The organism is Roseovarius bejariae (genome assembly GCF_009669325.1).
GTDB classification, from domain to species: domain Bacteria; phylum Pseudomonadota; class Alphaproteobacteria; order Rhodobacterales; family Rhodobacteraceae; genus Roseovarius; species Roseovarius bejariae.
The window spans coordinates 1,785,521-1,900,492 of record NZ_SZWE01000001.1; the positions used below are offsets into that span (position 1 = coordinate 1,785,521).

Genomic DNA, 114,972 nt, shown 5'->3' on the forward strand with positions numbered 1-114,972 from the left:
CCCGCCGCCGTGGACAGGGCCGCGGCCAGACCACCAGCCGCCACCAAGCCGATCACCCAACCCGGCAGGTTGGCGATCTCGGGGTTGGCCAGAACAAGGATGTCGCGGTTGAAATTGGTCAGCTCGTTGCCTTCCCAACCGGCTTCGGCGGCCTTGGCCTGCATCTCGGCATTACCATCATTGTAATACTGAATACGGCCATCGCCGTTCTTGTCTTCCCAACCCAGAAGGCCGGTCGTCTGCCACGTCGCCATCCAGTCATACGCCGGATCGCTTTCGATCTGTTCGACCGAAACGGCCTGACCGCTTGTGCCTTCCGGCCACATCAGCTCGGTGATGTTGAGACGCGCCATGGCACCCACAGCCGGGGCCGTGAGGTAAAGCAAGGCGATAAAGACAAGCGCCCAACCGGCCGACCAACGGGCATCCGCCACTTTCGGCACGGTGAAAAAGCGCATGATCACGTGCGGCAGACCGGCGGTCCCGATCATCAGCGACAGGGTGAACAGCACCATGTTCAGCGTATCGGCGTGGTGCGCCGTGTACTCGTTAAAGCCCAGCTCGGTCACGATCTGGTCCAGCTTGGCCAGAAGCGGCTCACCCGATGCGGCATGATCACCGAACAGGCCAAGGGCCGGAATCGGGTTGCCGGTCAGTTGCAGCGAGATGAAGATCGCAGGGATGGTGTAGGCAAGGATAAGCACGACATATTGCGCCACCTGCGTATAGGTCACGCCCTTCATGCCGCCGAAAACGGCATAGGCGAAGACCACACAGGCCCCGATCAACAGGCCGGTCGTGTTGTCGACCTCAAGGAAGCGGCCAAAGGCCACGCCCACGCCGGTCATCTGGCCGATCACATAGGTCGTCGAGGCGACGATCAAACAGATCACGGCCACAAGGCGCGCCGTGGGGCTGTAGAAGCGATCACCGATGAACTCCGACACGGTGAACTTGCCGAACTTCCGCAGGTACGGGGCCAGCAACAGCGCCAGAAGCACATAACCACCAGTCCAGCCCATCAGGAAGGACGAGTTGTCATAGCCGGTAAAGGCGATCAGGCCCGCCATCGAGATGAACGAGGCCGCCGACATCCAGTCAGCCGCAGTTGCCATACCGTTGGTGACAGGGTGAACACCACGCCCGGCGGCATAGAATTCACTGGTCGATCCGGCACGCGCCCAGATGGCGATACCGATATAAAGCGCGAAAGACGCGCCAACGAAAAGCAGGTTAAGTGTAAACTGATCCATCTATCAGGCCCTCACTCTTCGCCAACGCCATGTTCGGCGTCCAGCTTGTTCATGCGCCAAGCGTAGAAGAAGATCAGGCCAAGAAAGACCAGAATCGACCCCTGCTGCGCGAACCAGAAGCCCAGATCGGTGCCGCCTACGGCGATCCCCGACAAGGCCGGGCGCAGCAGAATACCGAACCCGAACGACACCAGGGCCCAGATTACCAGGCTCCCGATAATAAGACGCAGATTGGCTTTCCAATATGCGTTGTTAGAAGACTCTTCGGACACTTCTTGCCCTCCCGTTCCAGTTTCCTCTTAACCGTTTGCGCAGGCGCGCAATCGGATCTCCCTTACGCGACCACCTGTTCGACGATCGCGGTCAGCTCTTTTGCGATGGCGTCGATATCGCCCATCGCATCGACACGCTTCAGCGCACCCTTGTTGTCGTAGTAAGCAATCAACGGCGCAGTCTGTGCGTGATACGCCTTGAGCCGCTGCGAGACGGTTTCGGCGTTGTCATCGGCACGGCGCGTCATGTCGGTACCACCGCATTTGTCGCATTTGCCCTCGGTCCGGGGCTGCTTGAATTCGTCGTGGTATCCTTCGCCGCAATTGGCACAGGTAAATCGCCCGGCAACGCGGGTGACCATGGCGTCGTCGTCCACCTCAAGGCTGATCGCGGCACTGATCTTGCTGCCGCTTTCCGCCATCAACCCGTCAAGGGCCTCGGCCTGCGCCGTGGTGCGCGGGAAGCCATCAAGGATCACACCACGCGCGCAATCATCCTCGGCCAGCCGGTCACGAAGAATGGCAATGACGATATCGTCGCTCACCAGATTACCGGCCTCCATAACGGCCTTGGCCTGTTTACCGGCCTCGGTCCCTGCTGCCACGGCAGCACGTAGCAGATCGCCGGTGCTCAACTGCACAAGGCCGAAACGCTCTTGCAGCATCCGGGCCTGCGTACCCTTGCCCGCGCCCGGCGGCCCCAAAAGAATAAGATTGGCCGCCGATTGCGACGCTTGCGGTCCGTCCATCACTAATGTCCTCCTCTATCCTTGGTGGAGTCGCCCCCGCCAAGGCCCTGATGCTGTGACCCGGAATGCCGCCCGCTCCTCCCGACGCGGCATCGCAGAAATATTGTTGCGATTTCGGACACCCAAGTTACGTATTCGTTCGCATACAATAATTGAAAATAGTAAATTTTGGAATATGTACCTGATACTGCGTATTTTTTTGGAAATTTTATTTACTTACTAAAGCTCAATTTTTGTAAATTGATTAACAAGAACAATGTTTTCCCTTGGATTTCAACGCTCTGCTCGGTTTCGAGAAAGACACGGTATGGCCTTTCAACTCTGCATTGCAGCATCACATCTAAGGCATCACGACGATTTAGGCCTTAAAATCAACAGCCACCTGCCAAGTCATCGAATCATGCCAATGCATAATTCGCATTTGAAGCTTATCCTCCGGATTTGATGTTTGGCGTTTTCCACGGCCCGCGCTAATGTCGTTCTCAGCAGGCCAGGATGGCCGGAACCTAATCCAGTGACACGTGTGGTGTGTAGGGAGCACGTGGGGTAACGGAGGGTACCGGCATCCGCCGCTGCCCTCCGTTTTTTACGAGACCTTTACGCAGGCAATCCTGCCAGTTCGCGCACAATACGCCACTCCGCATCGCTCACTGGCTGAACGGACAGGCGTGAGTTCTTGACAAGCACCATATCGGCCAGCCGCTCATCCTGCTTGATCATGTCCAGCGTCACAGGTGTTTTGACACTCTCAATTGCCTTGATGTCCACGCATTCCCAACGCGGATCGTCGGTTGTGCTGTCGGGGTGGGCCTCGGCGATCACTTCGACAATCCCGACAACCGCCTTTTCCTTTTGGCTGTGGTAGAAAAAGCCGCGGTCGCCCACGGCCATCTCGCGCATGAAATTGCGGGCCTGATAATTGCGCACACCATCCCATTCCTCGCCGGTGTCGCCCTTGGCCTTCTGGTCGTCCCAGCTCCATGTCGAGGGTTCGGATTTGAACAGCCAATACCGCATTGTTCAGATCACCTTTTTCCACGGGATCAATTCGACTGAATCGAACAACCCCGCCTTGGCATAAGGGTCATTATCGGCCCATCCCTGCGCGGCCGCCATATCCTCGACCTCAAGAATGACCAGAGAGCCGATCATCTCGCCTGCATCATCCAAAAGCGGCCCGGCCTGCGCGACCACGCCGGTTTCTTTGATATATGCAAGATGCGCCTCACGGTTGGCTTTCCGAATGTTCAGCGCGCCGGGCTTGTCGCGGGCGATCAGGGCAATCAGCATTCATTCTTCCTTCAATGGTCGTGACAAAAGCATATCCATCGCCTGATCCACCTGCAATTCCCCAGATATCAACCCGGTGATCGCGGTCGTGATCGGCATTTCAAGGCCAAGGGCCTGCGCCTTTTCGTGCACCGCACGGGCCGTTGCCGCGCCCTCTACGGTAACCGACGGATCAAAGGCTTCGTTTCGGCCCAAACTCAGCCCGAAACGGTAGTTTCTGGATTGCTCCGAAGTACAGGTCAGAACCAGATCACCGAATCCCGACAGGCCTGCCAGGGTCTCGGGCTCGGCGCCCAAGGCCACGGCCATGCGTGTCATCTCGGCAAAGCCACGGGTCATCAGGGCGGCGCGGGCACTGTCCCCCAAGGCCGCGCCCATGACGACACCCGCCCCGATGGCCATGACATTCTTCAAAGCCCCGCCAAGCTCGGCCCCGATGGTATCGCTGGTGCGATAAATCCGCAGGTTGGGCGTTGTCAGGGCCTGCTGAAGGGCTTCCCCAGCCCGAACATCCGCACAGGCGAGGGTCAGCGCCGTCGGAAGGCCCTTGGCGATATCCGCCGCAAACGATGGCCCGGTCAGGATCGCGGGTGTCGCGGCGTGGCAAATCTCCTGAACGATCTGAACGGGGCCTTTGCCGGTACTCAGTTCCATACCCTTGCAACAGGCCACAAGACGGGCTTGCGAAAGCACGCCCCGATGCCCTTCAAGCACGCCGCGCAGGCGCTGCATGGGAACCGCCAGAAGGACCGTATCCTCACTTGAAAACGTCTCTAACCCGGCACAAAACGTGATATTTGTTGGCAGTGGAACCCCCGGCAAACGCCGTTCGTTCTGCCCTGTGCGTTGCATTGCCTCGACATGGCGCGCGTCATGCGCCCACAGGCGAACCGGCCCATTCCGGGACAGGGATACCGCCAAGGCCGTACCAAAAGCGCCCGCGCCCATCACCGTGATCATGCCTTGGCCCCCTTCTTGCCACCGCCCAACATCCCCGGGCGGCTTTGATCCAACGGCCACCGGGGACGCGCCGCAAGGTCCATCCCGTCACGCCGACCCAAAGCGAACAGTTCCGCACCGGCATAGGCAATCATCGCCGCGTTATCGGTGCAAAGTTTCAGGGGCGGCGCCAGGAATCTTGCCTCGAACTGCGCTGCAACAGTCTCTAATTCCGCCCGAATTGCCCCATTGGCGGCAACACCGCCAGCCACGGCAATCACTGGCTCTGCCGGGTTTTCCTGACAATAAAGCGCCATGGCGCGGCGTGTCTTTTCGGCCAGAACATCCACCACGGCCGCCTGAAACCCGGCGCAAAGATCGGCCCGATCCCGACGCGTCAATCCGCCTTTCTCGGCCACCAAAGCATCCCGTGCACGCAGAACCGCGGTTTTCAACCCGGAGAAGGACATATCGCAACCGGGCCGGTCCAGCAGAGGCCGCGGCAGCCTGAACCGCCCCGCATCACCATTCGCCGCCTCACGCTCGACCGCCGGGCCACCGGGCTGCACTAGGCCCAGAAGACGGGCGACCTTGTCAAATGCCTCACCCGGCGCATCATCGATCGTGCCACCGAGCCGGGTAAAATCCTCGGGGCCGCGTACAATCAGGAACTGGCAATGCCCCCCCGACACCAGAAGCATCAGGTAAGGATAAGCCACCCCATCCGTCAGGCGCGGCGTCAGGGCGTGCCCGGCCAAATGGTTCACCCCGATCAAGGGCAGGCCAGTGCCCGCCGCGATCCCCTTGGCGCACATCACGCCGGACAGGACCCCGCCGATCAGGCCAGGCCCCGATGTCACGGCCACGGCATCGAGATCGCCAAATCCAACACCAGCCTCCGTCATAGCCGCAGCTACCGAAGTATCCAGCTTCTCGGCATGGGCCCTTGCCGCGATCTCGGGCACGACACCGCCAAAATCCTCGTGCAGGGCGGTCTGCCCGTGCACTATGGACGACAAAACCTCGGGCCCATCTGGTCCAACCCGCACGATGGCCGCCGCCGTATCGTCACAGCTACTTTCCAAGCCAAGAATCGTCAGGGTCTTGTTCATCGCGCGGCCCGTTGCATGAATGCTGATAGGCAGGTAACACCAAGGTGTGAAACAGACAACTGTGGACACCCGATGACGGCAAGCATCCTGATCACCCGGCCGGACCCGGCGGGCACCACATTTGCCGGCATGCTTCGTACAAAACTCGGCGAAAACTGTACGATTTGTACATCTCCACTGATGCAGATCGAGGTCTGCGCCAATTTGCCCGACCTTGTCGGCACAGGCACCCTCATCTTCACTTCGCGTCACGGGGTCGAGGCCTTCGCGCAACTCACCGACCGGCGTGATATTCCCGCCTATGCCGTGGGCGAGGCAACAGGACAGGCCGCGCGCGACATCGGGTTGACGGTAACCGTTGGCGAAGGGGATGCAGAGCGTCTGATAAAACAGATCGTCGCCGACAAACCAAATCTCCCATGCCTTCATCTGCGAGGTGAGCACGTGGCCGCCCCATTAGCAGAAACCCTGACTTCCGCAGGGTTAGAGACACATGAAGCCGTGATCTACCTGCAAAGGCCATGCCCGCTCTCCGACGAGGCCCAACGACTTTTGCAAAAGCCGGATCCCGTCATCCTACCGCTGTTTTCCCCCCGCAGTGCACGCCTTGCCTTTGCGCAGGAAAAGCACTCCAATTGGCAGGCCCCCCTGCATATCGTGGCCATGAGCCAAGCCGTCGCTGATCAAGTCCCGGCAGGGCGCGCAAGCAGCATCAGCATTGCGGCAACACTCGATGCGATGGCCATGGTGCAAGCCACTGAACGGGCATGGATCAAAGCCAACCGACTTGAGGGCTGCTAACCTGCGCATTAAGGTTCAAGAGTGCATCGCGCGCGCAAGATTCGAAAGGGTGTATTGTAGTGGCTGGAAAAAACAAATCGTCAAACGATAGTACGGTGGACGAAACAACCGCGGATGACTCTGAAAACGTGCAGGCAGACGACACGCCGGCCACCGATATCGACGCCACGGAATCAGATGATACGCTTACTGCGGAGGATGACACTGCAAGCGAGCTTTCCGTAACTGGTGAGCAACCAGCAGACGCAGACGCAGACGCAGACGCAGACGCAGACGCAGACGCAGACGCAGACGCAGACGCAGACGCAGACGCAGACGCAGACGCAGACGCAGACGACGTAACGGCGACAGATGAGCCGTCAAGCGCGGATGATATTTCCGAGGCAGACGCCCCCAAGTCTTCTGTGCCCGAACCTCAACCCACCCCTCCACAGCAAGAAAGCGCCGCACGCAAGGGCGGTTTTTTCCCGATGTTGCTGGGTGGTATCGCCGCAGGGGCCATCGGAATTGGCGCCGCTCAATACCTGCCGGACGGTTTCCTGCCCTTTGGCACGACCTCGGAAGATCCAAAAACAGACGAGATTCAGGCCGCCCTCGACACACAGGCGACACAGATTGCCGAACTGAATGAAAAACTCTCTGCCGCTGCTCAAAGCCCGGACCTAAGCGGGATTGAAACAGCACAAGATTCAATTGCATCGTCCGTCTCCGAAATCTCGGCGCAGGTCAGCAAGATCGAGACCCGGCTTTCAGAGCTGGATACACGCCTGACGGATGTTGAACAGCGCCCGATCACCGAAGGGGCCTCGGATGCCGCCGTTGCCGCATACGAACGTGAGCTTCGCGCGCTACAAGATGCCATGGCCGCGCAACGTTCCGAGATCGAAGACATGACGGCCGAGGCGCGAAAACTGGAAGAAGATGCCGCAGCCACGGCACAGGAAACCATGCGCCGTGCCGCCCTGACCCGTATTCAAACCGCGCTCGAATCCGGCACCGGATTCGCCCCGGCCCTAGCCGATTTGGAAGCCACAGGTGCGCAGGTTCCCGAGGCGCTTAAAGCTGTTGCTGAGGATGGCGTACCCTCACTGACCGCACTTCAGGAAAGCTTCCCCGACGCGGCCCGCAAGGCATTGGCTACGTCGCGTTCCGTGGTGACGGGTGAGGGCAAAACTAGTGGATTTTCCGATTTCCTGTTTGCGCAACTGGGCGCGCGGTCGCTTGAGCCGAAAGAGGGCAACAGCCCCGATGCCATCCTGAGCCGGGCCGAAGCCGCGTTGCGGGATGGGCGTTTGACCGATGCTCTGGCCGAAATCGAGGGCCTTCCCGAACAGGGCCGCGCCGAATTATCCGACTGGTCCGGCGAGGTTGCCCGCCGGTTGGATGCCATCTCCGCCGCGCAAGCGCTTGGCGAGAACCTGAACTGAACCTGAAAGGGCGTTTTTATGCTTTGGTCGATTATTAAAATAGTTGTTTTCGGCGCCCTGGTTGCCGCCGCGGCTTATGGCGCGTGGTTTCTTCTGGAACTGGACGGCGGTGTGCAAATCGTCATGGCCGGGTATGAGTTCAACCTGACGCCAATGATGACGGTGATCGCGCTTGTGCTTCTGGTTCTGGCGATCTGGATCATCCTGAAACTGGCGGGCCTGTTGATCGCGGTGCTGAAGTTCATCAACGGCGATGAAACGGCCCTTTCGCGGTACTTCGATCGGAACCGTCAGGAAAAGGGCTATCGCGCACTTTCCGAAGGCCTGCTTGCCTTGGCCTCGGGCGAAGGCGATGTCGCCATGGCCAAGGGCAACAAGGCCGAGAAGTACCTGAAGAAGCCGGCCCTGACCAACCTGATCACGGCACAGGCCGCCGAAATGTCGGGCGACCGCAAGAAGGCGGAATCTGTTTATAAGCGCTTGTTGAAAAACGAGAATACCCGTTTCGTGGGTGTCCGTGGCCTGATGAAACAGAAACTCTCGGACGGCGATACCGAGACCGCTTTGAAACTGGCGGAAACCGCCTTTGCCCTCAAGCCCAAGCATGGCGAAGTGCAGGATGCGCTGTTGCAATTGCAGGCCAAGACCGAGGATTGGAAAGGCGCACGTGAGACCCTGAATGCCAAGCTGAAATATGGCACCCTGCCGCGTGATGTGCATAAACGGCGCGATGCCGTTCTGGCCTTGTCGGAAGCACGCGAGGTTCTGGAGGAAGGCCAAAGCATCGAGGCGCGAGAGGCGGCCATTGAGGCCAATCGCCTGTCGCCCGATCTGGTGCCTGCGGCGGTTTTGGCGGCGCGTGGTTATATCGACCAAGGCTCGAAACGCTATGCAACACGGGTGATCAAGAAGGCGTGGGATGTTCAGCCGCACCCCGATCTGGCCGCCGCTTTCGCCGAGATCGAACCCGACGAGACGCCGGACAAACGCCTGAAACGCTTCAATAAATTGCTACGCGTTCATCCCGAAAACCGCGAGACCAAGCTGCTTGAAGCCGAGCTGCATATCGCCGCCGAAGACTTCCCGGCGGCGCGGCGGGCTTTGGGTGATCTGGCCGAGGGGGACCCGGATGCGCGGGCGCTGACGATCATGGCCGCGGTGGAGCGGGGCGAAGGCGCCTCGGACGCGGTGGTCAAGGGTTGGCTGGCGCGGGCGCTGTCGGCACCGCGCGGTCCGCAATGGGTGTGTGACAATTGCCATCATATACACGCCGAGTGGGTGCCGATCTGCGAGAATTGCGAGTCTTTCGACACGCTATCGTGGACAGCGCCACCGGCCCAATCGGTAAGTACGGCCACGGGTGTTGAGATGCTGCCGCTGATCGTTGGCGCGATCGAGGACAAGTCATTGGAAGACAACGAGGAATCCGAAGACGACCACAGCGATGTCGTGGATGCCGAGATCGTTGAAGATGAGGGCGAAACACCCGAGGAACCAACCGAAAAATAACGCTTCCACAGGGGCGCACGCGGTGCTATAGCCGCGTCCCGAGTGCCGGTGTAGCTCAGCTGGTAGAGCACGTCATTCGTAATGATGGGGTCGTAGGTTCGAGTCCTATCACCGGCACCAGATCTTCCCGAAATCCTGCGGCGGCAGCCAAAATGTGGCGAATCGGGCTCAAGCTCTTCGTTAACAAGGGAAATTCCAGTCTGCATCGCGTCTGTTATGCGTCGGTATCACGTCGGTATTTTTCGCCGCACCCCGGCGGGTTAACAGGGCGCGCGGTGGGTTTTGTACGAAACGTACGCGAGTTTCGTACGTTTTGGGAGACGGTTGAAAGTTTCACCCGTTGGCTAACCCGAAAGTACAATTCTCAGATCTCGACCCAGCGTCAAACTAGACACAGCACCCGAAAACCACTTCTATGCCGGGCGAAGGAGACGACCGTGACCGACCCAAGCAAGGCTGAAATTATAGACCTCGTGAGCAAACGCGCCAAAAATCGGATAAAGGGCAGCGTTCGGCTAGAGATGCCGGGTACGGCGACGCTCTTTGTGGACGAAACCGGAGCAATAGAAAGCGATCTGGCCGCTGACATAACTCTGACGGCGGACGCTCGTGTATTCTACGACATCGCAATGGGGATCAGGAATCCCGCAAAGGCGTTTATGATGCGCCAACTAAAGGTCGATGGAAATCCGATGAAGGCGCTCAAAATCGGTGAAATCCTGAGTGCGGCAGATTAGGCTTTTGTGACCCGGTACACCGTTTTCAGCGAAAATCTGTTGCTTTCCTGAGGCTGAATAGGCTGTTGTCGAGAAACGCGCCTAGCCGCCCTTCAGGCCACAAAATTCGATGTCCACTTCGTCCTGCACTCCAGCCGTCGAGGTGACCTGTGCCAAATGTCCGATCATCTCAAAGATCACCCCATTCACCTTTCGACTCCGGCCATCTCAAGGTAAAACCCACATTAGAGATGGATTATCCGATTTCGGTGTACTATGGTATGCCGAAACTTCAGAAAGCGTGGAATCATGGCTGAAAACACTCCTGACATTATCTATACCAAGGTCGACGAAGCCCCCGAACTGGCCTCGGCCTCTCTTCTTCCGATCATCGAAAGCTTTGCCAAGGCGGCGGGCGTCAGCGTTGGGACCAAGGATATTTCCCTTGCCGGGCGCATCATCGCCACCTTCCCCGAGGTTCTGACCGAAGAACAGCGCCAGTCGGATGACCTGGCGGAGCTGGGCAAGCTGGTGAAAACGCCCGAGGCGAACGTGATCAAGCTGCCCAATATCTCGGCCTCGGTGCCGCAGTTGGTGGAAGCGATCGAGGAATTGCAATCTCAGGGCTATGCCCTGCCCGATTATCCTTATGAGCCGGCAAATGACGAAGAAAAGGCCATTCAGGCCAAGTACGACACGATCAAAGGCTCGGCGGTGAACCCGGTTTTGCGCGAAGGCAACTCGGACCGTCGCGCGGCGGCAGCGGTGAAAAAATATGCCCAGAACAACCCGCACCGCATGGGAGACTGGAGCGCCGACAGCAAGACGCGCGTGGCGGCGATGTCGGGCGGTGATTTCTTCTCGAACGAAGAAGCGGCGACGCTGGACAAGGACGCGACCGCCAAGATCGTGCTGGACGGTGCGAGCGGTGAAACCGTGTTGAAAGAGGGGGTTTCCTATCCTGCGGGCACGGTCGTTGACGCGACCTATATGAGCGCCAAGGCGCTGGATGCTTTCCTTGCCGAGGAAATCGAAAAGACCAAGCAAGAGGGTGTCTTGTTCTCGCTGCACATGAAGGCCACGATGATGAAGGTCAGCGACCCGATCATTTTCGGCCATGCGGTCAAGGAATTCCTCAAACCCGTGTTCGAAAAATACGGGGACGAGATGAAAGCCGCCGGTGTGAACCCCAACTCGGGCCTTGGCGCGCTGTTGGATCGCGTGGCGGACAAGCCCGAGATCAAGGCAGAGATCGACAAGGTCATGGCAGACCGTCCGCCGATGTACATGGTGGACAGCGGCAAGGGCATCACCAACCTGCACGTGCCGTCGGATGTGATCATCGACGCCTCGATGCCGGCGCTGATCAAGGCGGGCGGCAAGGGCTGGGGCCCGGACGATGCACAGCACGACACCAACTGCGTGATCCCCGATAATTCCTATGCGCCGGTCTATGACGAGGCGATCGCCTTCTTCAAAGAGAACGGCAAGATGGATCCGGCGACCGCGGGCACGGTGCAGAACATCGGCCTGATGGCGCAGAAGGCCGAGGAGTACGGCAGCCACCCCACCACCTTTGAAATCCCCGAAGACGGGGTTGTGAAGATGGTTCTGGACGATGGCACCGTGTTGCACGAGCACAAGGTCGAAGCGGGTGACATCTGGCGTTCGGCCAGCGCCCGCAAGGCGCCGATAGAAGACTGGGTGAACCTGGCGATCGAACGTCAGAAAGCGACCGGGTATCGCGCGATTTTCTGGCTGGACGAGGCGCGCGCGCATGACGCCGAACTGATCAAATACGTCAAACCCATCCTTGAGGCGAAGGGCGTGGCCGACAAGTTCGAGATCATGGCCCCGCGTGAGGCGACCCGCGCCAGCCTTGAAACCATCACCAAGGGCGAAAACACCATCGCCATCACCGGCAACGTCCTGCGCGATTACCTGACGGACCTCTTCCCGATCCTTGAACTGGCCACCTCGGCCAAGATGCTGTCGATCGTGAAGCTGATGAACGGCGGCGGCTTGTTCGAGACCGGCGCCGGCGGGTCGGCCCCCAAACACGTTGACCAGTTGATGGAAGAAAACCATCTGCGCTGGGACAGCCTTGGGGAATTCTGCGCGCTGGGCGAGAGCTTCAAGTTCCTGGCCGATCAGAAGGACAACGCCAAGGCGCGGATTCTGGGCGATGCCGTCGAGGCCGCGACGCAGGGCGTGCTGGACAATGGCCGCAGCCCCTCGCGCAAGGTGGGGGAGCCGGACAACCGCGACAGCCACTACTGGTTCGCCCGCTACTGGGCCGAAGCACTGGCCGCGCAAGGGAACGATGCCGATCTGGCCGCCCATTTCGCGCCGATTGCCAAGGCGCTGGCCGAAAAAGAAAGCGAGATCGTTTCCGAGCTGGCCGCGGCACAGGGCAAGCCCGCCGATCTGGGCGGCTATTACCACGGTGACCCGGCCAAGGTGTCTTCGGTGATGCGGCCTTCGGCGACCCTGAACAGCATCATCGGCTAAGGTGTTTCGGGCCGGACACCCCCGGCCCAGCCACAAAAAAACGCCCGGGGCTTTTGGCCTCGGGCGTTTTCTTTTGGTTGTTGGTCCGGCTTAGCCGTAGACCGACTCTTTGCCGAAGTGCTTGGTCAGCATGTAATAGACCACGGCGCGGTACTTGTTGCGCTCGGACCGGCCATAGGTTTCGATCACCTGGTTGATGGCATCCATCAGTTGCGGACCGTCGGCAAGGCCCAGCTTCTTGATAAGGAAGTTGTTCTTGACGGTCTCAAGCTCTTCGGGCTGACCGGCGGCGACGGTGCTTGCATCCGCGTTGTAGATCGCCGGGCCACAACCGATGGTGACCTTGGTCAGCAGGTCCATATCCGGCTGCATCCCGCATTTGTTGCGCAGATCGTCAGCGTATTGTGCGATAAGGTCGTCGCGTTTGCCCATAATTTTTCTCCCACCTGAAACCGGCCATCCACCGGTGCATGATTAAAATCCAAGCCACGAAAACGGCTCTGAAAGGTACGATAACGGCAGATTCAGAACGCACAAAGGGAAAACTTGGGTGGTTCTCCCCATGGATAGGGCACAAAAAAGGGCGGCCGCACCGCGACCGCCCCAATTTTTCTTTCCCAACGCTCAGTAGCGGTAGTGTTCGGGCTTGTAGGGGCCTTCGGGTTTGACGCCGATATAGGCCGCTTGCTCAGGGTCCAATGGGGTCAGTTTCACACCGATCCGGTCAAGGTGCAAACGGGCCACCTTTTCATCCAGATGCTTGGGCAGGATGTAGACCTCGTTCTTGTATTTCTCGCTGCGCTGCCACAGCTCGATCTGCGCCAGAACCTGGTTGGTGAAACTGGCCGACATCACGAAGGACGGGTGGCCGGTGGCGTTGCCAAGGTTCAGCAGGCGGCCTTCGGACAGAAGGATGATCCGGTTGCCCGAGGGCAGCTCGATCATGTCCACCTGTTCCTTGATGTTGGTCCACTTGTGGTTCTTCAGGCTGGCCACCTGGATTTCGTTGTCGAAGTGGCCGATGTTGCCGACGATGGCCATGTCCTTCATCTCGCGCATATGCTCGATGCGGATCACGTCCTTGTTGCCGGTGGTGGTGATGAAAATATCCGCCGATGCGACCACGTCTTCCAGCAGGACAACCTCGAACCCGTCCATCGCCGCCTGAAGGGCGCAGATCGGGTCAACCTCGGTCACTTTCACACGGGCACCGGCACCGCGCAGCGATGCGGCGCTGCCCTTGCCCACGTCGCCATAGCCCATGACAACGGCAACCTTGCCGGCCATCATGGTGTCGGTGGCGCGGCGGATGCCATCAACAAGGCTTTCTTTACAGCCATACTTGTTGTCGAACTTCGACTTGGTGACGCTGTCGTTCACGTTGATCGCCGGGAAGGGCAAAAGGCCGTCGCGCACCAGTTGATACAGGCGATTGACGCCGGTGGTGGTTTCCTCGGACACGCCCTTGATCTGGTCGCGCACCTTGGTGAACCAACCGGGGCTTTCCGTCATGCGCTTCTGGATCTGTGCCTTGATCACTTCCTCTTCCTCCGACGACGGGACGGGGATGATATCCTCGCCCGCCTCGGCGCGTGCGCCCAGCAGGATATACAGCGTGGCGTCGCCGCCATCGTCGAGGATCATGTTCGGGCCATCCTCGAACAGGAAGGATTTATCAAGGTAATCCCAATGCTCTTCCAGCGTCTGGCCCTTGATCGCGAAAACCGGCGTGCCGCCCGCGGCAATCGCGGCAGCCGCATGGTCTTGGGTCGAGAAAATGTTGCACGAGGCCCAGCGCACATCGGCACCCAGTGCCACCAGCGTTTCGATCAGAACGGCGGTCTGGATCGTCATATGAAGTGAGCCGACGATGCGCGCGCCTTTCAAGGGCTGTTCGGCACCGTATTCCTCACGCAGGGCCATCAGGCCCGGCATTTCGGTTTCGGCGATATCCAATTCCTTGCGTCCATAATCCGCGAGGCTGATGTCTTTGACGATATAGTCCTTTGCCATCCGGGTGGCTCCTTGCAATCTGTATACTTGCCGTGCAGATAGCACCGGTCAGTATCTTCGGCAACGCCAGAGCCACACCGCCGACACAGCGCGACAAAGAGGTCACGATGAAACAACCCCGTGCATGGCAAAAAATGCTGTCCGGCAGGCGGCTTGACCTGCTGGACCCAACCCCGGTGGACATCGAGATCGAGGATATCGCCCATGGTCTGAGCTTCGTTGCGCGCTGGAACGGGCAGACCCTGGGGGACTATGCCTATTCGGTGGCCGAACATTCCCTGTTGGTGGAGCGGCTGTTTACCCGGCTCAATCCCAAGGCCCCAGCCGAGTGGAAACTGGCCGCGTTGCTGCACGATGCGCCGGAATACGTGATCGGTGACATGATCAGCCCGGTGAAATCCGCCGTCGGCCCGGATTATGACGAGCTGGACAAGCGCCTGACGGCGGCGATTCACATCCGCTTCGGCCTGCCCGCCACCATCCCGGTGCAGGTGAAAAAACAGATCAAGAAGGCCGACAGGATCAGCGCATGGATGGAAGCCACGCAGATCGCCGGGTTTACAACGCAAGAGGCCGACAAGTTCTTTGGCCGTCCCGTGGCTGACGTGATCGAGGGGTTGCACATCGTCTTGCGCCCGCCGCTTGAGACGCGCCATGACTACGTTGCACGGCACAATGCCCTGTTGGAAGAAATCGGGTGATCCATATCCGTCAGGCCGGGGTGATGGATGCCCGCCAGATGGCCGAGTTGCTGAATACCATCATCCGCAAGGGCGGTAGCACAGCACTCACCGAGGAGATCACAGGCGACACGATCGTAGAATGGTTTGAGCAAGCCCCTCCCAAGTCGCTGTGGCATGTAGCCGAGGATGAGGCGGGTGCGCTGCTTGGCTTTCAATATGCCAAGCCAAAACCCTAACTGCCACCCGAGGCCTGCGACATCGCAACTTTCGTGAAGCTCGGCACGACGGGCCTTGGCATCGGCTCAAGGCTGTTCGAAACCACTAGGGCGGCGGCCCGCGCGCTGGGCTACCAGTGGATCAATGCCACGATCCGCGCCCATAATACCGGCGGGCTGGCCTACTACCAAAGCCGGGGGTTCGAGGAGTACGCCCGCCACCCCGAACAGCGGCTTGACGATGGACAGCTTGTGGGCAAGGTATCAAAACGCTTCGATCTCTAAAGCGCACCGAACTTCATCTTTCCCAAAATACTCCCGCCGGAGGCGTCCGACCGTCGCCACAACGCGAAGCCGTCTTACCGTGGGCTGCGCTTTGCCAAGATGCGTTGCAGGGTCCGGCGGTGCATGTTCAACCGGCGGGCGGTTTCGCTGACGTTGCGGTCACAAAGCTCGTAAACCCGCTGGATATGTTCCCAACGCACGCGGTCGGCGCTCATCGGGTTTTCCGGGGGCGGAGGCAGTTCATCGGCCCCGGCCAAAAGGGCGTTGGTGATATCCGTGGCATCGGCGGGTTTCGACAGGTAATCGGTGGCCCCGATCTTGACGGCAGCCACGGCGGTGGCAATCGCGCCATACCCCGTGAGGACCACGATCCGGCTGTCGGGGCGTTTTTCGCGGATTACCTCGACCACATCGAGGCCATTGCCATCCTCAAGCCGCAGGTCGCACACCGCGAAGGCAGGCGGGCGGGCCGTGGCGATGGCGGTTCCAGCGGCAACAGACCCGGCGGTTTCCACCTCGAAGCCACGCTTTTCCATGGCCTTGGCCAGACGCCGCAGGAAGGGTTCGTCATCATCGACCAGAAGAAGCGACCGATCTTCACCAAGGTCCTGCGTATTTTCGGACATTCAGTCGCTCCTCCATTCCTGCACGCGCAGCTTTAGAGTAGTTCTAGCCTGCCATTGTGAGTGCGTCAAACGAACGCGGCTGTCACATGGCCTCAAGGAAACATTCAACACGATCAGCCATTTGTTCGGGGCTGAGCGTACGATTGAAGAACTCCACGAACCCGTGTTCGGGCAGGGTGAGGTAGGTCATCGTGGTATGATCCACGAGATAATAATCCTCGGCGCCCTCGGCGGGGGCCTGTTTTTCATAGAATGTCCGATAGGCACGGCTGGCGGCCTTCACCTGTTCCTCCGACCCCGTCAGGCCCAGCATCCGGGGGTGCAGGTTATCGGTAAACTCGGCCAGAACCTCGGGGGTGTCGCGCGCCGGGTCGATCGAGATGAAAACCGGCTTCACGATCTGGTCGCGCTCTTCGAGAATCTCGATGGCCTGCGCATTGCGATAGTTGTCGAGGGGGCAGACATCGGGGCAGAAGGTGTAGCCAAAGTAAATCAACGACGGTTTGTCAATGACGTCCTTGTCGGTGACGGTTTCCCCGGTTTCACTGACAAGGGTGAAGGGGCCGCCGATCTGCGATGTGCCACCGGCAACCTTGCCTTTGCGGCATTGGGCAAACTGATCGTCCGGCGCGCTGCCGATGGTCAGGTAGTAAACCCCGCCCAGCAGGGCCAGAATGGCCACAACGGCGGCAATCGCGATGTTACGAGTCATGAAAATTCCCCTGTGAAGCTAGGCAAGATGCCCGTCCTGTGGCACATCTAACACCGGGTGCCAAAGTTGCAACGGGACGGAAACGCGCAGATGTCCGACTCTTCCATGGATATGTTCAAATCGCCCAGTCAGGGCAACTGGATCAGGCTTCGCACGCTGATCCTGTTGCGGTGGTGGGCGATTATCGGGCAGATCACGGCGCTGGTCGTGGCGCAGCGGCTTTACAACCTGAACCTTGAAATCGGGCTGTGTTACATGGCCGTCGGGGTTGCGGTGATTTCCAACCTCGTGGCCTCGTTCATCTACCCCGAAAACAAGCGCCTGTCCGAGACCGAGACCCTGCTTGTCGTGTTGTTCGACATGCTGCAACTGGGCTTGATGCTGTATCTCACAGGGGGCCTGAACAACCCGTTCTCGATCCTGATCGTGGGGCCGGTGATCGTCTCGGCCTCGGCTTTGTCCTCACGCTCGACGATGTTCCTGGGCATGATGGCGATCCTGATCGTCTCGCTTTTGACGCAGCTATACCTGCCGCTGCGCACCGAGCAGGGGTTCATCCTGCAAATCCCGCAGATTTTCGTATTCGGCAACTGGGCGGCGATCGTCATCGCGGTGATCTTCCTCGGGGTCTATTCGCGGTGGATCGTGTCGGAAATGCATTCGATGTCCGACGCGTTACAGGCAACGCAAATGGCGCTGGCACGGGAACAGAAGCTGACCGATCTGGGCGGTGTGGTGGCGGCGGCGGCGCATGAGCTGGGCACGCCCCTGGCCACCATCAAGCTGACCAGTTCGGAACTGGCCGAGGATCTGGCCGATAACGCGGACCTGCGCGAGGACGCCTTGTTGATCCGGGAACAGGCGGACCGCTGCCGCGACATCCTGCGCTCCATGGGGCGGGCGGGCAAAAGCGACCAGATGCTACGCCGCGCCCCCCTGACCGCCGTTGTCGAAGAGGCTGCTGAGCCACATGTTGAGCGCGGCAAGGTCATTCTGTTCGAACACGGCACCGAAAGCGACGGGGAGCCGCCCACAGTGCTGCGCCGTCCCGATGTGATCCACGGGCTGCGCAACCTTGTACAGAATGCCGTGGATTTCGCCCGCGAGACCGTCTGGGTCGAAAGCCGCTGGACCGAGGACCGGATCGTCGTGCGCATCATGGACGATGGGCGGGGATACCCGCCGCATGTTTTGGGCCGTATCGGTGACCCCTTCGTGCGTCGCCGTAGCAACACCACCGATACCCGACGGCCGGAATACGAAGGGATGGGCCTTGGCCTGTTCATCGCCAAAACGCTTCTGGAACGGTCTGGCGCGGACCTCAGCTTTGCCAATGGCTCGGACAGTTTCAAACGGCAATCTGACCTGGCCGAACGCACCGGCGCCTTTGTCGAGGTCAGTTGGCCACGCGCCGTAATGGAGGCCGAACCGCGCAGCGACCGCGCGCCGATGGGTGAAAACCTCCAGATCCGCGACTGAAATCTCGGTCGGGTTAACCCCCGATTAACCAATTTTGCACCATTCTGGCCCCGAAGTTCGCCAAGGGGGCCCGATGGACGCCATCACACCGATCCAAATCCTGATCCTGATGGGGGCGGCGATCACCTCGGCGCTTCTCGTGCTGTGGCTTGCGGGGGTCGTGATTTCGCGTCCGGCCCGCAGCGCAACACAGGACTCGACCCATGAAGGAGACGCCTTCTTCCTCTATCGCAACGACCAGCTTGTCGATCTGGACGTCGGATCACCCCCCACCGGCGACGGCACTTTGGACCGGTTGAGCCGTTGGGACGGGCTGCGCACAAGGCTTCAGGCCGTGTTTCCCGCGCTCCCCGAAACCCTCTCCGATCTGCGAAACGGCAGCGAGACCCGGTTTAGCGTCCAGAACGAGGCACACGGTATGCACCTGATTTGTCATCGTGATGGGGCCGACAGCCGCCTGCGCCTTCAGACAGCCCAAAGGCTCACCGCATGGGACAGCCTTGTCAACATCACCGAAGGTCAGGCTCAGACCGAACAGGTCGAAGCGCTACGCGATGCCCCCTGTGCCATCTGCATGACCGACACCGAGGGGCGAAACACCTGGCACAATACAGCGTGGACGGCCCTCCCCGAGAGCGTCGCGCAACAGGCGCTCACCGAAGCCACCGACAATGAGGCCACCGACGGTCAGGTCACCCGGATCAAGGACCCGGACGCAGGGCGTTGTTTCGAAATGTTGACAGCCCGGCAGGGGGCTGGATCTGCGCTGTACGTGACCGAGGTGACCGGCCTTGTCCGGGCCGAAAACGCCCAGCGCAAATTCGTTCAGACCCTGACCAAGACCTTTGCCAACCTGACCACCGGGCTTGCCGTCTTTGACCGAAATAAGGAACTCGCCCTGTTCAATCCCGCGCTTCTTGACCTGACGGCCCTGCCTGCCGCCTTCCTGACGGCCCGCCCCCATGTCATGAGTTTTTTCGACGGGCTGCGCGACCGGCAGGTGATGCCCGAGCCGCGCAGTTACCCGAAATGGCGAAAACACATCCTGGACATGATCGAAAGCGCCAGTGACGGGTTGTATCAGGAAAACTGGGCCCTGCCCTCGGGCCTGACCTATCGGATCACCGGCCGCCCGCACCCCGACGGCGCGGTGGCCTTCCTGATCGAGGACATCACCGACGAGATATCGATCAAGCGACGCTTTCGCGCGCAACTCGACCTGCGGCAACTGGTCATGGACGAACTGGACGAGGCGATCACCGTCTTCGATTCCCGCAACCTGTTGATGTTCTGCAATCAACGCTGCGCGGATTTTCTGGGGATCGACCCCGATAGCAGTTTTGCTGATTTCAGCGTGGCCGACATCATCAAGGCCTATAAAGACACCCCTTTGGGCGATGCCGATTGGACGGCGGTCGAGGAGAAACTCATCACGGAGCAATCGGCATTGAATGAGAAATGGACACTGCAAGGCCGTGCCGGGCACTGTCTTGAATGCCGGGTGCAGTCGCTTTCCGGCGGCTCCAAGATGCTGTTGGTCAAGCGCCTTGCCGCCTCCTCCAAAAGCCAACCAACGCCCGCGCACGCCTGACCCCTTGCAGGCGGGGACCGCGCGTGTACTGTCGCGGCATGTCTTGCCACAGCGCCCAAATCAGCACCCGAAGCCCCGAGGAAACCTGCGCCCTTGCGCAGGCGCTTGGCCCGCGTCTGGCCCCTGGCGATTGCCTGCTGCTTGAGGGTGAGGTTGGCGCGGGCAAAACCCATTTTGCACGCTGCCTGATACAGGCACTTCAAGAGGTGCCCGAGGATGTCCCCTCGCCCACCTATACGCTGGTGCAAACCTACCCGGGCCGCCACGGCGAGATATGGCATTCTGACCTCTATCGCCTGACGGACATCACCGAGATCGAGGAATTGGGCCTGCTTGAAGCCTTTGAAACCGCGATTTGCCTTGTGGAATGGCCCGACCGCCTAGGGGATCTGGCGCCACCTGATGCCCTGACGCTACGCCTTGACGCACCGACAGGCGATGACACCCGCACACTCACCTTCGAATGGTCCGGCGGGACATGGGCGGACCGTATAAAGGACATTTGCAATGCCTGATCGCGATAGCCTGATCCGCGATTTCATCGACCAGACCGATTGGCAGGGTGCATCGCTGGCCCCACTGGCGGGCGATGCTTCGAACCGGCGCTACCTGCGCTTGGACCACCCCGAGCACGGCAGCGCCGTCTTGATGGATGCCCCCCGCGAAAAGGGCGAGGATACCGCACCGTTCATCCAGATTGCCGAATACCTCACCGCGCAGGGCCTGAGCGCGCCCCGCATTCTGGCCCGCGACACGGCGCAGGGGTTTTTGCTGCTGGAGGATCTGGGCGATGACCTGTTTGCGCGGGTCATTCCCCGCGACCCGACATGCGAAAACAGGCTCTATTCCGCCGCAACTGACCTTTTGGTGCATCTGCACAGGGCCCCGCCCCCCACCGGATTGGCAGCTTATGACCCCCCGCTGATGGCCGACCTCGCGGCGCTGGCTTTCGACTGGTACGCCAAGGGTGCAACAGGCGAAGTGCCCAGCGCCCGGTCAGAGTTCGCCGCCGCCATGCAGGCCACGCTTGAAGGGTTGACCGCGGCACACGAGGTTCTGATCCAGCGCGACTATCACGCCGAAAACCTGCTATGGCTGCCGGATCGGGCCGGGGTGGCGCGTGTCGGCCTTCTGGATTTCCAGGACGCCATGCGTGGCCACCGGGCCTATGATCTGGTCTCGCTCCTGCAAGATGCCCGGCGCGATGTGCCCCCCGCGGTCGAAGAGGCGATGATCGCGCGCTACGTCGAGAAAACCGGGCTGGACCTCGTGCCGTTCCGCGCCGACTACAACCGGCTGGGCGCACAGCGAAACCTGCGGATCGTCGGCGTCTTCGCCCGGCTTTGCATCCGCGACGGCAAAGCGCATTATGTTGACCTGATCCCGCGCGTTTGGGGCCACCTGATGCGCAATCTCGAGGACCCGTCGCTTGCCGATGTGGCGGGCCTCGTAAAGGGCGACCTGCCCGCCCCCGACCCCGCCATTCTTCAAAGGCTGAAAGACCAATGCGCGACACACCCAACGCCCTGATGCTATTCGCCGCCGGGTTCGGCACCCGTATGGGCGCTCTCACAGCCGAGCGGCCCAAACCCATGGTCGAGGTGGCGGGCAAGCCGCTCATCGATCACGCGTTAGAGCAGGTACGGGCGCATGGCGTGCCAACCGTGGTCGCCAACCTGCATTACAAACCCCAACCCCTGATCGACCACCTGCACGGCAGCGACGTTCGGTTTTCTCATGAAACCCCTGACATCCTGGACACCGGCGGGGGCCTGCGCGCCGCGCTGCCGCTACTGGGCAACGGGCCGGTTTTTACCATGAACACCGACGCGGTTTGGCAAGGGCCGAACCCGCTTGATGAACTGGCCACGGCATGGAACCCGGCCCGAATGGATGCCCTCCTTCTTTGCCTGCCGCGGGAAAACGCGGTGGGCCACAAGGGCGCGGGCGATTTCGTGATCGACGCGGAGGGCCGCGCCACGCGCGGGCCGGGGCATGTCTATTCCGGCCTGCAAATCCTGAAAACCGATCTTTTGCAGGACATCGAGGAGGATATTTTCTCACTCAACCTCCTCTGGAACCGGATGCTTGAGGCGGGCCGCCTCTATGCCGCGCCCTACCCGGGCAAATGGTGCGACGTGGGCCACCCCGAGGGTATCGCGCTGGCCGAAGAGATGCTTGGATACCCCCATGTTTGACCCAACCGATGCCCCCCGCGTTTTCGGCGTGCCGCTTGGCGTGGATTTCCCCAAAGCGCTGGTCGATGGGCTTTTGGCGCTGCATGAACGCCACCCGCCCGAGGCGCTGGCGCGGGTCCACCTGATCGTCAACACCCGCCGCATGGCGCGGCGAATCCGCGAAATGTTCGATCAGGGTCCGGCGCTCCTGTTGCCGCGCATCTCGCTGGTCACCGATCTGGGCGAGGATTGGGCCATGGCCGACCTGCCCGATGCGGTGCCACCCCTTCAGCGGCGACTGGAGCTTTTGACAACCGTTGAGCGCCTGCTGGATCAGTCCCCCGATCTGGCCCCACGCGCCGCGCTTTACGACCTGTCCGACAGCCTTGCCGCCCTGATGGACGAAATGCATGGCGAAGGCGTGCCGCCCGAGGTGATCGAGGATTTGGACATCACCGATCAGTCCGGCCATTGGGAGCGGATCAAGGCGTTTTTGGGCATTGTCAGACCCTATTTCGACACGGGCCAGGCCGAACCCGACGTGGAAACCCGACAGCGGATGGTGATCGAACGATTGATCGCCCAATGGGCCGAAACGCCCCCCGATCATCCTGTGATCATCGCGGGTTCCACCGGCTCACGCGGGGCGACGCAGATGTTGATGCAGGCGGTGGCGCGGCTTCCGCAGGGGGCCATCGTTTTCCCCGGCTTTGACGCGGATATGCCCGAGGAGGTCTGGGAAACGCTGGAAACCCCGCTGACGTCCGAGGATCACCCGCAATACCGCTTTGCCCAGTTCATGGCGCAGTTGGGCGGCCACCCGCGCGACGTGGCCCCATGGCCCTGGGCCTCCAGACCCGTCAGCCCGGAGCGCAACAAGGTGATCTCGCTTGCCCTGCGCCCCGCGCCAGTGACCGATCAATGGCTGCGCGACGGGCCAAACCTGCCCGATCTGACCAAGGCCATGGCCAATGTCACGCTGCTTGAGGCCGACTCCACCCGGCAGGAGGCGCTGACCATCGCCATGCGCCTGCGCAAGGCCGCCGAAGATCAGACGGCGGCGGCCCTGATCACCCCTGACCGGACGCTGACCCGGCAGGTCACGGCACTTCTGGACCGCTGGGGCATCATCCCCGACGATTCCGCCGGGATGCCGCTGCAACTTTCGGTGCCGGGCCGCTTCCTGCGCCATGTGGCCGACTTGATGCGCAACCGCCTGACGGCGGACTCGCTTCTGACCCTTCTCAAACATCCGCTGACCCACACCGGCGTTGATCGCGGCCCGCACCTGCGCCTGACGCGGGAGTTGGAGTTGCACCTGCGCCGCTACGGCCCCCCTTTCCCTGATGCCGAAAGCCTCAGCACTTGGGCCGCCGCCCGGAAAGAGCCGGAAGCCGCCGGTTGGGTGGCTTGGATTCGAGACTGTTTTTGCGACAAAGAACTGTCATCCTCCAAACCCCTGACCCAACTCGTGACCGATCATATCGCGCTGGCCGAACGCATCGCGCAAGGCCCGGATGGGGACGGCGCGGGCACGCTTTGGGATAAGGAGGCCGGGCGCGAAGCCCTCAAGGCCGTCACCGAATTGCGGGACAATGCCAAACATGGCGGCGCGCTCAATGCCCCGGATTACGCCAACCTTTTCACTGCCGTCCTGAACCGGGGCGAGGTGCGCAACCCCGACACGCCGCACCCGTATATCCGCATCTGGGGCACGTTGGAGGCCCGTGTTCAGGGGGCCGACCTGCTGATCCTTGCCGGACTGAACGAAGGAAGCTGGCCCGAAGCGCCCAAGCCCGACCCGTGGCTCAATCGTAAACTGCGTAACGAGGCGGGGCTTTTGCTGCCGGAACGGCGCATCGGCCTTTCGGCGCATGATTTTCAACAGGCCGCCTCTGCGCCCGAGGTCTGGATGACGCGCGCCATCCGCTCGGACGATGCCGAAACCGTGGTCTCCCGCTGGCTCAACCGCCTGCAAAACCTTCTTGATGGCCTCCCTGATCGCGGCGGCAAGGAGGCCCTCGCCGCCATGCGTGCCCGTGGGCAGCATTGGCTATCGCTGGCCGAACAACTCGAAGACCCGGGGCAGGTCACACCGGCCACGCGCCCCGCGCCAATCCCCCCGGCCACGGCGCGGCCCCGGAAGCTTTCGGTGACCGAGATCAAGACCCTGATCCGCGACCCTTACGCCATCTATGCCAAGCATGTGCTGGGTCTGCGCCCGCTCGATCCGCTGATGAAAGCACCCGACGCCCTGTTGCGCGGCACGGTCCTGCACAAGGTTCTGGAAGAGTTCATCAGGGATACTTTGAATGATCCCGGCCTGCTGACCCGCGATCACCTGATTGCACAAAGTGAGACTATTCTTGCCCAAAACGTCCCATGGCCCGAGGTGCGCGCCATGTGGCTGGCGCGGATGGAGCGGGTGGCGGATTGGATACTGGACACGGAATCCACCCGCCGTGCCCGTGCCAATCCCACCCTGTTCGAGGAAAAAGGAAGTGCCGAGTTGCCCTCGCTTGGTTTTACCCTCACCGGCACAGCAGACCGCATCGACATGGACGAGACCGGTCAGCTTTATATCTACGATTACAAGACCGGCGCCGCCCCTACGAAAGATCAGCAAACCCATTTCGACAAACAGCTTCTGCTTGAGGCCGCGATGGCCGAACAATCGGGCTTTGGCCAACTGGCGCCCAATCCCGTCGCCGGGGCCTATTACCTTAGCCTCAACACCACCCCGAAGGAGGTTGAGGCCCCCCTGGCCGAAGAGCCGGTCGAGAAAGTCTGGCAGGAGTTCGAAGCCCTGATTGCCGCCTATCTGGACGAAACCAAAAGCTTTCCGTCACGCCGCGCGATGTTCACCAAGGACATGGCCGGCAATTACGATCAATTGGCGCGCTTCGGGGAATGGGACATCACCGATGACCCGGATGAGGAGCCGGTGACATGATCCAACGCGACGACGCCAGCCAACGACAGGTGGACGCCGCCCGCCCCGACCGCTCGACCTGGCTGTCGGCCAATGCCGGCTCGGGCAAGACACGGGTGCTGACCGACCGGGTGGCGCGGCTTTTGCTCGATGATGTCGATCCGCAGCATATCCTGTGCCTGACCTACACCAAGGCCGCCGCCAGCGAGATGCAGAACCGCCTGTTCAACCGCTTGGGCGGCTGGGCGATGCTGCCGGATGATGCCTTGCGGGCGGAACTGGAAAAGCTTGGGGTCGAGCGGGACCTTGGCCCCGAAACCCTGCGCAAGGCGCGGCGGTTGTTCGCCTGCGCCATCGAAACCCCCGGCGGGTTGAAGATCCAGACGATCCACTCCTTCTGCTCCTCGCTCCTGCGCCGCTTTCCCTTGGAGGCGGGCGTCACACCGCAGTTCACCGAGATGGACGATCGCACCGCCAGCCTGCTGCGCGCCGAGATCGTCGAGGAGATTGCCGAGGGGCCGGAGGCCGGGGTGCTTTATGCCCTCGCGCGGCACTATACCGGCGATGATCTGGATAAGCTGACCGCGGAAATCGTGCGGCACGGAACCGCCCTGCAAGCCCCTGTCAGCGATGCCAAGTTGGCGCAGGTGTTCGCCGTGCCCGCCGATCTGAGCGAAACTTCCCTGCTGTCCGACGTGTTCCTCGGCAGCGAACAGGCGCTACTGGATCAATTGATCCCCGCGCTTGAAGCCAGTAGTTCTAACGACCAGAAAGCGGCCAAAAGTCTGCGCGAGATAACACAGTTCGACCTGTCGGCTCTGGCCGAACTTGAAGGACTATTCCTGTTCAAGTCAGGGGCAAAAGCCTTTACGGCCAAGATAGGCTCTTTCCCAACCAAACCGTGCCGCGAAAACCTTACCCCGATCATGCCGCAGATCGAAGATTGGATGGCCCGCGTCGAATCTGCCCGTGACCGGCGCTTGGCCCTCGGTGCGATGCGCAAAACCCGCGCCCTGCACGATTTCGCCGCCATCTTTTTGAAAGCCTACGAAAAGGCCAAACTTCGCCGCGGCCTTCTGGATTTCGACGATCTGATCCTGCGCACCCGTGACCTGCTCACCAATCCCGATGTCGCGGCCTGGGTGCTGTATCGGCTCGACGGCGGAATCGACCATATCCTTGTCGACGAGGCGCAGGATACCAGCCCCGTGCAATGGCAGGTGATCGAGCGGCTGGCACAGGAATTCACCAGCGGCGAAGGCGCGCGCGCCGATGTCCCCCGGACGATTTTCGTGGTGGGTGACAAGAAACAATCGATCTATTCCTTTCAAGGGGCCGACCCGCGCGAATTCGACCGGATGAAAGACGAGTTCGCCAATCGCCTGAAATCCACCAACACCCCGCTCAGCGTGCTGGGAATGGAGTATTCCTTCCGCTCGTCCAATGCGGTCCTGTCCCTGGTCGATCAAACCTTTGCCAATGCCGAACAAAGCGGTTTTGCGCCGGATCAGGGTCACAAATCCTTCAAATCCGACATGCCGGGCCGGGTCGATCTCTGGCCGGTGATCGAAAAACCTGACAAGGAAGACCAGCCCGAGTGGTACCTGCCCGTCGATACCAAGGCACCCAATGATCCGGCGATCCTTCTGGCGCGCAAAATCGCCCGCACGATCCGCCAGATGATCGACGACAACACCCCGATCCCCGATGGCAAGGGCGGCATGGCCCCCGCCCAACCGGGCGATTTTTTGATCCTCGTGCAACGCCGCAGCGCGCTGTTTCACGAGATCATCCGCGAGTGCAAGGATCAAAACCTGCCCATCGCCGGGGCCGACCGCCTCAAGGTGGGGGCGGAAATGGCAGTGCGTGACCTTGGCGCGCTGCTGTCTTATCTTTCCACGCCCGAAGACAGCCTTGCACTGGCCACCGCCCTGCGCTCCCCGCTGTTCGGCTGGAGCGAGGCGCAGCTATACAACCTCGCCCATGGCCGCGCGCAAAAATACCTCTCCGCCGAACTGCGCGACCGGGCGGCGGAGTTCCCCGAAACCACCGCCATTCTCGATGACCTGCGCAAACAGGCCGATTACCTTCGGCCATATGACCTTCTGCAACGCATCCTCACCCGCCACGATGGCCGCCGCAAACTGCTTGCCCGGCTGGGGGTTGAGGCCGAGGATGGCATCGACGCCCTGCTGTCACAGGCCATGGCCTATGAACAACGCGCGGTCGATAGCCTCACGGGCTTCCTTGTCTGGCTGGAAACCGATGATCTTGAGATCAAGCGCCAGATGGACAGCGCCGGCAACCGTATCCGGGTGATGACCGTCCATGGCGCCAAGGGGCTGGAGGCCCCCATCGTCATCCTGCCCGACACCGGCCAGCGCAAGAATGACATCAAGGACCAGATCCTTGACCATAAGGGCACCGCGCTTTGGAAAACCGGCGCCGATGACGCGCCCCAAGTGATCCGCGAGGTGGTCGAGCGGGCAAAGGCCGCCCAGATCGCCGAACGCGACCGCCTGCTTTACGTCGCCATAACGCGGGCCGAGAAATGGCTGATCGTGGCCGCAGCGGGCGATTTGGGCAAGACTGGAGACACATGGCACGACAAGGTGCGCACCGCGCTTGAGGCCACGGGTGCCGCGCCGCACCCAACCGAGGGCGATGGCGCGCTGCGCTTGGAACACGGCGATTGGGCGATGAGACCCACGCACGAGGCGGCCGGTAAAACCCCGGATGGCCCCCCCGCCCTGCCCGGGTATTTCAACAAACCCGCCCCCGGCGGGGCCGCGGCTTTGGACACCCTCAAGCCCTCCGAACTGGGCGGGGCCAAGGCCCTTCCCGGTGAAGGCCTGGAAGAAGAGGCCGCCAAGCGCCGCGGGCGGCAAATCCACCTCCTGCTGGAAATCTTGCCCACGGTCGCACCAGATAGCTGGCCCGACACCGCCGCCCGCATCCTTGCCAATGGCCCCGACGCTGCCGAGGGCGCGGAATTGGACGCACTATTGAGCGAGGCGCAGGGCGTTTTGACAAAGCCAGATCTGGCGCATCTCTTCGCTCCCGACGTGCTGGCCGAGGTGCCAATCAGCGCCAATATCGAGGCTCTGCAAAACCGCCGCATTCACGGCATCATCGACGCGCTTATCGTCACGCCCGACCGGGTGCTCGCGGTGGATTTCAAGACCAACACCGTCGTTCCCGACAGCCCTGAAACCTGCCCGGACGGCCTTTTGCGGCAAATGGGGGCCTATGCCCACGCGCTTGCCGCGATCTACCCGGGCCGCGACATCCAGACGGCCCTTCTTTGGACCCGCAACGCAGCCCTCATGCCCCTGCCGCACGATCTTGTGACCAAAGCACTCAGGGATACGACCATCGCTTGACGCTTCCCGCAGGTCTACATAGGTTGCCAATCAAACGCACACCCCTGTCAGGAGAAAGCCAATGGCCACCGTTGCCGTAACCGACGATACCTTCGACGCCGAAGTCCGTAATTCCGATATCCCCGTTGTGGTGGATTTCTGGGCCGAATGGTGCGGCCCCTGTAAACAGATCGGCCCGGCCCTGGAAGAAATTGCCGCCGAAATGAACGGCAAGGTCAAGGTTGCCAAGATCGATGTCGACAGCAACCCCAACGCCGCCGTGCAAATGGGCATCCGTGGTATTCCCGCGCTGTTCATCTTCAAGAACGGCGAAGTGGTGTCCAACAAGACCGGCGCCGCTCCCAAGGCCGCGCTGCAAAGCTGGATCGAAGAAAGCATCTAAGCGATCCGCGCATAGGTTTCGAAAGGGCTGCCTGCGGGCGGCCCTTTTCTTTTGCCGCTGGGCCTAAACGGTTTGACAAGGGACGCGCCCGACCCTGGGTGGGCGCTCACTACGGCTAATTCAATTGAAAACCCCCGCCTTACGCAAAACCATGGTTCGACACGCAACGGTACCCATGCGCCCTCCCGGGGGGAGGGTCGGGCGCGGCCCGGGGCAAGCCCGGGCGGGACGGAGAAGGAGTGTTGCTCAATTAAACAGCCCCTTCCCTTTTCCCCCTCACCACGCGACAAATGGCACATGACCCTCACCAATTCCGATATCATCGACCTGATCGCCCTGCGCCACGATCTGCACCGCCACCCCGAGGTGTCGGGGAACGAGGCGCAAACCGCCCAGCGCATCGTGCAGGAATTCGCGCCGCTGTCGCCCGATACCCTGATCACCGATCTGGGCGGGCATGGTGTGGCGGCGGTGTTCGACGGGTCCAAGGACGGCCCCACCGTGCTTTTCCGCTGCGAACTCGATGCCTTGCCGATCTACGAGACAGGAACGCCCGCCCATCGCTCCCTGATCGACGGGGTCGGGCACCTTTGCGGCCATGACGGGCACATGGCAATCCTCATGGGGCTTGCCCGGCTCTTGTCGCGGCAACGCCCCGCGCGGGGGCGCGTTGTTCTCCTCTTCCAACCGGCCGAGGAAACCGGCGCCGGGGCCAAGGCGGTTCTGGAAGACGCCAAATTCGACCCTGTTCAACCGGATTTTGCCTTTGCGCTGCATAACACCCCCGGTCTGCCACTCGGGCATGTGGCGCTGACCTCCGGGCCGGTCACCTGTGCCTCGCGTGGTCTTGAGGTACAGTTCACGGGCCGCTCCGCTCATGCCTCGCAACCCGAAACAGGGATTTCCCCCATGGCGGCGCTGGCTCAGGTCATGCCAGAGATGACCGCCCTCAGCCACGGCACTACGCAAGACCCCGATTTCGCACTGGTCACCGTGACACATGCGCAAATGGGCGAACCCGCCTTCGGCATCGCCCCGGGTGATGCACGGCTTTTCGTGACCCTGCGCACGCTTACCGATGATCGCATGGCCGATCTGTGTGAACAGGGTCTAACCTTGCTGAAAACCGCTTGTGAGCCGCACGGCCTTGGCTTCACTCACGCCTTCCACGACGTCTTCCTGCACAGCGAGAACGACGCAGAGGCCACGGCCATCGCCACCGCCGCACTCGATGCGCTCAACATCCCGCATGACGCCACCGGCCTGCCCTGGCGCCCGTCCGAGGATTTCGGGCGCTTCGGCCATAACGCCCGCGCCGCCATGCTGTTTCTGGGTGCGGGCCACGGCCACGCGGCCCTGCATAACCCCGATTACGATTTTCCCGATGATCTGATCCCCACCGGAACAGGCATCTTTCACCGCATCGCGCGTGACCTTCTGGGGTGAACCCTTGCACCACGCGCCACAGCCTTCCATATAGGCACGAACCAAAGCGGAGGCGGACAATGAGCAACGAATTCCCCGGCTGGCACGGCACCACCATCATCGGTGTGAAAAAAGGCGGCGAGGTGGTCATCGCGGGCGACGGTCAAGTCAGCCTCGGCCAAACCGTGATCAAGGGCACCGCCCGCAAGGTCCGCCGCATCTCGCCGGGCGGCTATGACGTGGTCGCAGGCTTCGCAGGCTCCACCGCCGATGCCTTCACCCTGCTGGAGCGGCTTGAGGCGAAACTCGAATCCACCCCCGGCCAGTTGCAACGCGCCTCTGTCGAACTCGCCAAGGACTGGCGCACCGACAAATACCTGCAAAAGCTCGAGGCGATGCTGATCGTTACCGACGGTGATCAGATCTACGTCATCACCGGCGCGGGCGACGTGCTGGAACCCGAACACAACTGCACCGCCATCGGCTCGGGCGGCAACTACGCCCTCGCCGCCGCCCGCGGCATGATGGACAGCGACCGCACCGCCGAACAGATCGCCCGCGACGCCATGGCCATCGCCGCCGATATCTGCGTCTACACCAACGGCAACCTGACCGTAGAAAGCATTTCCAAATGACCGACCTGACCCCCCGCGAAATCGTCAGCGAACTCGACCGTTTCATCATCGGCCAGAAGGACGCCAAGCGCGCCACCGCCGTCGCCCTGCGCAACCGCTGGCGCCGCAAGCAACTCTCCGATGACCTGCGCGAGGAAGTCTACCCGAAGAACATCCTGATGATCGGCCCCACCGGCGTCGGCAAAACCGAAATCTCCCGCCGTCTGGCGAAACTCGCCCGCGCCCCCTTCATCAAGGTCGAGGCCACCAAGTTCACCGAGGTCGGCTATGTCGGCCGCGACGTCGAACAGATCATCCGCGATCTGGTGGATACCGCCATCGCCCAAACCCGCGACTACATGCGCGAGGATGTCAAAGCCTCCGCCCACCAGAACGCCGAGGACCGGGTGATCGAGGCCATCGCCGGCGAAGACGCCCGCGACACCACGCGCGAAATGTTCCGCAAGAAGCTCCGCGACGGGCTGCTTGATGACACGGTGATCGAACTCGACGTCGCCGACAATTCCAACCCCATGGGCATGATGGACATCCCCGGCCAACCCGGCTCCCAGATGGGGATGATGAACTTGGGCGATCTCTTCGGCAAGGCCTTCGGCGGGCGCACCACCCGCAAGAAACTCACCGTCGCCGAAAGTTATGAACTGTTGATCAGCGAAGAGGCCGACAAGCTGCTTGATGATGAAACCGTCAACAAGGCCGCGCTGGACTCGGTCGAACAGAACGGCATCGTCTTCCTGGACGAGATCGACAAGGTCTGCGCCAAATCCGAGGCCCGCGGCGGCGATGTCTCCCGCGAGGGGGTGCAGCGCGACCTGCTGCCGCTGATCGAAGGCACCACCGTGTCAACCAAGCACGGCCCGGTGAAAACCGATCATATCCTGTTCATCGCCTCGGGTGCCTTCCACATCGCCAAACCCTCCGACCTTCTGCCCGAACTGCAAGGCCGCCTGCCCATCCGGGTCGAGTTGCGCGCCCTGACCGAAGAAGATTTCGTGCGCATCCTGACCGAAACCGACAACGCCCTCACCCGCCAATACACCGCGCTCATGGGGACCGAGGAGGTGACGGTTGACTTCACCCAAGACGGCATCGCGGCGCTCGCCCGCATCGCGGCGGAGGTCAACCAGACCGTTGAAAACATCGGCGCCCGGCGGCTCTATACCGTCATGGAACGGGTGTTCGAGGAACTAAGCTTCACCGCCCCCGACCGCGCCGGCGAAGGCGTGACGGTGGACGCGGGCTTTGTCGAGGAGAACCTGGGCGAGCTTATGAAATCGGCGGATTTGTCGAGGTATGTTCTTTAGTCATAAACAGGCCTTTGCGGACATCCGTGCTGATCGCCGCGCCTAACAAGTCTCCGATCTAGATGCCACAGTGGGCAGTAACCTGTTCACGATTTCTTAGGGAAACTTGCTAAATATACCGCACAGTGCCATATAATTAATCGACCAGAGGCTCAAGGAAACCAACCATGTCGTATGATCCGCGCAAAGCTGCGCAGACCATTGCATATTTTTCCATGAAAAATGGAGGGCAACCGCTTCACGTCGTGAAAGCGGTTAAGTTGGTGTATCTTGCGGACCGCGAAAGCACCGCTCGGTCAGGTTTTCCGATTCAAGATGAGTCTCGAGTTTCGATGAAGCACGGTCCTGTGAATTCGTCTACATATTCTTTCATTAATGGAGAATATGATCCGACGACTTGCGGATGGTCCGAATTTCTAAGTGATCGCTCAAAGCATCGCGTTGGGCTTTCTCGGTCGGATTTGACTGAAGACGATTTGGACGAATTGAGCGAAGCTGAGATTCAGGTTCTTGATTCAGTTTGGGAAAAGTTCGGTCCAATGGACACTTGGGCTTTGCGCGACTGGACTCATGATTCAGATAACATTCCCGAATGGGAAGACCCAGGCAATTCATCGTTTGAGATTCCCTTAGAGCGCATGATGCATTCGCTTGCCATTGAGGAAGCAAACGCACAGGCCGACACTGTGAAAAGTTTAGGCTACGCGAAACATCTTGTTAAGAGTCTCTAAGTTTGGATGCCAATTTACCGTGCGGGAACGCTTCTCATACCCTCTGGTCCTTCGCATGATCCCGACAGGAAGCATCTCCACGTAGTCTGTAACGATACAGACGATGACGGGAACAATTTGATCGTCCCGGTTGCTTCTTGGACCAATAGTCTCTGCGACGACACTTGTATTCTTTTGCCGCATGAACATGATTTTGTGCGGCACAAATCTTGGGTTGTTTATCGGAACTGCACAATTGTCGCAGCCAAGAGTTTGGAACGCGGGATTATAGAAAAGCAAATTGCCCCACACGCAGACATGAACGCAGCTGCGTTCTTACGTGTCCGCAACGGTGTTTGCCGCTCAATACATACCCCAAAGAAAATCAAACGATATTTTGCATGTGCTTAGTGTGTTACACCTTTCTAATCAATCGGACCTAAAAACGGTGGGCGCCTTCGTTGGCCCCACTTTGCCCACAAAATCGCTTTACTGGCGTTCCATGTCTGTCCCGATAAGCTAACGCATGGCGTAAGAAAAGGTCGATGTATCCAGTGCCTCATTCCTGCGGCCAGAGAGTACTTCCTATATTCGCATGAGGCGGCCTCGGCTGAATTTCGTGACCTGTCGTTCCTCACATATCTGGTCGAAACAATCCTCAGACAGGTCTTCGGAAAAGAATGGTGTCGCCGAGTGCAGGGCGATGGTCCAAGGTCAGTTTCAGCCCGGCAGCACCCAACATTGCCAGCCGGACCAGTCACGCTGTTACATTTTTCGAATAAGCAACTCTCTGAGCATAGCCCCCGTTGGAGCAAGTCGCTGCGAAGCTCCGCTCCCAGTCCAAATCCCTCCACGTCCGCGCAACCCCCGTACACACCCCCCAAACCCCACCGACGGGATACCGACAAAATACCGACGTGATACCGACAGGGGTTTTTCGGCTTTTCGGGGCGAGGTCGGCCCCGACCTATCCGCCCCCTTCAAATCTCCGAGTTTCGTACGAAACTCGCGTACAAAACGTACGACTCGTACGTTTTGCACCCCTGCGGGCCGGGCGTTGTTGTGGGCGCGGTTTGGCTGCTGATTTTCGCTAAATTCTAGCCAAAGGACACCGGGTTGCCATAAAGCCTCCCCGCCCATTTCCGCCTTTGTTTGCAAGCCTTTAGGCAGGTGGAACTTTGTGGGTGTCTGGTCATGGCGGGACAAATCAATCATGTGGCAACGGTTTTTGATCGCGGGTTGGAAACCCCCTCGCCCGTGGTCACCTTCACCCACACCAACAGTGGCCCGACCCCGAAAATCACTTTGATTAATTGGGGTTACGGGGAATCGCAGGTGTTCGATCTCACCCCCACGGGGCCACAGGCGGGCGCGATGCGGGTGCTGGGCAGCGGCGATTTGCTGACCCTTGATCTGGGTAGCTATGGTACTGGAAGCATTGAAGAAATCCAGCTCGGGCAGGTGTTTGAAGACTGGCAACTGGGCCATCACAGCGCCACGCTGACCTATCTCGGAAACACCGCCCACCAAGGCGATGCTACCTCTCTCATGGCCCTGGAAACCTCCAGTGGCACCCCCCTCCTCTTCGCCGCTCCGGCCTCGGGAAGTGGCATCACGGGCTTTCGCCTGAACGGGGAAAATCTGTTATCTGACAGTGTCTTAACCCCCGATCAGGATGGGCGCTACCTCGATCGGATCGCCGACATGGCCGCCATCAACATCGGCGGGCAGGCCTATCTCTACGCCGGATCGTCCAGTGAACACGGCATCAGCGCCTGGCGCGTCAACGACGACGCCTCCCTGACCGAAATCACCCAACTCGGCCGCAACCAAAGCCTTCCCGTACAGGCCATAACCGCCCTGGACATGGTGCATGTGGGCAGCCAGCCCTTCCTCATCGCAGCCGCCGCTGGCACCTCCAGCCTGAGCGTCATGCGCATCGCCGAGGATGGCACATTGGAGGTCACCGACCACGCGATCGATACGCGGCATACAAGGTTTCGCGACGCGGCGACACTATCCGTCGTCGACCATGAAGGGCAGGCCTTTGTTGTGGTCAGCGGACGCGACGACGGACTGAGCCTGTTCACCCTGACCCAAGCGGGACGGTTGGTGCATCTTGATAGCCTTGCCGATAGCCAGATAAGCGCATTGGGCAATGTTAGTGCCTTAAAAATGCTGATCCGCGATGGCGACCTTGAGATTCTGACAACGGGCAGTGCCGATGCCGGGCTGAGCCAGTTCCGCTACGATCTCGGAGAGTTGGGCGAGGTGCGTAGCACGGCCTCGGGTAATTTGAGCGGCACCATCGGCAATGACCTTTTGTCCCTGAATGGCGGCTCAGGCCGGGTCGGCGCGGGAGGCGGCGACGACCTGATCAGTGATGGGGATGGGGTCGATACGCTGACGGGCGGGCAAGGTCAGGATACCTTTGTGATGCGGGCCGACAGGGCCCGCGACGTGATCACCGATTTCACCGCTGGCGAGGATCTGCTTGATCTGTCGGCTTGGCCCTTACTCCGTTCAGCGGATCAGATCGAAGTGACCCAAACCGCAACCGGCGCGCTGCTGCGCTATGGGCAGGAAGCGTTGGAATTGCAGAGCGGAAATGAAAGCCCGCTTGAAGCCGAACAGGTTGCGTCGTGGCTGCGGTTTGGTGCGGATCACTTCAGCGTAATTTTGGCCCCCTTGCAGGAGCCAGAGCCAAGGCCCGACCCCGAGCCGACACCGGAACCGGAGCCCAATCCCGATCCGCCACCTGAACCCGAGCCGCAACCAGAACCGCAGCCAGAACCGGGCCGTATCCTTTCAGGTAGTGACGGGCCAGACAGCATGGTCGGGGGGACCGGTAACGATTTCATAAGAGCTGACGCGGGGGAGGATACGATCGAAGGCGGTGCCGGGAACGACTCGCTTGTGGCAGGTTCGGGTTCAGACCTCGTGCGCGGAGGGCCGGGCGATGACAACATCCCGGGCAAAGCGGGGAACGACACGATTTATGGTGATGATGGTAATGATCAACTGGGAGGAAGCGATGGTTTCGATCTGATCTTCGGCGGCGAAGGCCATGATCTTGCGGGCGGCGGTGATCAGAATGATACGATGGACGCAGGCCCCGGTGACGATTGGTTTTCCGGCGGCTGGGGCAATGACATCGTGCGTGGCAATACCGGCGATGACAAGCTGGCCGGGAGTTACGATGATGATTGGGTCTACGGCGGTGACGGGAATGACTCTCTCGGTGGCGGAGAGGGCCGGGATGAGTTGTATGGCGACACCGGGAATGACGTTCTTGGGGCCGGGGAAGATAATGACAGTTTGTGGGGCGGCCTGGGCAGCGACTCTTTGGGCGGAGCTGATGGCGACGACGTGTTATACGGTGAAGAGGGAAACGATACATTGAACGGTGCGCATGGTAACGACACCCTCACAGGGGGGCTCGGTGCGGATGTGTTCTTTTTCAACAATTTCTTCTCAAGCGGCACAGATATGATTACCGACTTCGACCCAGGGGAAGATTACCTGCGGCTGGTCGGGCTGCCTTTGGGGAACGATCCGATTGGCAAGCTTGAGCCGACCGAAGGACCCCACGAGGGAAGAAGCGGTCTGTGGCTGGATTTCGGGAACAACCTGATCTTCGTGGAAGGGCTTTCCGCAGGCGATCTTGATGAAAGCCACTTTCTGTTTTGATCATGCACCAATGCCCTGCGACATCCGCCAATCCTTATAGGTTGGCGATCTCGCGATTGTAACGGCGCAACAGCAGGAGGCCGGCGGCAAAGGTGACAAGGGCAACAGCATAAACGTAAAGGGGCGAAATATAGTCGCCGACATAGGTGTTGAAGATTCCGCGGCGTACTTCGCCTACAACATGAACCAGCGGGTTCCACATCAGCCAACCTTGGTAAGGTTCGGGCACGGAATCGACCAGGAACAGTACCCCGGAAATAATGAAGAGCGGCCGGGTTACCACGGCCCAAGTCCTTTCCCACACCGGGAAAAGCGACAGCAAATAGCAGTTCAGGGTTCCAATCCCCAAAGCCAGAACAAAGGCCATGAAGAACCCATGCGCCAAGGCCACCGGATCAAACAGAATATCAACACCCGAGAACCAGATGATCGCCCCGAATACGATGCCGGCCACCATGATTTGTGTGATGCTGTTGATCAACAAACGTGCGGTCAACGCATCCAGAAAGGTGACACCGGGATAGAACATCAGTGCTTTGGAGAACCGGAGCGATACCGAGACTTTCTGACTGATATCATTATAGGCCATGAACGGAAGAAAGCCGCTGGCATAGAAAAGTGGAAAGTTGGTACCAAGCGGCGGGCTGCGCAACATCAACGAAAAGATCATCGTTAACAAAAGAATACCTGCCGCTGGCTCTAGAATGGCCCAGACATAGCCCAATGCCGAGCGGCCATAGGTCGTTGACATCTCGCGCAACATCAACGCCGAAATCGTCCTTAGGGTCGCCTGACGCCTAGGGGGTTGTGCTGGCGGCAATGGAGCACTGATATCCGATGGCATGTCTGGTGTCTGGCCGAAAGTTTGACTAATATTGGCGCTGAGTAGCCGATTTCCACGTATTAAACAACGAGTTCCCTTTTGGAAAAGCAACAGCCGAAATCGTCAGACCCTGAACCCAAGGGGTCGGACGGGCCCGCCTTCGCGCCACCAGCCAGACTTGCACGGACCAAGACACGCCATGTCATTCTGCTACTCAGCTTCATACTCTGGGTGCTGGTACCCACCAGCGGGGTTGCGGTATATCTTTATACTGTCGCCAAGGATCAATATGCCAGCCATGTCGGGTTTTCCGTCCGTCGGGAAGAAGTCGGATCGGCAATGGAGCTATTGGGGGGGATCTCGGCGCTATCGGGGTCGTCTTCGACGGATACGGACATTCTGTATGAATTTATCCGTAGTCGGCAAATGGTGCGTCTGGTGGATGATCGTTTGGATCTTCAAAGCATCTACACCGTGAATGGCGATCCCTATTTCAGCCTTGGCACGGATGCCAGGATCGAGGCCCTTGTCGAATACTGGCAACGGGTGGTCAGCGTCTATTATGACAATTCCAGCGGGCTGATCGAAGTTCGTGCCCTAGCCTTCGATCCAAAGGATGCCCACGCGATCACACAGGTCGTTTTCGACGAAAGCAGCCGCATGATCAATGAATTGTCGGCCATCGCGAGGGAAGATACCACGCGATATGCCCGCAAGGAACTTGATCAGGCCATTGACCGGCTGAAGACAACCCGTAGCAAACTGACCAAGTTCCAGAACCGGACGCGCATTGTTGATCCTACGGCGGACCTCCAGGGTCAGATGGGCCTGCTGAATTCATTGCAGCAACAACTGGCCACCGGGAAAATCGAGCTTGAACAGCTCTTGGGCAGCACGACGGTGACCGACCCGCGGGTCAAGGCCCTGCGCAAGAAGATCGCCGCGATCGAAAAGCTGATTGATCAGGAACGATCCTCGTTCAGTAGCTCCGAGACCGGATCGGATGCATTTTCACAGCTTTTTGCCCAGTTTCAGGAATTGCAGGTCAACCTTGAGTTCGCCGAGAAAAGCTATCTCTCCGCGCAAGCCGCTTATGACGTGGCTCAGGCCGAAGCGGTACGCAAGTCCCGGTATCTGGCAACCTATATAAAGCCGACGCTGGCCGAAACGGCGGAGTATCCGCGCCGTCTCGAGTTCGTGCTGTTGACCTTGGGGGCGTTGGTTCTGTCTTGGTCGATCTTGGTGATGATCTATTACTCACTGCGGGACCGGCGATGATCGAGCTGCGTAATGTCTGCAAGACATTTGTGTTGAACGGGCGCTCCAAGACTGTTGCCGACCGGATCAGCGTAACCTTCCCGCATCATACAGCCGTTGGCGTGCTCGGCCGGAACGGCGCCGGAAAGACGACCATGCTCAAGATGCTGGCCGGTTCAATGGAACCGGACTCAGGTGAGGTGAAGGTGCATGGATCCATCTCTTGGCCGGTGGGATTTGCCGGCTCGTTTCACCCGGATCTGACCGGGTTGCAAAATACCCGGTTCATCGCCCGTGTTTACGGGGTGGATACGGATGAACTTGCCGATTTTGTTGCTGATTTCTCGGAGCTCAGGGAACATTTCTATTTGCCGGTTCGAAGCTATTCTTCTGGCATGAAATCGCGTTTGGCTTTCGGCGTCTCCATGGGAATCAAGTTTGATACCTACCTTGTGGATGAAGTGACAGCGGTCGGTGACGCCTCGTTCAAACAAAAAAGCGAAGCGTTATTTCGGGCACGGATGAACGAAAGCTCCGCGGTGATGGTGACACATGCCTTGGGCCAGGTAGAGCGGCTTTGTGATCATGTCGCGGTGCTGGAGGGCGGGCAGTTGCATTACTTCACAGATGTCATGGAAGGCATCGCTTTTCATCAAGAAAACATGCACCGCGCCCCTCCGGAAACCGGGGTTCGATAGTCCTGTTCGATAAGGTTATAATGGCCGGGATACATCCAGCCGGTTATCGAAGCCGAATAATTCATGAAGCTTCTTGTTTCGATCAAGGAACAAAGCCTCGATCCAGCGGTCTCGTTCCTGGGTGCGTCCCGCATCAGGCTCATCAACCTTGTGAAACGCCGACCGGAACATCTCTTTTAATTCCGGAGCCGGGATTTCATGATTGGCCAAGGCTGCTGCAAGAGCTTCGCAATCACTCACTCTCAGTGATCGGTTCGTTTGGGTCGCCGGGACTGTCCAGTTCATGTCAGAGGGCAGGTCAAGCTGCGACTCGATCACCGGACGAATGTCGCGATGACTGGCCAAAACCAAGGAGTTTTCAGTCAAATCACTCCAAGCCTTGAGCCAACCGGCAACCGGCATATCCTGTGATCGCTTGACGGCAAATTCTTCGAAATTGCGTCCGTCATAGGCACGGCGGGCAGCGCTGAATTGGTGGAACCGCTGCTTCATGAACTGGGAATAATCGCCATAGATGAACTGGCTGAACGGGCGCAGGAAAACCACGGCCTTCAACTTGATACCCTGTGAGCGTGACAGTTGCGCCAGTGACTTCCCGCGGGGCGGTTGCGAAAAAAGGTCTTCATGGCTCAGGACGACCGTGTACGCATCATTGGCAAACATGGCATTGAGCCCTGCTTCGTTCAGCTTGGCAATTTCGGCGGCGTTTCCGGGGTGCCCGCCCTCATTATGGGGATACTCGATACCTTGGACCCTGAGTTTATCTCGGTTGTTCAGCATAACGCGCTGCAAATAGGTGGAGCCACACTTGGGGGAACCGATATGAAGAAGGATTTGTCGTGTCATGACATTTTCTTTCCATAGGACGCGACACCGGGTGTTGCACCAAGTTGCTCATGAAGACGGTCAAGCATCTTGTCCAACGGGTCACCTAACAGGGTCAGGTCGATCCGGCGGTCGGCATCGCATACGGGCGGCATATTCCAAGCCCGCAACAATGCCTCGGCCAAGGCCGGGCCAGTGGGGGCGCTTGACAAGATGGCGGGGCTGAGTGTGGCCAGATCCTTGCCACCAAAACGGTTGGTAACAACGCGCACCCCCGAAGCCGCCATTTCAATAGGCGGATGGCTGGGGTGTGGAGAATACATCAAGGTCAATCCCAAGTCGGTCCCAAGGAGGTAAGGCGGATAATCATCCCACGCCAGTTTGCCCATGCTTTCCAGAACGACACCACCGGGTAGCTTCACCGGATCATGCCGCAGGCCGATAGAGACCGGGGCAATGTCATCCGGCCCCAAGCCGCAGTCTTGGATAAACAGGCCCAGTGCTTCGATGGCGGTGGCAAACATATTCCGCGGCACTTCGGGCCGACCATACAATGCCAGCCGACGCGCCCCACTTTCAGAAGGTACGGGATTGCGTGGCGCATCCGCATATCGGGCAATGTCGATCGAGGGGTGGAATGCCAGCGCACCCGCCGTGGCAAACCCGAACCCCTGCGTCGCGAAATGATCGCGCAGAAGCGTTGTATTGAAAATCGGTTCGAATCCCAATTCATACGAGGCCATGGCATCGGCAAACTCTGGCCCCCAAGGGTAAAAATTGGGTTCGAAATCCTGTATCAGATACCAAAACCGTGTCTCGTTCAGGTCGTACTCATCAATCAAATGGCGGGCGATGTGGGCACTCCACCACGCGGTTGCCAGAATGCGGTCATCGGGATTGAGGGTAAGGCCACGACCCAGCACACCGCATTGCAATTCGATGCGGTTGGCGGCACCGCTTTCGATGGCCTCGGGTGCCAATCGCCGAGTCACGAACAGCCGTGATGCGGCGGGGTTCACCAATGGCATATCCGTGGCAATGAAGCGTACCCGGCGGCCCCGTGCGGCAAGGCCCAGACCAATATCCAGTGCCGTCGCAATACCAGCGAAGATTTCCGTCGGGTTCAGGGTCGGCACAAGGATGATGATCGCGGCATCGGTTTCAGGCGTCACGACCGGTTCCCAAGAGGGCATTTTCCGCGTGTCGATCAGGCTTTTGTAATCTTGCGGTTGCTTCGTTCCGCCGCCAATCGCACCCGTGATATCGGATTTTTTCGGCGGCACCCCCGGAGACAAGCCGTAAAGCCGGTTATCGAAGTCATCGAGGGCTTTGGGCAGCCGCGAATAAAAGGTATCGCGCAGGGTCCAGACCAGACGTCCGGCATTGACCAAGGCAAAGCCAGCAGCGATCCGGGAAAGCCGGGCATGACCTGTAAACAGCAGCCGCGCCGCGTCCAGTAGATGGGGCCCCGCCCCAAGACGGTGTCGCAGGTAGGGGCGCAATGATCCTGTTCGGGCGCTATCGACAGGTATCCCGCCATTCGCCATGGTCTCTGCCATACGGTTGTGGACAGATATTCCCAGATAGCGCGCCAGCGCATAAGGCCCTGCCTCGCGGCGCATCCATGACAGGCGTTCTTCACGACTACGCCGACGCAACCACCGACGCGCGGAGCGGTCGACGGCACCGATGGCATTCTTTTCGTGTTGACGGTAATCGACCAAGGCTTCCTGTATCAGATGCACACCCGGTCCGGGAAGCGCTTCGGCAATCAGGCCCAACCAAAGATCATGGTAGAAGTGGACACCGTTTTGCTGCGGGAAGGGCAATGCCGTTCGCAATAACCCCACCTGCATCAGTGTCGTCATCCCGGTGATGTTGTTCCGATAGAGCAGCCCACGCAGCCCCGGCGCGCGGTGTCTTCGCTCGTATCTGAACATCGAAGGATGAAGCTCGGTGCCGGAGTCATCTATGAGTCGGGCATCGGAATGCACCAGCAACGCACCGGTTCGCCGAATTTCGGCACATCCACGCGAAAGGCGCTGTGGATGCCACAGATCGTCTTGATCACTCATGGCGATCAACGGTTCTGGGCCGTCCGCTGCCTGTTTCTCACTTATTGTGAGAGCCTCTGTCAGCCCGGCCTCAAAGGCTCGTACCGCGTCAAGCTGACCGCCCGGGTTCAGGACATGCACATCAACACCGGCACCGGCGGCAGTATCGCGCAACAGGGTTTCAGAGGTCCCGTCTGCGATCACGGCAATCAGCGTAAGCGGACCGATGTCGGTTTGCTCGGCTATGGATTTGATCTGTGTCGCCAGGTGCGCAGGGTCAGGCCGGAAAACCGCCATCACCACCAGGATTGGCTGTGCATCCCGTGTCACGATGGGCCGGTCCGGCGAATGTGACTCAGAGGTCATCTTTTGCGGAATATCCGGAACGTCCGATACTTTCATAGGCAGCGAATCCAGCCTGCTTGGCATCGGCGACTGTGTAGACATTACGAAGATCCGCCATCCGCGGAACACTCATGATTTCGGCGATACGGCCCAGATCCAACGCACGGAATTCATTCCACTCGGTCAGGATGACCAGAAGATCGGCACCGCCTGCTGCATCATAGGCATCGTCACACCATGTGACCCCGGGCAAAAGCTTCTCACCTTCATGACGGCCTTGCGGGTCCGCAACCTGAACCCGCGCACCGCCACCCACGAGGGCAGGTACAATGGTAAGCGACGGCGCATCGCGCATGTCGTCGGTATTCGGTTTGAAGGTCACACCCAGCACGGCCACGGTTTTGCCATTGAAGCTTCCGTCGCAAAGATCGAGAAGTTTATCGATCATTCGACGTTTGACCTTGTCGTTCACCTCGATCACGGTCTCGGTAATGAGCATCGGAACACTGTGATCCTGACCAATGCGAGCAAGTGCATTCGTGTCCTTTGGAAAGCACGAGCCGCCATAACCGGGGCCAGCGTGCAGGAACTTGTTGCCAATACGCCCATCAAGACCCATGCCTTGTGCCACTTTTTTGACATCGGCGCCGGTGCGCTCACAAAGTGCCGCAATCTCGTTGATAAAGGTGATCTTGGTCGCCAGAAACGCGTTGGCAGCATACTTGATCATCTCGGCGCTTTCCAGATCGGTCGAGATGATGGGAAAGTCGCGCAGGTAGAGCGGGCGATAGATCTCGGCCATGACATCGGCAGCACGATCGGTCTCGACCCCCACAACGACGCGATCGGGCTTCATGAAATCGTCGATCGCGGCACCTTCGCGCAAGAACTCGGGGTTCGAGGCTACGTCGAAATCCAAATCAGGATTGGCATTTTGCACGACCTCCTTGACCTGACGGTTGGTCCCGACGGGCACGGTGGATTTGGTGACAATCACCATATAATCCTTTGCCGCACGGGCGATTTCCTCGGCGGCCGCCATGACGTAACTCAGATCAGCATGACCGTCACCGCGCCGCGTCGGTGTACCCACGGCAATGAACACCGCATCGACGCCATCGATGGCCTGTGCCAGATCATTGGTAAAGCTCAGGTGCCCGATGTCGACGTTCTTGGCCATGAGCCGATCCAGACCCGGCTCGAATATCGGAACCTCACCGCGTTCAAGCATCGCGATCTTGTCCAGGTCTTTGTCGACGCAAGTCACATCATGACCGAAATCCGAGAAGCACACCCCGGATACAAGACCCACATAACCGGTTCCAATCATTGCGATTTTCATACGAGATGCACCTTTGCAAACAAATTAACTTACCTACCCTGAAAACATGGGTTTTATCTGCTTGATCGTCTGATAATTGGTTTCAACGGAGTTATCAATGACCCGCGAACCGCCATAAGACAACCCCGGTTACACTCGCTAAGGTTGCTAGCCCCGTGCCCGGGAATCATCTATGCAGAGAGTTTGTAGAAGCGTCGGGACCGATTCCCACTGACAGGTACGGTAAAATGGACGATGTCATGACAAGGCAAGAAAAAGATGTGACCATCTTGCTTGGCGTCCGTAATGGTGAAACCCACCTGACCGAACAATTGAACAGCATCGCCCGCCAAACCAACGCCGATTGGACGTTGATCGTAAGTGACGATCAATCTTCGGATGGCAGCCAGAACATTCTGCAACGGTTTGCTACGGATCACCCTGTCACCGTCCTGAATGGGCCGGGTGAAGGTTTTGTTCGGAACTTCATGCACTTGATCAAAGCACTGCCGGGTGATCCTTCCTATGTGGCGTTCTGCGATCAGGATGATGTTTGGTTGCCAGATAAGTTGGCATCGGGGATGGATGCGCTGCGGCAAATTCCTTCTGGTGTACCAGCGCTATACTGTAGCCGGCGCATAGTCTGGAATCCGAAAATCGATAGTCGCCGATTGTCACTGGCCTATGATCGGCCGCCATCCTTTGCCAATGCCTGCATTGAAAACATCGCACCGGCCAATACAATCCTTCTCAATAGGACCGCAGCACAATTGGCACGCGAAACCGCTGAAAGTGGGGAAAAGGTTTTTGCCCACGACTGGTGGCTATATCTTTTGATTACAGGGGTCGGCGGGAAAGTCGTATATGATCCCGAACCCCATGTGCTTTATCGTCAACACACAGGCAACCAGATCGGGGCCGGAGAACAGATCGGTCGCCGCCTGAAAAACAAATTGGCGGTCTTACGCGGAAGCTATGCCGAGCGGATGAACCGCAACATTGCTGCACTCGAAGACATTGCTGACCATTTGACGCCAGAAAACAGACAGTGTCTGGCTCTGCTTTCCGAGGCGCGAAAGGCACCACTTATGCGCAGGTTGACGCTGTTGCGCCAAGCGGGAGTGTACCGTCAGGGTCGTGCGTCGATGCTGTCATTCTGGGGGGCGGCCTGTCTTGGCAAAATCTGATCGGCTTCACATCCTGTTATTGGGCGGCGATGGTGGCTACTCTGGCGTTCCGACTTATCTTGCACAACTCAGTAAGGCGCTGGGCGAACAGGCTGACCTGAGCGTAGTCGCAGACTTAAATCGCGGCGGGTATGATTTTTGTGCCGATACCGGCATAAACCTGCACGAAGTCCCGGGAATGAAAACCGGGCTATCGCCTCTACGTATGAGAAGGGCACTGCGAAAACTTAACAGAGTGATCGACGATACGGCCCCCGATCTGATCTGGGCACATGCCCGCATGAGCCTGATCCTCTTGCGGTGTCTGGCGGTTCTTCGGCGGGTGTCCGGGCGGCCAATGCCATCTTTCGCAGTCACGTATCATGGATTGCCTTTTGGTCCCGGGCACCGGCTGACAGCGTCTGTCGTGTCGCTCATACTCGAGCGTTTTTGGCTACGCATGGCACCGCCGCATCACCTCCACTTCCTATCGGACGCCGCCAAGGCTGAGTTTGCCTCTCGCGTTCCAAGGCAGAGTCTTGGCCGCCACGCATGTCACGTACTCACCAATTGCTCTGATCTTGGCCCAATCAAACCAGCGGCCCGCCCAGCGCATCCGACCCTGCTCATGTCAGGACGCAGTAGCTATCAGAAAAACCATATGGCGGCAGTCGAGCTTTTGGCCGCTTTGCCATCGAACTATCGGCTCATTCTTTGCGGTGAAGGCACCGAGACGCTGGCGCCACTGTTCGAACAGCACCAGCAGGGTTTGTCGAAAAGGGTACAATTCGTCGGGCCCGTTGCGGATGTTCGCCCACTTCTTGCCGAGGCGGATCTGTTCCTGCTGCCATCGCGTTACGAAGGTATGCCACTTGCGGCATTGGAGGCCTTCGAAGCCGGGTTACCGGTCGTTCTGAGCGATACACCCGGCATGTCCGAGATACTGGCCACGCACCCGTTGGCCCATCCGATGGATATTCGAAACCCCGCCGGGTCAGCCGGGGCCGTCGCTCAACTGGTGGACCACTTCCGCGCCAACCCCAATATTCGCCGGGACATTCATGCCGCATGGGAAAAAGCCTTTTCCAAGGCCCACTGGCGGGATGGAGCAGAAATTCTTCTGACCAAGTTTTCAACGCCCCCGGATGAACACGAATGAAGCCCTGCTGACGGTGGCAATGTCGGTTGGATAGGGCAGGACTGTCGCAACAAGGTGTCCTGCCCAGAGACAAATGAAACGCTTGCGGCGCATTGGATTGCTGTTCACAAAGACCGAAAAATCAATGTGTCGAATATGGTTGATGGTATCCGTCGACCACAGGACGTATTACATTTCAACGATCTGCTGCCGCAGACGTGCCATAGGGAGATGTCCATGAAGACAATTATCATCATTCCGGCCCGTTATGCCTCAACCCGATACCCCGGCAAACCGTTGGCTGAACTGACGTTACCCGATGGCACGCGCAAAAGCCTGATCCAAATGAGCTGGGAGGCCGCAACACAAGTTAGCGGCGTTGACGCGATCTACGTCGCCACAGATGACACACGCATTGCAGAGGCCGCAAAGGCGTTTGGGGCAGATGTTATCATGACGAGTGAAGCCTGTGAAAACGGGACCGCTCGCTGTGCCGATGCCTTGGATAAAGCGGGCATCAAGGCCGATCTGATCGTGAATTTACAAGGGGACGCGCCACTTACGCCGGAATGGTTCATCGAGGATTTGATCGCGGCGATGGCCCGTGACCCGGACGCGCAAGTGGCGACGCCGGTCTTGCAGTGCGATCCCCAGACCTATGGGATGTTCGTGGAAGACCGCAAAGCCGGGCGCGTTGGCGGCACCACCGCTGTTTTCGACCGCAACCAGCACGCCCTGTATTTTTCCAAGGAAGTGTTACCCTATATCGACCCTAGAAAGGTCCCCGAGAAGGATATTCCTGTATATCACCACGTGGGCGTCTACGCCTATCGACCTGCGGCATTGGCTGCATATACATCATGGCCGGAAGGGTCATTGGAAACCCGCGAGGGACTGGAGCAACTACGGTTTCTGGAGAATGCAACGACAGTTCGCTGTGTCATTGTCGATGGCCGTGGCCGTGTCTTTTGGGAGCTGAACAATCCAGAAGATGTGAAACGAATTGAATCCGTATTGAAAGAACGATCATGACCGACCAAAAAGTCATTCACGTGGGCGACATCGCTATCGGTGGCCAAGAACCGATTTCCTTTATCACCGGTCCTTGCCAACTTGAGGGGCTGGACCATGCCCGGATGATGGCCGAGAAGATTTCCGAGGCCTGTGCCCCAACCGGAACCCGGTTCATCTTCAAGGCCAGCTACGACAAGGCCAACCGGTCTTCGATCACGACGCAACGCGGATTGGGCATGGACGAGGGCCTGACGATCCTGAGCAAGATTCGGGACGAATTCGGCTGTCCCATTCTGACCGATGTTCACGATGCCGGACAGTGCGCGCCCGCAGGCGAGGTTGTGGACGTGATCCAGATCCCGGCGTTTCTGTGCCGCCAAACCGATCTGTTGCTGGCGGCTGGCAAGACTGGCTGTGCCATCAACATCAAGAAGGGCCAGTTCCTGGCGCCTTGGGATATGGGCAATGTCGCCGAAAAGGTCGCGAGCACGGGAAACGAGCGGATCATGTTGTGTGATCGCGGAACGTCCTTTGGGTACAACACTCTGGTCACTGATTTCCGCGGTCTGCCAACGATGGCGGCGACGGGATACCCGGTCGTGTTTGACGCGACACACTCCGTACAGCAGCCGGGTGGCCAGGGGGTCACATCCGGCGGACAACGCGAATTCGCGCCGATCCTGGCGCGCGCGGCCTGTGCGGTCGGTGTATCCGCGCTGTTTATCGAAACACACGAAGACCCGGACAATGCACCATCTGATGGACCAAACATGATTCCGGTCAATCAAATGGGGAACTTGATTGCCAGATTGCGCGCGTTCGATGCCTTGAACAAAGGCCTTTGATAACTCGGATAGCCATATCGAGTGGCGCGGACGGATGCGCAGATTTTCATGCAAAGGTACCGGTTATCACGTTTGATCACAAAGCGGCCGGCCGAGTTTTCCAACTTCTGACTGCAAGGCATGCGCGCGGGTAAGGGTGTCTTGTGTAAAATCCGACAAATCATGATCGGCGCTGCGCCCGATGGTTGACGGCTCGACCAATCCCTCGGGCAAGGGGCGATCCGCAGGCAAACCCAGAAACTTCTGTATACGAATCCAGTGTTGCGCAGGGCGAGCGCAGAAATCCTCATACTCCACGACCATAAAGCGCCCTGCCATATGGCTCATGCCATAGGAAATGGCCGCCGTGTTGGCAGCGATCCAATAGCGTAACTGCCTCACAGGTAGTGGTACGTCCGGATCTTCAGGGACTTGGTACAAATGGGCCCAATGGCGCACTTGCCAGGTGTTCTTGCTGAACGCCATATCAAGCCCGTTGCGGACAATATGGATATAGCGAAGCCCCGGGATCTGCTGATCGAGATGCGGCAAGAACACATGTGTGTTCGGTTCCTTCCAACCCCAAAGGAGGGTATCACCATTTTCAGGCACAGAACTGGCAACAAGATTATCGGCATGAACCGACCTTGCGCCGCACTGCCAATCCCCGATCGGAATCAAATCACGTCGCAATCCCTCCAACAGATCCTGCTCGGCTTGCGTCAAGCTGTCAGCAAGACCAACGGTCATCGCACGATGAAAAAGGTCGATCGATCTGGCAATGTCAGCCGGATCAGGCGCTTGCGCGACATCGGGACGGCCCCAAGCGGCACGCTTGAAAAGCACCGTGAACCAAAGATTGTCGAGCGCAGCATTGAGGCAATCGCCAATATGAACCCCTGCCGCCCGCAAAAGCGCCGCAAAAACCCGCGTACCACTTCCACCAAGCCCACCAATGGCGATGGGGGATGGGGCAAATGGGGTGAATTCGACTGAAGGAGTAGTCTTTGAGTTAGCGCTAGACCCTCTCATAAGTCAATTGTGAGATAGATATTCATATGCCTAAAACTGAGTTATAATGGTTAACACATCATTAAAATGAGAAGTTTGAACGTCTTCAACCAATACGGCTAAATCAGTACGCAGCCACTTTAGCTGCGCTCTTTTGGGGGAATTTCACGCTAATAGGTGTTCGCACTATGGCTCATGGATTTGTCGCCAGTCTGCGAGGTGCCCCATAACGTATATGCGGCGGATCAAGTTGCGGAGATCAGTGGATAGTCTGAACCCGATTCAGTTTGTGTGTGCTACCCGGCAAAACACAGGTGAGCTCTCTGATAATGCCTGCAACTTCTTACCCACAGCAGCAATATCAGACGATTTACTTAAAACAGTCTCTTACACCTAAAAGTAGTTTACATTATGGAAATTCTACAATTGCATGCACGTGCTGTGGTGTCTAGAAAGCGGCGTCCCCTTCTCGAATAAGAAGCACAGTAGTATATGGTTTTTACAGAACGTATCTCCTTTATTCACCGCAGGTTTGGTGCGTCTTTCAATGTAAACATCGACCATATGATGCATCGGTTTGTCTCTGGATGGATCGTTTGCCGTGGCACAGGGCAAAGCGTGGCTTACGAGCTTAGGGTCAATGGTGAAATCGTCGCTCGAAAACAGCGCGCCGATCTGTTTCGCGTAGATCTTGCCCAACATTTTACCGAACATGAAAAGCATGGCTACCATGTCGAGCTGGATGCGAAAATCACCACCCCAACAGCCGTTGTTGAATTTCTGATGCCACGAAGTGGCAAAGTGATTGCCAGGTTCGGAAAGCAGATCCACACTCAAGGATTGATGTTGCGGTCGCCTTTAAAAGGAAAGTGGCCCAGACGAGCACTTGGGCGGCACAAAAACGTGACAGGTTCAGGGATGTTTCCGAATGAATCAAATACCGGCCTACAGCGTTCTCTACTCCAAGCTGATCTTGGCATTCGGATATTGAATGAGTCCAGAGTTACACGCGTCAGTGAACGGCGCAGACTAAACATCGCGCTGCAAAGACCGGATCGCTCCGTGCACAACGAAAGCAAGCCAAACATGTCAGCAACGGGGGGATCGTGATGAAAAAAACACTCTATATGCACGTAGGAGCTGGTAAGACCGGCACCTCGGTTCTCCAGCAATTCTTTCTTGCAAACCAGAATGCTCTGGCGGAACGCGGATACATTTTCCCGCATCAATGCCAAGTCAACGTCAATCACGGCGTTCAGCATCATCTGCTAGCGGATCTCGGGAGTTACAAGAATCCCTCGGCCATTGACGCTTGGGCAGAGATCGCAGTGGGTTCTCGGCAAACGGCAGTGATAAGTTCGGAACTTTTGCACAATAAGATCAGCACCGGAGAGGGGCCGACATTTTTCCGTCAGTTGCGTGAGTTGTTTGCAGACTGGAATATTCGGGTGGTTTTCTATATCCGTAGGCAAAGCCAATGGCTCCAGAGTGCGTATGCTCAGCATGTCAAGGGCGCACTGGAGGTTCGCAAATATCCCGACTTTGTGGGCCATTACAAGCGCAATCTACCGGACCAGATTATAGAGTTTAGCGAAATCTTTGGCCCAAAAGCAATGGTAGTTCGCCCATTCGAGCGTGCTCAATTTGTTGGCAGCGACATTTGCAAAGACTTCTGTACGGCTATTGATCTTGAGTGGTCTAATGAATTCAAAATTCCAAAGATAAATGCCAACCCGCGCCTTACCCTTGATGCTCTAGAACTTAAGCGGCAATTAAACCATTACTTCGATTCACCAAAAGACATGAAATGCATCCTGGATGCACTTCTGGATTATTCCAAAAGGGAAGACAGTAAAGCAAGTGCTGACGCTTTTCATACGCATGATCTCTTCGATCCGGCAATTCAACTGAAGATCGAACAGGAAAACGCCTCCAAATACGCCCGCATTGCAGGTGAGTTAATGGGGCGCTCCGATGGTGTACTATTCCGCGACGGTTTGGATGCACGGCTAAGCGGCGCCATTGCCGCAGAACAACCCAAATATAAAGTGCCGCAAACGGATGCGGCAACAGCCTTTGTCATCGACCAACTCTTACATCGGATAGATGGATTCGAGAATCGCCTTAAACAATTGAAGGCCAAAATCAAATGAACCGACTTTCCCAATAACTGAAGTACAAATACAAGCCTGAGTTTGAAATGAACAACAAGTCACCAGAACGTCAGATATCGAATAGCCCACTATTTGATCGCACTTGGTATCTAGCAACCTATCAGGATGTGGAGCTTTCAGGGATCGATCCGGTACGCCATTACCTTCACTATGGTGCGAAACTAGGTCGGGATCCGGGGCCCTATTTCAGCACTACATTTTATCTCAAAATGAACCCCGACGTGGCGCAAGCTGGAGTCAATCCACTACTGCATTACGAGCGTTCAGGCCGGCTCGAGCGGCGCCGATATCATCCGTCTCAAGATTTAGAGGTAATATCTGACAAGCCTCTGACAAAAAAGCGCCCAGAAGTTGATGTGGTTATCCCTGTTTACAACGCCCTCTCTGATGTACAGTCCTGCCTCGCTTCGCTGACTTGCGCAGAGACACGTTTTCAATTGCGGGTGCAGGTGGTCAATGACGGCTCTGACGCCACCACCACTGCTTGGTTACGCCGTGCGGTGAACCTGCTGGCGGGTCCACACATATCATTTGAACTGCACGAGCACGAAAGCAACTGTGGTTATACAGTGGCGGTTAATACAGGATTACGCGCATCAAGGGCTGATTACGTTGTTACACTCAACAGTGATACCATTGTCACCTCCGGTTGGCTTGACGGATTGGTACGCTGCCTTGAAAGCGCGCCCGATATTGGAATCGTCGGACCACTATCGAACGCCGCCACTTGGCAGAATGTGCCAGAGCTTTATGATGAGACTGGTAGGCATGCGATCAATATCCTACCCAAAGGCACGACACCTGAGCAAATTGCGCAGTTGGTGCGCAGAGTTAGTATAAAGTGCTACCCACGAACGACTTTCGTCAACGGTTTTTGCTTTTTGATCGCCCGGACAGTGTTAGATGCAGTGGGCTACATGGACGAGGAAGCCTTCCCGACGGGTTACGGAGAAGAAAACGATTTCTGCATCCGAGCAATGGATGCGAAATTCGAGCTTGCCTATGCCGACGATGTTTACGTGTATCACGCCAAATCCAAAAGTTTCGGCTCAGAACGACGCGTCGCGCTTTCCAAAGCTGGCGGTGAGGCACTGCGCCGCAAGCATGGCACGAATAAGATCGCTGACCTAGTCGACAGGGTAAATCAAACTGAAAAGATGGACGCAGTGCGTGATCGATTACGGTCGGCAATGAAAGACACCGCTAACTCCGTTGGCGCGATCGTCACACCTGAGGAAATGCAGCTGCTACCACCAGCAATCCATGCACCTAAAGGCTACGTGGTGACACCCAGTATTGGAGGACCGATGCTTAAATTGCCCTTCCATAACGAGTCTGGGCGAGTGCCAGAGCTTGATTTGGGTATCCACCTGCATCTGCACTATGTTGATCTGGCCGAGGAATTCACGAACTATTTGCGCCACGTACCGGTTCCATTTCACCTCTATGTCTCGGTACCCCTTGACAGCGACGTGAAGGAAATCGAGGAACTATTTACCAAAGTGCTGCCGAAGGCAAAAATTCGAATTGAAGCGTTTGAGAACCGCGGTCGCGATATCGGACCGTTCCTTGCTGGATTCGGCTCGATAATCTCGAAACACGACTATATCTGCCACATCCATTCCAAGCGAAGCCCACACAATTTTGCCAAGAACGATTGGCGGTTACAACTAATGACCAACCTCATGGGCTCACCGTCCGTAGTTGGGGAGGTCTTGAGGCTTTTTGACCAGAATCCCGACTTGGGGATCGTTTTCCCGGAATATCATTGGTCTCTGGCCAATCAAATATCGTGGGGATCCAACTATGCAATTTGCACCGAACTGGCGCACCTTCTCGAGATCGAAATTAGCCCTGTGGTGATGGCACCGTTTCCTGCCGGCTCAATGTTCTGGGCTCGTCGGGCTGCCCTTGCACCTCTCTTTGACCTCGGTTTGTCATTCGAAGACTTTCCTAGTGAAGGCAATCAAGTCGACGGAACACTAGCTCACGCAATTGAACGATTGTTAGGTAATATCGTTGCAGCGACCGGTTACAAACTGCAACAATTGTCCACCGCAAAACCATACGATTTGCAGAGCTATTACACGGTTGCTTGGCCTTATCCGGCGAAGCCAGCCAACGAGCTGAGTAAAGTCGCAGAAACCTATCGAACCGAAAGAAAAAAAGTCCCGGCAAAGGTGGGGCTTCTATGCGCCAATGCTGGTGGGTATGATGCTACAGTAATGCATGAATATCTAGACCCGGCGATTGATTATCATTTGGTGACGGATTTTCCAGCTCCCAATTGTGGTTTTTGGATTCAACATGACATGGCCAAAATTGGCAACCCGACCGGGCGGGCACGTGCTGTAAAGACTGATCCATTACCCTATATCGGAAGCTACGATATTGGTGTTTGGATTGATGCCAATGTTATGATTCGTGGCACATTGGAACAGTATTTCAAGATAGTTGAAGCAAATCCCGACGTTCCGATATTTGGTATTCCGCACCCTCAAAGAAACTGCATCTATGATGAGGCACAGGCCGTGATCGAGCACAAAAAGGCAGACTCTGATAAGGTTCGTGCGCAGATGGCAGTCTATCAAGCGGACGGGTATCCCAAGCGGCATGGGCTAATCGAAACTAATCTCCTAGTTTATAATCTAAAGCATCCTCGCATAGCGGAGATTCTAACAGCTTGGCGCGCCGAGGTAAACGAACGCACCCACCGCGATCAGTTGAGTCTGAATTATGTCTTGTGGAAGCTTGGTTTGCAGTGGATGCCGTTGATGGGCGAAGGGCGCTGCCTGCGCACGAACAATGATTTCGCCTATATCGGACATGGTCGCAACGCAGGGTATTCAACTCCGATACTGCCACCTCACACCGTAAAACCCCGTAATCCGACCAAGGCAGCATAAATATGGCACACCGCGAAGGACTAATGGACCTCGTTACTACAACGACAGGTGATATTGAGGCCAACTTCCGAGCTATTGAAGAGGGGCGGAAACGAGTGATCAAGCAGCCTCAGGTGATCACTTGGTTTCTACCAATTGTAACCCATGCGCTAAAGGGAGGTGTTCGAACCGTATTCGCCTTTTCTGAATATATGTCAGTCAAATATGGCACGTTAAACGTCTTTGTGGTCTATGCTTATAACGGAGTTGATTTCGATTCTGCGTCACTTTCAAATTCATTGCGCGATCATTTCCCAAATCTCAAATTCGTGATACGCAAGTTTCTACATGGAAAGGACCGTGTCGAAGACCTTCCACATTCCGATATCTCGGTTTGTACGCTGTGGACCACAGCGTATATCATGCTACGCTACAATCAAACCGCTCGGAAATTTTATTTCATGCAGGATTTTGAACCGATGTTCTATGCTGGTGGCGATCTGTACATGATGATCGAACAGACTTACCGGCTGGGATATTCCTGCATTGCCAATACCCCTGGTGTCGGCAACAAATATCGCGCCTATAGTTCTGACGTAGTCAGTTTTCTGCCAGGCATCGACGGCAGTGTGTTTTATGCTGATCCCGAGAAGAGTGATCGGATCAACGCTGACGGGATGTGGCAGATTGTGTTCTACGGACGGCCCGGAAATGCTCGGAACGGTTTTTTTCTTGGAGCAGAAACCCTTAAGTCGGTTAAGGACCGGCTTGGTAACAAAGTACGTATCATCTCCGTAGGCGCGGACTGGGCTCCGGCAGAATTCGGGCTTGAGGGGGTTGTCGAAAATCTAGGCTTGCTCAAGCGTATTGAGGAGGTAGCCGATCTTTATCGCAAATCAGATCTAGGGCTGGTGTTTATGGCCACACCGCACCCGTCATACCAACCATTGGAATATATGGCCTGCGGCTGTGTCGTGGCCACCAATCGCAACGAATCTAACAACTGGCTCTTAAATGCCAATAATTCGCTACTGCTAGATCCAATCCCAAGTGTTGCAGCAGACTGCATAGTTAGACTACTGCAATCACCCGATAAGCGCCGCCGCCTAATCGAAAATGGTATCGAAACCGTCAAGGAGCTTAATTGGAGTACCGCTTTCGAAGTGATTGAGACGCGGATGATTTGGAGTGCTCCCTTGGCCGACTCATAAGCGCTTTGGAAAATACATCGTGCCAAACAAACCTAAGAAATGCGACAAGACATAAGCTTATGACTGCTACCCCTAATACAAAAAAAAATAGCCCCGTGAACGCTAAGACAAAGTCCCGTACCAAAACAAAAGAACATCCTCAAACAAAGCGCACCGCCTTGGTGGTTTTAGGGATGCATCGTTCTGGTACTTCGGCATTGGCCGGCACCTTGGGGATACTGGGCGCTGACCTTCCCAAAACCCCAATACCAGCCAGTGGCTCGAACGAGAAAGGCTATTTCGAGTCCCATGTAATCAACGACTTTCACGAAGACCTTTTACATTCGGCCGCATCATGCTGGCAAGACTGGTTGGAAATGCCTCAAGGATGGTTTGAAAGTCCGCGAACCGACGAATTCCGTAAGCGAGCTGCTAGACTTGTCGAAGAAGAATTCGGTGAATCTTCTCTTTTTGTATTGAAAGATCCCCGATCGTGCCGTTTCGTTCAATTCTGGGAAGATGTACTGCTTGGAGAGGGCATAGAACCACACTACGTTCTGATAAACCGGAATCCACTTGAAGTTGCGGCTTCGCTTTTGAGGCGCGACTCGATTGACCAAAATTTGGGGCTACTAATTTGGTTACGGCATGTCCTCGATTCCGAGGCGATGAGCCGGGGACGCAAACGCGTTTTCGTGAACTACACCGGGCTGATCCGGAACTGGGCAAAGGTTGTTGAAACCATCCAGACAAATATTTCCTTGCGATTTCCCCGTATGTCTCTCGGCGTGGCCAATGAAGTTGAGAATTTTTTATCAGCCAAACTACAGCACCATCAGGAAAGCACGGATGAAATCTTACAAAATCCTCTTATAACTAGCTGGGTTAAAGATACTTACGAAATAATGGAGCGCTGGGTTAAATTAGGCGAAGATAGCGCAGATTTTACTTCACTTGATGCCATTCGTGAATCTTTGGGGTCAACTGCTCCGGCCTTTGCGCGACTTGTCCAAGCTGGTTCTGAGAGCGCCAGACAAACAAGAGAGCTTTCTGATGAAAAAAATAAAATTTCAACTCAACTAGCTGATGCCAATACTAGTATCGCAGCATTGACAGAGAAGCTTGAGCAAGCGCAAAATGAGAATGATAAGGTAGAAGCCAAATATATAGAAGCGCATGATGTGCAATCGGAGATGGCTCAACAGTTGGCTGTCCGTCAACAAGAATTGGAATCTCGAAGCGACGAACTGAATTCCATAAAAGCAACTGTTAAAGATCTCCAAAAAAAGCTCACCGAAAGTGACGATGCTTTGCAGCAGAGTCGTCTTGAGGTTGAGGAAAGGGCCCGTGCATTGCAGGAGCTGAAAGAAGCTCGCTCTGCCATTCACGCTGCCCGGGACAAGGAGCTGCAGACTCGCAATGCCGAACTGACTTCTGCGGAGGCACGCGTTGAGCACCTTCAGCATAAGCTGGCAGAGATAAATAGCGCCTTACAGCAGCGTCGTCATGAGGCAGAAGAAAGCGCCCGTGCATTGCAGGAACTGAGAGAGGCTCGCTCTGCCGATCAGGCTGCTCACGAGTCTTTGATGACCACATTGCAAGATGAGTTAAAGCAAGCTCAAAACTCATATGAGAAGGCGGAGGCAGCGAGGGTTTCAGAGGAGAAGATTCACGGGAAGCAAACTGCAAAGCTTAGTGACAAAGTCACTAACCTAGAGTCACAACTGCAAACGAAGACACACGAGTTGGCCGAGATAACCCGAATGCTGTCGGGAGCAGAAGAGAAGTTGAAGATAGTGTTTGATGAGCAATTACAGGAGCGCAATCGTGTAGAAGAAATGGAGGCGGCACTCGACGAGGCACATGATCGAGCCGCGCGGGCAGAGCATAGTGTTATGGAGCTGACGGGTAGTACTTCTTGGAAATTGACGGCCCCCGTACGAACAGTCGCCATTCTCTTGAAGCGTATAACCTGATCCCACTTTTTGTCGCGACTTCACGGAAAGTGCACACCGCTTCGGCATCAGATCAAAGGCGTCATGCGTGGCGCCGCATTTACCGAACACCTCACAACCGCTACCGACACCCGAGCTGCGCCAGCCGGCGTATCACCCAAAGGGCTCCGGTTCCGGCTGGATGATAGTTCAGTGGCAGGCCATCGGAGACGTTGATTGAAGGATAGACGGTCAAGGGTGCGGCTCGGCACCATGATCTGATTCCGAGCACGTCATCGGTTTGGCGTCGCATGGCACGGCACTATGACACATCCTGACCCTGGGGGTGAATATATGCGTGGCGACCAGTCCCGTCGATTTTAGCACCCTTCAAAATAGCATTCTCCAAACACAAAACACATCTGAATCTGATCGGCGCGCGCGCTTCACAGACATACTCTACGCAATCAACAACATCTACTCGTCTTACGAAAGCTGGAACTACTTCAAAGCCGCCGGATATATCCCAGGATATAAAGGTAGGAAGCTTTAGGTCTACTAATGTGCCAATCTTAAATCTATGAATCACCGAGTCATTTCCAATATTAGACGAAAAAACGGTCAGCTATTGACCGTCCATGCAACTCAGCCCTGCAACAGACTCTCAAGATACCGGCCATAGTCATTCTTGGCAAAAACCTTCGCGCGTTCTTCTAGCGCGTCACGGCTGATCCAGCCTTCCTGAAATGCAATCTCATCCGGGCTTCCTGATTGTTGGCCCTGACGCTTCTCAAGCGTACGAACGAAATTACCCGCATCGAGCAGCGAACCATGTGTGCCGGTGTCCAGCCAGGCATAGCCGCGGCCCATGCGCTGCACCTCCAACAGCCCATCCTCCAGGTACATCTCCAGCAAGGTGGTGATCTCAAGCTCGCCGCGCTGTGACGGCGTTACTTTCTTTGCCCGATCTGGCGCAGTTCCATCGAGGAAATAAAGCCCTGTCACCGCATAGTTCGAGGGCGGCACCTCGGGCTTCTCGATAATCTCCGAGGCACGCCCGTCTGCATCGAAGGCCACCACACCATAGCGTTCCGGGTCGGAGACCCGATACCCAAAGACCGTACCGCCGGTTTGCTTGAGACTGGCGGTGCGCAGCACTTCAGAAAGCCCATGCCCGTAAAAGATGTTGTCACCCAGGACCAACGCAGAAGGGGCCCCGGCCAGGAAATCTTCGGCCAACAAGTAGGCCTGCGCCAGACCGTCCGGGCTGGGCTGAACGATATAGCTTAATTCGAGCCCCCATTGATGACCGTCACCAAGGATACGCTTGAACTGATCCTGATCCTGCGGCGTGGTGATGATCGCAATCTCGCGAATCCCGGCGAGCATCAGGACCGACAGCGGATAATAGATCATCGGCTTGTCATAGATCGGCAAAAGCTGTTTCGACACACCCATCGTTATCGGATACAGCCGTGTGCCCGATCCACCAGCCAGAATGATACCTTTTCTGTTACTCATGTACTCAGTGCTCCCAGATCACGTAAAATATCCTTCAACCCGGCCCGCCAATCCGGACGCGGGAGGCCAAAGGTGGCTTCCGTCTGACTATTGTCCAAGCGGCTGTTCAAAGGCCGTTTTGCCGGGGTCGGGTAATCGGACGAAGGGATATCGGTTACGGCGCAATCGGTATCTGACAAACGGAAAATCTCCCGTGCGAAATCGGCCCAGCTGACATCCGGTCCACCCGACAGGTGGTAGATCCCGCTTTTGTCCGGGTTTGCCGCCAACTGACCAGCGGCGGCAAGGCATGTGTCGGCGATATCCGCCGCGCATGTCGGTCCGCCCACTTGATCGGCCACGATGGTCAGGGCGTCACGCTCTGCGCCAAGCCGCAACATGGTTTTAACAAAGTTACCACCATGTGATGACACCACCCAAGAGGTGCGAAAGATCGCATACCGGCCACCAGCTGCGCGCACCTCTTCCTCACCCTTGAGCTTGCTTCGTCCATAAGCGCCCAAGGGGCTGGTGGGATGATCGGGCACAAAGGGTGTTTGCCCGGACCCGTCAAAAACGTAATCGGTCGAAATATGCACGAATGGCAGGTCTCGCTCGGCACACGCACGGGCGATCGCCCCCGGCGTGGTGCCATTGACCACGCGTGCGATGTCCTCCTCTTCTTCCGCCTTGTCGACGGCTGTGTAGGCCACGGCATTGATCACGGCATCCGCGTCGGTTTCGCGCACCAAACGCACACAAGATTCCGGGTCCGCAAAATCGGCCTCGTCACGGCCGCAAACATCCAGCGTGATATCGCCCGCCCTGCGTGCAAGCTCTTGCGCCACCTGCCCGGTTTTTCCGAACACCAAAACTTTCATGCTGTCCCCGCCTTCACGGCCTTGTCGGCGTCGGCCCCGATACGTTCCCCGACCCCGTCACGGTCTTGCAGGGCCCGCCACCAGGTTTCGTTCTCAAGATACCAGCGCACCGTCTTGCGCAAACCCTGTTCCACCGTGACCGAAGGACGCCAGCCAAGTTCAGACGCGATACGAGTGGGATCAATGGCATAGCGGGCATCATGGCCGGGCCGGTCGGCGACAAACTCGATTTGTGTTTCGTATTTCTCGCCATCGGCGCGCGGGCGCATATCGTCCAGAATGGCACAAAGCATCTTGACCAGTTCGAGGTTGGTCAGTTCGTTTTCGCCACCGATATTATAGGAGCGCCCCAATTCACCCTTCTGCAACACGGTCAGAAGAGCATCGGCGTGATCTTCCACGTAAAGCCAATCACGAATGTTATCTCCCCGCCCGTAAATTGGGAGGGGCTTGCCCGAGAGGGCATTCAGGATCGTCACCGGCACCAGCTTCTCGGGGAAATGGAAAGGGCCATAGTTGTTGGAACAATTGGTCATTACAACCGGCAGACCGTAGGTTTCAAACCACGCCCGCACCAGATGATCGCTGGCCGCCTTTGAGGCAGAATAGGGACTGCGTGGGTCATAGGGCGTGTCTTCGGTGAACTGCACCGAGGGGTCCGCGGGAAGCGATCCGAACACCTCGTCGGTCGAGATATGATGGAACCGGAAATGCGCTGGCTTGCCCTGCGCGACCCAGAATTTCCGCGCCGCTTCAAGCATATTGTATGTGCCCGTGATATTGGTCTCGATGAAATCGCCCGGCCCGTCGATCGACCTGTCGACATGGCTCTCGGCGGCAAGATGCATCACCGCATCGGGGGTGTGTTCGGCAAACACCCGGTCTATCTCGGCCCGGTTGCGGATATTGACCTGCTCAAACACATATCCCGGTGTGTTCGAGACGCTTTCGACATTGGCCAAACAGCCCGCATAGGTCAGCGCATCAAGGTTGATGACTTGATGACCGTCATGAATGGCCTGCCGCACTACAGCTGAGCCAATGAACCCCGCACCACCGGTTACCAGAAGCTTCATGGCCTATCCTTCCCAAACAAAGGGGCTGTCGAAATCCTTGAAAAACGGTGCCTTTGCATCTTTATCGCTAAGTGCTGCACTGTCCACATCGAAGCCCCAGTCAATTCCGATCTGCGGGCAATCGAACCGAACCGCGCCGTCGCACTCGGGCGCGTAATAGTCCGAACATTTATAAACGATCTCCGTATCGGGCGCACGGGTAACAAATCCGTGCAAGAACCCCTTGGGCACCAGCAATTGCCGACCGTTCTCAAAGCTCAGCTCGTAACCCACCCATTTCCCATAGGTGGGCGATCCCTTGCGGATATCCACCGCCACATCGAACAACGCACCACGCCCACAACGCACCAACTTGTCCTGAGCATGTGGGGGCGCCTGAAAATGCAAGCCTCGCACGGTACCGGGCTGTACCGACAAAGAGTGATTGTCCTGAACAAAATCGATCGTCACCCCATGCTCGGCCATGCGTGATCGGTTGTAACTTTCCGAGAAAAACCCGCGCGAGTCACCAAACCGGCGGGGCGTGATCAATAAAACCCCCGGTAAAGTTGTTTTTTCAACCTGCAACATAAAAGAGCGCTCCGGTTTCAACTAAATTACTCGTTCTCATGGCCGCTTTAGCGCAATTTCAAACCAAGGAAAAGAAGACAGATCACTGCCGTTTCAGCGTCATGTTACAAGGTGCGCGCGCTGCTTTAAGACATTCGCAAGCAATCAGGGCGGTAATCCAGACGAACAAACCTATTTAACAGAGGTCCCCATGTCTGACATATCCCCCAACTTGCAACTGCCCTTTTTGCAACCCTCCCAAGCGCAAAAACACGTCACGCACAACACCGCACTAGAGCGCCTTGACATCCTGGTGCAGCTCCGCCTTCAAGAGGTCTCGGCCACGACCCCACCCGCTGTACCCGTCGAGGGTCAGATCTTTGCTTTGGGTAGCGGGGCAACCGGGGATTGGGCCGGTCATGATGGCGAACTGGCGATTTATCTCAACGGTGGATGGGACTTCGAGCCTCCCTTGGAAGGTTGGCAGGCGGTTGATCTTTCGACCGGAGCGTTTCTTGTATGGCAAAATGGTGCATGGCAAGCCCCCGCCCTACCGCACGACAACCTTGAGGGGGTTGGCATTGCCACGACATCCGACGCAACCAACCGGCTTGCCTTGGCAAGTCCAGCGGCGCTGTTCTCCCATGCCGGTGCTGGCCATCAACTGAAAATCAACAAGGCCAACGAAACAGAAACCGGGACAGTATTGTTTCAGACAAATTGGTCTGGACGGGCCGAGATGGGTCTTGCCGGAGAGGATGATTGGTCAATCAAGGTCAGTCCCGAAGGCAACGCATGGAAAACGGCACTGCGCGTCGATGCTACCAGCGGCCGCGTCGGTATCGGGCCCGAAGCGGACACCGCCCAGCAACTGAGTGTCACGGCCGATGCCACCGAACCCACTATTCAGGTTCGCAATGCCGGTGGGAACGGCGGCGCAACCTTTCGAATGATCGATGACACCTCCGGCAGTGATTGGAAATTCAAAACCACGGGTGATGGCTCTTTCAAATTACGTGACCATGCCAGCGGATTGGACGTGCTCTATCTTGAAAAGGCAACCCGCGTTTCTGATTTCGTCGGGCCGCTACGCCCGGCCAGCTTCACCGTTGCCACCCTGCCCGATCCGATCGCAGCCGGGGCCGGATCTATGGTTTTCGTCAGTGATGTAAGTGGCGGTGCGGTGCCTGCCTTCTCTGACGGGTCCGAGTGGCGTCGAATGACCGACCGCGCTGTCGTGACCTGATCGATTTTCCCCGCGAAAACGAACATCCAAATCTAATGCCGCGGCCCCAATCACTTTGGATTGGGGCCGCAATGCCATGGGTATGACTTCGGCCTTGCAAACCAATCTCTTTGCAAAGCCCGGGTAATGGCGTATTCCCGCGTGATCCAAGCCAAGCGGGGCCGCCCATGAACATGCTTTCCACCTTCGTCAAACCCATGCACCCGGAGGGCCGCAAGTTCGTGGCCATTTTCGCGGCGATTACCCTTGTCCTGTTCCTGATCTGGGATGTCTTGGGATGGGTCGGTGTCGGCCTGACGATCTGGTGCTACTACTTCTTCCGCGACCCCGAACGGTTCGCCCCCGCGCGCGACGGCCTTGTTCTCAGCCCTGCGGATGGCATCGTTTCCCTGATCGAACCCGCCACGCCCCCTGCGGAACTGGGCCTGCCCGATGCACCGCTGACCCGGGTCAGTGTCTTCATGTCGGTTTTCAATTGCCACGTGAACCGCGCCCCGGTTCCGGGCAAGATCACTGCCATCGCCTATCGTCCGGGCAAGTTTTTCAATGCCTCGCTTGACAAGGCCAGCAAGGACAACGAACGAAACAGTCTCGTGATCCACATGGAGGATGGACAGGACATTGCCGTCGTTCAAATTGCCGGTCTTGTCGCTCGGCGGATTGTCTGTTTCGTCAACAAGGGCGATCATGTACAAGCAGGGGGTAGGTTCGGGCTGATCCGCTTTGGATCACGCCTTGATGTCTACCTGCCCGATGGCGTGAAACCCCTTGTTCGCGTCGGGCAAACCATGATCGCCGGGGAAACGGTGATCGCCGAATTGGCAAAGGATGATCAAGCGTAAGCGCATGTCTGACTACCGCGACAAACCAGAATCCCTCTCTCCTTTTGTGAGGGTTCTGCCCAACGCCGTGACCTTGGCAGCTATTTGCGCAGGACTCACGGCAATGCGCTCCGCCATTCAGGATCATCATACAGCCGCCGTTCTCTTGGTCCTGTTCGCTGCTGTCCTCGACGGACTCGACGGGCGCCTCGCGCGCCGCGTGGGCTGTGATAGCGAACTTGGGGCCGAACTCGACTCTCTCGCCGATGCTATCAACTTTGGTGTGGCCCCGGCGCTGATCCTTTATTTCTGGGCACTCGAAGGCATGGGGGCCTTTGGCTGGAGCACGGTTTTGGTCTTTGCGCTTTGCTGCGTCATACGACTTGCCCGGTTCAATGTCTCATCCCGACAGGATACCTCGGGTGAGTGTAACGTTCATTTCACCGGCGTCCCGGCCCCCGCCGGTGCCTTCCTCGCGCTGGCTCCGATGTTCCTGTCCTTTTCCTTTGCCGACAAACCGGTTTTGCCCGGTGTCGTCATTTGCCTTTACATGCTGTTCATAGGCTTGCTCATGATCAGCCGCATACCGACCGTTTCATTGAAGGCGTTTAAAATCTCACCCGAAAACAAGGCTGTTTTGATCTCGGGTGTCATCCTCCTGATAGTTTCGCTGGTTATGTTTGAGTGGGTAACGCTTGTAGCGATCGCGGCGGTCTATTTGGCCATGGTGATCAAATCCATGCTGACACCCGGATTGCACACCGAAGAAAACGAGTAACGACAATGGATCTCAAGGCGATTGAATCGTCCTATGCCCGGTGGGCGCCGGTATATGATGCGACTTTTGGGCGTATCACCAATGCCGGTCGCCGTCGCGCCGTGTCCCTGATCAACCAAAAACCCGCGACTGTCTTGGAGGTGGGCGTCGGCACCGGCCTCGCGCTGCCGCATTACGCACCGGAATGCCAAGTGACCGGCATCGACTTCAGCGAGGACATGCTGAAAAAGGCCCGTCGCCGCGTCGCTGAACATGATCTGTCTCACGTCACGGCGCTGCGCCCGATGGATGCACGCCACCTCGATTTTCCGGACAACAGTTTCGAGACGGTGGCCGCAATGCATGTGCTTTCCGTCGTGCCGGAACCCGAGCGCGTCATGGCAGAAATCGCCCGCGTCTGTGCGCCGGGTGGGCGGGTGATCATCACCAACCATTTCGTCCGCGAAAAGGGTTTCATGGCCTTCCTTGAAAAGGTCGCCGCGCCCTTTGCCAACGTGCTTGGCTGGCACTCGGATTTCCGGATCGACACTGTCTTGCGGGACGATCTTGACGTGACCCAGAAAAAATCGCTGCCGCCGGTGGGCATGATGACCTTCCTCGTCATGGAAAAGCCGCGCCCGTCCTAAGGGGACATCCTTTCCCCAATTCTTAACGCACACCCTGTTAACCATCGGTCTGCCCACAGGTCTGACCGACGCAATACCGACATTTTACCGACGCGATACAGTTTGCGGTTTGGCCTTGTTAACAAAGCGATTCGACACGTTTTACAGAAAGCAGGCGCACACTCCCCGGACGCTGCGTTAACGAATTGCCCTTTCCTTCCTCTTTATTTCGTCCGACCAAAGGCATATGCCGATTCTCGCCTTTCTTCGTGACAACGCACCATGGCTTGCCGCCGGGGTCCTGCTGACCTTCCTCAGCAGCTTTGGCCAGACATTCTTTATCTCGATCTTCGCGGGCAAGATCATGGAAGACTTCAGCCTCAGCCACGGCCAATGGGGTGGGATCTATACCTTGGGCACCACGGCTTCGGCTGCCCTCATGGTCTGGGCCGGGGGCCTGACCGACCGTTTCCGCGTCCGCGCCCTTGGCACCGTGATCCTGTTGATGCTGATGGGCGCCTGCCTCTTCATGGCACTGAATCCCGTATGGTGGCTCTTGCCCGCAGTGGTCTTTGCCCTGCGCTTTACCGGTCAGGGCATGACCAGCCACATCGCCGTTGTTGCCATGTCCCGCTGGTTCATCGCCACCCGGGGCAAGGCCCTGTCCATCGCGACGCTGGGGTTCGCCGGGGGTGAGGCCCTTTTACCGCTGATCTTCGTGGCCCTCATGCTGACATGGGATTGGCGGGCCTTGTGGATCATGGCGGCCCTCATTGCCGTCGTAGGGATTCCTGTGCTCTTGTTGCTTTTACGGCAGGAACGCACCCCGCAATCCTGGGCTAAATCGGACCAGTCCCTTGGCATGTTGTCCCGCCATTGGACCCGGAAACAGACGCTTCGTCATTTCCTCTTTTGGTTCATGGTCCCGGCCCTTTTGGGCCCTGCCGCCTTCAACACCGCCTTCTTTTTCCATCAGGTCCATTTTGCCGAGGTGAAAGGGATCGCGCATGTGGAACTGGTGGCCATGTTCCCGCTTTATACGGGCGTCAGCATCGCCTCTATGGTCCTGTCCGGCTGGGCGCTTGATCGTTTGGGCACCGCCCGCCTGATCCCCTTTATGCAACTGCCAATGGTCGCGGCCTTTATCCTGTTTTCCATCGCCAACGGGCCGATCACCACGCTTTTGGGCTTTGTTTTTCTCGGTATCACAACAGGCGCAAACACCACCCTGCCCAATGCCTTCTGGGCCGAGTTTTATGGCACGGGTCATATCGGTTCGATCAAAGCCATGGCAGCGGCAATCATGGTCTTCGGGTCGGCCATCGGTCCCGGCCTGACAGGGCTGGGCATCGACCTTGGCCTGGGGATCGAAGCACAATACCTGTTGGTCGCCGCTTATTTCGTCTTCACCTCCGTCATGATGGGCATCGGCATTAGCCGTGCCCGCCCCGACCTATCGGGCGCGGCGTAAATATACGTAATAGGCCCCGCCGCCACCGTGTTTCAGATGCGCTTCGCTGACCTGCAAGACAACCTGCGCCAAGGGTGGTGTTGACAGCCAATGCGGCACGTTATGGCGCAAGACCCCTCGGCGCACCGGGATCGGACCGCCCTCGTCGCGGTCCTTGCCCTTCCCCGTGATCACCAGAACAAGGCGCTTTCCCTGCGCATGTGCCCGCAGGATGAAGGCCGTCAGCGCCGGATGCGCCCGATCCATCGTCATCCCATGCAGGTCCAGCTTCCCTTCGGGCACCAGTTTTCCACGCTTCAACCTGCCAAAGGTCTTGCGATCCATTTGCACTGGCGCTGACTTGATCCGCTCTGTCACACTGGGCGCCAGATCATGATCATTGCCTTTGGGTTTTGCGTTTTGGCCCAGATCAAATCCATCAATCCGTGCCTGCGGGCTTTTCCGCGGTGTCGGCTTGGGAAGGGGGGTATCCACATGCTTGCGCTCGGGGTGGAGTTTCTCGGTCGTCTGGGCGACCTTACGCCACAGCTCAAGCTCCTCGGGCTTCAGGCGCCTGCGCGTCATGGCAACAGATCCGTCGCCATGGCAAAGGCACGCTGAATAGGCATCAGCACGACCAGCCGACCAGGGTCGCGCAACTTCCCGGCGGCACGCCCCGCGGCATCACCCGTGCCAAAGAAAATATCGGCACGTTGCGGCCCCTTGATGGCTGAGCCCGTATCCTGCGCCACCATCAGGCGTTGTATGGGGCTTTTGCCGCCCTTCTCAATCCAGACCGGCGCACCAAGAGGTGTGTATTTTGGATCAACGGCAACCGTGCGCTTTGGCGTGATTGACCTGTTCATCGCGCCAAGCGGCCCGGCATGTGCGGGCACTTCATCCAACCTGCGGAAAAAGACATAGGCCGGATTATGAAACAAAAGCTCACGCCCCGCCACAGGATTGCGCCGCACCCAATTCTTGATCACCTGCGCCGATACCTGATGTGCTTTGTAAATTCCACGCCGCACCAATTCGACACCGATTGACCTGTAATCGTGCCCATTCGACCCGCCATAGCCAACACGGATCATCCGACCATCCGGCAGGCGTATACGCCCCGAACCCTGAATTTGCAGGAAGAACAATTCGACCGGGTCATCGACCCAGGCAATCTCAAGGCCCTTGTCGGCCATGACATCGCCGGTTTCGATCTCGCGGCGGGTCAGCCACGGGTTGGACACCTTCGAGACGTTCGGCTCCCGATAGAGAGGATACTGATAGCGCATCGACGGACGTAAAGAGCCGTTCAACTCCGGCTCGAAATACCCGGTAAAAAGGGGGCGTGATCCATTTTCGATCACTACAGGGCGAAAGAACAATTCGAAAAACGATTTCGCATCAGGCCCCTGCTGGGCCAATGCGCAAAGTGATCGCCAATCCGGGTCATCCATATCCGCGCAGGTATTCACAAAGGTCTGCAACGCGGCGGCGTGATCATCCTCTTGCCAACCCTGCAATTCATCGAATTGCAAGATCTTACGCGTGACCTCCTCGGCCGTGGCGGGCAAGGCCAGCCACGGCAAAAGACACAGGACAAACCGCAGCGCGCGGATCATTCGCCCGTGGCAACAAGCCGCCAATTGGGATCGTCCGCTCCCATGATGCGCTCGAAAGTCCAGCTGTCCTTCTGGCGCTTGGGCTGTCCCGGCTTGCCCTCGATAATCTCACCATCCTTGTCCCGTACAACGGAAACAAGCTCACCTACAAAACGTACGGTCAATTCGGCACGGCGCGTTTCGGTATCAAATCTGGCCTCCTTCAGCACGGTTTCCCGCACGCCGATAAACTCGGCCTCAACGGACAGGCCTTGTTCCTCGCGGGTATCCACAACCTGTGCGAAGGCTTCGAAAACATCTTCCGAAAGGAAGGGCGCAACCTCTTCCAGCTTTGCATTCTCAAAGGCCATCAAGATCATCTCATAGGCACCACGAGCACCTTGCAGGAATTCACCGACACCAAAAGACGGCTCGACCCGCTTCATCTCGGCCAGGGCCTGGGCACTGTCCGACCCTTCGGGGACGTTGTCGATGATGTCGTAATCCGGGCCGCCTTCGATCACCTCGAAGTCCTGACGACGTGTGTCGGATGGGCTTTCGCGGCGTCCATCCTGCGGTGATCCTTCGAAACCGTCACGCGTTCCCAAGACGCTTTTCAGCCTCAGAATGAGAAAAATCGCGATACCAGCCAGTACCAGAAGCTGAATGATGGGCGAATTCATGGGCACCTCTTTTTGTGCGGGGCATGGTATGAAAACCGTTCCGCACTTATGTAGGTGACTGACCGGCCCAAGTCTACCACAAGGGCCAAGTGATAACGGAGTTTCGCCAATGTGGCTTTTCGCGGCATTTCTTATGGTCCCGCTGATCGAGATCGCGCTTTTCATTCAAGTCGGCGGTGCAATCGGGCTTTGGCCAACCCTTGGTATCGTGATCCTGACCGCGATCCTCGGCACGTGGTTGGTGCGGACGCAAGGCATCATGGCCATGGGGAATCTGCGGCGATCGTTTTCAGAGCTGGACGATCCGACGGAACCCTTGGCCCACGGTGCAATGATCCTGATTGCCGGTGCGTTGCTTCTGACGCCGGGGTTTTTCACCGACGGCATAGGTTTCGCCCTGCTCGCGCCGCCGGTCAGACATGCGGTTTTCAATTATCTGCGCAAGCGTGTTCATGTTCAAAAGTTTGAAATGGGTCCGGAAAACCCGCGCCGCCCGAGACATCCCGACATCATCGAAACAGACTATCATGAGGTTGATCGTAACGATCCTCATTCCAAGGGTGATTCCGGCTGGACAAGGCATTGAGACAATCGAACCATGCTGCTAAGCCACTGAGCAACAATATTGTCCTTTCCGGAGATCGAAAAATGGCCGAAGAAACACCCGGCGCACAAGACCAGCAACAGATCAAGATGAACGCCCTCACGCAATTCGTGCGGGATCTGTCGTTTGAAAACATCCTTTCGCAACGCGGCGGGAGCGGCGAAGTCCAGCCTGACGTGCAGGTTGGCGTGAACCTTGATGCAAAGAAGCGGTCAACAGAAAACCAATATGAAGTGATCGCGAAACTTTCAGTCAGCTCCAAGAACAAAGATAGTGAAGACGCACTCTTTTTGCTTGAGATGGAATACGTTGGCGTTTTCCATGTCGAGGGCGTTCCCGAAGATCAATTGCATCCTTTCCTTCTGATTGAATGTCCCCGGATGATGTTCCCCTTCATCCGCCGGATCGTCAGCGACGTGACCCGCGATGGAGGGTTCCCGCCGCTGAACCTTGAAAACATCGATTTCGTGCAGCTTTACCGCAATGAAATCGCACGTCGCCAAGCGGCGGCCGAGGCCGAGAAAAAAGAAACCCCTGACGCCTAAGTCAGCCCAGTTTCTTCCAAAGCGCACCGTCGCCCATTGCCTCGACAAATTCGGCATGGGCGGCGGTTTCTTTTTCGGTCAGGCGTGACGCCAGCGGCGTTGGCCGGGGTTGCGGGCGCCACGCAGACTCCGCGCTACTGGCCTGCTCCGATCCCGCATTCGACGACACGTTCAGCGCAAAGTCAGGCTGCCGTCCTCCAATCAGTTCCAGATAAACCTCGGCCAGAATCTCGGAGTCGAGCAAGGCCCCGTGTAACGTCCGGGAAGAGTTGTCGATATTGAACCGTCGGCACAATGCATCCAAGGATGCCGGAGACCCCGGGAATTTCCTTCGTGCAATCGCCAGAGTATCCACGGCCTGTTCCCACGGAAGCTGCGGGAAACTCAGCCATCTCAATTCGGCGTTCAGGAATTTCATGTCGAAGGCCGCATTGTGAATGACCAGCTTCGCATCGGCCACGAAATCCACAAACGCCTGGGCGACCTGATCGAAAAGTGGTTTGTCTTTCAGGGTGACTTCGCCATCTTTTGGAGGGCGCGGCGTATCCAAAAGGTCGGGCCCGATCCCATGAATATCAAACGCGTCCTGCGGCATCCCGCGTTTCGGGTTGATGTATTCATGAAACGTCCGCCCCGTGGGCATATGATTATAAAGCTCAATCGCCCCGATTTCGACAATCCGGTCGCCTTGTTCGGGGTCGAACCCCGTGGTTTCGGTATCCAGAACGATCTCACGCATCAGCCAACCCGCATCTGATTTTCCTGACGACATCATGAACCTGCGCGCGCGCATGCTCAAGCGTATCGGTTTCAATGATAAAATCCGAATGGGCGACCTTTTCCTCATTCGGCATTTGACGGGATAGAATATCCTCGAACTGCTCCTCGGACATGGTGCCACGCTCCATGACCCGCTGCTTTTGCAGGTTTGGGGAAACTGTCACGCAGGCCACGGCATCCACGTTTTTTTCATACCCGTTTTCGAACAAAAGCGGGATGTCCAATACGATAATCGCGGTTTCAGACCCGGCAATGAATGCCTCCCGATCCTGCGCGACAAGCGGATGAACAATTTTTTCGATGGCCTTGAGTGCCGCCGGATCACGGTCAATGATCTCTTTCAGGCGTTCTCGTGAAATTCCGCCATCTTCGACAGCCTCGGGAAAGGCCGCACCCATAGGCGCGACTGCCGCGCCGCCCCTGGCATAAAGCCGATGCACCGCCGCATCCGCATCCCATACGGCACAGCCTTCCTCGGCAAACATTCTGGCCGTGGTGGATTTGCCCATCCCGATTGAGCCGGTAAGCCCCAGAAGAAAGCTCATCTCAATGCCGCGGCGCGTGTGGCGCTATCCACTTCGGGGCGGACGCCAAACCAACGCTCGAATGCCGGCACGGCCTGATGCAAAAGCATTCCAAGCCCATCGACCGTGGTACATCCCATCTTTTCGGCCTCGGCCAAAAGATGGGTTTTCAGCGGCGCATAAACCAGATCGGTCACGACAGCATCTTTGCGCAATCCATCCAATGGCACCCGAAGGGGCGGTTTTCCAAGCATACCAAGAGAGGTGGTATTCACCACCGTCGTCGCCTCCTCCAGCATGTTCCCGGCCTGAACCCACTCCACGACTTCGATCCGCTTGCCGAACTCGGATTGCAGCGCCTCGGCGCGTACACGAGTCCGGTTCGACAGAAGGATATGTGGGACACCCGCATCAAGAAGCGATGCAATCACCGCACGCGCCGCACCGCCAGCCCCCAAAACCGCAGCTGGGCCCGCCTTCACGTTCCAGTTCGGTGCATTCTGTCGGAGGTTTTCAAAGAAGCCATAGCCATCCGTATTGTCGGCGCGAAGCTTCCCGTCTTTTTGAAAGGTCAGGGTATTCGCCGCCCCGATGAGCGTTGCACGATCCGTCACCAGATCCGCAAATTCCATAACCTTTTCTTTGTGCGGAACCGTTATGTTGACACCGACAAATCCCATTTTCGGCAACGCATCCAAGACCTGACCAAGGTTGTCTGTACTGACATCCATCGGAATATAATGCCCTCTCAGACCATAAGTCTTGAGCCAATGCCCGTGAAGTTGTGGGGATTTTGAATGTGCAATCGGCGACCCGATGACACCGGCAAGGGGAATGCGGTTTTCACTCATGCAGGAAGATCTCCTCTTACCGTCAGGTAGTTCAAAAGCTCCAGCAAGGGCAGCCCGAGAACCGTAAAATAATCGCCCTGCACCTGAGTAAAAAGCCGAACGCCCTCTTCCTCAAGCTTATAGCCACCAACAGAGTGCCGAATGCTATCCCAGTTACGCTCAAGGTATGCATCAAGATAATCGTCCGAGAAATCCCGCATCGCCATCCGAACGATCCCGATGTGTCGCCATACCGGCTTACCACCCTCACAGATCACGGCCGCGGATAAAAGCTCATGCCGGTTCCCGCGGAGTTTCTTTAGCTGCTCACGCGCATCATCCGGCGTCGTGGGTTTTGATAAAAGCGTCTTTTCAAAGCTCAAAACCTGATCACAGCCTATGACAAGCGCCCCAGGGTATTTTGCACTGACTTTCTGCGCTTTAAGTTCGGCAAGGGCATCTGCAATGTCCCGCGCAGGCGTACCATCCGACAAAAGGGCATCCCGCACCATCACCTCATCAACACGCGGAACGCTGACATCATAATCCACCCCTGCATTTCGCAAGAGGGTCGCCCGGATGTCCGAGCCTGACGCCAAGATGATTTGCTGTGTCATGTGGACAACTCGCGGCATAAGTTTGTTAACGTTCTATGAACCGTTCAATGAAATTTCCAGAGTTCTTGGGCCTCGCCTTGGGCAATGGGATAAATCCGGTGGTTTTGTAAGAATGTCCAAAAGTGGAAAAGGATAAACCGACAAAGGGTCATATCCCTTCATCTTCGCAAAGTTTCCCGATTTCATGAACATGGGCAGTGCCAGCAGTGAATACTGTAAGTCCTTATTTTTAATCACTAAATTTTCATATCATCCAATACTTCCATCTTTATCAACACGTTTGTCAACATATCTGGCTGACTGTTGAAAACCCTGTAGAAAGGTGGTTAATCCACAATCAAAGCCACCTCCTAAAACATCATCATCTCTTTTCTTTTCTTTTTTATTTATAGAGAAGGAAACCAAACCGGGGCACTGAATGACTGATTTCCTGATCACGCTTTATCCATGGAACAAGGCCATACATATCATGGCTGTCATATCCTGGATGGCAGGAATCTTTTATCTGCCTCGCCTGTATGTCTACCATACCGAGCAATCCCAACCCGGGGACAGTCGCGATGAAGTTTTCCAAACTATGGAAGATAAGCTGCTTCGCGTGATCATGACACCGGCAATGATCGCAACATGGATCTTTGGGCTTGCCTTGGTCTTTACCCCCGGCATTGTCGATTGGGGTGCGGTCTGGCCCTATACCAAGGGGGCTTCGATCTTGGCGATGACTTGGTTTCACCATTGGCTTGGCATGCGGCGTAAAGATTTCGCATCGGGTTCGAACACTCTGACAGGCCGTCAATACCGGATGATGAACGAGGTTCCCACGGTTCTCATGGTTATCATCGTCCTGTCGGTTGTCGTTCGTTTCTGAGAAACATTGACTCATGCCAAGAGGCTGAGTATGAACCGCGCAAGCACCCGTCCGGGTGGCTATTTCTCCTGAGACACATATCGACACGGCGCAAGTGGCGCTATGTCCCGAGGTACCCCCATGTCCGATGATCGTCTGAACCTGTCCGATCTCAAGGCGCGTAGCGCCAAAGACCTGCTTGCCATGGCCGAGGAGCTTGAGATCGAGAACGCCTCGACCATGCGCAAGGGTGAGATGATGTTCCAGATCCTTCGTGAGCGCGCTGACGAGGGATGGACAGTCTATGGCGACGGTGTTCTTGAAGTCCTGCAAGATGGGTTCGGGTTCCTGCGGTCGTCCGAGGCGAACTACCTGCCCGGTCCGGATGACATCTATGTTTCTCCTGATACGATCCGTCAGCACTCATTGCGCACTGGCGATACCGTCGAAGGGCAAATCAAGGCACCGGACGATAACGAGCGGTATTTCGTGCTCACTTCGGTCACTCAGATCAACTATGAAGATCCCGAGCGCGCACGCCATAAGATCGCTTTCGACAACCTGACGCCCCTTTACCCCGACGAGCGCCTGAAAATGGAGGTCGACGATCCGACGATCAAGGATCGCTCGGCGCGTGTGATCGATCTTGTGGCGCCTATCGGGAAAGGTCAGCGGTCCTTGATCGTGGCGCCGCCGCGGACAGGTAAAACCGTCATCTTGCAGAACATCGCCAGCAGCATCGAGAAAAACCACCCCGAGTGTTACCTGATCGTCCTGCTGATCGACGAACGCCCCGAAGAGGTGACGGACATGAAGCGCAGCGTGAAGGGCGAAGTCATCAGCTCGACCTTCGATGAACCCGCCGCGCGGCACGTGGCCGTGGCCGAGATGGTCATCGAGAAAGCCAAGCGTTTGGTCGAACATAAACGAGATGTTGTTATCCTGCTCGACTCAATCACAAGACTTGGTAGGGCTTACAACACAACCGTGCCTTCCTCGGGGAAGGTCCTGACGGGTGGTGTGGATGCGAACGCGCTGCAACGCCCCAAGCGGTTCTTCGGTGCGGCGCGGAATATCGAGGAAGGCGGGTCGCTCACCATCGTTTCGACTGCCCTGATCGATACCGGCAGCCGGATGGATGAAGTGATCTTCGAAGAATTCAAGGGCACGGGTAACTCCGAACTGGTCCTTGATCGCAAGATCGCGGATAAGCGCGTCTTCCCGGCCATCGACATCCTCAAGTCGGGCACCCGGAAAGAGGATCTTCTTATCGATAAGGTGGACCTGCAGAAAACCTATGTCCTGCGCCGAATCCTGAACCCGATGGGCACCACTGATGCCATCGAGTTCCTGTTGTCGAAGCTCAAGCAGACCAAGACAAACGCCGAATTCTTCGATTCAATGAATACCTAAAGGGTATCGCACGGGGTCATTCCCATGGACACGATCTATGCACTTTCGACGGCGCAAGGCAAAGCGGGCGTCGCCGTGATCCGCGTGTCTGGCCCCTTGGCGTTTCAGGCGTGTGAGGCCTTGGCCGGTGACGTCCCGATGCGCCGTCAGGCGGCGCTACGGACACTGCGGGATGCTGAGGGTGTTCACCTTGACGACGCTCTGGTCCTGACGTTTTCAAAGGATGCAAGCTTTACAGGCGAAGACGTGGTCGAGTTCCAGTGCCACGGAAGCACGGCAATCATCGCCTCAATCCTTCACACCCTTGGAAACTTGGATGGTCTGCGTTCTGCCGATCCTGGCGAATTCACGCGCCGCGCCTTGGAAAACGGGCAACTTTCTCTTGCCCAGGTCGAAGGTCTGGCTGATCTCATCGATGCCGAAACCGAAGCACAAAGGCGTCAGGCCTTGCGCGTGCTATCGGGTGATCTTGGCAATCTGGCCGAAAGCTGGCGCCGTGACCTGATCCGCGCGGCTGCACTCCTTGAGGCGACGATCGATTTCGCGGACGAAGAGGTTCCGGTCGATGTCGCGCCCGAGGTTTCCGCGCTTGTTGAACGCGTCATGACTGCTCTTGAGCATCAGATCGAGGGCGTCGGCATATCCGAGCGGATCAGAACGGGGTTCGAGGTCGCGATTGTTGGGGCGCCCAACGTCGGGAAATCCACCCTTCTCAACGCCATTGCAGGCCGAGATGCCGCCATCACGTCCGAATTTGCAGGAACGACTCGGGATGTGATCGAGGTCAGGATGGATTTGAAGGGCTTGCCGGTAACCATCCTTGATACGGCTGGCCTGCGAGAAACCGATGATAAGGTGGAATCAATTGGCATCGACCGGGCAAAACAGCGCGCTGAACTGGCCGATTTGCGCGTTTTCCTTGTTGAGGGGGACGAAGCCCCTGACATCCCGGTTCTTGCAGATGACATCGTGGTCAAGGCCAAGGCCGATCTTCTTGATGATCCCGCCAATGCGATCTCAGGGGTGTCAGGATATGGCCTTGGAACGTTGATTAACCGGATCACGGCAACCCTCTCGGAGCGGGCCTCTCATGCGGCTGTCGCCACGCGTGAAAGGCACCGTATTTCCATGGCCAATGGGCTCAGCGCTTTACAATCGGCGAAAACCCTCCTTCCCGGTGGCGAAGAAACCGCGGATATTTCCGCCGAAGAAATTCGAACAGCTATCCGCGCCCTTGATTCTTTGGTAGGACGCATAGATGTCGAAAACGTGCTCGACGAAATCTTCAGTAGCTTTTGCCTTGGCAAATGAGGAGTGTTTCACGTGAAACATTTTGATGTCATCGTCATCGGGGGTGGCCACGCCGGCGCTGACGCCGCACATGCGGCGGCCCGCACCGGGGCGCAGACCGCGCTGGTTACCCTGTCACGTAGCGACATCGGGGTGATGTCCTGCAATCCGGCGATTGGTGGCTTGGGAAAAGGTCATCTTGTGCGTGAAATCGATGCGCTCGATGGGGTTATGGCTCGCGTCGCTGATAAGGCTGGTATTCAATTCCGCCTTTTGAACCGCCGTAAAGGTCCCGCCGTACAAGGGCCACGTGCACAGGCGGACCGGAAAATTTACCGCGAGGCGATGCTGCAGGAGATCGACAGTCAGCCAAACCTTTCGATCATCGAAGGCGAAGCTGCCGATTTTCTGATGGAGGGTGAGCGGGTCACAGGCATCACCTTGCTGGATGGGTCCGAGATTCTTGCGAAAGCGGTCGTTTTGACGACGGGGACCTTTCTGCGCGGTGTGATCCATATTGGCGATGTGTCTCGCGCGGGTGGCCGGATGGGCGACAAGCCATCGATCAAATTTGCAGAGCGCGTCGACTCGTTCGGTCTGACGCTTGGCCGCTTGAAAACGGGTACGCCGCCGCGTCTGGACGGAAATACAATTTCTTGGGACGGTTTGGATGAACAACCGGGTGACGATGACCCGGTTCTGTTTTCCTTTCTCTCGAAAGGCGTCAGTGCGGCGCAAGTGTCCTGCGGCATCACCCATACCAACGAAAAAACACACGATATCATTCGGGAGAATCTGGATCGTTCGGCCATGTACGGCGGTCATATCGATGGGGTAGGGCCACGGTATTGCCCCTCGATCGAAGATAAAATCGTTCGATTTGCCGATAAAACGTCGCATCAGATTTTTCTTGAGCCGGAAAGCTTATCGGACAGCGTGATTTACCCTAATGGCATCTCAACGTCCCTCCCCGAGGAGGTGCAACAGGATTACGTTCGCTCCATTACCGGCCTTGAGAACGCGGAGATTTTGCAGCCGGGTTATGCGATTGAATACGACTATGTCGACCCCAGGAACCTCGATGCGACACTGGCGGTCAAATCCGTCCCAGGGCTATATCTGGCCGGCCAGATCAACGGAACAACCGGCTACGAAGAAGCGGCGGCCCAGGGGCTTGTCGCCGGATTGAATGCCGCCCGGTCGGTGACGGGGAAAGAGCCAGTGCTGTTCAGCCGTGCGGATAGCTACATCGGCGTGATGATTGATGATTTGATCACCCGCGGCGTGTCCGAGCCCTATCGCATGTTCACCTCTCGCGCCGAATTCCGTCTTTCCCTTCGGGCGGATAACGCGGACCAGCGGCTTACGCCTGTTGGGCTAGAGGCTGGTTGCATTGGTGAGAAACGGCAGAAAGCCTTCGAAGACAAAATGGAACGCCTGAACGGTGCGAGGGAGCTTCTCACGTCTGAAAGCTACACGCCAAAACATCTGGCAATTTGCGGCTTGAAGATTAACCAAGACGGGACACGAAGAACGGGGTTCCAGTTGCTCGCGTTTCCTGATGTGAACTTTGATACATTGGTGCAACTCAATAGCGACCTGGCTGATGTGGATACGGAAACCCGCGCCCAACTTGAAAAAGATGCACTTTATGCCAACTACATCACCAGACAAAAACAAGATGTTGAAATGATGAAGCGGGACGAGGCACAGGAAATCCCCAAGGACTTCCCGTTTCAAAGCATCGAAGGCTTGTCAAATGAACTCAAAAACAAGCTTAGTGCGGCTCAGCCGGCAAATTTGGCTCAGGCGTCGCGTGTTGATGGCGTGACGCCTGCGGCCCTGACCCTCATTCTGGCGCGCTTGCGCAAGGATAAACGGGAAAAATCTGCATGAGGCGTGCGGGGCTGCCCTTCGATGTTTCACGTGAAACATCGGACAAGCTAGAGCATTTTGCCGACCTTTTGCTCAAGTGGAATCCGCGTATCAATCTTGTCTCTCGCAGCACCTTGGATGATCTTTGGGCGCGCCACATCCTTGATTCCGCTCAAATCTATGATCTTGCCCCCCATCCCGTGACCCACTGGGCGGATCTTGGCTCGGGTGGCGGGTTTCCTGGCCTTGTGCTTGCAATCCTTGGGGCCGAGAGCGGCTCCCCCAAGAAAGTCACCCTTGTCGAAAGCGATGTCCGAAAATGTGCGTTTTTGCGCACGGTTATTCGCGAAACCGGCGTATCGGCCCAGGTGATCAATGACCGGATCGAAGATATTCCTGCGCTCGGCGCGGATGTTCTTTCGGCCCGCGCGCTAGCGGATTTGCCAAAACTTTTAGCATTTACCGAGCGGCATTTGTCCGCAGATGGTACGGCTCTTTTCCCAAAGGGCGCAACATGGGAGAAAGAATTGCAAGATGCTCAAAGTCAGTGGAACTTTGAGTACCGTGTTGCTAAAAGCAAAACAGAAGACGGCCCCGCCATTCTTGCAATTACAGGAGTCTCCCGTGTCTGATCCCACGCGCCCCCACGGTCCGAAAATCATTGCCGTCGCCAACCAGAAAGGCGGAGTTGGGAAGACCACGACAACCATCAATCTTGGCGCTGCGCTGGCCGAAGCCGGGCAGCGGGTATTGATCGTCGATCTCGACCCGCAAGGAAACGCATCGACTGGCCTCGGGATCGAGCCGGATGAGCGTGAGTTCACGACATACGAGTTGCTGTTGGAAGATATAGACCTGTCCGAGGTCATTCGCCCGGCCAACCCGGAGAACCTCATGATCATCCCCGCGACGGTTGATCTGAGCTCCGCGGATATCGAGCTTATTGCCAATGAAAAGCGCAGTTTCCTGTTGCATGATGCGCTACGGCAGCACGCGATGGATACCTATTCCCTCGATTATATCCTGATCGATTGCCCGCCGTCGCTCAATCTTTTGACGGTGAACGCCATGGTGGCCTCTCATTCGGTCTTGGTGCCCTTGCAAAGCGAGTTTTTTGCTCTTGAAGGTCTGTCACAGCTCATGCTGACCATCCGCGAGGTGCGCCAATCCGCCAATCCCGGTTTGCGGATCGAAGGGATTGTCCTGACAATGTACGATGCCCGCAACAATCTGTCGTCGCAGGTTGAACAGGACGCCCGCGACAACCTTGGAGATCTCGTGTTTCAAACGCGAATCCCCAGAAACGTGCGTGTCAGCGAGGCGCCCTCCTACTCTACCTCCGTTCTTGAGTATGATACCACCTCCAAAGGGGCGCAGGCCTATCGTGAGTTGGCACAGGAGCTCATGAAAAATCAGGCACGCGTAGCCGCCTAACGAAAGGAATCGGGAATGGCCGAGAAAAAATCAAAACAACGCGGGCTTGGCCGGGGGCTTTCGGCCTTGATGGCGGATGTGGCGGAAGATAGTGCGCCTGCCGGCGAGGCGGCCAAACCGGCAGATCGTGCAATTCCGATCGAACTGATTTCCCCCAACCCCGATCAGCCGCGCCGGAGCTTTGATCCTGAAAAACTGGACGATCTGGCGGCCTCGATCAAGGAAAAGGGGATCATTCAGCCGTTGATCGTACGGCCCAAGCCCGGCAAGGACGGCGAATTCGAGATTGTTGCCGGCGAACGGCGCTGGCGTGCGGCCCAGATGGCCAAGCTGCACGAGATTCCCGTTCTTGTGCGTGATTTCGACGATACCGAGGTTCTCGAAGTTGCGATCATCGAAAACATTCAGCGTGCTGACCTGAACCCGGTTGAAGAAGCGGCTGGATACCAGCAATTGATGGATAAATTTGGCCACACGCAGGAAAAACTCGCCGAGGCTTTGGGCAAAAGCCGGAGTCATATTGCCAATTCCATGCGTTTGTTGGGTCTGCCTGATGAGGTGCAGACGTATCTTGGGGAAGGCAAGCTTTCCGCCGGACATGCCCGCGCACTCATCACATCTGACGATCCTGCAAAGCTGGCTCGCGAAGTGATCAAGAAGGGCTTGTCGGTGAGAGAGACCGAGAAACTCGCCAAAAAACCAATGGGCAATATCTTTTCCGATGATGGAAAAGCCAAGAAATCTTCGGCGCCTGCGAAAGATGCCGATACAAAGGCTTTGGAAGGCGATCTGGCCGCGAATTTGGGGATGAAGGTCTCGTTGAACCACAAGCCGGGTCGCGAAAATGGCCAGATCACGATCAGCTATGACACTTTGGATCAACTGGACAATTTGTGCCGCATCCTGACGTCTAGTAGTTCGGCCTAGTCCAGATAAACAAAAGAACGCAGCTCAAAACCAGAGCCTGAATCACCAGAACCAGCGGTTTTATTCCCATGGCAAGTGACAGGCTGAAAACTGCGATGATTGCGATGGTCGATATCCGTTTTACGCGCGGATTGATGGCGCCGCGTTCATGCCAATCGACAATCGCGGGCCCAAACTGTCGATGCGACAGCAGCCAATTATGCAACCGCTCGGATGAGCGGGCAAAGAAAAATGCCGCCAAAAGCATAAAAGGAACAGTCGGAAGTAACGGAAGGATCACGCCAAGCATTCCCAACCCGACACAGATAAGTCCCAAGGTTGCCCAGAAAATGCGCACGATCTAATCCCCGATCAATTCAACAAGCACGGAATTTAGCACAATCCGCCCCTTCTGCGTGGCCCTTATCGCATTTGCGTTCGTTTCGATTAGCCCCAGATCTTGAAGATAGTACAGTCGATCCTGCGGCAAAGGCTTGCCCGCCAATTTGGCATACCGATCTGGATCAATCCCTTCCCGGACGCGCAGGCCCATCATAAGGTATTCGCCAGCCTGATCTGTTGGCAAAATGGCTTCATTTCTCTTTTCGCCATCACCCTCCGCAACGGCACGCAACCAGCGGTCTGGATTTGACCATGCTTCGGTTGCATATCGCTGACCATTCAGTGTGACACGACCATGTGCACCAGGCCCGATCCCAACATAATCCCCATAACGCCAATAAATCAGATTATGCCGTGATTCCGCGCCGAGTTTGGCATGGTTAGAGACTTCATAAGCCCCAAGACCCGCAGTATCGCAAATCTCTTGCGTCGCCTCGTACATATCGGCGGCCAAATCCTCTTCGGGCAGGCCGCGCAACTTTCCCCGGTCATAGCGATCGCCAAATGCCGTTCCGGGCTCGATCGTCAATTGGTATAAAGACAGGTGATCCACCGCCATGGTCAGCGCTTCGGAAAGTTCGTTGCGCCATGCTGCAAGCGTTTGGTCTTGCCGGGCATAGATAAGGTCAAAACTCACACGATCAAAGTTTTTTCTAGCAATATCAAAGGCTTGCCTTGCTTCCTCTATCGTATGAATACGCCCAAGCCGCCGAAGGTCCGTGTCATTGAGCGCCTGAACACCCATTGACACCCGCGAAACGCCACCCTGCGCATACGCTTGAAACCGTCCAGCTTCTACCGAACCGGGGTTTGCTTCAAGCGTGACCTCCAGATCATTGGCAGCGGGCCACAGTTTACGCACACGCTCCAGAATTGCGGCAACGGTTTCGGGGGCCATCAAACTGGGGGTGCCACCACCAAAGAAAACCGAATTCAAGACACGATCAGGCACCAATTCGGCGTAACGGTCCAACTCCTTGAGATACGCCGCCTGCCAATGCGCCTGATTTATCTGACGGGATACATGAGAATTGAAGTCGCAATAGGGGCATTTGGCCTCGCAAAACGGCCAGTGGATATACAGGCCAAAGCCCCCGTTTTGCCAATCCTCAGCCAAAACAACCCTGCACGAGCTTGCCAAAGGCGTCGGCACGATGGCTGATCTTGTTCTTTTCCCAGCGATCCATTTCGCCGAAGGTCTGATCATAACCGTCAGGCTGGAAAATCGGATCGTACCCATGCCCCTCGTGCCCACGCATGGGCCACACAATCTGCCCTTCCACGGTCCCGGGAAACACTTCGTCATGTCCATCGGGCCATGCCAGAACCAGAGTACAGCAAAACCGCGCTGTCCATGGCTTGGGTTTGCCGCTTTCCAACAGGCGATCATGCGCCTTGCCCATTGCCATGATGAAATCACGGCCCTTTTCTGTTTCGGCCCAGTTTGCGGTAAATACCCCGGGCGCACCGTCAAGCGCGTCAATCTCGATCCCGGAATCGTCGGAAAGCGCCGGAAGCCCGGTGGCCTTCGCCGCCGCGTGCGCCTTGATCCGGGCATTGCCGACAAACGTGGTTTCGGTCTCCTCGGGTTCATCAAGGCCCTTTTCGGCGGCACCCACCACGCGGACGCCAAAAGGCTCCAGAAGATTGGCGATCTCTTCCAGCTTCCCGGCGTTATGCGTTGCCACCAAAAGCGTCTCGCCCTCGAACTTACGCATTAACGGCTGCCTTCTGCGCTGTGACCAGATCGGAAACCCCTTGCTCGGCCAAATCCATAAGCTGGTTCATCTGGTCTCGGCTATAGGTCGCGCCTTCGGCACTCATTTGCACTTCGATCAATTGCTTTGATCCGGTCATGATGAAATTGCCATCAACGCCCGCCTCGCTATCCTCGGGGTAATCAAGGTCAAGCACCGGCTGCCCCGCGTAGATGCCACAGCTCACGGCGGCGACAGGATCAACCATCGGGTCGCTAATCACATCGCCAACCTTCATCAGCTTGTTCACCGCAAGGCGCAGGGCCACCCAACCCCCGGTGATCGAGGCACAGCGCGTCCCGCCATCGGCCTGGATCACGTCACAATCCACGGTGATCTGGCGCTCACCCAATGCCACGCGATCAACACCGGCCCGCAAAGACCGGCCAATCAGCCGCTGAATCTCAACCGTGCGCCCGCCCTGCTTACCGGCGGTCGCCTCGCGGCGCATTCGGCTTGTCGTCGAGCGGGGCAGCATCCCGTACTCCGCCGTGACCCATCCAAGGCCCGAGCCCTTGATGAAGGGCGGCACCCGGTCTTCGATGGTGGCGGTACATAGAACATGCGTATCGCCCACCTTGATCATGCACGACCCCTCGGCATGTTTCGTCACACCTGTTTCGATTGAAACAGCGCGCATTTCGCTTAAATCTCTACCCGACGGACGCATGGTATATTCCTCATTCTGTTTGGCTCGGGGATACATGCGCCGTTGGTCGGATAGCAACCCCGATTGACCTTTTCCACACAGCGTCTTTAATGACCGGCCAGACGGGATATATGGGCAGTATGAGCAACGCAGGTAAAATTCTGGAAGAACTGAACGATCGCTCGCGCGAGGTGTTCCGCCGCGTGGTCGAATCCTATCTCGCATCCGGCGATCCCGTCGGCTCCCGGTCCCTGACGCGAGACATGAGCGAAAAGGTCTCGGCGGCCACTATTCGCAACGTGATGCAGGATCTCGAATACCTTGGATTGCTGGACAGTCCCCATGTCAGCGCGGGCCGAATCCCGACGCAGGAAGGCTTGCGCATGTTCGTCGATGGCCTGCTTGAGGTGGGCGATCTTGAAAACACCGACCGGAAGATGATCGATGCCACCCTCGGCTCGAACTCCGACGATGTGACTGGCGCGCTCGACCGGATCGGGTCGGCCCTTTCCGGCGTCACGCAAGGCGCCTCCCTCGTACTCGCCCCCAAGCACGAAGCGCCGATCAAGCATATCGAATTCGTTAGCCTCTCGCATGACCGCGCTTTGGTGGTTCTGGTCTTTGCCGATGGTCACGTCGAAAATCGCATTTTCCACCCGCCCCCGGGCCAAACGCCCAGTTCCATGCGCGAGGCGGCGAATTTCCTGAATGCCTTGGTCGAGGGAAAAACCATCTCCGACCTGCAAACCGTCATCGCCCGCCAAATCAACGAGCGGCGGCAGGAGATTGACAAAGTCGCCCATCAACTTGTCGAAAGTGGTCTCGCCGTGTGGGATGGTGAAAGCGACAATTACGAGCGTCTGATCGTCCGTGGCCGCGCGAATCTCCTGAATTCCGAGACCGAGGAAGAGGAATTCGACCGCATTCGCACCCTGTTTGACGATCTTGAACGCAAGCGGGATATCGCCGAGTTCCTCGAACTGGCCGACGAAGGCGAAGGTGTGCGCATTTTTATTGGCTCCGAGAACAAACTTTTCTCACTTTCGGGTTCCTCTTTGGTGGTCTCTCCTTATATGAACGCAGACCGAAAGATCGTTGGCGCGGTGGGCGTGATTGGCCCGACCCGCCTGAACTATGGACGTATCGTGCCGATTGTGGATTACACGGCACAACTTGTTGGAAAGCTGATCGCGGACCGCAGCTAAAGGTGAATTATGGCAGAGCCGAAAAACGACGACTTCCTTGATGACATCGAACAGGTCGAGGCCGAGGAACAAGCACAACACGCCGAAGAAATCGACGATACCGAGGCCGAGGTCGAGGCTCTGCGCGCCGAACGTGATGCCTTCCAGGACAAATTCATGCGCGCCCTCGCCGATGCCGAAAACGCCCGCAAACGGAGCGAGAAAGACCGCCGCGAGGCGGAAAACTACGGCGGTTCGAAACTCGCCCGCGACATGCTGCCGGTTTACGACAACATGAAGCGCGCGCTTGAGGCCGCGACGGACGAGCAAAAAGAGGTCTCCGCCGCCCTCATCGAGGGGATTGAGCTGACCATGCGGGAACTGCTTAACGTCTTTTCCAAGCACGGCATCACCCTGATTTCGCCCGAAGTGGGTGACAGGTTCGACCCCAACCATCACGAAGCCATGTTCGAGGCCCCTCTTCCCGGCACCAAGCAAGGCGAGATCATTCAGGTTTCGGCCGAAGGCTTCATGCTGCATGATCGTATCCTGCGCCCCGCGCAGGTCGGCGTGTCGTCCTTCCAAGGCTAACGATAGGCCGGGTTACCCCGGCTTATCCGCCAACCCCTTCAACTCGTAAATCAAATTCAGCGCCTCGCGCGGGGTCAGGTCGTCGGGCAGAATCTCGGCGATCCGTTTGTCCAGGTCCGACTCGCGCACCGGCTTAGGTGCGGGCGGCGGCGTGGCGGAAAACAGTGGCAGGTCGTCGATCAACGCTTTTTGTGCCGTGCCGCCTTCCCGTTCGCCCTTTTCCAAGGCATCCAACACGACACGTGCCCGCTCCACCACGGCGGATGGCAACCCGGCCAGCTTGGCCACCTGCACACCATAACTCCGGTCGGCCGCCCCGCGCTTGACCTCGTGCAGGAAAATCACCTCGCCCTCGTGTTCCTTCACGCTGACGGTGGCATTATCCACCCGGGTAAGCTTCTCACTCAGATTGGTCAGCTCGTGGTAATGCGTGGCAAACAGTGCCCGACAGCCATTCACGTCATGCAAATGCTCCAAGGTCGCCCAGGCGATGCTCAACCCGTCATAGGTGGCCGTGCCGCGCCCGATCTCGTCCAAGATCACAAGTGCATGGTCATCCGCCTGGTTCAAAATCGCGGCGGTTTCGACCATTTCCACCATGAAGGTCGACCGCCCGCGTGCCAGATCGTCACTGGCCCCGACCCGGCTGAACAACTGGCTGACAAGGCCCACATGCGCGCTCGATGCCGGCACGAAACTGCCCGCCTGCGCCAGAAGCGCGATCAGCGCGTTTTGCCGCAAGAACGTGGATTTACCTGCCATGTTCGGCCCGGTCAGAAGCCAAATATCGCTCTCACTCCCAAGCGCACAGTCATTTGCGATAAACGGCTCCCCCGCCTTGCGCAGGGCCTGTTCCACGACCGGATGCCGCCCGCCTTCGATCTCAAGGGCGCGGCTTTCATCCACCTGCGGGCGGCACCAGTTCTCACCGCGCGCCAGATCGGCAAACCCGGTGATCAGGTCCATCTCGGCCAAGGCGCGCGCGGCCTGCGAAACCTCTGCCGATACCTCCAGAATAGCTGCTTTTAGGCTGTCATAGAGACGCTTTTCTATCTCAAGGGCCCGCCCTCCGGCATTCAGAATCTTGGTTTCCATCTCGCTCAGCGGCACTGTGGTAAACCGTACCTGATTTGCCGTGGTTTGCCGGTGCTTGAAGGTTTCGTTCAAGGGTTCCGACAACATCTTGTCGGCATGGGTGCTGGTCACTTCCACGAAATAGCCCAGCACATTGTTGTGCTTGACCTTCAGGCTCTGGATCCCCGTCAGCTCCTGATATTCACTCTGCATTGCCGCGATCACGCCGCGCCCTTCATCGCGAAGCTGCCGAACTTCGTCCAGTTCCGCGTCATATCCCGGCGCGATGAACCCACCGTCGCGCGCCAAAAGCGGCGGCTCGGCAATCAGGGCCTGATCCAACAGGTCCAGCAATTCGTCATGCCCAGTCAGGTCTATTGCCGCTTCGGCCAGAATCTTGGGCAGGCCGACACTCTCGACCATTCCGGCAATCTCGGCGGCCTGTGCCAAGCCATTGCGAATAGCGGCCAGGTCCCGCGGCCCTCCGCGATCCACCCCAAGCCGCGATAACGCGCGGTCAAGGTCCGGCACCTTGCGCAAGGCGCCGCGCAAATCTTCCGAGAATCGAGACTGTTCCACCGCAAAATCAACGGATTCCAGCCGATCCTGCACCACCTCCATAACCCGGCTGGGGCTCGACAGCCGACGCTCCAGCAATCGCCCACCGCCTGCCGTGACCGTCCGGTCGACCGAGGCCAAAAGCGATCCGGCCCGCCCGCCGCTCATGGCTTGCGTGATCTCAAGGTTGCGCCGCGTGGCGGCGTCGATCTGCATCACCCGCGCCTGCGCTTCGCGCTGCGGAACCTGCAACAGTGGCAGTTTGCCCTTCTGGGTGATCTCCAGATATTCGACGATGGCTCCCATGGCGGCCACTTCGGGCCGGCTGAAGGCCCCGAAAGCCTCCAACGTCCCCACGTCGAACAACTCGCACAGTCGCTTTTCACCTCCTGTGCTATCAAAGGCGGCCCGGCCCAGTTCCGTCACCGAAGCCCCGGATTCAGTCACTATGTCACCCAAATCCGTGTCATCTTCACTGGCCACGATCACCTCGGACGGCGCCAGACGCGCCAGTTCCGGCCCAAGCCGAACCTGTGCCAGGGACATCACGTGAAAGGCGCCCGTGGAAATATCGACCCAGGCCAAGGCCCCCTCGCCCCGCACCTGCGCGAAACTGGCCAGGTAATTGTGCCGCCGGGCCTCCAAAAGGCTTTCCTCGGTCAGTGTCCCGGGCGTGACCAGCCGCACAACCCCCCGCTTGACCACCGATTTCGAGCCGCGCTTCTTCGCCTCCTCGGGGCTTTCCATCTGCTCGCAGACAGCTACGCGAAACCCTTTGCGAATAAGCGTCAATAGGTAATTCTCGGCCGAATGGACCGGCACGCCGCACATCGGGATGTCCTCGCCCAGATGCTTGCCCCGCTTGGTCAGGGCAATATCGAGGGCCTCCGCCGCCGAAACCGCATCGTCAAAGAACAGTTCGTAAAAATCCCCCATCCGGTAGAACAACAAAGCCCCCGGATACTCCGCCTTGATCTCAAGGTACTGCGCCATCATCGGCGTCACGGTGGATTTCATGGATGTCACGTCTGCCCCCCGGCGTTGATTGCCGCCAACATTACAAAGCCAAGCCCGCGCATGAAACCCGAAAACCCTCTTGCGGTTGAGGCTTATGCAAACCCCCGCTATGGAGTACCAAATCCGACTGATCCCAATAAGGCCGCGACATGTCCAAACCCAAGTATACCCGTGAAGAGGCGCTCGCCTTCCATCTTGAACCCACCCCCGGCAAGTTCGAGATCACGGCCACCGTGCCGATGACCACGCAGCGCGACCTGTCGCTGGCCTATTCCCCCGGCGTCGCCGTCCCCTGCGAGGAGATCGCCCAAAACCCCGAACTGGCCTATGACTACACCAACAAGGGTAACCTCGTGGCCGTCATCTCGAACGGCACCGCCGTTCTGGGGCTTGGCAACCTCGGCGCGCTGGGCTCCAAACCGGTGATGGAGGGCAAGTCGGTTCTCTTCAAGCGTTTTGCCGATGTGAACTCCATCGACATCGAACTTGATACCGAAGACCCCGAGGCCTTTATCAAGGCCGTCGAACTCATGGGTCCCACCTTCGGCGGTATCAACCTCGAAGACATCAAAGCGCCCGAGTGTTTCATTATCGAACAAACCCTCAAAGAGCGGATGGACATCCCCGTCTTCCACGACGATCAGCACGGCACCGCCGTGATCTGTGCCGCGGGTCTCATCAACGCGCTGCATCTCTCGGGTAAGAAGATCGAGGATTGCCGGATCGTGCTCAACGGCGCGGGCGCGGCGGGCATTGCCTGTATCGAACTGCTCAAGGCCATGGGCGCCCGGCATGAAAACTGTATCGCCTGCGACACCAAGGGCGTGATCTATCAAGGCCGCACCGAGGGCATGAACCAATGGAAATCGGCCCATGCCATCACCACCGACCTGCGCACCCTCGAAGAGGCGATGAAGGATGCCGACGTGTTTCTTGGCGTCTCTGTCAAAGGGGCCGTGACGCAGGATATGGTTGCCTCCATGGCCGATAACCCGGTGATCTTCGCCATGGCCAACCCCGACCCCGAGATCACCCCCGAAGAAGCCCACGAAGTGCGCCCCGACGCCATCGTCGCCACCGGCCGCAGCGACTACCCCAACCAGGTGAACAACGTCCTCGGCTTCCCCTACCTGTTCCGTGGTGCGCTCGATGTGCACGCCCGCGCCATCAACGACGAAATGAAAATCGCCTGCGCCGAGGCCCTGGCCCAACTCGCCCGCGCCGATGTGCCCGATGAGGTCGCCATGGCCTATGGCCGCAAACTGTCCTTCGGGCGCGATTACATCATTCCCACGCCCTTCGATCCGCGCCTGATCCACACCGTCCCGCCCGCCGTGGCCAAGGCCTGCATGGAAACCGGTGCCGCGCGCCGTCCCATCGTGGATATGGACGCGTACGAGCAAACCCTCGCCGCCCGGATGGATCCCACGGCCTCCATCCTGCGGTCGATCAACGCCCGTGCCCGCAATGCACAGGCCCGGATGATCTTTGCCGAAGGTGACGACCCCCGCGTCCTCCGCGCCGCCGTGCAATATCAGCGCAGCGGGCTGGGCAAGGCCATCGTTGTTGGCCGCGACGATGACGTGAAACAGAAACTCGAAGCCGCAGGCCTTGGCGATGCGGTGCGAGAACTCGAAATCACCAACGCCGCCAAAACCGACCGTTTGGCCGACTACAAGGAATTCCTCTACAAACGCCTGCAACGCAAGGGCCATGATCGCCACGATATCCACCGCATGGCCGCCCGCGACCGTCACGTTTTCGCGGCGCTCATGCTGGCCCATGGACATGGCGATGGCCTTGTCACTGGTGCCACCCGCAAATCCGCCCACGTGATGGAACGGATCAACCACGTTTTTGACGCCAACACCGAAAACGGTGTCGCGGGCGTGACGGCCCTGTTGCACAAGGGGCGGATTGTCCTGATTGCCGATACCCTGGTTCACGAATGGCCCGACGAAGAGGATCTCGCCAACATCGCCACCCGTGCCGCCGGTGTCGCCCGTCACCTCGGGCTGGAGCCGCGCGTCGCCTTCGTCAGTTTCTCGACCTTTGGCTATCCCAAATCCGAACGGGCCGAGAAAATGCACCTCGCCCCCAGTGTGCTTGAGCGGCGCGGAGCCGATTTCGAATACGAAGGCGAAATGACCGTCGATGTCGCCCTGAATGCCGTGGCGCAGGATGCCTACCCGTTCCAACGCCTCACTGGCCCGGCCAACATCCTTGTGGTGCCCGCGCGCCATTCGGCCTCGATTTCCGTGAAACTGATGCAGGAAATGGCCGGGGCCACCGTGATCGGTCCGATCCTATCCGGCATCGACAAATCGGTTCAGATTTGCTCATCGACCTCGACGGCCAGCGACGTGTTGAACATGGCCGTTCTGGCGGCTTGCAAGGTCGGCTGATTGCAGAAAGCGGGCGGGTCCCTGTTGGGGCCGGCTCGTTTATTTCACGAAGGGTGCGGATGACCCCCAAAGGGCTTTCACCCGATCATCCCGGCCACAGGCTTCGCGATACCGCTTGTAGGCGGCGGATTGCCGCTTCGGGTCAAAGCGGGTGAGTACAAAATCGTCACCCTTGTAATAATCCTGGTGATAGCCTTCGGCCTTGTAGAACTCCGATGCCTGCAAGATCGGCGTCACGATCTTTTGCCCAAGCGCCTTTTCCGCGTCGGTCTTGGCGGCCTCTGCGGCTTGTTTTTGGGCTGAATCAGAGACGAAAATTGCTGTGCGATAGCTATTGCCACGGTCGCAAAACTGCCCGCCCGCATCCGTCGGGTCTACGGATCGAAAGAACATGTCATACAACTGGCGGGCCGAGACTTTCGCCGGGTCATATTTGATCTCGACGGCTTCATAGTGACCCGTTCCGCCCCGTGTGACCTGTTTATAGGACGGGTTTGCCACGCTACCGCCGGTATAGCCCGATACAACCTCACGCACGCCGCGCACTTTCTCGAAATCTGCCTCGACACACCAGAAACAGCCACCCGCGACGGTGACAACCTCTGTGCCCGCCGCATGCGCCGTTTGTGTCTCCACCCCAAGGCCAATGGCGATCAGCACCGCCAAAAGCCCTGCTTTCAGGTTTCGCAATTGCCATTTCATGGCTTGGCCCTCCAAATCGTTATCCGCACATTGCCTGTCTTCAACGCGCCCGCCAATTCACTCCGGCGTGATCTCACGCTCTGGTGATCCGAATTTACCGCTTGGCACTTGAAGCGCGCCCGCCTAGCCTCGTCTGACATTGCGAACAGAGAGTGAAATGACGGACCACCAAACAACCCATCAGGCGCAGGAAGACGCCCGGAACGAGACGATCAGGATCTGGCTGAACGGTCAGGTCGTGCCCAAGGGCGACGCCAAGGTCAGCGTCTATGACAGTGGCTTCATGTTGGGTGATGGTGTGTGGGAAGGGCTGCGCCTTTATAATGGCACATGGGCCTTTATTGATGAGCATCTCGATAGGTTGTTCGAGGCTGCCAAGGCCATTGATCTCGACATCGGGATGACCCGCGATGAGGTGTTTCAGGCCGTGTTAGAGACACAAAAAGCCAACGACATGCACACGGATGCCCATGCCCGCCTGATGGTGACGCGCGGTGTCAAAACCCGGCCGTTTCAACACCCCTCTTTGTCGCAACAGGGGCCGACAGTCACGATTATCATGGAGCATTCCAAGCCCAAGATCGCCCGCCCTATCCGTCTGGCAACCGTGCCCCACCTGCGCGGGTTGCCTATGACGCAGGACCCCAAGCTGAATTCGCATTCCAAGCTCAACTGCATCCTTGCCTGCATCGCCGCCGAAAAGGCCGGGGCCGATGAGGGTCTGATGCTGGATGTGAATGGCTTCGTGAACACCACGAACGCCTGCAACTTCTTCATCGTCCGCAAGGGCGAGGTTTGGACCTCGACCGGCGATTACTGCATGAACGGGATCACCCGGCAGAAGGTCATCGATCTCTGCCGCGAGGATGGGATTCCGGTCTACGAGCGGAATTATTCCCTCGTCGATACCTATGGCGCCGACGAGGCATTTCTGACCGGCACATTCGGCGCGCAAACCCCCGTGGGCGAGATTGATGGCCGTCCCATCGGCAACGGTGAAATGGGGCCCGTTACCACCCGGATCAGAGAGCTTTATAAGTCTCTAATTCAGCGTAACTGCTCCTAAATCGGCACGTAAAGGAGACTGCCCATGCGCCTCGCAATGTGGTCTGGCCCCCGCAATCTTTCGACCGCGATGATGTACTCCTTCGGCGCGCGTTCTGATTTCGCGGTGATCGATGAGCCGTTCTATGCCGCTTACCTCACCCTCACCGGCCTTCAGCACCCCATGCGCGATGACATCATCGCGTCACAACCCACAGAACCGCAGGCCGTGATTGATGGGTTATTAGGCCCTGTTCCTGCCCAAAAACCGCATTTCTATCAGAAACACATGGCCCAGCACATGATCGATGGGGTCCCGCGGGACTGGATAACGCAGGTGACGAATGTCTTTCTCATCCGCCACCCGGCCCGCGTCGCGGCCAGCTTCTCGGCGAAATACGACAACCCCACGCTCGCCGACATCGGTTTCGTCCAACAGGCCGAGCTTTATGATCTGCTCACCGCGCAGGGCCAAGCGCCCGTGGTGATCGATTCCGCCTACATTCGCCGTGACCCCGAAACCATGCTCAAGCGTCTTTGCGCCGCCATCGACCTGCCCTGGGATCCCGCCATGCTCAGCTGGCCCAAGGGCGGCCACCCGGAGGATGGCGTCTGGGCGGCTCATTGGTATGCCTCGGTGCATGGCTCCACCGGGTTTGCCGCGGCCGAAGGCCCCTTGCCTGCCCTTGATGGTCCACGCGCCGAGCTTGCCAAGGCCGCGATGCCGGCTTACGAAAAACTCCGCGCCGTGGCGCTGTGACAAACGAAAACCCCCGGCCTGTCGCCGGGGGTCTACCGTCATTCATATGTTCAGGTCTCAGCCCGCGTTGCGCGTCTCGGCCCGGAAGTCGGTGCTTTCGGTCACGCTAAAGCGGCCGCCCTTCAGCTTCTGAAGCTTACCCTGCCGCAGCAACTGACCAAAGGTGCGCAGGCCATCCTCGCGGCTGAATGCACTCCCCTCGACTTCCTTGAGCTTGCCCATCAGCATCGGGCGCGAGAACTGGGCGCGGCCTTCGACATCCGACATATAAGCCGCCGCCGCTTCAAGAAGCTCGGGCAGGCCCCGCACACCCATCTCCTCGGCGAATTCGCTGAAGTTGCCGCCGCTTTCGGAAACAGTCTCGACATCCGCCAAATCCGCCGTCGACACGCGGCGCGGGCGTACCGGGGTACTGTCCACATCCACCCGCTGCTCGGCCACCAGTTTCAGCGGCGCAGGGGCGCTCGGCTTGACGCTGGGGCGGCTGGCGCGCGGGCGGCCTTCGCCCGGCTCCGGGCGGCGTGGCCGCACCACGCTGGCCAGATCGCTGCGGTAGGGTGTATCATCCACGTCTTCCTTCAGCGACGCACCGGCATTCTTCTCGGCCCGGGTCGCGGCCACAGCGGCGCGAAGATGTTGAATGGCGCTCCGGCGTTTGTTCGATTCCGGCGCTTCAAGCTGCGTGTCGGCCTCGTCGAAAATCCGCGCCAGATCTGCTTGGCGCTCGGCGCGTTCCAGCTTGGAAATCCCGCGCGGTGTTTGCTCGGGCTCTGCTTCCTCCGAGGGTTCCTCACCCTCGTCCTCGGCCAAGTCCTGAACCTGTTCCTCTTCGGTCAGGCGCAGGGGCGCGCTTTCCTTGTCAGCGGTTTCAGAGTCCTCGGCTTGCTCGGACTCGCCGAATTCCGCTTCGACTTCGGCAAGCTCACGCTGCAATTCGGCTTCTTCCTCGGCGCTCAGGCCGGAATCGTCTCCGAACAGGTTTGAATCAAGGTCTTCGTCACCGTCCTCTTCGATGTACCCCTCTGCGATGGCCGCTTCGAATTCGCTGCGCTTCATCTTGACCACGCGGGCCTGAACCAGGGGGCGCTCCTCGTCGTCTTCGGAAACCTCCGCCTCGTCCGCAGGCTCTTCTGCCTCCTCGGGCATGGCATCGGCGAGAAGTTGGGCCAGTGTATCTTCGGCAAACTCTTCCGCCTTGGGTTCTGGTTTCGGGGCTTCAACGGGCTCCTGGATCGGGGTGCGTGCCTCGACAGCATCCAGAACCGCGGAAAAATCGGGCTCCTCGGTCTCATCCTGTGCGGCGGTTTCCGCCGCGTCGTCCTCGCTCAGAACTTCATCGAGGTCTGCGGCAGTTTCGCTCAGGAAATCTTGCGCATGTTCGTCTTCGGAATAAACGGTATCCTCGAACCCGCTGTCCGAATCCTGAACCAGCGATCGGATGCGACGCAGGCGATCGGCTACGCTGTCACCCTCACCGGCGGCATCTTCGGCCTCGGGTTCAACCGGCGCCGCGTCTGTCTCGGGGGCCACGTCTTCGACGGGCTCATCGCCCAAGGATGCCATGCTGGCCAAGGTCGCCATGTCCTCTTCGGCAGGCTCTTCCGTGGCCGCTGTGTCTTCGGGTTCCGGTTCTGCCTCGGCCTCTTGGATGGCGTCGGCCTCTGCTTCCGGTTCGTCCTCCGCGATGGGTTCCGGTGCCACTTCATGGGTGGCTTCGGGCTCCGAGACCGCTTCGCCGCCATCCGATTCGAGTGCAGGCTCTTCCGTGCCCTCGGCAACGGCTTCCGTCACTTCGGGGGAAGGCTCCGAATCAGGCTCTGTTTCTGCCAAATCTGCCGTAACGGGCTCTTCCGCGGGCTCTGGCATCGGCTCGGCTTCGGGTGCCTCGTCAGCGGTGCGATCTTGTTCCGGGGCAGGTTCGGTTTCCGGCTGGTCAACCGGGGCGGGGGCGTCCGCCTCTTCTTTCATGGAGGGCGCGTCAGACTTGGGTTCGGTTTCCTGTTCCGGCGTTGCCGGTGCATTCAACGCGGCATCCTCGGCCGCGCGCAGCACGATCTTGCCCTCTTGTTCATGGGCATCGACACGCCGCGCAATCTCGCGCTCGGCGATCCGGGCCAGCATATCCGCGTCCGGTGTCGGTGGTTCGGCACCGAAATATCGGTCATCCGCGGCCAAATCGCGAAAGTACTCCGCAATTGCCTTCATCGTGTCGAAGGAATCGTCGAATCCTTCAAGGGTGCACGAAAAGGTGCCATATGAAACTGTGAGTATCTTGCTTGAATTAACCATTATTCCGCTCGCTCCGCATTACCTGCTGGGAGTAGGCTTATCACCACAGCCAAGACCAAAGATGCCCGATTCTTAGAATTTTACCGTATCATTTCGTGGTCAGAATGTGATCTGTTTCCAAAATAGGGCCTAATCTGGATTTTTGAACATGATTGTAGTGCATGACAAACCTGTAACCTTGATTGGTGGGGCCGAGGTCTCGAAAAAGATGCTCGATCGTGCACAATCCTTCGGGCCGTGTGTTGTTGCGGCGGATGGTGGGGCTGATGCCGCGCTTTATAACGGGGTCATGCCCGATGCCGTAATCGGTGATTTCGATTCGCTCACCGATTGGGCGCGGGGGCAAATCCCTCGGGCGGCCCTGCATCCCATTCCCGAACAGGAAACAACCGATTTTGACAAATGCCTGCGTAACATCGCGGCGCCGCTTGTTGTTGGCGTGGGGTTTTCGGGCAATCGGCTTGATCATCAACTCTCCGCTTACAATACACTTGTGCGTCACCCGCACCGGCCCTGTGTGCTTTTGGGGGTGGAGGAGCTTGTGTTTCTCTGTCCTCCGTCCATCCGCCTCGATTTGAAAACTGGCTGTCCGGTTTCGCTTTTCCCCATGGGTGCGGTCGAAGGGGTGTCCGATGGGTTGCAGTTTCCCATCGACGGTTTGAATTTCGCCCCCGACGGTCGGGTCGGCACATCCAATACGGCACTTGGCCCGGTCGATATTTCGGTCACGTCACCCAAGATGCTGGTTATCCTTCCTCAAGAGTCGTTCGAGCAGGCCGTTCAGGCGTTGCTGTCCGCCCGGTCGTGGTGGCCCGCGCCATGAGGGAAGGTTAAACCGCGAAAACTTGCATTTGAATTAAAGCCACGCGCGCAAAGGTAAGGCCCGGCGCTGGGCCGGGCCTTCTTTTCGAAGAATCGTACGACTTGTACGAAAGTTTTTCGCGACCCCCGGATTTTCGTACGAAACTCGGGGGTAAAACGTACGACTCGTACGTTTATCCTTTCAACCGGCGCTCCCGCGCCGCCAAAAGCTTCAGGCGCAGCGCGTTGAGCTGGATGAAACCGGCGGCGTCCTTCTGATCGTAGGCGCCCGCGTCGTCTTCGAAGGTCACATGCGCTTCCGAATACAGGCTATGATCCGACCAGCGGGCAACCGTGCGGGCCGAGCCTTTGTAAAGCTTCAGTTTCACAGATCCGGTCACATGATGTTGTGAGGCGTCAATCGCCGCCTGCAACATCTCGCGTTCGGGGCTGTACCAGAACCCGTTATAGATCAGCTCCGCATACCGCGGCATCAACTCATCTTTGAGGTGCGCGGCGCCCCGGTCCAGCGTGATTTGTTCGATCCCGCGATGCGCTTCCAGAAGGATCGTGCCGCCCGGGGTCTCGTAAATCCCGCGGCTCTTCATCCCCACGAACCGGCCTTCCACCAGGTCCAGCCGCCCGATACCGTGCTTGCCGCCCAATTCATTCAGTTTTGTCAATAGGTTAGCAGGGCTAAGCGCCTCGCCGTTGATGCTGACGGCATCGCCTTTCTCAAAGCCGATTTCGATGATTTCCGGTTCATTCGGCGCATCCTCGGGATGAACCGTGCGTTGATACACGTAATCCGGCGCCATCTCTGCGGGGTCTTCCAGAACCTTGCCCTCGCTCGACGTATGCAGCAGGTTCGCATCCACGGAAAACGGCGCTTCGCCGCGTTTGTCCTTGGCGATCGGAATCTGGTTTTTCTCTGCAAAATCAAGAAGTTTGGTACGGCTGGACAGGTCCCATTCGCGCCACGGCGCGATCACCTTGATGTCGGGGTTCAGGGCATATGCGGCCAGTTCGAACCGCACTTGATCGTTGCCCTTGCCTGTGGCCCCATGCGCGACGGCATCGGCTCCGGTTTCCTCGGCAATCTCCACAAGACGCTTTGAAATCAACGGTCTGGCGATTGACGTACCCAGAAGGTACAGCCCCTCGTACACTGCATTTGCGCGGAACATCGGGAAAACGAAATCACGCACGAACTCTTCACGGATGTCTTCGATAAAGATGTTTTCCGGTTTGATTCCAAGAAGTTCCGCCTTCTTGCGCGCGGGCTCCAACTCCTCGCCCTGGCCCAGATCGGCGGTAAAGGTCACCACCTCGCAACCATATTCGGTTTGCAGCCATTTCAGGATGATCGAGGTATCAAGCCCCCCGGAATAGGCCAGCACGACTTTCTTGGGCGCGGACATCACTTTTCCCTCTCTTCGGATATGCGCACGGCGCTTATCGGGTTTTTGCCGCCGGGGCAAGATACGTCAGGTTTGCGGTATTCTTATGTATGCTTTGCCCAACACCCTTGCCCCGGATGTAACATTCCGCCAATCAAGGCGTTATGACTGATTTTCGCCCCCTTGCCCAATCCGCCGAAGCCGCGATGCGCGACGTGTTCGACCCCACGCCGCTGCAACGCAACGATCACCTGTCCGAACGTTATCATGCCGACATCTGGCTCAAGCGCGAGGATCTGTCGCCGGTGCGCTCCTACAAGCTGCGCGGGGCCTTCAACGCCATGCGTAAAGTCTTGGAAAATAGTCCGAATTCGACACAGTTTGTTTGTGCCAGTGCCGGCAATCATGCCCAGGGCGTGGCCTTCATGTGCCGTCACTTCGGGGTCAAGGGTGTGATCTTCATGCCGGTCACGACCCCGCAGCAGAAGATCGGCAAGACCGAGAAATTCGGTGGCGATGCCGTTTCGATCCGGCTGACCGGCGATTACTTTGACGATACGCTTTCGGCGGCACAGGCTTATTGCGCTGAAATCAATGGGCATTTCCTGTCTCCTTTCGACGATGAAGACGTGATCGAAGGTCAGGCCTCTGTGGGCGTCGAGATCGAAAAACAGCTGGATCATATGCCCGACCGGATCATCATGCCCGTCGGTGGCGGGGGTCTCTCCTCAGGGGTTTGCAGTTATCTCGGGGATCGCACCACTTTCACATTGGTCGAACCGGAAGGTGGGGCCTGCCTTGCGGCTGCGTTGCATGCCGGTAAGCCGACCCGTCTGGACCATATCGACAATTTCGCCGATGGTGCCGCCGTCGCCCAGATCGGGGCCAAGACCTTTGCACGCCTTGCCCATATCGACCCCTCCACCATGCTGGCGATTGATGAAGATCGCCTTTGCACCACGATGCTTGAAATGCTCAACGTCGAAGGCATCGTGCTTGAACCTGCTGGGGCGCTGGCCGTTGATGCGCTCAAGGATTTGGCACAAGATATTCGTGGCAAAACAGTGGTTTGCGTGACGTCCGGGGGGAATTTTGATTTCGAGCGCCTTCCCGAGGTCAAGGAACGCGCACAGCGTTATTCCGGTGTCAAAAAGTACTTCATCCTGCGTATGCCGCAGCGCCCCGGTGCCTTGCGCGATTTCCTGAACATTCTCGGCCCCGAAGACGATATTGCACGGTTCGAGTATCTCAAGAAATCCGCCCGCAATTTCGGGTCGGTCCTGATCGGGATCGAAACCAACCGCCCCGAGAACTTCGAACATATCCAGACAAAACTTGAAGCGGCTGGTTTCGACTATCGCGACATAACGAATGACGAAGTTCTTGCCGAGTTCCTGATTTAAGCAGGCGATACGCTACCTAACCCCTCAAGGAAAACGGCTTTCGAGGTGTCGTAGCTGGCCAGAATGTCGGCAATATCAACCTGCTCTGCCGCACCAGCCGCTGCCGCTGTTTCACCCGCTTGGCATTTCTCTGAGAACTGTGCAAACCCAAGGTTCAGTGCGCTGCCTTTCAGGGCATGCAAGCGGGATTCAAGCGCATCCTGCCTTGGATCATCTCGAAGCCCGGCAACTTCTGCGTCGGCTTCTTCAAGGAACATACCAACCACTTCCTGCAAACTGTCGGCGCCGATTTCATCGCGCAAGTCTTTTACCCTGTTCCAGTCGATCATCGCCAAAATGTCCTTATCTTGCTCATTCAGAGTGTTGTTCAAAACTGTTAAGCGATCCTGAGTACAGGCAATTCTAGAAATTCGATTTTTAGGCTTCATCATCGGTTAATCCCCGCTGGCTTTCACTGGCCTGACACGTGTTGACGGATGGGAATGGTGAATAGTTTCGCGGCCAAAGACAGTCCAAAAGCATCGCCGGATTTTGCAATGCGCAGGGTTCTCGTGGTGGATGACAGCCGCGCGCAAAGGCGCATTTTGTCTGCCTCTCTGCAACGCTGGGGTTTTTCCGTAAGAGAGGCCGCATCAGGCCTCGAAGCCTTGACAATCTGCCGCGACGATCCGCCCGACCTGGTGATGAGCGACTGGATGATGCCGGGTATGGATGGCCTGGAATTTTGCCGTGAATTCCGGGCCATGCGGCGTGACAGCTATGGTTATTTCATTCTTCTGACGTCCAAAAGCGGCAAGGAAGAGATCGCCCATGGCCTTGATGCCGGGGCCGATGATTTTCTAACCAAGCCGGTGAATGCCTCGGAACTACGCGCGCGTATCGCTGCGGGCGATCGTATCCTGCGGATGGAGCGGGAACTGACCGAGAAGAACCGTTTGGTCAAATCCACACTGGATGAATTGCAGTCCCTCTACGATGCGCTCGACAATGATTTGATCGAGGCGAAGAAGTTGCAACAATCCTTGGTCAGCGATCGTCATCGCGATTTCGGGCCTGCCGAGGTTTCGCTCATGCTGCGATCCAGTGGCCATGTGGGGGGTGATCTGGTCGGGTTCTTCCCGGTCACTTCCACACGCATTGGGTTATACGGAATCGACGTGTCAGGGCATGGGATCAGTTCGGCCCTGATGACGGCGCGCCTTGCGGGTTACCTATCCGCGGTGTCGCCGGATCAGAACGTCGCGCTGCGCCGTATGCCGGACGGGTCATATGCCCTGAAACCTCCGGGTGAAACCATTGCCGCGCTCAATCAAATGGTCCTGAACGAAATGGAGACCGAACATTACTTTACCCTGCTTCTGGCCGATGTGAACCTGTCTACGGGAAAGGTAACCATGGCGCAGGCGGGTCATCCCTACCCGGCCTTGCAGCGGGCCAACGGGCGGGTGGAAATGATCGGAACCGGCGGTTTGCCGGTGGGCCTGATCGACGGGGCCGAATACGAGGATTTCGAGGTTACGATGGCCCCGGGGGATCGGCTCATGATCCATTCCGACGGGGTGGTGGAATGTGCCGACCCGGCTGGTGCCCTGCTGGACGATCCCGGGCTTGCACAAATCCTTGCCGAGTTGCGCCAGACACGCGGCATGGCCTGCCTTGAGTCACTGGTCTGGAAACTGGTGGATTTTGCGCACACAGACGACCTGACCGATGATGTCTCGGCAATTCTGCTTGAATTCAAGCCAAGCCCCATAGTTGGCTGACGAAGTGCCGATCCCCCGCGTTCCCCAGTTCCTGCGCGGCGCGTGCTGGCTTAGCCCAAACAGGGGTATGTCCGGCCTCGGATGGTGGGCCTAGCGGACGCACGGGCCATGCCATGTAGATCATGCAAAGCTTTTCCGCCCACAGGTCATAGTCCGGCATATAGGTGAACCGGCGAAACGCCCCCAACCGGCGCGCCGATCCGATCTTCCACCCGGTTTCCTCGAAAACTTCCCGGTGAAGCGCCTGTATCGGCCCCTCCCCCGGGTCAATCCCACCGCCCGGAAGCTGCAATTCGGGGATTGGCTCCGATTGATGCGTCAACAAAAGCCGCCCGTCCCGTGGTAAGATCGCGTAAACTCCGGGGCGGCGTGTGTATCGCACGTTAGCGCGGGGTGTTTCGCCAAAGCGCCGTATCATGCCACATCCCCCCTTGGACCTTGCCTTGATGGTTATATATAGACGCGATATGCCAACTTCCGGCAGACAAGGAAACCCCATGACTCTCGGACAAAAAATCGCTTGGGACGACACGATCCTGCCGTTCCAGCTGGACAATGCGGATATTCGCGGCCGGGTGGCGCGGCTGGATGGTGTGCTTGATGGCATCCTCAAGCAGCACGATTACCCCGCCCCGGTCGAGGCCCTGGTGGCCGAAATGGCCCTGCTGACTGCGCTCATCGGGCAAACGATCAAGCTGCGCTGGAAACTGTCGTTGCAGGTCCAGTCCAAAGGCCCGGTGCGCATGATCGCCACCGATTACTACGCCCCCGAGGCCGAAGGTGAGCCCGCGCGCATCCGCGCCTATGCCAGCTTTGACCGTGATCGCATTTCCGGTACGCCCTTCGATCAGGTGGGCGAAGGGTATTTCGCCGTGATGATCGATCAGGGCGAAGGCACCACGCCATATCAGGGGATCACACCGCTTACGGCCGATGGCCTGAGCGCCTGTGCCGAAGCTTATTTCGCACAGTCCGAACAACTACCGACGCGCTTTTCGCTATCCTTCGGCAAATCCACCGAGGCAGGCGGACAGGAACACTGGCGCGCCGGTGGCGTCATGCTCCAGCATATGCCAAAAGCTTCGCCCTTTGCCCAAGGCGGCGGATCGGGCGAAGAGGGGCTTTTGACCCCGCAAGACGTGGTGGAAGGTGACGATGCCGAGAACTGGAACCGCGCCAACACGCTTTTGGATACGGTTGACGATCTTGAGCTGATCGGTCCCTCGGTCGCGCCCACAGACCTTCTGGTGCGGCTTTTCCACGAGGAAGCCCCGCGCGTTTTCGATATGCAGCCCGTGCGCTTTGGTTGTACCTGCTCCGAAGATCGGGTGCGCAACAGCCTGTCGATCTATTCGGCCAAGGACATCGAGAAGATGACCACCGAAGAAGGGGTGCTGACCGCCGATTGCCAATTCTGCGGGGCCCATTACCGCATGGATCCCAGCACACTGGGCTTCGATGCGCAAAATCCACCCGGTGATGATGATTGATCCGATCACCCATGTAACCCGTGCCTTGGCCAAGGCACGGCTGGATACGTCGGATTACGACCTGAATCCCGATATTGTTCTTCCTGCGGGCCGGAAACTTCGGCCTGCGGGGGTTCTGGTGGCGATTGCCGAGGTCAGGACCGGGCCGGTTGTCTACCTGACGAAACGCTCCTCCGCGCTCAAGCATCATCCGGGGCAGATCGCCTTTCCCGGTGGCAAGCAGGACGAGGGTGATGATGATGTCACCGCCGCCGCCCTTCGGGAAGCATGGGAGGAAATCGGGCTTGAGCCCGATAATGTCGAGGTTCTGGGTAGCCTGCCCAGCCATGAAACCGTGACCAGCTTCACGGTGACGCCCGTTGTGGCGCGCATTCGTGCCGGGTTTGACCCGATTGCGGAACCCGGCGAGGTCGAGGAGGTGTTTACCGTTCCACTCTCGCACCTGCTGCACACTGACAATTTCCATGTCCAATCCCGCCGTTGGCGTGGCCGGCAGCGGCGGTATTACACTGTGCCCTTTGGCCCCTATTACATCTGGGGGGCGACCGCGCGTATCCTGCGATCTCTGGCCGACGCGGCGAGGGCGTCATGAAAGTCACCGGCGACTGGATAACGGCCAAGCCCACCCAAGCGGTGTGCCGGATGCTTGAATCTGCCGGGTTTCAGGCGCTGTTTGTCGGTGGTTGCGTCCGCAACGCGCTTCTGGAGGCGCCCGTGGCGGACATTGACATCGCAACCGACGCACCGCCCGAAACCGTTGTTCAACTCGCCGAACAAGCCGGTTTCAAACCTGTTCCAACCGGGATCGAACATGGCACGGTCACGATTGTCTCGGATGGTTTGCCGCATGAGGTGACGACCTTCCGCGAAGATGTGGAAACCTTCGGGCGCCATGCCACCGTGGCCTTTTCCACGGATGTTGCCGAGGATGCGCGGCGCCGCGATTTCACGATGAACGCGCTTTACGCCCGGTCGGACGGTACGGTGATCGACCCCTTGGGCGGTCTGCCTGACCTCAAGGCGCGGCGTGTGCGCTTCATTGAAGACCCGGGTCAGCGTATTCGTGAAGATTACCTGCGTATCCTCCGGTTTTTCCGGTTCCACGCATGGTACGGTGACCCGCAGGCCGGATTGGATGCCGAGGGCCTGGCGGCTGTTGCACAGCATCTGGATGGGCTGTCCGGCCTGTCACGCGAAAGGGTCGGGGCCGAGTTCGTCAAGCTGTTGTCGGCCCCCGATCCGGCCCCGTCCGTCGCGGCCATGCGGGCCTGCGGGGTCTTGATGGCTGTCTTGCCCGGGGCGGATGATCGCGCCCTCGCGCCCTTGGTGCACTTGGAAGGCATGGCCGGGGCGGCCCCCGACGGGATGCGGCGGCTTGCGGCGCTGGGCGGTGACGCCCTGCAAGAACGGTTTCGCCTGAGCAAGGCGCAGGCCCGTCGCGCGACCATGCTGCGCTCCGAGGCTACGGGCCTGCGGGCACCTGCCGAACTGGGCTACAGGTTTGGTGAAACGGATGGTCAGGACATCCTGCTATTGCGTGCCGCGCTTCTGGAACAGCCTTGGAGTGACGATGATTTGGAACCGCTGCGCAAAGGCGCGACGGTAAGCTTCCCGCTCAAGGCCGCCGACCTGATGCCGGCCTATGAAGGCCCTCGATTGGGGGAGCGCTTGCGCGAACTGGAGCAACGCTGGATCGACTCGGGCTTCGCGCTGACCCGCGACGACATGCTGGCGGAGTAACGCAATGGATCAATACCACATCACACGCTTGGGCCACCGTGGAGATGGCATTGCCGAAGGCCCGCTTTTTGCCCCGCTCACTCTTCCGGGGGAGGTTGTGACGGCCCGGCGCGATGGTGATCAGCTGCGCGATGTCAAAATTGTCACGCCGTCCGAGCATCGCGTTGCCCCGCCCTGTCGCCATTTCAAATCCTGTGGCGGCTGCCAGCTTCAGCATGCCTCGGATGCCTTCGTGGCAGATTGGAAGGTCGAGGTCGTGCGCACCGCCCTTACCGCACAAGGGATCGAGGCCGATTTCGCGCCGATCCATGTTTCCCCGCCCCTTTCCCGCCGCCGTGCCACATTCGCGGCGCGCCGCACGAAAAAGGGCGCCATGGCAGGTTTTCATGCCAAGGGGTCGGATGTGATCACCGACATCCCCGGATGCCAGTTGTTACATCCCGATCTGTTACAGGCACGCCCGGTGGCCGAAGCACTGGCCATGGCCGGGGCCAGCCGAAAACATAGTCTTGATGTAGCGGTCACCCTGACCCGCAACGGTTTGGATGTTGCCGTGAGCGGTGGCAAGCCCTTGGATGGTCCGCTTCGATTGGAACTGGCGCAATTGGCCGAGGCCCATGATCTCGCCCGCCTCGCGTGGGAGGACGAGGTGATCGCAACCCGCCTTCCGCCCGAACAGGATTTCGGCGGGGTCACTGTCACTCCTCCACCCGGGGCCTTTTTGCAGGCTACGCAGGATGGGGAGGCCGCGTTGCGAAATGAAGTTGTCCAAATCACCAAGGGCGCCAAGCGTATCGTCGATCTTTTCGCCGGATGCGGCACCTTTGCCCTGCCGCTTGCCAAACAGGCCGAGGTGCACGCCATCGAAGGCGACCCGGCGATGATGGCGTCCCTTGATACGGGGTGGCGACATGCGCACGGCCTGAAGGCGGTCAGCCATGAGGCGCGCGACCTGTTCCGCCGCCCGCTGATGCCGGATGAACTTAAAACCTTCGATGCGGCGGTGATCGACCCTCCACGCGCCGGGGCCGAGGCGCAGATCGCGGAACTTTGCCAATCTGATATTCCGGTCATCGCGCATGTTTCGTGCAACCCGGCAAGCTTTGCCCGCGATGCACGCGCCCTGTTGAGCGCGGGGTTCAAGATGGGTCCGGTGCAGGTTGTCGATCAATTCCGCTGGTCGGCGCATGTTGAAATGGTGGCCGCATTCCAACGGTCGTGACCGGGGTCACGATTTCCCTTTTTGAATTCGCGGCAGACGGGTTAAAATGCGGGCGAGACAGGAAAACAGGTTAACCGAGATGCGTATTCTGAAACTGATTCTGGCTGGCTTTTTATGCCTTGGCCTTGCCGCTTGCAGTTCGAAATTCAAAACCTACAACGGCCCCGAGGTGACGCGCGTCATCGTCAACAAGGGCGACCGCGAGTTGTATCTGCTGCACCATGACAAGGTGCTGAAGAACTATGACATCGACCTGGGTTTCGCACCCGCCGGGCACAAGCAATTCGAAGGGGACGGCAAAACCCCCGAAGGCCACTACGTGATCGACCGCCGCAATCCGAATAGTGAATTTCACCTCTCCGTCGGCATTTCCTATCCCAATCGCAAGGATATCGCCTTTGCCACGTCGCAGGGCAAAAGCCCAGGTGGCGACATTTTCATTCATGGGCAGCCAAACGCCAAGGGCCTACTGGAACGGACCGACCCGGATTGGACCGCAGGCTGTATCTCGGTCAAGAATCGCGAGATCGAGGATATCTATGCCATGGTCAAAAACGGCACCCCGATCAGTATCTACCCCTGATCGCCGGGCTTATTTGCCCAGGACCATGGTCCACCAGATCTTGCCGTTGTCTTCTTGAAGCCAAGCAAAGCCCATGTCGCGGGCCTCGGGGGACAGGATGACATTGCGGGTGGTGTCTTTTTCCATCCACGCGGCCAGAGTCTCGGTTTCGGTCTCATAGGTTTCCGAAATGGTCTCGCCCACAAGCTGCCCGGCATATCCGACCCGGCGCACCCGGTCGATCGGCGAAGAGCCGTCCGAGCCAAAGTGCCATGGGCGGTTCTGGATCGACATATCGCGCGAATGGGTCGCTGCCGCAGCGTTGAGTTGCGAATTCAGTTGCACCGAAGGCACGCCCGCGGCTTCGCGAAGGGCATTGACCGAATCCAACATGCGGTACTGAATTTTCGCGGTCTCGCCGGAACGAATGCGATAAACCTTGGGCAGCGGCTTGCCATCTGGCCCAAGTGTCGGCTCCGGCGGGGTGGTCGCACAGGCCGAAAGTACCATCAAAGCCGAAAGAAGAAGTCCGGAAATACGTATCATATCTGCCTGCCACCCGTGCTGTTGCTTGCGCGATAGCAGTAACCAAACCGCCGTTGCGATTCAAACCCACATCTGCGTGACTTTGCCGATTAACGTTTCTTTGAATTGCGACTGCGACATTCGCGCCATATATTCCAGCACAAGTCAGATAGCCAAGAATGGAGTTCGAGTATGGCCATCAAGTACTCAAATGGCATGAGCCGACGGGCTTTCATGGCCGGGACGGCTGCGGCCGTCGGGTCGCCGGTCTTGGCACAGGATGTCACGGGCGATGAAACCGTCGAGATCGAACGTGACGTAACCACCAGCGTACGGCGCAATATTTCCAGTTTCCGCACGCTGGATTGGCAACCCTATTTCTCGAACCTGAAAAACGGTGCAATCCTTGTCGATATCGACTCGCGTGCGCTGCATTTCTGGTCGGAAGACGGCGAGACCTACAAACTTTACCCGTCCAGTGTCCCGTTGACCGAGGATTTGACGCGCCGGGGCCGGACACGTGTGGTGCGCAAGGTCGAAGGCCCCGACTGGCGCCCGACACCCTCGATGCTCAAGCGCAACCCCGATTGGCCGCCCTATGTGCCCCCCGGTCCGGAGAATCCGCTTGGCACGCACGCCCTTTACCTGAGCTGGACCTATTACCGTATCCACGGAACCCACGACACGCGTAAAATCGGGCGGCGTTCGTCAAATGGTTGTATCGGCCTCTATAATCAGCACATCGCAGAACTCTTCGGGATGACCAAAGTCGGTACACAAGTGTTGCTTATTTGACGAAATTCCGCCGTATCTTGCTACCCATGGCACAAGATGAGTTTGCATTCCCTCCGGTTTGCTGATTAGAAAAATCTCACGAGGTAAGTCTTGGGTGCCTGCCGTCGTTTGAATTTCGGTAGGCCAATATCTGGAGGATACTATGAAAAAACTCGTTCTCGCCGCTGCAATGGCAGCCGCCGCTTCGACCGCCACTGCTGGCAACATGGAAGAGCCGGTAATGGAAGCACCCGTCGTTGTTGAAGAAACCACCGCAAGCTCGTCGGCAGCTGGCGTTTGGGTTCCGCTGGTTCTGCTCGCCATCGTGGCAGCAGTTGTCGCAGCCGACTAATCGGTCGCACGACAAAGCAAACGAAAAAGGCAGTGGTTATCCACTGCCTTTTTTGATTCCGGGGGATGGCCCGATCAGTCGAGCCACCCCTTTAGGTTCTCTTCCACGACACCGGCCAGGGCCTGCATGTGGCTGTCATTGTCGTTGAGGCAAGGAATATAGGTGAATTGCTCACCTCCCGCCTCTTCAAAGCTTTCGCGGATTTCCTCGTTGATCTCTTCCAGTGTCTCGATGCAATCCGCCGAGAACGCGGGCGCCATTACCGCGATTTTCTTTTTGCCCTCGCGCGCCAGGTCGGCGACGTGATCAACCGTATAGGGCGTGAGCCATTCTTCGGGGCCAAAGACCGACTGGAAGGTCGTGGTGATCTGTGTGTCGTCCCACCCCAGCCGCTCTTTCAACAGGCGCGTGGTTTTTTGGCACTGGCAATGATACGGATCGCCCTGCATAAGGTATCGCTTGGGCATGCCGTGATAGCTGACCACAAGGATATCGGGCCGTTCGTCCACCTCCGCATAGGCTTTCTCGACGGATTGGGCGAGGGCGTCGATGTAAGCGGGGTTTTCGAAATAGGGCTCTACAACCCGCGCCGTGGGCTGCCATGGCTCCTCCATCAAGGCACGAAAGAACTGATCGTTCGCCGTGGCCGAGGTAGCCCCGGCATAATGCGGATAAAGCGGGAAAAACAGGATGCGGGTGCAGCCTGCCTTGACCATCGCGCGCACCTTCGACTTGGTCGAAGGATTGCCGTAACGCATACAGAAATCCACCATGACCTGATCGCCATACCGCTCTTGCATAAGGTCGGCCATCTTGGCGGTCTGATCCCGCGTGATGGTCATCAAAGGGCTTTCGTTCTTTTCCTCGTTCCAGATCGATTTATAGGCCTCGCCGCTGGCGAAGGGGCGCTTGGTCAGGATGATAAGTTGCAACAACGGCTGCCACTTCCACGGGCTGTAATCGATCACCCGGCGATCCGACAGGAACTCGTTCAGATACCGGCGCATCGGCCAATAACTATAGTGGTCCGGGGTGCCGAGATTGGCCAGAAGAACACCTGTTTTCGCCGTCGGAATGGCGGGATGATCGGCATTGGCGTGCTCGGGAACCTTGGCAGTCGTGCTAGCGTCCAGCATGGGCAATCTCGTTTTCATATTCGTGTTTCATTGTGTGAGATAACGGCTTTGTCCCTGCCGTCAATCTTTCAAACTGCTTTCTTCCGTCCCAAGCGCATCGGCCAGACGCGCGGTGGCCGATCCGGGGCGCAGCGGCTGTGGCTGGCTTGCGTCCGGGGACCAGCCCGTCAGGACCATCAGGTCGAAGGTGGCGGGCACCCGCCCGTCCGGGGTGGCGAAGGTTTCGGTATAAAGTTCACAGGCGCGCATCATGACCGTGCGCCGCGTTGCATGGCGGGGCCGCGCCGCAAGCGCCGAGGTCTCGCCCATGGCCCGCAACTCCCGCATCAGGTGCAGGGGTGATTCGTAACTGGCCTTCAGTGGCAGGTAATCCGCCACCGGAAGGGTAAATCCCGCGCGCTGTAGCAAAGCACCCAAATCACGAATTTCGCCCATGGGGGCCACGCGTGGGGATAAACCGCCCATTAGATCCACCTCGGCTTGCGCCAAAGATGCCCGCAATTCATGCAGGGTTTCACCACCGAAAAAGACACCCAGGAACAGACCATCGGGTTTCAAAGCCCTGCGTGCCTGAATGAGTTGCCCGACAGGATCATTCGCCCAATGCAGACACATGGCGTGGATCACCAGATCATGCGTGCCTTCCTCAAGGGGCAGGGTCTCTTCATCGGCCACACAGACGGCATCGGGAAACCAGTTTTGCCACGCGCCGGGAAAACCGCTCACCACGGCTGGCCGGGTAAATGATTTATTAACCATCCCCAGCCGATCCTTGATCTCGTCTGCCGCCTCCTCATGCAGAAACAGGGCCGGTGCCGTCATGGCGCGGGCGCGATTGCGAAGCAGGGCAGGGCGGTCAGTAAGGGAATGATCCATGCGAGGGACAATAGGGTGAGCACCCGGGCTTTTCAAACGGCGTTGCACTTGGTCTATCCGCCGCGCTGCACCCTCTGTGGCGATCAGGTGGACAGTGATTTCGGGCTTTGCGGCCCTTGCTGGCGTGAAACGCCTTTTATCTCGGGCCTGTGTTGCGATGCCTGCGGCGTGCCCTTGCCCGGCGAAGACCACGGCGAAGCCGAGTTTTGCGACGATTGCCTGACACTCGCGCGCCCATGGGCCCAAGGCCGTGCTGCCCTTCTCTACAAGGACCACGGTCGCAAACTCGTTCTGTCACTCAAGCACGGCGACCGGCACGATATCGCCCGTCCGGCAGCCCTTTGGATGGCGCGGGCCGCTGCACCTCTGATCGACCGGCGCATGGTTGTGGCGCCTGTCCCGCTTCACTGGACCCGCATGGTCAAACGCCGTTTCAACCAAGCGGCCTTACTGGCCGAGGCCGTGGCCCATGACTTGGGTCTCGATTACTGTCCTGATCTTCTAATCCGGTCTCGCCGTACCCAGAGCCTTGAAGGGCTGGGGTTCGAGGCGCGTCATGCCACCGTGGGACAGGCAATCACCCCGCACCCCCGGCGTCGGCACAAAATGGCGGCACGCAAGGTGTTGATCGTTGATGATGTGATGACCTCGGGGGCCACCCTATCCGCCGCCACGCAGGCTTGTTTTTCCGGCGGTGCCGCGGGCGTGAACGTTCTGACACTGGCACGCGTGGCCAAGGACGCCTAAGTTCCCTGCGAACAGCCAAGGGAACACGTTATGCAACCTGTCGAGATTTACACATCGCCGCTCTGCGGCTTCTGTCACGCGGCCAAGCGCCTTTTGAAGCAAAAGGGTATCAATTTTTCCGAAATCGACGTGCTGGTTGATCCCGCGCGCAAGCCCGAGATGATCCAGCGGGCCAACGGCGGGCGCACCGTGCCCCAGATTTTCGTGGGCGAAACCCACGTCGGCGGCTGTGATGAGCTTTACGCGCTTGATCGCGCCGGAAAACTTGACCCGCTTTTACAGGGGTGAAGCGTATGAAAGCGGCCCTGATACAGCTTAACAGTAGTGATGATCCCGAAGAAAACCTCGCGGTCACATGCGACTATGTGGATCAGGCCGCCGCGCACGGGGCGCAGTTTATCCTCACCCCGGAGGTGACGAACTGTGTCTCGGCCAGCCGGACACGGCAACAAGAGGTCCTGTGCCACGAAGCAGACGACCCAACCTTGGCCGGTCTGCGCGCCCGCGCCAGGAAACATGGCATCTGGCTCCTGATCGGCTCTCTTGCGCTCAAGACCAATGATGCCGACGGGCGCTTTGCCAACCGCTCCTTCCTGATCGACCCCATGGGCGAGATCACGGCGCGCTATGACAAGATCCACATGTTCGACGTGCAGGTTTCCGACTCCGAAACCTACCGCGAATCCGCAGGCTACAGGCCGGGGAAAAAGGCCGTCTTGGCCGATACCGGGTTTGGCAAAATCGGCATGACCGTCTGTTTCGACGTCCGGTTCCCTTACCTATACCGCGCCCTTGCGCAAGCGGGGGCCGACATCCTGACCATTCCTTCGGCCTTCTCCCCCGTCACAGGCGAGGCCCATTGGGAGGTTTTGCTGCGCGCCCGGGCCATTGAAACCGGCTCTTACGTTCTCGCGCCTGCGCAAACCGGCAGCCACAACGCGACCCGCGGTAAAGCGCGCCAGACTTACGGCCATTCCCTTGCCGTCGCGCCTTGGGGCGAGGTGATCGCCGATGGCGGCACCGATCCGGGTGTCATTTACGTTGATCTCGACTTGGGTAAGGTGGCACAAGCACGTCAACGCATCCCGTCCCTGCAAAAGGCGCCCCAATTCGATGGTCCGTGAATGAGTGAAGCCTCGATCAATTCCCTTGCTGTCGCCCTGTTCAGCGAGATTCTCACCGATGAGCAATTGATCCGGAACCGGCTGAGCCGCGTTTTGCCCAAGGGCATGGAAATCTCGCATTTTTCGGTTCTCAATCACCTTGCCCGCGCCGGAGGGGAGCGCAGCCCGGCACAACTGGCCAAGAGTTTCCACGTCACGCGCGGCGCCATGACCAACACACTCAGTAAGTTGGAATGGGCGGGCTACGTGCATATCCGCCCCGATTGGGATGACGCCCGCCGCAAGATGGTGGCGATCAGCCCCGCAGGCCGTCAGGCCCGCGATGCGGCGATTGCCGCAATCACGCCGATGATCACCGAACTGGTCCGCGACGTCGGTGAGGACAAGGTGCGCACCACGCTGCCTGTCCTGCGGGAACTGCGAACCAAGCTTGAGTCCGATTAGGCGGGTTTCACACTGGCCGTGACATAATTCACGCTCATGTCCTTGGCCGACAGCGACCATTGCCAAGAGACCGGGTTAAAGACGAACCCCTTGCGATCCACCGGCGTCAGCCCCGCCTTTTCGATCAGCGAATAAAGCTCATCCGGGGTGATGAACTTGTTCCACTCATGCGTCCCCTTGGGCAGCCACCGCATGACGTATTCCGCGCCCACGATCGCCATGGCAAAGCTCTTGGCGTTGCGGTTGATCGTCGAACAGATATGCAAACCACCGGGCTTGAGAAGGGTCTGGCAGGCGGTGAGATAGGCCAAGGGGTCGGCCACATGCTCCACCACCTCCATGTTCAACACCACGTCGAACCGCTCACCGGCGTCGGCAAGGGCCTCGGCGGTGGTGTGGCGATAGTCGATGGTCAGGCCCGATTGCTCGGCGTGGACTTGCGCCACGGGGATGTTGCCCCCGGCGGCATCCGCGCCCACCACTTCGGCCCCAAGCCGCGCCATGGGTTCGGACAACAACCCGCCGCCACAGCCGATGTCGAGAATCCGCAGGTCCGCGAACGGATTTTCGCTGTTCAAATCCCTGTCGAACTCGGCGGCGATCTGTGATGTGATATAACCCAGACGACAGGGGTTGAGCATGTGCAGCGGCTTGAATTTACCGTTTGGGTCCCACCATTCGGCGGCCATGGCCTCGAACTTGGCAACCTCGGCTGGGTCGATCGTAGTTTGAGCGGCTTGCATTCTGCTCTCCATATGCTCATGTGGTCCGGCCCCTCTATATAGGACGGTCATGGATAAATTCTCAGGCCAAAAGAGCGCAGTCCAGTATCTTTACCCGCCGATCGAGCCTTTTGATCGTCGGATGCTGGACGTGGGCGATGGTCACGAGATTTATATAGAGCAATCCGGTAGCAAGGATGGCCTGCCGGTTGTCGTGCTGCACGGAGGCCCGGGTGGTGGATGCAGCCCGGCGATGCGCCGGTATTTCGATCCGAATGTCTATCGAATCATCCTCTTTGATCAACGCGGCTGTGGCCGGTCGAAACCGCATGCCAGCGTCGAGGCGAACACCACGTGGCACTTGGTGGCGGATATCGAACGCATCCGCGAAACCCTGAAGATCGACGAGTGGATCGTTTTCGGCGGAAGCTGGGGCGCGACGTTGGCCCTGATCTATGCACAGGCGCATCCCGGTCCGGTGCGGCATCTGGCGCTGCGCGGGGTCTTTACCATGACGCGGGCCGAACTGGACTGGTTCTATGGCGGTGGCGCCGGGCGATTCTGGCCCGAAACATGGGCGCGGTTTTGTGAGCTGATCCCGGAAGATGAGCGCGACGATATGATCGCGGCCTATCACCGGCGGCTGTTTTCCGGCAATCGCACCGAGGAAATCCGCCATGCAAAGGCTTGGTCGGCTTGGGAAAATGCCTTGGCCACGGTGCATTCCAACGGGGCCACAATCGACAGCCCGGCCGAGTATGCCCATGCCTTCGCACGATTGGAAAACCATTATTTTATCAACGGCGGCTTCCTTGAGCGCGATGGCCAGATTCACGAGGACATGCCCAAGATCGCCCATATCCCCGGCACCATCGTACAAGGCCGATACGACATGATCTGTCCGCCCGCCTCGGCCTGGCGTCTGGTACAGAACTGGCCCAACGCCAGCCTGCGCATGATCCCGGTCGCCGGCCACGCCCTGTCCGAACCGGGAATCAGTGCCGAACTGGTCAAGGTCATGGACCGTTTGGGGCGTGGGGCGTAAGCCTTTGGAAAAAAGCAATAATATCTGTCTGTGAAACGTCGGTATTTCGTCAGTGTCGCGTCGGTGTGGTTTTAGGTCTTCCAAGCCCCTTGCAGACTCAGCCACCAAGGCGTATATCCCCTTTCAACAGCGGCGCGTTGGGGTCCAAACCCGGCGCTCCACCGGGAAATATCGACGGGCCGCGCGCCCGTTTTTTTGTGTTTGAAAGACTGATGAGCAACGACCTGATCGCCAAGACAGCCATTGATCGCCGCATGGCCGAGATCATCACCCCCGTCATCGAGGACATGGGGTATGAACTGGTGCGCGTGCGCCTGATGGGCGGCAAGACCAACACGCTTCAGATCATGGCCGAGAAACCCGAGGGCGGCATCGAAGTGGATGATTGCGCCGACATCTCGAACGCCGTCAGCGCGGTTCTGGATGTCGAAGACCCGCTGACCGATGCCTATACCCTGGAGGTTTCCAGCCCCGGAATCGACCGCCCCCTGACCCGCCTCAAGGATTTCGAGGAATTCGAGGGCTACGAGGCAAAGCTGGAAACATCCGAAATGATCGACGGGCGCAAACGCTTCAAGGGCGTTCTGGCCGGGGTCGAGGACAACGACGTGCTCATCAATATCGAAGAAGGCACCGTTGGCCTGCAATTCGATTGGCTGGCCGATGCCAAGCTGGTGCTGACCGATGAGCTGATCAAGGACATGCTGAAGGCCCGCAAGGACGCGGGCACACTGAACGAAGACCATTATGACGAGATCGAGACCTCAGGGTCCGAGTCTGAGGAGGACTGAGACAATGGCAATTACCTCTGCAAACCAGCTTGAGCTGTTGCAAACCGCCGAGGCCGTGGCCCGTGAAAAAATGATCGACCCGTCGTTGGTGATCGAAGCGATGGAAGAAAGCCTCGCCCGCGCCGCCAAAAGCCGCTACGGCGCCGAGATGGACATCCGCGTCAGCATCGACCGCAAGACAGGCCGCGCCACCTTTACCCGCGTGCGCAGCGTGGTCGAGGACGACGAGGTTGAAAACTATCAGGCCGAGATGACCGTCGAACAGGCCAAGCAATACCTCGACGACCCCAAGGTCGGCGACCAGTTCATCGAAGAAGTGCCGCCCGTCGATATGGGTCGGATCGCCGCGCAATCGGCGAAACAGGTGATCCTGCAAAAGGTCCGCGAAGCCGAACGTGACCGCCAGTTCGAAGAATTCCAGGATCGAGTCGGCACCATCATCAACGGCGTGGTCAAGCGCGAGGAATACGGTAACGTCATCGTCGATGTGGGCCGGGGTGAGGCCATCCTGCGCCGCAACGAAAAGATCGGTCGCGAAAGCTATCGCCCGAATGACCGCATCCGCTGCTACATCAAGGATGTGCGCCGTGAGGCCCGCGGCCCGCAGATTTTCCTGAGCCGCACCGCACCGGAATTCATGGCGGAACTGTTCAAGATGGAAGTGCCGGAAATCTACGACGGCATCATCGACATCAAGGCCGTCGCTCGCGATCCGGGCAGCCGTGCCAAGATCGCCGTGATCTCTCACGATGGTTCGATTGATCCGGTGGGTGCCTGTGTGGGTATGCGCGGTAGCCGCGTTCAGGCCGTCGTGAACGAACTTCAGGGCGAAAAGATCGATATCATCCCCTGGAACGAAGATCAGCCGACCTTCTTGGTCAACGCGTTGCAGCCCGCCGAGGTCTCCAAGGTGGTTCTGGACGAAGAGGCCGAGCGCATCGAGGTTGTCGTCCCCGAGGATCAGCTTTCGCTGGCCATCGGCAGGCGGGGTCAGAACGTGCGTCTGGCCAGCCAGCTGACCGGCCTCGACATCGACATCATGACCGAGGCGGAAGATTCCGAGCGCCGTCAGAAAGAGTTCGAAACCCGTACCAAGCTCTTCATGGATACGCTGGACCTTGATGAATTCTTCGCGCAGCTTTTGGTGTCCGAAGGCTTCACCAACCTCGAAGAGGTGGCCTATGTCGAGGTTGACGAACTGCTGGTCATCGACGGGGTGGATGAAGACACCGCGAACGAGCTTCAGGCCCGCGCCCGTGACGTGCTTGAGGCACAGGCGACCGCGGCCCTT

The 114,972-nt window shown here is 58.1% G+C and carries 109 protein-coding genes and 1 tRNA gene (2 of these 110 only partly in view); 69 read left to right on the forward strand and 41 right to left on the reverse strand.

The genetic code is table 11. The annotated features are described in order from the left end of the window. The 7 genes from FDP25_RS08585 to tsaD form a co-directional block, all read right to left on the reverse strand. Positions 1-1,253, reverse strand: the 5' portion of a protein-coding gene (locus FDP25_RS08585; protein ID WP_154150812.1) for a sodium:solute symporter family protein. It extends 532 nt beyond the left edge of the window; the window shows 1,253 of its 1,785 coding nt (coding positions 1-1,253); it begins with the start codon at positions 1,251-1,253; its stop codon lies beyond the left edge, outside the window. An 11-nt stretch (positions 1,254-1,264) separates the two neighbouring features. Continuing rightward, complete coding sequence (locus FDP25_RS08590) at positions 1,265-1,525, reverse strand: DUF4212 domain-containing protein (RefSeq protein WP_343031997.1); 261 nt, start codon at positions 1,523-1,525, stop codon at positions 1,265-1,267. Positions 1,526-1,587: 62 nt separating this feature from the next. Further along, entirely contained in the window at positions 1,588-2,274 is a 687-nt protein-coding gene (locus FDP25_RS08595; RefSeq protein ID WP_154150814.1) for an adenylate kinase, read from the reverse strand. A gap of 597 nt (positions 2,275-2,871) precedes the next feature. Beyond that, complete coding sequence (locus FDP25_RS08600) at positions 2,872-3,291, reverse strand: EVE domain-containing protein (RefSeq protein ID WP_154150816.1); 420 nt, start codon at positions 3,289-3,291, stop codon at positions 2,872-2,874. Between the two features lie 3 nt (positions 3,292-3,294). Beyond that, positions 3,295-3,564: a YciI family protein gene (locus FDP25_RS08605; protein ID WP_154150818.1), complete on the reverse strand. Its 270-nt coding sequence runs from the start codon at positions 3,562-3,564 to the stop codon at positions 3,295-3,297. After that, positions 3,565-4,524, reverse strand: a complete 960-nt coding sequence (locus FDP25_RS08610) for an NAD(P)H-dependent glycerol-3-phosphate dehydrogenase (RefSeq protein ID WP_154150820.1) — start codon at positions 4,522-4,524, stop codon at positions 3,565-3,567. Next, the gene (gene tsaD / locus FDP25_RS08615) at positions 4,521-5,615 is read right to left on the reverse strand and encodes a tRNA (adenosine(37)-N6)-threonylcarbamoyltransferase complex transferase subunit TsaD (RefSeq protein WP_154150822.1); all 1,095 of its coding nucleotides are present in this window, start codon (positions 5,613-5,615) and stop codon (positions 4,521-4,523) included. Before tsaD ends, FDP25_RS08610 begins: the two co-directional genes overlap by 4 nt. Before the next feature lie 180 nt (positions 5,616-5,795). Here tsaD and FDP25_RS08620 point away from each other — a divergent pair, with 180 nt between their 5' ends. The 6 genes from FDP25_RS08620 (at position 5,796) to FDP25_RS08645 (ending at position 12,579) form a co-directional block, all read left to right on the forward strand. Then, positions 5,796-6,416, forward strand: a complete 621-nt coding sequence (locus FDP25_RS08620) for a uroporphyrinogen-III synthase (protein ID WP_172982775.1) — start codon at positions 5,796-5,798, stop codon at positions 6,414-6,416. 95 nt (positions 6,417-6,511) lie between these two features. Beyond that, entirely contained in the window at positions 6,512-7,843 is a 1,332-nt protein-coding gene (locus FDP25_RS08625; protein WP_154150826.1) for a COG4223 family protein, read from the forward strand. Positions 7,844-7,861: 18 nt separating this feature from the next. Beyond that, complete coding sequence (locus FDP25_RS08630) at positions 7,862-9,352, forward strand: heme biosynthesis protein HemY (RefSeq protein ID WP_154150828.1); 1,491 nt, start codon at positions 7,862-7,864, stop codon at positions 9,350-9,352. Positions 9,353-9,396: 44 nt separating this feature from the next. Further along, a tRNA-Thr gene (locus FDP25_RS08635) sits at positions 9,397-9,472 on the forward strand. Between the two features lie 317 nt (positions 9,473-9,789). Next, entirely contained in the window at positions 9,790-10,089 is a 300-nt protein-coding gene (locus FDP25_RS17055; protein ID WP_172982776.1) for an SCP2 sterol-binding domain-containing protein, read from the forward strand. A gap of 288 nt (positions 10,090-10,377) precedes the next feature. Then, a complete protein-coding gene (locus FDP25_RS08645) occupies positions 10,378-12,579 on the forward strand; it encodes an NADP-dependent isocitrate dehydrogenase (protein ID WP_172982777.1) in 2,202 nt (733 codons plus the stop codon). Positions 12,580-12,669: 90 nt separating this feature from the next. On the opposite strand, the gene FDP25_RS08650 is transcribed toward FDP25_RS08645, so the two are convergent. Further along, entirely contained in the window at positions 12,670-13,011 is a 342-nt protein-coding gene (locus FDP25_RS08650) for a DUF2853 family protein (RefSeq protein ID WP_154150834.1), read from the reverse strand. Between the two features lie 192 nt (positions 13,012-13,203). Then, positions 13,204-14,592: an adenosylhomocysteinase gene (gene ahcY / locus FDP25_RS08655; RefSeq protein WP_154150836.1), complete on the reverse strand. Its 1,389-nt coding sequence runs from the start codon at positions 14,590-14,592 to the stop codon at positions 13,204-13,206. 107 nt (positions 14,593-14,699) lie between these two features. Here ahcY and FDP25_RS08660 point away from each other — a divergent pair, with 107 nt between their 5' ends. The 3 genes from FDP25_RS08660 to FDP25_RS17400 are packed head-to-tail and all read left to right on the forward strand — an operon-like array spanning position 14,700 to position 15,775. Next, a complete protein-coding gene (locus FDP25_RS08660) occupies positions 14,700-15,293 on the forward strand; it encodes an HD domain-containing protein (RefSeq protein WP_154150838.1) in 594 nt (197 codons plus the stop codon). Beyond that, positions 15,290-15,511 carry a GNAT family N-acetyltransferase gene (locus FDP25_RS17395; protein WP_343031998.1) on the forward strand — a complete coding sequence of 74 codons (222 nt, stop codon included), beginning with the start codon at positions 15,290-15,292 and terminating at the stop codon, positions 15,509-15,511. The genes FDP25_RS08660 and FDP25_RS17395 overlap by 4 nt, the downstream gene beginning before the upstream one ends. A 33-nt stretch (positions 15,512-15,544) precedes the next feature. After that, positions 15,545-15,775 carry a GNAT family N-acetyltransferase gene (locus FDP25_RS17400; RefSeq protein ID WP_343031999.1) on the forward strand — a complete coding sequence of 77 codons (231 nt, stop codon included), beginning with the start codon at positions 15,545-15,547 and terminating at the stop codon, positions 15,773-15,775. Between the two features lie 74 nt (positions 15,776-15,849). Here FDP25_RS17400 and FDP25_RS08670 read toward each other — a convergent pair whose 3' ends face one another. Together FDP25_RS08670 and FDP25_RS08675 are read right to left on the reverse strand one after the other, a co-directional pair. After that, positions 15,850-16,401: an ActR/PrrA/RegA family redox response regulator transcription factor gene (locus FDP25_RS08670; RefSeq protein ID WP_154150840.1), complete on the reverse strand. Its 552-nt coding sequence runs from the start codon at positions 16,399-16,401 to the stop codon at positions 15,850-15,852. An 82-nt stretch (positions 16,402-16,483) separates the two neighbouring features. Continuing rightward, entirely contained in the window at positions 16,484-17,113 is a 630-nt protein-coding gene (locus FDP25_RS08675) for an SCO family protein (RefSeq protein ID WP_154150842.1), read from the reverse strand. Between the two features lie 90 nt (positions 17,114-17,203). Here FDP25_RS08675 and regB point away from each other — a divergent pair, with 90 nt between their 5' ends. The 13 genes from regB to FDP25_RS08740 all read left to right on the forward strand — a co-directional run bounded on the left by regB (position 17,204) and on the right by FDP25_RS08740 (position 36,821). Continuing rightward, positions 17,204-18,592 (forward strand): sensor histidine kinase RegB, encoded by a 1,389-nt coding sequence (gene regB / locus FDP25_RS08680; protein ID WP_154150844.1) that lies wholly within the window; start codon positions 17,204-17,206, stop codon positions 18,590-18,592. 73 nt (positions 18,593-18,665) lie between these two features. After that, positions 18,666-20,183: a PAS-domain containing protein gene (locus FDP25_RS08685; protein WP_154150846.1), complete on the forward strand. Its 1,518-nt coding sequence runs from the start codon at positions 18,666-18,668 to the stop codon at positions 20,181-20,183. Between the two features lie 38 nt (positions 20,184-20,221). Continuing rightward, entirely contained in the window at positions 20,222-20,698 is a 477-nt protein-coding gene (tsaE, locus tag FDP25_RS08690) for a tRNA (adenosine(37)-N6)-threonylcarbamoyltransferase complex ATPase subunit type 1 TsaE (protein WP_154150848.1), read from the forward strand. Beyond that, positions 20,691-21,713 carry an aminoglycoside phosphotransferase family protein gene (locus FDP25_RS08695; protein WP_154150850.1) on the forward strand — a complete coding sequence of 341 codons (1,023 nt, stop codon included), beginning with the start codon at positions 20,691-20,693 and terminating at the stop codon, positions 21,711-21,713. Before tsaE ends, FDP25_RS08695 begins: the two co-directional genes overlap by 8 nt. Then, complete coding sequence (locus FDP25_RS08700; protein WP_154150852.1) at positions 21,689-22,381, forward strand: nucleotidyltransferase family protein; 693 nt, start codon at positions 21,689-21,691, stop codon at positions 22,379-22,381. Before FDP25_RS08695 ends, FDP25_RS08700 begins: the two co-directional genes overlap by 25 nt. After that, positions 22,374-25,313, forward strand: a complete 2,940-nt coding sequence (gene addB / locus FDP25_RS08705; protein WP_154150854.1) for a double-strand break repair protein AddB — start codon at positions 22,374-22,376, stop codon at positions 25,311-25,313. Before FDP25_RS08700 ends, addB begins: the two co-directional genes overlap by 8 nt. Continuing rightward, positions 25,310-28,675: a double-strand break repair helicase AddA gene (gene addA / locus FDP25_RS08710; RefSeq protein WP_154150856.1), complete on the forward strand. Its 3,366-nt coding sequence runs from the start codon at positions 25,310-25,312 to the stop codon at positions 28,673-28,675. Before addB ends, addA begins: the two co-directional genes overlap by 4 nt. A 61-nt stretch (positions 28,676-28,736) precedes the next feature. Next, positions 28,737-29,057, forward strand: coding sequence for a thioredoxin (gene trxA / locus FDP25_RS08715; protein ID WP_154150858.1), 321 nt, complete (start codon positions 28,737-28,739; stop codon positions 29,055-29,057). A 297-nt stretch (positions 29,058-29,354) separates the two neighbouring features. Continuing rightward, on the forward strand, positions 29,355-30,503 hold the full coding sequence (locus FDP25_RS08720; protein WP_154150860.1) for an amidohydrolase: 1,149 nt from the start codon (positions 29,355-29,357) through the stop codon (positions 30,501-30,503). 59 nt (positions 30,504-30,562) lie between these two features. Continuing rightward, entirely contained in the window at positions 30,563-31,117 is a 555-nt protein-coding gene (gene hslV, locus FDP25_RS08725) for an ATP-dependent protease subunit HslV (RefSeq protein WP_154150861.1), read from the forward strand. After that, entirely contained in the window at positions 31,114-32,421 is a 1,308-nt protein-coding gene (hslU, locus tag FDP25_RS08730; RefSeq protein ID WP_154150863.1) for an ATP-dependent protease ATPase subunit HslU, read from the forward strand. Before hslV ends, hslU begins: the two co-directional genes overlap by 4 nt. Before the next feature lie 167 nt (positions 32,422-32,588). Beyond that, the gene (locus FDP25_RS08735; protein WP_154150865.1) at positions 32,589-33,152 is read left to right on the forward strand and encodes a Panacea domain-containing protein; all 564 of its coding nucleotides are present in this window, start codon (positions 32,589-32,591) and stop codon (positions 33,150-33,152) included. A 1,173-nt stretch (positions 33,153-34,325) separates the two neighbouring features. Then, a complete protein-coding gene (locus FDP25_RS08740) occupies positions 34,326-36,821 on the forward strand; it encodes a calcium-binding protein (protein ID WP_154150867.1) in 2,496 nt (831 codons plus the stop codon). Between the two features lie 34 nt (positions 36,822-36,855). Here the strand turns inward: FDP25_RS08740 and FDP25_RS08745 are convergent, their stop codons facing one another. After that, positions 36,856-37,584, reverse strand: coding sequence for an ABC transporter permease (locus FDP25_RS08745; protein WP_246175794.1), 729 nt, complete (start codon positions 37,582-37,584; stop codon positions 36,856-36,858). 291 nt (positions 37,585-37,875) lie between these two features. Between FDP25_RS08745 and FDP25_RS08750 the strand changes: the two genes are divergently transcribed. Both FDP25_RS08750 and FDP25_RS08755 read left to right on the forward strand, forming a co-directional pair. Further along, positions 37,876-38,922, forward strand: coding sequence for a KpsE/RkpR family capsule polysaccharide export protein (locus tag FDP25_RS08750; RefSeq protein WP_343032000.1), 1,047 nt, complete (start codon positions 37,876-37,878; stop codon positions 38,920-38,922). Further along, positions 38,919-39,599, forward strand: a complete 681-nt coding sequence (locus FDP25_RS08755; protein WP_154150871.1) for an ABC transporter ATP-binding protein — start codon at positions 38,919-38,921, stop codon at positions 39,597-39,599. The genes FDP25_RS08750 and FDP25_RS08755 overlap by 4 nt, the downstream gene beginning before the upstream one ends. Before the next feature lie 15 nt (positions 39,600-39,614). Here FDP25_RS08755 and FDP25_RS08760 read toward each other — a convergent pair whose 3' ends face one another. The 3 genes from FDP25_RS08760 to FDP25_RS08770 are packed head-to-tail and all read right to left on the reverse strand — an operon-like array spanning position 39,615 to position 44,165. Continuing rightward, positions 39,615-40,445, reverse strand: a complete 831-nt coding sequence (locus tag FDP25_RS08760; RefSeq protein WP_154150873.1) for a hypothetical protein — start codon at positions 40,443-40,445, stop codon at positions 39,615-39,617. Next, positions 40,442-42,844, reverse strand: a complete 2,403-nt coding sequence (locus FDP25_RS08765; RefSeq protein WP_246175795.1) for a rhamnosyltransferase WsaF family glycosyltransferase — start codon at positions 42,842-42,844, stop codon at positions 40,442-40,444. Before FDP25_RS08765 ends, FDP25_RS08760 begins: the two co-directional genes overlap by 4 nt. Next, a complete protein-coding gene (locus tag FDP25_RS08770) occupies positions 42,834-44,165 on the reverse strand; it encodes a UDP-glucose dehydrogenase family protein (protein WP_154150875.1) in 1,332 nt (443 codons plus the stop codon). Before FDP25_RS08770 ends, FDP25_RS08765 begins: the two co-directional genes overlap by 11 nt. 227 nt (positions 44,166-44,392) lie before the next feature. Here FDP25_RS08770 and FDP25_RS08775 point away from each other — a divergent pair, with 227 nt between their 5' ends. The 4 genes from FDP25_RS08775 (at position 44,393) to kdsA (ending at position 48,307) form a co-directional block, all read left to right on the forward strand. After that, positions 44,393-45,331, forward strand: a complete 939-nt coding sequence (locus FDP25_RS08775; RefSeq protein ID WP_246175796.1) for a glycosyltransferase family 2 protein — start codon at positions 44,393-44,395, stop codon at positions 45,329-45,331. Continuing rightward, complete coding sequence (locus tag FDP25_RS17450; protein WP_425500508.1) at positions 45,282-46,469, forward strand: glycosyltransferase family 4 protein; 1,188 nt, start codon at positions 45,282-45,284, stop codon at positions 46,467-46,469. The genes FDP25_RS08775 and FDP25_RS17450 overlap by 50 nt, the downstream gene beginning before the upstream one ends. Positions 46,470-46,685: 216 nt before the next feature. After that, positions 46,686-47,480 (forward strand): 3-deoxy-manno-octulosonate cytidylyltransferase, encoded by a 795-nt coding sequence (locus FDP25_RS08785; RefSeq protein WP_154150879.1) that lies wholly within the window; start codon positions 46,686-46,688, stop codon positions 47,478-47,480. Next, the gene (kdsA, locus tag FDP25_RS08790; RefSeq protein WP_154150881.1) at positions 47,477-48,307 is read left to right on the forward strand and encodes a 3-deoxy-8-phosphooctulonate synthase; all 831 of its coding nucleotides are present in this window, start codon (positions 47,477-47,479) and stop codon (positions 48,305-48,307) included. Before FDP25_RS08785 ends, kdsA begins: the two co-directional genes overlap by 4 nt. Positions 48,308-48,373: 66 nt before the next feature. Here the strand turns inward: kdsA and FDP25_RS08795 are convergent, their stop codons facing one another. Beyond that, on the reverse strand, positions 48,374-49,318 hold the full coding sequence (locus FDP25_RS08795; RefSeq protein WP_154150883.1) for a sulfotransferase: 945 nt from the start codon (positions 49,316-49,318) through the stop codon (positions 48,374-48,376). Positions 49,319-49,789: 471 nt separating this feature from the next. On the opposite strand from FDP25_RS08795, the gene FDP25_RS08800 reads away from it, so the two are divergent. The 5 genes from FDP25_RS08800 to FDP25_RS08820 are packed head-to-tail and all read left to right on the forward strand — an operon-like array spanning position 49,790 to position 57,522. Further along, positions 49,790-50,407 carry a hypothetical protein gene (locus FDP25_RS08800; RefSeq protein ID WP_154150885.1) on the forward strand — a complete coding sequence of 206 codons (618 nt, stop codon included), beginning with the start codon at positions 49,790-49,792 and terminating at the stop codon, positions 50,405-50,407. After that, complete coding sequence (locus FDP25_RS08805; protein WP_154150887.1) at positions 50,407-51,450, forward strand: hypothetical protein; 1,044 nt, start codon at positions 50,407-50,409, stop codon at positions 51,448-51,450. The genes FDP25_RS08800 and FDP25_RS08805 overlap by 1 nt, the downstream gene beginning before the upstream one ends. Before the next feature lie 47 nt (positions 51,451-51,497). Continuing rightward, a complete protein-coding gene (locus FDP25_RS08810; protein ID WP_154150889.1) occupies positions 51,498-54,377 on the forward strand; it encodes a rhamnan synthesis F family protein in 2,880 nt (959 codons plus the stop codon). A 2-nt stretch (positions 54,378-54,379) separates the two neighbouring features. Next, entirely contained in the window at positions 54,380-55,567 is a 1,188-nt protein-coding gene (locus FDP25_RS08815) for a rhamnosyltransferase WsaF family glycosyltransferase (RefSeq protein WP_154150891.1), read from the forward strand. A gap of 59 nt (positions 55,568-55,626) precedes the next feature. After that, positions 55,627-57,522: a hypothetical protein gene (locus FDP25_RS08820; RefSeq protein ID WP_154150893.1), complete on the forward strand. Its 1,896-nt coding sequence runs from the start codon at positions 55,627-55,629 to the stop codon at positions 57,520-57,522. A gap of 603 nt (positions 57,523-58,125) precedes the next feature. On the opposite strand, the gene rfbA is transcribed toward FDP25_RS08820, so the two are convergent. From rfbA to rfbC, 4 genes are read right to left on the reverse strand one after another with little or no spacing between them, the layout of a single operon-like run. Further along, positions 58,126-59,001, reverse strand: coding sequence for a glucose-1-phosphate thymidylyltransferase RfbA (gene rfbA, locus FDP25_RS08825; protein WP_154150895.1), 876 nt, complete (start codon positions 58,999-59,001; stop codon positions 58,126-58,128). Next, positions 58,998-59,861: a dTDP-4-dehydrorhamnose reductase gene (rfbD, locus tag FDP25_RS08830; RefSeq protein ID WP_154150897.1), complete on the reverse strand. Its 864-nt coding sequence runs from the start codon at positions 59,859-59,861 to the stop codon at positions 58,998-59,000. Before rfbD ends, rfbA begins: the two co-directional genes overlap by 4 nt. Next, on the reverse strand, positions 59,858-60,937 hold the full coding sequence (rfbB, locus tag FDP25_RS08835; protein ID WP_154150899.1) for a dTDP-glucose 4,6-dehydratase: 1,080 nt from the start codon (positions 60,935-60,937) through the stop codon (positions 59,858-59,860). The genes rfbD and rfbB overlap by 4 nt, the downstream gene beginning before the upstream one ends. Positions 60,938-60,940: 3 nt before the next feature. Continuing rightward, positions 60,941-61,504, reverse strand: a complete 564-nt coding sequence (gene rfbC / locus FDP25_RS08840) for a dTDP-4-dehydrorhamnose 3,5-epimerase (protein ID WP_343032070.1) — start codon at positions 61,502-61,504, stop codon at positions 60,941-60,943. Between the two features lie 193 nt (positions 61,505-61,697). On the opposite strand from rfbC, the gene FDP25_RS08845 reads away from it, so the two are divergent. The 5 genes from FDP25_RS08845 (at position 61,698) to FDP25_RS08865 (ending at position 66,407) form a co-directional block, all read left to right on the forward strand. Next, on the forward strand, positions 61,698-62,732 hold the full coding sequence (locus FDP25_RS08845) for a DUF2793 domain-containing protein (RefSeq protein WP_154150903.1): 1,035 nt from the start codon (positions 61,698-61,700) through the stop codon (positions 62,730-62,732). Between the two features lie 167 nt (positions 62,733-62,899). Further along, the gene (locus FDP25_RS08850) at positions 62,900-63,574 is read left to right on the forward strand and encodes a phosphatidylserine decarboxylase (RefSeq protein ID WP_154150905.1); all 675 of its coding nucleotides are present in this window, start codon (positions 62,900-62,902) and stop codon (positions 63,572-63,574) included. Positions 63,575-63,578: 4 nt separating this feature from the next. Further along, entirely contained in the window at positions 63,579-64,331 is a 753-nt protein-coding gene (gene pssA / locus FDP25_RS08855; RefSeq protein ID WP_154150907.1) for a CDP-diacylglycerol--serine O-phosphatidyltransferase, read from the forward strand. Between the two features lie 5 nt (positions 64,332-64,336). After that, a complete protein-coding gene (locus FDP25_RS08860; protein ID WP_154150909.1) occupies positions 64,337-64,957 on the forward strand; it encodes a class I SAM-dependent methyltransferase in 621 nt (206 codons plus the stop codon). Positions 64,958-65,183: 226 nt separating this feature from the next. Further along, a complete protein-coding gene (locus FDP25_RS08865) occupies positions 65,184-66,407 on the forward strand; it encodes an MFS transporter (RefSeq protein WP_154150911.1) in 1,224 nt (407 codons plus the stop codon). On the opposite strand, the gene FDP25_RS08870 is transcribed toward FDP25_RS08865, so the two are convergent. The 3 genes from FDP25_RS08870 to FDP25_RS08880 are packed head-to-tail and all read right to left on the reverse strand — an operon-like array spanning position 66,390 to position 68,667. Further along, positions 66,390-66,971, reverse strand: coding sequence for a Smr/MutS family protein (locus FDP25_RS08870; protein ID WP_154150913.1), 582 nt, complete (start codon positions 66,969-66,971; stop codon positions 66,390-66,392). The genes FDP25_RS08865 and FDP25_RS08870 overlap by 18 nt on opposite strands. Next, positions 66,968-68,005 (reverse strand): murein transglycosylase A, encoded by a 1,038-nt coding sequence (gene mltA, locus FDP25_RS08875; RefSeq protein WP_154150915.1) that lies wholly within the window; start codon positions 68,003-68,005, stop codon positions 66,968-66,970. The genes FDP25_RS08870 and mltA overlap by 4 nt, the downstream gene beginning before the upstream one ends. Further along, on the reverse strand, positions 68,002-68,667 hold the full coding sequence (locus FDP25_RS08880; protein ID WP_154150917.1) for a Tim44/TimA family putative adaptor protein: 666 nt from the start codon (positions 68,665-68,667) through the stop codon (positions 68,002-68,004). The genes mltA and FDP25_RS08880 overlap by 4 nt, the downstream gene beginning before the upstream one ends. 109 nt (positions 68,668-68,776) lie before the next feature. Here FDP25_RS08880 and FDP25_RS08885 point away from each other — a divergent pair, with 109 nt between their 5' ends. Next, positions 68,777-69,253, forward strand: coding sequence for an FxsA family protein (locus tag FDP25_RS08885; protein WP_154150918.1), 477 nt, complete (start codon positions 68,777-68,779; stop codon positions 69,251-69,253). A 62-nt stretch (positions 69,254-69,315) separates the two neighbouring features. Next, positions 69,316-69,816, forward strand: coding sequence for a protein-export chaperone SecB (secB, locus tag FDP25_RS08890; RefSeq protein WP_154153306.1), 501 nt, complete (start codon positions 69,316-69,318; stop codon positions 69,814-69,816). 1 nt (position 69,817) lies between these two features. On the opposite strand, the gene dnaQ is transcribed toward secB, so the two are convergent. Genes dnaQ through FDP25_RS08910 form a run of 4 tightly spaced genes read right to left on the reverse strand, consistent with a single transcriptional unit; the run spans position 69,818 to position 72,567 of the window. Further along, complete coding sequence (gene dnaQ / locus FDP25_RS08895) at positions 69,818-70,555, reverse strand: DNA polymerase III subunit epsilon (RefSeq protein WP_154150920.1); 738 nt, start codon at positions 70,553-70,555, stop codon at positions 69,818-69,820. Next, on the reverse strand, positions 70,548-71,141 hold the full coding sequence (coaE, locus tag FDP25_RS08900) for a dephospho-CoA kinase (protein WP_154150922.1): 594 nt from the start codon (positions 71,139-71,141) through the stop codon (positions 70,548-70,550). Before coaE ends, dnaQ begins: the two co-directional genes overlap by 8 nt. After that, positions 71,138-71,971: a shikimate dehydrogenase gene (locus FDP25_RS08905; RefSeq protein ID WP_154150924.1), complete on the reverse strand. Its 834-nt coding sequence runs from the start codon at positions 71,969-71,971 to the stop codon at positions 71,138-71,140. Before FDP25_RS08905 ends, coaE begins: the two co-directional genes overlap by 4 nt. Next, positions 71,968-72,567 (reverse strand): Maf family protein, encoded by a 600-nt coding sequence (locus FDP25_RS08910; protein WP_154150926.1) that lies wholly within the window; start codon positions 72,565-72,567, stop codon positions 71,968-71,970. Before FDP25_RS08910 ends, FDP25_RS08905 begins: the two co-directional genes overlap by 4 nt. 418 nt (positions 72,568-72,985) lie before the next feature. On the opposite strand from FDP25_RS08910, the gene hemJ reads away from it, so the two are divergent. The 7 genes from hemJ to FDP25_RS08945 all read left to right on the forward strand — a co-directional run bounded on the left by hemJ (position 72,986) and on the right by FDP25_RS08945 (position 80,353). Further along, the gene (gene hemJ, locus FDP25_RS08915) at positions 72,986-73,435 is read left to right on the forward strand and encodes a protoporphyrinogen oxidase HemJ (RefSeq protein ID WP_154150928.1); all 450 of its coding nucleotides are present in this window, start codon (positions 72,986-72,988) and stop codon (positions 73,433-73,435) included. Between the two features lie 120 nt (positions 73,436-73,555). Next, positions 73,556-74,827: a transcription termination factor Rho gene (gene rho / locus FDP25_RS08920; protein WP_154150930.1), complete on the forward strand. Its 1,272-nt coding sequence runs from the start codon at positions 73,556-73,558 to the stop codon at positions 74,825-74,827. A 24-nt stretch (positions 74,828-74,851) separates the two neighbouring features. Next, entirely contained in the window at positions 74,852-76,138 is a 1,287-nt protein-coding gene (gene mnmE / locus FDP25_RS08925; RefSeq protein WP_154150932.1) for a tRNA uridine-5-carboxymethylaminomethyl(34) synthesis GTPase MnmE, read from the forward strand. Positions 76,139-76,141: 3 nt separating this feature from the next. Continuing rightward, positions 76,142-78,013: a tRNA uridine-5-carboxymethylaminomethyl(34) synthesis enzyme MnmG gene (gene mnmG / locus FDP25_RS08930; RefSeq protein ID WP_343032002.1), complete on the forward strand. Its 1,872-nt coding sequence runs from the start codon at positions 76,142-76,144 to the stop codon at positions 78,011-78,013. Further along, positions 78,010-78,624 (forward strand): 16S rRNA (guanine(527)-N(7))-methyltransferase RsmG, encoded by a 615-nt coding sequence (gene rsmG / locus FDP25_RS08935; RefSeq protein ID WP_154150934.1) that lies wholly within the window; start codon positions 78,010-78,012, stop codon positions 78,622-78,624. The genes mnmG and rsmG overlap by 4 nt, the downstream gene beginning before the upstream one ends. Then, on the forward strand, positions 78,617-79,426 hold the full coding sequence (locus FDP25_RS08940; RefSeq protein ID WP_343032003.1) for a ParA family protein: 810 nt from the start codon (positions 78,617-78,619) through the stop codon (positions 79,424-79,426). Before rsmG ends, FDP25_RS08940 begins: the two co-directional genes overlap by 8 nt. A 15-nt stretch (positions 79,427-79,441) precedes the next feature. Further along, positions 79,442-80,353 carry a ParB/RepB/Spo0J family partition protein gene (locus FDP25_RS08945; protein WP_154150938.1) on the forward strand — a complete coding sequence of 304 codons (912 nt, stop codon included), beginning with the start codon at positions 79,442-79,444 and terminating at the stop codon, positions 80,351-80,353. Here FDP25_RS08945 and FDP25_RS08950 read toward each other — a convergent pair. The 4 genes from FDP25_RS08950 to rph are packed head-to-tail and all read right to left on the reverse strand — an operon-like array spanning position 80,337 to position 83,161. Further along, the gene (locus tag FDP25_RS08950) at positions 80,337-80,690 is read right to left on the reverse strand and encodes a YbaN family protein (protein ID WP_343032004.1); all 354 of its coding nucleotides are present in this window, start codon (positions 80,688-80,690) and stop codon (positions 80,337-80,339) included. The two genes, FDP25_RS08945 and FDP25_RS08950, sit on opposite strands and share 17 nt — an antisense overlap. 3 nt (positions 80,691-80,693) lie before the next feature. Then, positions 80,694-81,851, reverse strand: a complete 1,158-nt coding sequence (gene hemW, locus FDP25_RS08955) for a radical SAM family heme chaperone HemW (protein WP_246175801.1) — start codon at positions 81,849-81,851, stop codon at positions 80,694-80,696. Then, positions 81,844-82,452, reverse strand: coding sequence for an RdgB/HAM1 family non-canonical purine NTP pyrophosphatase (rdgB, locus tag FDP25_RS08960; protein ID WP_154150942.1), 609 nt, complete (start codon positions 82,450-82,452; stop codon positions 81,844-81,846). The genes hemW and rdgB overlap by 8 nt, the downstream gene beginning before the upstream one ends. Beyond that, positions 82,445-83,161: a ribonuclease PH gene (gene rph / locus FDP25_RS08965; RefSeq protein WP_154150944.1), complete on the reverse strand. Its 717-nt coding sequence runs from the start codon at positions 83,159-83,161 to the stop codon at positions 82,445-82,447. The genes rdgB and rph overlap by 8 nt, the downstream gene beginning before the upstream one ends. 119 nt (positions 83,162-83,280) lie before the next feature. Between rph and hrcA the strand changes: the two genes are divergently transcribed. Together hrcA and FDP25_RS08975 are read left to right on the forward strand one after the other, a co-directional pair. After that, positions 83,281-84,345 (forward strand): heat-inducible transcriptional repressor HrcA, encoded by a 1,065-nt coding sequence (hrcA, locus tag FDP25_RS08970; RefSeq protein ID WP_154150946.1) that lies wholly within the window; start codon positions 83,281-83,283, stop codon positions 84,343-84,345. A gap of 9 nt (positions 84,346-84,354) precedes the next feature. After that, positions 84,355-84,915, forward strand: a complete 561-nt coding sequence (locus FDP25_RS08975; RefSeq protein WP_154150948.1) for a nucleotide exchange factor GrpE — start codon at positions 84,355-84,357, stop codon at positions 84,913-84,915. A 12-nt stretch (positions 84,916-84,927) separates the two neighbouring features. Here FDP25_RS08975 and mutS read toward each other — a convergent pair whose 3' ends face one another. Continuing rightward, positions 84,928-87,543: a DNA mismatch repair protein MutS gene (gene mutS / locus FDP25_RS08980; protein WP_154153311.1), complete on the reverse strand. Its 2,616-nt coding sequence runs from the start codon at positions 87,541-87,543 to the stop codon at positions 84,928-84,930. Positions 87,544-87,713: 170 nt separating this feature from the next. Here mutS and FDP25_RS08985 point away from each other — a divergent pair, with 170 nt between their 5' ends. Further along, entirely contained in the window at positions 87,714-89,969 is a 2,256-nt protein-coding gene (locus FDP25_RS08985; protein WP_154150950.1) for an NADP-dependent malic enzyme, read from the forward strand. Between the two features lie 39 nt (positions 89,970-90,008). On the opposite strand, the gene msrA is transcribed toward FDP25_RS08985, so the two are convergent. Beyond that, a complete protein-coding gene (msrA, locus tag FDP25_RS08990; protein WP_154150952.1) occupies positions 90,009-90,671 on the reverse strand; it encodes a peptide-methionine (S)-S-oxide reductase MsrA in 663 nt (220 codons plus the stop codon). 157 nt (positions 90,672-90,828) lie between these two features. On the opposite strand from msrA, the gene FDP25_RS08995 reads away from it, so the two are divergent. Both FDP25_RS08995 and FDP25_RS09000 read left to right on the forward strand, forming a co-directional pair. Then, complete coding sequence (locus FDP25_RS08995) at positions 90,829-91,737, forward strand: D-amino acid aminotransferase (RefSeq protein WP_154150954.1); 909 nt, start codon at positions 90,829-90,831, stop codon at positions 91,735-91,737. Positions 91,738-91,761: 24 nt separating this feature from the next. Next, a complete protein-coding gene (locus FDP25_RS09000) occupies positions 91,762-92,475 on the forward strand; it encodes a sulfotransferase-like domain-containing protein (RefSeq protein WP_154150956.1) in 714 nt (237 codons plus the stop codon). A 57-nt stretch (positions 92,476-92,532) separates the two neighbouring features. Here the strand turns inward: FDP25_RS09000 and FDP25_RS09005 are convergent, their stop codons facing one another. Beyond that, positions 92,533-94,680 carry a hypothetical protein gene (locus FDP25_RS09005; protein WP_154150958.1) on the reverse strand — a complete coding sequence of 716 codons (2,148 nt, stop codon included), beginning with the start codon at positions 94,678-94,680 and terminating at the stop codon, positions 92,533-92,535. A 232-nt stretch (positions 94,681-94,912) separates the two neighbouring features. Between FDP25_RS09005 and FDP25_RS09010 the strand changes: the two genes are divergently transcribed. Then, positions 94,913-95,587, forward strand: coding sequence for a thiamine diphosphokinase (locus tag FDP25_RS09010; protein WP_154150960.1), 675 nt, complete (start codon positions 94,913-94,915; stop codon positions 95,585-95,587). A gap of 172 nt (positions 95,588-95,759) precedes the next feature. On the opposite strand, the gene FDP25_RS09015 is transcribed toward FDP25_RS09010, so the two are convergent. Next, on the reverse strand, positions 95,760-96,986 hold the full coding sequence (locus FDP25_RS09015) for an argininosuccinate synthase (protein ID WP_154150962.1): 1,227 nt from the start codon (positions 96,984-96,986) through the stop codon (positions 95,760-95,762). A 143-nt stretch (positions 96,987-97,129) separates the two neighbouring features. On the opposite strand from FDP25_RS09015, the gene ilvA reads away from it, so the two are divergent. Beyond that, a complete protein-coding gene (gene ilvA, locus FDP25_RS09020) occupies positions 97,130-98,368 on the forward strand; it encodes a threonine ammonia-lyase IlvA (protein WP_154150964.1) in 1,239 nt (412 codons plus the stop codon). Here ilvA and FDP25_RS09025 read toward each other — a convergent pair. Beyond that, complete coding sequence (locus FDP25_RS09025) at positions 98,365-98,799, reverse strand: Hpt domain-containing protein (protein ID WP_343032005.1); 435 nt, start codon at positions 98,797-98,799, stop codon at positions 98,365-98,367. The genes ilvA and FDP25_RS09025 overlap by 4 nt on opposite strands. A 105-nt stretch (positions 98,800-98,904) precedes the next feature. Between FDP25_RS09025 and FDP25_RS09030 the strand changes: the two genes are divergently transcribed. Continuing rightward, positions 98,905-100,131 (forward strand): PP2C family protein-serine/threonine phosphatase, encoded by a 1,227-nt coding sequence (locus tag FDP25_RS09030; protein WP_154150966.1) that lies wholly within the window; start codon positions 98,905-98,907, stop codon positions 100,129-100,131. Here the strand turns inward: FDP25_RS09030 and FDP25_RS09035 are convergent. Beyond that, positions 100,106-100,549: an NUDIX domain-containing protein gene (locus FDP25_RS09035; RefSeq protein ID WP_154150968.1), complete on the reverse strand. Its 444-nt coding sequence runs from the start codon at positions 100,547-100,549 to the stop codon at positions 100,106-100,108. The two genes, FDP25_RS09030 and FDP25_RS09035, sit on opposite strands and share 26 nt — an antisense overlap. Positions 100,550-100,628: 79 nt before the next feature. Here FDP25_RS09035 and hslO point away from each other — a divergent pair, with 79 nt between their 5' ends. The 5 genes from hslO (at position 100,629) to FDP25_RS09060 (ending at position 105,166) form a co-directional block, all read left to right on the forward strand. Continuing rightward, positions 100,629-101,621: an Hsp33 family molecular chaperone HslO gene (gene hslO, locus FDP25_RS09040; RefSeq protein WP_154150970.1), complete on the forward strand. Its 993-nt coding sequence runs from the start codon at positions 100,629-100,631 to the stop codon at positions 101,619-101,621. Then, positions 101,611-102,213, forward strand: coding sequence for a CoA pyrophosphatase (locus tag FDP25_RS09045; RefSeq protein WP_154153317.1), 603 nt, complete (start codon positions 101,611-101,613; stop codon positions 102,211-102,213). Before hslO ends, FDP25_RS09045 begins: the two co-directional genes overlap by 11 nt. Then, positions 102,210-103,361: a CCA tRNA nucleotidyltransferase gene (locus FDP25_RS09050; RefSeq protein WP_154150972.1), complete on the forward strand. Its 1,152-nt coding sequence runs from the start codon at positions 102,210-102,212 to the stop codon at positions 103,359-103,361. Before FDP25_RS09045 ends, FDP25_RS09050 begins: the two co-directional genes overlap by 4 nt. Before the next feature lie 4 nt (positions 103,362-103,365). Further along, positions 103,366-104,583, forward strand: a complete 1,218-nt coding sequence (locus FDP25_RS09055) for a class I SAM-dependent RNA methyltransferase (RefSeq protein ID WP_154150974.1) — start codon at positions 103,366-103,368, stop codon at positions 104,581-104,583. A 79-nt stretch (positions 104,584-104,662) separates the two neighbouring features. Further along, the gene (locus FDP25_RS09060; RefSeq protein WP_154150976.1) at positions 104,663-105,166 is read left to right on the forward strand and encodes a L,D-transpeptidase family protein; all 504 of its coding nucleotides are present in this window, start codon (positions 104,663-104,665) and stop codon (positions 105,164-105,166) included. Between the two features lie 9 nt (positions 105,167-105,175). On the opposite strand, the gene dalA is transcribed toward FDP25_RS09060, so the two are convergent. Then, on the reverse strand, positions 105,176-105,691 hold the full coding sequence (dalA, locus tag FDP25_RS09065) for a divisome-associated lipoprotein DalA (protein WP_154150978.1): 516 nt from the start codon (positions 105,689-105,691) through the stop codon (positions 105,176-105,178). A 195-nt stretch (positions 105,692-105,886) separates the two neighbouring features. Here dalA and FDP25_RS09070 point away from each other — a divergent pair, with 195 nt between their 5' ends. Together FDP25_RS09070 and FDP25_RS09075 are read left to right on the forward strand one after the other, a co-directional pair. Continuing rightward, positions 105,887-106,465 (forward strand): L,D-transpeptidase, encoded by a 579-nt coding sequence (locus FDP25_RS09070; protein WP_154153320.1) that lies wholly within the window; start codon positions 105,887-105,889, stop codon positions 106,463-106,465. A 142-nt stretch (positions 106,466-106,607) separates the two neighbouring features. Continuing rightward, on the forward strand, positions 106,608-106,796 hold the full coding sequence (locus tag FDP25_RS09075; RefSeq protein WP_154150980.1) for a hypothetical protein: 189 nt from the start codon (positions 106,608-106,610) through the stop codon (positions 106,794-106,796). Positions 106,797-106,870: 74 nt separating this feature from the next. Here FDP25_RS09075 and hemH read toward each other — a convergent pair whose 3' ends face one another. Then, positions 106,871-107,932 (reverse strand): ferrochelatase, encoded by a 1,062-nt coding sequence (gene hemH / locus FDP25_RS09080; RefSeq protein WP_154150982.1) that lies wholly within the window; start codon positions 107,930-107,932, stop codon positions 106,871-106,873. A gap of 60 nt (positions 107,933-107,992) precedes the next feature. Continuing rightward, positions 107,993-108,808: a methyltransferase domain-containing protein gene (locus FDP25_RS09085; protein WP_154150984.1), complete on the reverse strand. Its 816-nt coding sequence runs from the start codon at positions 108,806-108,808 to the stop codon at positions 107,993-107,995. On the opposite strand from FDP25_RS09085, the gene FDP25_RS09090 reads away from it, so the two are divergent. Genes FDP25_RS09090 through FDP25_RS09105 form a run of 4 tightly spaced genes read left to right on the forward strand, consistent with a single transcriptional unit; the run spans position 108,800 to position 111,123 of the window. Continuing rightward, entirely contained in the window at positions 108,800-109,555 is a 756-nt protein-coding gene (locus tag FDP25_RS09090) for a double zinc ribbon domain-containing protein (RefSeq protein ID WP_154150986.1), read from the forward strand. The two genes, FDP25_RS09085 and FDP25_RS09090, sit on opposite strands and share 9 nt — an antisense overlap. 30 nt (positions 109,556-109,585) lie before the next feature. Further along, on the forward strand, positions 109,586-109,843 hold the full coding sequence (gene grxC / locus FDP25_RS09095) for a glutaredoxin 3 (RefSeq protein WP_154150988.1): 258 nt from the start codon (positions 109,586-109,588) through the stop codon (positions 109,841-109,843). A 5-nt stretch (positions 109,844-109,848) separates the two neighbouring features. Beyond that, the gene (locus FDP25_RS09100; RefSeq protein ID WP_154150990.1) at positions 109,849-110,679 is read left to right on the forward strand and encodes a carbon-nitrogen hydrolase family protein; all 831 of its coding nucleotides are present in this window, start codon (positions 109,849-109,851) and stop codon (positions 110,677-110,679) included. Then, positions 110,680-111,123, forward strand: coding sequence for a MarR family winged helix-turn-helix transcriptional regulator (locus FDP25_RS09105; RefSeq protein ID WP_154150992.1), 444 nt, complete (start codon positions 110,680-110,682; stop codon positions 111,121-111,123). On the opposite strand, the gene ubiG is transcribed toward FDP25_RS09105, so the two are convergent. Continuing rightward, positions 111,120-111,866 (reverse strand): bifunctional 2-polyprenyl-6-hydroxyphenol methylase/3-demethylubiquinol 3-O-methyltransferase UbiG, encoded by a 747-nt coding sequence (gene ubiG / locus FDP25_RS09110; protein ID WP_154150993.1) that lies wholly within the window; start codon positions 111,864-111,866, stop codon positions 111,120-111,122. The two genes, FDP25_RS09105 and ubiG, sit on opposite strands and share 4 nt — an antisense overlap. A gap of 49 nt (positions 111,867-111,915) precedes the next feature. On the opposite strand from ubiG, the gene pip reads away from it, so the two are divergent. The 3 genes from pip to nusA form a co-directional block, all read left to right on the forward strand. Continuing rightward, entirely contained in the window at positions 111,916-112,890 is a 975-nt protein-coding gene (gene pip, locus FDP25_RS09115; RefSeq protein WP_154150995.1) for a prolyl aminopeptidase, read from the forward strand. Positions 112,891-113,102: 212 nt separating this feature from the next. Beyond that, on the forward strand, positions 113,103-113,681 hold the full coding sequence (rimP, locus tag FDP25_RS09120; RefSeq protein WP_154150997.1) for a ribosome maturation factor RimP: 579 nt from the start codon (positions 113,103-113,105) through the stop codon (positions 113,679-113,681). 4 nt (positions 113,682-113,685) lie between these two features. Beyond that, on the forward strand, positions 113,686-114,972 hold the 5' portion of the coding sequence (gene nusA, locus FDP25_RS09125) for a transcription termination factor NusA (RefSeq protein ID WP_154150999.1). 351 nt of this gene lie beyond the right edge of the window; only the first 1,287 of its 1,638 coding nucleotides appear in the window; it begins with the start codon at positions 113,686-113,688; its stop codon lies beyond the right edge, outside the window.

Bases quoted from the DNA above. Each gene is read 5' to 3' on its own strand.
- kdsA (WP_154150881.1), top strand. From the start codon at position 47,477: ATGACCGACCAAAAAGTCATTCACGTGGGCGACATCGCTATCGGTGGC.
- FDP25_RS08760 (WP_154150873.1), bottom strand. From the start codon at position 40,445: ATGACACGACAAATCCTTCTTCATATCGGTTCCCCCAAGTGTGGCTCC.
- hslU (WP_154150863.1), top strand. From the start codon at position 31,114: ATGACCGACCTGACCCCCCGCGAAATCGTCAGCGAACTCGACCGTTTC.
- FDP25_RS08610 (WP_154150820.1), bottom strand. From the start codon at position 4,524: ATGATCACGGTGATGGGCGCGGGCGCTTTTGGTACGGCCTTGGCGGTA.
- FDP25_RS09015 (WP_154150962.1), bottom strand. From the start codon at position 96,986: ATGTCCGCGCCCAAGAAAGTCGTGCTGGCCTATTCCGGGGGGCTTGAT.
- FDP25_RS09045 (WP_154153317.1), top strand. From the start codon at position 101,611: ATGATGATTGATCCGATCACCCATGTAACCCGTGCCTTGGCCAAGGCA.
- FDP25_RS08995 (WP_154150954.1), top strand. From the start codon at position 90,829: ATGACGGACCACCAAACAACCCATCAGGCGCAGGAAGACGCCCGGAAC.
- trxA (WP_154150858.1), top strand. From the start codon at position 28,737: ATGGCCACCGTTGCCGTAACCGACGATACCTTCGACGCCGAAGTCCGT.
- ilvA (WP_154150964.1), top strand. From the start codon at position 97,130: ATGACTGATTTTCGCCCCCTTGCCCAATCCGCCGAAGCCGCGATGCGC.
- rho (WP_154150930.1), top strand. From the start codon at position 73,556: ATGTCCGATGATCGTCTGAACCTGTCCGATCTCAAGGCGCGTAGCGCC.
- FDP25_RS08910 (WP_154150926.1), bottom strand. From the start codon at position 72,567: ATGACACAGCAAATCATCTTGGCGTCAGGCTCGGACATCCGGGCGACC.
- FDP25_RS09060 (WP_154150976.1), top strand. From the start codon at position 104,663: ATGCGTATTCTGAAACTGATTCTGGCTGGCTTTTTATGCCTTGGCCTT.
- FDP25_RS08645 (WP_172982777.1), top strand. From the start codon at position 10,378: ATGGCTGAAAACACTCCTGACATTATCTATACCAAGGTCGACGAAGCC.
- FDP25_RS08860 (WP_154150909.1), top strand. From the start codon at position 64,337: ATGGATCTCAAGGCGATTGAATCGTCCTATGCCCGGTGGGCGCCGGTA.
- pssA (WP_154150907.1), top strand. From the start codon at position 63,579: ATGTCTGACTACCGCGACAAACCAGAATCCCTCTCTCCTTTTGTGAGG.
- FDP25_RS08700 (WP_154150852.1), top strand. From the start codon at position 21,689: ATGCGCGACACACCCAACGCCCTGATGCTATTCGCCGCCGGGTTCGGC.
- FDP25_RS09010 (WP_154150960.1), top strand. From the start codon at position 94,913: ATGATTGTAGTGCATGACAAACCTGTAACCTTGATTGGTGGGGCCGAG.
- FDP25_RS08630 (WP_154150828.1), top strand. From the start codon at position 7,862: ATGCTTTGGTCGATTATTAAAATAGTTGTTTTCGGCGCCCTGGTTGCC.
- tsaD (WP_154150822.1), bottom strand. From the start codon at position 5,615: ATGAACAAGACCCTGACGATTCTTGGCTTGGAAAGTAGCTGTGACGAT.
- ahcY (WP_154150836.1), bottom strand. From the start codon at position 14,592: ATGGCAAAGGACTATATCGTCAAAGACATCAGCCTCGCGGATTATGGA.
- hrcA (WP_154150946.1), top strand. From the start codon at position 83,281: ATGAGCAACGCAGGTAAAATTCTGGAAGAACTGAACGATCGCTCGCGC.
- FDP25_RS08815 (WP_154150891.1), top strand. From the start codon at position 54,380: ATGGCACACCGCGAAGGACTAATGGACCTCGTTACTACAACGACAGGT.
- rimP (WP_154150997.1), top strand. From the start codon at position 113,103: ATGAGCAACGACCTGATCGCCAAGACAGCCATTGATCGCCGCATGGCC.
- FDP25_RS08595 (WP_154150814.1), bottom strand. From the start codon at position 2,274: ATGGACGGACCGCAAGCGTCGCAATCGGCGGCCAATCTTATTCTTTTG.
- FDP25_RS09005 (WP_154150958.1), bottom strand. From the start codon at position 94,680: ATGAAGGCAATTGCGGAGTACTTTCGCGATTTGGCCGCGGATGACCGA.
- FDP25_RS08695 (WP_154150850.1), top strand. From the start codon at position 20,691: ATGCCTGATCGCGATAGCCTGATCCGCGATTTCATCGACCAGACCGAT.
- FDP25_RS08945 (WP_154150938.1), top strand. From the start codon at position 79,442: ATGGCCGAGAAAAAATCAAAACAACGCGGGCTTGGCCGGGGGCTTTCG.
- pip (WP_154150995.1), top strand. From the start codon at position 111,916: ATGGATAAATTCTCAGGCCAAAAGAGCGCAGTCCAGTATCTTTACCCG.
- FDP25_RS09075 (WP_154150980.1), top strand. From the start codon at position 106,608: ATGAAAAAACTCGTTCTCGCCGCTGCAATGGCAGCCGCCGCTTCGACC.
- FDP25_RS08720 (WP_154150860.1), top strand. From the start codon at position 29,355: ATGACCCTCACCAATTCCGATATCATCGACCTGATCGCCCTGCGCCAC.
- rdgB (WP_154150942.1), bottom strand. From the start codon at position 82,452: ATGCGTAAGTTCGAGGGCGAGACGCTTTTGGTGGCAACGCATAACGCC.
- FDP25_RS08810 (WP_154150889.1), top strand. From the start codon at position 51,498: ATGAACAACAAGTCACCAGAACGTCAGATATCGAATAGCCCACTATTT.
- addB (WP_154150854.1), top strand. From the start codon at position 22,374: ATGTTTGACCCAACCGATGCCCCCCGCGTTTTCGGCGTGCCGCTTGGC.
- FDP25_RS08880 (WP_154150917.1), bottom strand. From the start codon at position 68,667: ATGAATTCGCCCATCATTCAGCTTCTGGTACTGGCTGGTATCGCGATT.
- FDP25_RS08785 (WP_154150879.1), top strand. From the start codon at position 46,686: ATGAAGACAATTATCATCATTCCGGCCCGTTATGCCTCAACCCGATAC.
- FDP25_RS08670 (WP_154150840.1), bottom strand. From the start codon at position 16,401: ATGTCCGAAAATACGCAGGACCTTGGTGAAGATCGGTCGCTTCTTCTG.
- FDP25_RS08735 (WP_154150865.1), top strand. From the start codon at position 32,589: ATGTCGTATGATCCGCGCAAAGCTGCGCAGACCATTGCATATTTTTCC.
- FDP25_RS08905 (WP_154150924.1), bottom strand. From the start codon at position 71,971: ATGAGTGAAAACCGCATTCCCCTTGCCGGTGTCATCGGGTCGCCGATT.
- FDP25_RS08675 (WP_154150842.1), bottom strand. From the start codon at position 17,113: ATGACTCGTAACATCGCGATTGCCGCCGTTGTGGCCATTCTGGCCCTG.
- rfbB (WP_154150899.1), bottom strand. From the start codon at position 60,937: ATGAAGCTTCTGGTAACCGGTGGTGCGGGGTTCATTGGCTCAGCTGTA.
- dnaQ (WP_154150920.1), bottom strand. From the start codon at position 70,555: ATGCGTGAGATCGTTCTGGATACCGAAACCACGGGGTTCGACCCCGAA.
- mnmE (WP_154150932.1), top strand. From the start codon at position 74,852: ATGGACACGATCTATGCACTTTCGACGGCGCAAGGCAAAGCGGGCGTC.
- FDP25_RS08850 (WP_154150905.1), top strand. From the start codon at position 62,900: ATGAACATGCTTTCCACCTTCGTCAAACCCATGCACCCGGAGGGCCGC.
- coaE (WP_154150922.1), bottom strand. From the start codon at position 71,141: ATGAGCTTTCTTCTGGGGCTTACCGGCTCAATCGGGATGGGCAAATCC.
- FDP25_RS09035 (WP_154150968.1), bottom strand. From the start codon at position 100,549: ATGATACGGCGCTTTGGCGAAACACCCCGCGCTAACGTGCGATACACA.
- ubiG (WP_154150993.1), bottom strand. From the start codon at position 111,866: ATGCAAGCCGCTCAAACTACGATCGACCCAGCCGAGGTTGCCAAGTTC.
- FDP25_RS09090 (WP_154150986.1), top strand. From the start codon at position 108,800: ATGATCCATGCGAGGGACAATAGGGTGAGCACCCGGGCTTTTCAAACG.
- FDP25_RS08685 (WP_154150846.1), top strand. From the start codon at position 18,666: ATGGACGCCATCACACCGATCCAAATCCTGATCCTGATGGGGGCGGCG.
- rph (WP_154150944.1), bottom strand. From the start codon at position 83,161: ATGCGTCCGTCGGGTAGAGATTTAAGCGAAATGCGCGCTGTTTCAATC.
- FDP25_RS08795 (WP_154150883.1), bottom strand. From the start codon at position 49,318: ATGAGAGGGTCTAGCGCTAACTCAAAGACTACTCCTTCAGTCGAATTC.
- FDP25_RS08770 (WP_154150875.1), bottom strand. From the start codon at position 44,165: ATGAAAATCGCAATGATTGGAACCGGTTATGTGGGTCTTGTATCCGGG.
- FDP25_RS08805 (WP_154150887.1), top strand. From the start codon at position 50,407: ATGAAAAAAACACTCTATATGCACGTAGGAGCTGGTAAGACCGGCACC.
- FDP25_RS08600 (WP_154150816.1), bottom strand. From the start codon at position 3,291: ATGCGGTATTGGCTGTTCAAATCCGAACCCTCGACATGGAGCTGGGAC.
- FDP25_RS08755 (WP_154150871.1), top strand. From the start codon at position 38,919: ATGATCGAGCTGCGTAATGTCTGCAAGACATTTGTGTTGAACGGGCGC.
- grxC (WP_154150988.1), top strand. From the start codon at position 109,586: ATGCAACCTGTCGAGATTTACACATCGCCGCTCTGCGGCTTCTGTCAC.
- FDP25_RS09105 (WP_154150992.1), top strand. From the start codon at position 110,680: ATGAGTGAAGCCTCGATCAATTCCCTTGCTGTCGCCCTGTTCAGCGAG.
- FDP25_RS08865 (WP_154150911.1), top strand. From the start codon at position 65,184: ATGCCGATTCTCGCCTTTCTTCGTGACAACGCACCATGGCTTGCCGCC.
- tsaE (WP_154150848.1), top strand. From the start codon at position 20,222: ATGTCTTGCCACAGCGCCCAAATCAGCACCCGAAGCCCCGAGGAAACC.
- FDP25_RS08745 (WP_246175794.1), bottom strand. From the start codon at position 37,584: ATGTTGCGCGAGATGTCAACGACCTATGGCCGCTCGGCATTGGGCTAT.
- FDP25_RS08620 (WP_172982775.1), top strand. From the start codon at position 5,796: ATGCAGATCGAGGTCTGCGCCAATTTGCCCGACCTTGTCGGCACAGGC.
- hslV (WP_154150861.1), top strand. From the start codon at position 30,563: ATGAGCAACGAATTCCCCGGCTGGCACGGCACCACCATCATCGGTGTG.
- FDP25_RS09100 (WP_154150990.1), top strand. From the start codon at position 109,849: ATGAAAGCGGCCCTGATACAGCTTAACAGTAGTGATGATCCCGAAGAA.
- FDP25_RS09000 (WP_154150956.1), top strand. From the start codon at position 91,762: ATGCGCCTCGCAATGTGGTCTGGCCCCCGCAATCTTTCGACCGCGATG.
- rsmG (WP_154150934.1), top strand. From the start codon at position 78,010: ATGAGGCGTGCGGGGCTGCCCTTCGATGTTTCACGTGAAACATCGGAC.
- FDP25_RS08975 (WP_154150948.1), top strand. From the start codon at position 84,355: ATGGCAGAGCCGAAAAACGACGACTTCCTTGATGACATCGAACAGGTC.
- rfbD (WP_154150897.1), bottom strand. From the start codon at position 59,861: ATGAAAGTTTTGGTGTTCGGAAAAACCGGGCAGGTGGCGCAAGAGCTT.
- FDP25_RS09055 (WP_154150974.1), top strand. From the start codon at position 103,366: ATGGATCAATACCACATCACACGCTTGGGCCACCGTGGAGATGGCATT.
- FDP25_RS08740 (WP_154150867.1), top strand. From the start codon at position 34,326: ATGGCGGGACAAATCAATCATGTGGCAACGGTTTTTGATCGCGGGTTG.
- FDP25_RS09050 (WP_154150972.1), top strand. From the start codon at position 102,210: ATGAAAGTCACCGGCGACTGGATAACGGCCAAGCCCACCCAAGCGGTG.
- mutS (WP_154153311.1), bottom strand. From the start codon at position 87,543: ATGATGGCGCAGTACCTTGAGATCAAGGCGGAGTATCCGGGGGCTTTG.
- FDP25_RS08870 (WP_154150913.1), bottom strand. From the start codon at position 66,971: ATGACGCGCAGGCGCCTGAAGCCCGAGGAGCTTGAGCTGTGGCGTAAG.
- secB (WP_154153306.1), top strand. From the start codon at position 69,316: ATGGCCGAAGAAACACCCGGCGCACAAGACCAGCAACAGATCAAGATG.
- FDP25_RS08660 (WP_154150838.1), top strand. From the start codon at position 14,700: ATGAAACAACCCCGTGCATGGCAAAAAATGCTGTCCGGCAGGCGGCTT.
- FDP25_RS08765 (WP_246175795.1), bottom strand. From the start codon at position 42,844: ATGACCTCTGAGTCACATTCGCCGGACCGGCCCATCGTGACACGGGAT.
- msrA (WP_154150952.1), bottom strand. From the start codon at position 90,671: ATGAAATGGCAATTGCGAAACCTGAAAGCAGGGCTTTTGGCGGTGCTG.
- hemH (WP_154150982.1), bottom strand. From the start codon at position 107,932: ATGCTGGACGCTAGCACGACTGCCAAGGTTCCCGAGCACGCCAATGCC.
- FDP25_RS08775 (WP_246175796.1), top strand. From the start codon at position 44,393: ATGGACGATGTCATGACAAGGCAAGAAAAAGATGTGACCATCTTGCTT.
- FDP25_RS09070 (WP_154153320.1), top strand. From the start codon at position 105,887: ATGAGCCGACGGGCTTTCATGGCCGGGACGGCTGCGGCCGTCGGGTCG.
- dalA (WP_154150978.1), bottom strand. From the start codon at position 105,691: ATGATACGTATTTCCGGACTTCTTCTTTCGGCTTTGATGGTACTTTCG.
- FDP25_RS08800 (WP_154150885.1), top strand. From the start codon at position 49,790: ATGGTTTTTACAGAACGTATCTCCTTTATTCACCGCAGGTTTGGTGCG.
- regB (WP_154150844.1), top strand. From the start codon at position 17,204: ATGTCCGACTCTTCCATGGATATGTTCAAATCGCCCAGTCAGGGCAAC.
- FDP25_RS08650 (WP_154150834.1), bottom strand. From the start codon at position 13,011: ATGGGCAAACGCGACGACCTTATCGCACAATACGCTGACGATCTGCGC.
- FDP25_RS09025 (WP_343032005.1), bottom strand. From the start codon at position 98,799: ATGATGAAGCCTAAAAATCGAATTTCTAGAATTGCCTGTACTCAGGAT.
- FDP25_RS08820 (WP_154150893.1), top strand. From the start codon at position 55,627: ATGACTGCTACCCCTAATACAAAAAAAAATAGCCCCGTGAACGCTAAG.
- hemJ (WP_154150928.1), top strand. From the start codon at position 72,986: ATGACTGATTTCCTGATCACGCTTTATCCATGGAACAAGGCCATACAT.
- FDP25_RS08845 (WP_154150903.1), top strand. From the start codon at position 61,698: ATGTCTGACATATCCCCCAACTTGCAACTGCCCTTTTTGCAACCCTCC.
- mltA (WP_154150915.1), bottom strand. From the start codon at position 68,005: ATGATCCGCGCGCTGCGGTTTGTCCTGTGTCTTTTGCCGTGGCTGGCC.
- addA (WP_154150856.1), top strand. From the start codon at position 25,310: ATGATCCAACGCGACGACGCCAGCCAACGACAGGTGGACGCCGCCCGC.
- rfbA (WP_154150895.1), bottom strand. From the start codon at position 59,001: ATGAGTAACAGAAAAGGTATCATTCTGGCTGGTGGATCGGGCACACGG.
- FDP25_RS09085 (WP_154150984.1), bottom strand. From the start codon at position 108,808: ATGGATCATTCCCTTACTGACCGCCCTGCCCTGCTTCGCAATCGCGCC.
- FDP25_RS09030 (WP_154150966.1), top strand. From the start codon at position 98,905: ATGCGCAGGGTTCTCGTGGTGGATGACAGCCGCGCGCAAAGGCGCATT.
- hslO (WP_154150970.1), top strand. From the start codon at position 100,629: ATGACTCTCGGACAAAAAATCGCTTGGGACGACACGATCCTGCCGTTC.
- FDP25_RS08985 (WP_154150950.1), top strand. From the start codon at position 87,714: ATGTCCAAACCCAAGTATACCCGTGAAGAGGCGCTCGCCTTCCATCTT.
- FDP25_RS08885 (WP_154150918.1), top strand. From the start codon at position 68,777: ATGTGGCTTTTCGCGGCATTTCTTATGGTCCCGCTGATCGAGATCGCG.
- FDP25_RS08605 (WP_154150818.1), bottom strand. From the start codon at position 3,564: ATGCTGATTGCCCTGATCGCCCGCGACAAGCCCGGCGCGCTGAACATT.